Here is a 112,077-nt window from a genome sequence, read left to right on the forward strand (position 1 = left end):
AGCGGCCCGAGGCCTCACATGGTGATGACGACCTTGCCGAAGAGGTCGCCGGCGACCATCTTCTCGAAGCCCGCGCGGGCGTCGGGCAGGGCGTGCCGCGAGTCGACCACCGGGGTGATCCCCCGGTGGTCGACGAGCTGGGCGAGGCGCTCGAGCTCGACACGGCTGCCCATGGTCGAGCCGATGACCCGCAGCTGCTTGAAGTAGATCTTGGTGAGCTCGGCCTTGGGCGGAGCGTCGCCCGAGGTGGCGCCGGAGATGACGATCGTGCCACCGGGCTTGAGCGAGTTCACCGAGTGCGACCAGGTGGCCGCACCGACCGTCTCCATCACCGCATCGACGCGCTCGGGCAGGCGCGCGCCGGACTCGAACGCCGCATCGGCGCCGATCTCCAGCGCCTTGGCCCGCTTGGCCTCGTCACGGCTGGTGACCCAGACCCGGTAGCCGGTGGCTGCCCCCAGCTGGACCAGCGCTGTGGCCACGCCGCCGCCGGCGCCCTGGACGAGCACCGTGGCGCCAGGGGTGAGGCCGGCGTTGGTGAACAGCATCCGGTAGGCCGTGAGCCAGGCCGTGGACAGGCACGCCGCCAGTCCCCAGTCGAGCCCCGCCGGCTTGGGCACGAGGTTCTGCGTGGGCACGAGCACCTTCTCGGCCAGGGTGCCGTCGTGCAGCTCCGAGAGCAGGGACCGGCGCGGGTCCAGCGTCTCGTCGCCGTGCCAGCCCTCGCTGGCGACGACAGCGTGCACGATGACCTCGTTGCCGTCCTCGTCGACGCCGGCGCCGTCGCAGCCGAGGATCATCGGCAGCCTGTCCGCCGACAGCCCGACGCCCTTGAGCGACCACACGTCGTGGTGGTTCAGCCCGGCGGCCTTGAGGGTGACGACCGACCAGCCGGGGCGGGGGGTCGGGTCGGGTCGCTCCCCGATCTGCAGACCGGACAACGGGTCGGCGGCGGACTGGCTGGCGGCGTAGGCGGCAAGCATGCGGTCAGCGTAGGAGGAGCGGCCCGGACGCGCCCGGTCAGGCCCGCGCCGCGACCGCAGCCGCCACGGTCGGCGCACAGCGGTCGTCGAAGACGCTGGGCACGATCTCCTGCGCGGTCGGCGCCTCCACCAGGTCGGCGATCGCCCGCGCCGCCGCGAGCTTCATCGCCTCGGTGACCTGCGGGACGCCGGCGTCGAGCGCGCCGCGGAAGATCCCCGGGAAGGCCAGCACGTTGTTGATCTGGTTGGGAAAGTCCGAGCGCCCCGTCGCCACCACCGCGGCATACCGGCTGGCCACCGAGGGGTGCACCTCCGGGTCGGGGTTGGCCAGGGCGAAGATGATCGACCCCGGCGCCATCCGGGCGACGTCGGCCTCGGGCACCGAGCCGCCGGAGACGCCGATGAAGACGTCGGCCCCCACGAGCGCGTCGGACAGCGAGCCGGACAGGCCGCGGGGGTTCGTCGTCGCCGCCAGGCGGTGCTTGTGCTCGACCAGGTCCGAGCGGCGCGGGGAGATGATCCCGCGCGAGTCGCACACGACGATGTCGGCGACGCCGGCCCGTGCCAGCAGCCGCGCCACCGCCACGCCGGCCGCGCCGGCACCAGAGATGACCACGCGCAGCGAGGCGAGCTCGCGCCCGACCACCCGGGCGGCGTTGACCAGCCCGGCCAGCACCACGATCGCCGTGCCGTGCTGGTCGTCGTGGAAGACCGGGATGTCCAGGCGCTCCTGCAGCCGGCGCTCGATCTCGAAGCAGCGGGGCGCCGAGATGTCCTCGAGGTTGATCCCGCCATAGGTCGGCGCGATGCGCGCGATGGCGTCGACCAGCTCATCGACCGAGCCGGTCTCCATGCACACCGGCACGGCGTCGACACCGGCGAAGTGCTTGAACAGCACCGCCTTGCCCTCCATCACCGGCATCGCGGCCAGCGGGCCGATGTCGCCCAGACCGAGCACCGCGGTGCCGTCGGTGACCACGGCGACGGTGTTGCGCCGTGCGGTGTAGCGCGCCGCCAGGGACGGGTCGGCCGCGATCGCCCGGGACACGTCGGCGACGCCGGGGGTGTAGAGCAGGGACAGGTCGGTCCGGTCGCGCAGCGGCTGGGTCGCGACCATGGCCATCTTGCCGCCCTCGTGGGCACGGAAGACCGGGTCGGCTGGGTCGAAACGGGGAGCATCGGGGTATGACGGGTGGACGGTCATCGTCTCGGGTCACCTCTTTGACGGAGCGAGCACGCAGGATCATCAGTGGAACTGGAAGCCTGGGTGGTGGCTACTGACACGTCGCGGGGGGTGGCCCGCTGCCCCGATGGTGCCACAGGCACTCGCCGCTGCACACCCGGAAACCCGCACTGTGATGCGGGTCGCGGACCGACCCGCAGGGCAGGGCTGCATGAGTATTCATTCCGTGAATGAACATGCGGTAGGCTGTGTCGCCGGACGACATCCCCCGACGAAACGGGCCAGATCCGACGAACCCGACCCCCGGCATACCGGGCCGGAAACCGTCTGATCACGCGCGAATCACGGCGCATCCGCGTCTATCGCATGCGCACATTGTGGGTGGCAGGATGATTGCGTCCGGCGTACATCAGTTTGAACAGCCTCCACGAAGGAGCACCTCGATGACCCGTCTGTCCTCCCCCGCCCTGCGCGCCGCCATCGGCCTCGCGGTGACGAGCCTGGCCCTGAGCGCCTGCGGCTCCAACTCCCTCTCGACGGGCGGGTCGACCTCGAGCGCGCCGGCGCCGAGTGCGACCAAGAACGCCGACCTCGCGGCCAAGCTGCCCGCCAAGATCAAGAGCTCCGGCGAGATCGTCGTCGGCACCGACGCGACCTACGCGCCCAACGAGTTCCTCGCCACCGACGGCAAGACCGTCCAGGGCATGGACGTCGACCTGTTCAACGCCGTGGCCCAGGAGTTCGGCGTCAAGGTCAAGTGGGTGCCGGCCAACTTCGACTCGATCATCCTCGGCGTCGACAGCGGCAAGTACGACATGGGCATCTCCAGCTTCTCCATCACGGACGAGCGCAAGAAGCAGGTCAACATGGTCAGCTACTACACCGCGGGCACGCAGTGGGTGGTCGCCAAGGGCAACCCCAAGAAGGTCAACCCCGATGACGCGTGTGGCCTCAACGTCGCCGTCCAGAAGGCCACCACGCAGCTGGACGACATCACGGCCCGCAACAAGAAGTGCACCAGCGCCGGCAAGAAGCCGATCAACATCATCGTCGAGGTCGGCCAGGACAAGGTGACCGCCGACGTCACGAGCAACAAGGCCGACGCGATGCTCGCCGACTCCCCCGTCGCCCTCTACGCCGTCAAGCAGACCGGCGGACAGCTCGAGGCCGTGGGCCAGACCTACGACTCGGCGCCCTACGGTTACGTCGTGCCCAAGAGCGAGACCGACTTCGGCAACGCGCTGGTCGACGCCCTCAAGCAGCTGAACACCTCCGGGGGCTACAAGCAGGCGCTGGACAAGTGGGGCATCTCGAGCGGCGCCATCACCAACTTCGCCCTCAACCCGTGATGAGTGCAACCACCGAGACCAGCCGGCCGGGCGCGATCCACGCCCGGCCGGTGCGGCACCCCTGGCGCTGGGTCGCCCTCGCCGTCATCGCCGTGCTGGTGGCGATGCTGCTCAGCTCGTTCCTCACCAACAAGAAGTGGGACTTCTCCTTCGCCTTGCAGGTGATGGACCAGACGCCCGTGCTCGAGGGCCTCTGGAAGGGCACCATCCTGGGCACCGTCGGCGCCATGATCATCGGCGTCATCCTCGGCGTCATCATCGCGATCATGCGCCTGTCCACGAACCCGGTCCTGCGCGGCGTCTCCTTCGTCTACACGTGGTTCTTCCGCGCCATCCCCCGCTACGTGCTGCTGGTCATCATCGGCACCGGCCTGGGCTACCTCTACAACACCCTCGACGTGGGCGTGCCCTTCGGCAAGCAGATCGCCGGCGCGGTCGGCCTGCGCAGCGACCTGACGTTCTGGCACCTGACCACCAACGACATCGTGGGTGGTCTGGTCGGCGGCATCATCGGCCTGGGCCTGTCCGAGGCGGCCTACATGGCCGAGATCGCCCGCGCCGGCATCCTCGCGGTGGACGTCGGCCAGCGGGAGGCCGCCCAGGCCCTCGGCATGAGCAGCAGCAAGACCATGCGCCGCATCGTCCTCCCCCAGGCGATGCGGGTCATCGTGCCCCCGACCGGCAACGAGACCATCGCGATGGTCAAGGACACCTCCCTGCTGGTGGCCATCCCGGTCATCACCGAGCTGTTCTACCAGTCCAGCGCGATCGGCTCGCGCACGCTGAAGATCATGCCGTCCTACGTCGCCGCCACCGCGTGGTACCTCATCGTGTGCAGCGTGCTGATGGTCGGCCAGTCCTACCTCGAGCGCTACTTCGGCCGCGGCTTCGGCCAGAAGGCCCCGCGAACCAAGCGGTTCGCCCGCCCGGCCGGGGCTGGAGGCGCCTGATGACCACGGAGACGACGACGCCCATTCCGCTGGTCCACGCGGTCAACGTCACCAAGGCCTTCCACGGCAACGAGGTGCTCAAGGGCATCGACCTCGATGTGCGAAGGGGCCAGGTGGTCTGCCTGCTCGGGCCCTCCGGGTCCGGCAAGACGACCTTCCTGCGGTGCATCAACCAGCTCGAGTCCATCGACGGCGGCCGGATCTGGGTCGACGGCGACCTGATGGGCTACGAGGACCGCGCCGGCACGTTGCACCACCTCAGCGACCGGTCCATCGCGGCGCAGCGCCGCAACATCGGCATGGTCTTCCAGCGGTTCAACCTCTTCCCCCACATGACCGCCCTCCAGAACGTCATGGAGGCCCCGGTCCAGGTCAAGGGCGAGCACAAGGACAAGGTCCGTGCCATGGCCATGGAGCTGCTCGACCGCGTGGGCCTGTCGGACAAGCCGGCCGCCTACCCCTCCCAGCTCTCCGGTGGGCAGCAGCAGCGCGTGGCCATCGCCCGGGCGCTGGCGATGAGCCCCAAGCTGATGCTCTTCGACGAGCCCACGTCGGCGCTGGACCCCGAGCTGGTCGGCGAGGTGCTCGCCGTCATGCGCCAGCTGGCGCGCGACGGCATGACGATGATCGTGGTCACCCACGAGATGGCCTTCGCCCGCGAGGTCGCCGACCACGTCGTCTTCATGGACGGCGGCGTCGTCGTCGAGCAGGGCGACCCCCGTTCGGTCATCGACAACCCCCAGCACCAGCGCACCCGGACGTTCCTGGGCCGGATGCAGGAGGAGCACCGGCCCGCGGTCGAGCACGTCCCGGACGTCATTCCCGGCGTGGTCCCCGACCACGAGACCGACGCCTCGGCCAGCGTCGACAAGTAGTGCTGCGCCTCGGTTTCGCCCTCGTGCGGGGACGCTCGATGGAGCCCACCCTGCACGAGGGCGACCGCCTGCTCGTGCTGCACGGCGCCCGGCCGCGCGTCGGCCGGATGGCGCTGGTCCGCTTGCCCCCGGGACCCGACGGACCCCGCCCCCTGGCCGTCAAGCGGGTCACCGGCCGCGACCCCGACGGCGGCCCCGGCTGGTGGGTCGAGCGGGACAACCCCCGCGAGGGCGTGGACTCCTGGCAGGTCGGCGCGATCGCCCCCACGGATGTCCTGGCCCTGGTCCTCGGACGGGTCCCCGGCCGCCGCGCGCTGACCACGATGGCGCTCGGCACGCTGCTGCTGAGCCGCCGTCGCCGACGCCCATGACGCGGGGTAGGTTGGCCGGGTACGCCTGATCATCCGCAGAAAGGGTTCTCACTGATGTTCTCCCGCCTGTTCGCCGCTCCGGTCGAGGTCAGCGCCCACTGCGACCTGCCCTGCGGTGTCTACGACCCCGCCCAGGCCCGCATCGAGGCCGAGTCGGTCAAGGCCATCATCGCCAAGGTGGCCGACAACTCCGACCCCGACTTCCGGGTCCGCGCGACCATCATCAAGGAGCAGCGCTCCGAGCTGGTCAAGCACCACCTGTGGGTGCTGTGGACCGACTACTTCAAGCCCCCGCACTTCGAGAAGTACCCCCAGCTGCACACCCTCTTCAACGAGGCCACCAAGCTGGCCGGCGCCACCGGCACCAAGGGTGTCTTCGACGCTGCCAAGGCCGATGAGCTGCTGGCCAAGATCGACGAGATCGACGCGATCTTCAAGGAGACCAAGGCCGCCTGAGGCTCCCTCCTGCACGACACGGGCCGCCGCACCCTCGGGGTGCGGCGGCCCGTTGTCATTCCCGGTATGCCGGGTGGCCGGGCAGGTGCGCAGGCCGCCGAACGGGCGGGGTGGGCGCTCGTGGCGAGCACCGTCCCCCTCTCCCGGCGAGAGCCACTGCCAGACCTGCCAGCAGCCCTGCCCGGGCCTTGGAAACCGTTCTCCTCGCCGCTAATTCGCGCCCCACCGAAGCCCCCGCTCTCAGGTCCGGCGGCCCCTACGGCCGCGCCGCGGCGAGCGCAGGACACCTTCGCGACATTTCGGACACCGCATTTCGGACACACACGTCCCACACCTGACCGATCCGCGAGAGTACGGTGCGTCCGCGGCTGCAACCCCCGCAGTCGAACACTGCTGTGGAGGTGTCCATGGATCACGACGAGATCCACCGCTCCACACCCCCGGCCAGGACGGGGCTGCTGGTTGTCGCCGGCATCCTCGTGGCCGCGCCGATCGTGGCGCTCATGTGGGTGTCGAGCTATGCCAAGTCCGGGCCCGAGCTGGCCGGCTTCCCGTTCTTCATCTGGTACCAGCTGTTGTGGGTCTTCCTCACCTCGGCCTGCACCTACGCCGCGTACCGCATCGTGCTCGTGGCGCGGCCGCACCGGCCGATGACCGACCAGCGTGAGGAGGCCCGCCGATGACCCGTGTGACCCCGGCCCTGGCCACGGCGTCCGCGCCGAACACCGGCGTCAACGGCGTCGCCCTGACCGTGCTGATCATCGTGTTCCTCGCGGTGACCGTCATGGGCTTCATGGCGACCCGCTGGCACCGGCCGAAGAACATGTCCAGCCTCGACGAGTGGGGCCTGGGCGGCCGCGGCTTCGGCACGTGGGTCACCTGGTTCCTGCTGGGAGGCGACCTCTACACGGCATACACGTTCGTCGCGGTGCCGGCGGCGATGTTCGCGACCGGTGCGGTGACCGGCTTCTTCGCCGTTCCCTACACGATCGTGCTCTACCCGATCATCTTCGTGTTCCTCGCCCGGCTGTGGTCGGTCAGCCACCGCCACGGCTACGTGACCTCGGCCGACTTCGTGCGCGGCCGCTACGGCTCGCGCGGGCTCTCCCTCGCGGTGGCGCTCACCGGCATCCTCGCGACGATGCCCTACATCGCGCTGCAGCTCGTCGGCATCCAGGCGGTGCTCGAGGTGTGCGGCCTGGGCGGGTCGGGCAACACGCTGGCCAAGGACCTGCCGCTGCTCATCGCGTTCGCGGTGCTGGCGGCCTACACCTACTCCAGCGGCCTGCGCGCCCCGGCGATCATCGCGTTCGTCAAGGACACCCTGATCTACCTGGTCATCATCGTCGCCGTGATCTACCTGCCCTCGAAGTTCGGCGGCTGGAGCCACATCTTCGACGCGGCCCAGACCAAGATGGCCAAGCCCAACCCGGCCACGGGCAAGCCGGGGGTGTTCATCCCCAACGACAAGCAGTTCTGGGCCTACGCGACGCTCTCGCTCGGCTCGGCGCTGGCGCTGTTCATGTACCCGCACTCCATCACCGGCGTGCTCTCCTCCAAGTCCCGCAACACGATTCGCCGCAACGCCTCGATCCTGCCGGCCTACTCCTTCGTCCTTGCACTGCTCGCGCTGCTCGGCTGGGTGGCCATCGCGGCCGGCACCAAGCCCCTGGGCCTGGACGGCAAGCCCAACCCGCAGCTGGTCATCCCCCAGCTGTTCGAGGACTCCTTCCCGTCGTGGTTCGCCGGCATCGCCTTCGCGGCGATCGCCGTCGGCGCGCTGGTCCCCGCGGCGATCATGTCGATCGCGGCGGCAAACCTGTTCACGCGCAACGTGTATCGCGAGTGGTTGCGTCCCAACGCCAGCCACGAGCAGGAGACCAAGGTCAGCAAGCTCGTCTCGCTGGCGGTGAAGTTCGTGGCGCTGATCTTCGTCCTGACCATGGACAAGCAGAACGCCATCAACTTCCAGCTCCTGGGCGGAATCTGGATCCTGCAGACCTTCCCCGCCGTGGTCTTCGGCCTCTACACCCGGTGGTTCCACCGGTGGGCGCTGCTGGCCGGCTGGGCGGTGGCGATGGTCTACGGCACGTGGACGGCGTACAACATCCCGTCGCCGGCCACACCGCACTTCGGCGGCTCGGTGGCGCCGATGTCGATCTTCAACGTCGACATCATCGCCCAGATGGGCTACATCGCCTTCACGGCGTTCGTCCTCAACATCGTCGTCGCGGCCGTGGCCACCCTGGTGCTGCGGGCGCTGCGCGTGGCCGACGGCGCTGACGCCACGATCAAGGGCGACTACTTCGCCGACGCCGGTGACCCCAAGGTGAGCGAGCTGCCGCAGCTCACGCACTGACGGTCCCCGACCAGACGCACGAGACGGCCCGGATCAGCCCGAAGGACAGGCAGATCCGGGCCGTTTCGTGCGTCCGCTCCCGACCTCAGTGGAGGCCGCGGCCGAGGACGCGCGCGAGCGAGTCGACCACGCGGGGGTCGTACTCGTAGCCCAGGCCGAGGTGGATCCGCTCGATCGCCGCCGCGTGCCGACCGGCGTCCGCACTGTCCCCCACGAGGTCGTCGTAGGCGTTGACGACCTTGATGATCCGGCTCGAGAGCGGCAGGTCCTCCCCGAACTCGCGCACCTGGCGGAACGGCGTCGTCTGTGCCTCGAGGATCCGGGCGACGTTGTCGAGCACGCCGGTCTGGCGCACGATCTGCGCGCCGTCGTCGGCGATGCGCCGCTGGTCGGCCGGCGCCGCCATCACGGTCGCCCCGCCGGGGATCGGGTCCTTGAGGGCGACCTGGCCGATGTCGTGCAGCAGGGCTGCGTACTCCAGGTCGAGGTTGTCGCGCTCGCTCATGCCCATATCCCTGCCCATGGCCACCGACAGGGACGCCACGCGCAGGGCGTGGCCCGGCTCGGTGTACCCCGCGAGCTCGGTCAGCCGCGAGAGCGAGCGGATCGTCTGCCGGTAGGTCGTGCGGATGGCGGCGTAGCGCCGGACGGCGAACTGCGTCAGCACCAGCGGGAAGAGGAACAGCGGGATCGCGGTGACACCCAGCGGTCGCTCGGCCAGCGCGATGAGCGCACCGGTCGTGGCCAGCGCCGCGCTGAGGCCGAAGGCTGCCCGCAGCTCGTCGGCGAGGACACGAGGAAACCGAGCGTGGTCACGAGCGGCACGGGCGGCGGCCGCGAGCGTCGTCTCGACCCCGAGCGCGACGAGGGTGACGAGCAGCATGACGACGGCCACCAGCCACCGCTGGCCGACGATCGACGTGGCCTCCTCCGCCAGGGAGCGCCCGTGCCAGGGCCGGACCTCGCGGAACAGCACCGCTGCCACGGCCACGGTGAGCAGCCGGTTGGTCAGGTCCGACAGGCGGATCGTCCGCCCCCTCACGAGGTGGGGGACGATGCCCATGGTCATCGCCACGGCTGTGGCGGCCACGACCACCGGCGCCGAGAACAGCGCGGGGACCCCCCGGGGCGCCTCGGTGGTGATCGCGAAGGCCAGCGCGGCCGCCGAGGCCATCGGCACGGTCTCGCGGCTGCCCGGCAGGCCGATCCGCAACAGCTCACCCAGGGCGATGGCCGCGACGAACGACAGCACGACCGGCAGGTTGGGCAGGCCCTCGGCCCCCCAGCGCTGCACCGTCAGTCCCATCGAGACCACGACGAGCGCTGCGCCCACCATGCCCATGAGCCCCTCGATGTCGAGGAGCCGGGCCCGGGTCCTCATGCCCGCACCTCCCGGTCGGCCGACCCGGCCTGCCCGTGCACCAGGTCGGAGCGCATGGCCAGGCGGTCGCTCTCGGCCGGGTCGTCGTGGTCGTAGGAACCGCCGACCGGACCCCAGGACTCCGGTTCGGCGCTGGTGACCTGCCACTCGTGCCGGGACAGGGCCCGCTCCAGCGCCGCGACGATGGACGGGTCGAGGTGGCTGCCGGCCCGGGCCCGCAGCACCGCCATGGCATCCTCCGCCGAGGCAGCCGCGCGCCCGGGACGGGCCGTGGTCAGGGAGTCGAAGGCGTCCGCCACCGCGATGATCCGGGCGAACTCGGGGATCTCCGTGCCGCTCAGGCCCTGCGGGTAGCCCAGGCCGTCGAAGCGCTCGTGGTGGTGCAGGATGCCGTCGACCGACTCGTGGAGGAAGTCGATCTCGCGGACCATCTCCACTCCCCGGACGGGATGCATGGCGACGACGGCGAGCTCGTCGTCGGTCAGCTCGGCGCTCTTGTGCAGCAGCCGGGCCGGGATGCCCAGCTTGCCGATGTCGTGCAGCATCCCGGCGTAGCGCAGGGCCTCGGTGCGCCGCTGCCCCAGGGAGAGCGCTCCGGCGATGAGCTCGCAGAGCTGGGCGATCCGCTCGCTGTGGCCCCGGGTGAACGGGTCCTTGGTCTCCACCGCGGTGACCAGCGCGCTGAGGGTGCGCTCGTGGGCGCGCTGCTCGTCGCCGTACTGCCCGAAGGCCCACCGGGCGACGAACAGCGGGGCGAGCACGAGGACGGCGGAGAACGGGCCCACCTCGGCCGGGATCCAGAGGATGACGAACAGGTAGCCGATGACGCCGTAGCCGATGTAGGCCGGCCCGGACGAGCCGAGCATGCCCGGCACGAAGCGGCGCATCGGGATGCCCTGGGACAGGCCCACGACCCCGCCCAGGACCAAGGCGTTGATCAGGCACTGGCAGACGTCGGCCACCATCAGCGGCACGCCCACCCGAAGGACCAGGTCCCACGCGCTGCCCAGGGAGCCCACGTCGACGGGGCCACCGGCCAGCCGGTAGGCGACGCCGCCCAGCGAGCCGATGATCGACATCATCGCGGTGTTGAACAGCCGCACGTCCCAACGAGCCCGGCGCAGCTCCAGCGCGGGAGAGGCCAGCCCCACCAGGGAGGCGCCGGCCGGCCCGACGAGGGCGACGGACGCGAGCAGGATGATGCTGGTGAACGAGAAGCCGATCCTGGCTCCGATGTCCTCCTCGCGCCAGCGCGAGGACGCCACTCCCATGAGGAACAGCACGAGCAGTGAGACGCCCGCGCCCTTCCCGACCGGGAACCTCCACCAGCAGATGGCCGAGAGCACGATCGCGGTGACCACGACCGCGCAGATGTACAGCCACATGGAGACGGAGGCGCCCCCCGGCCTCGGGGAGCGCCTCCGTGTCTGTGCCATGGCACCCAAACGTAGTGCCTTTGACGTACTCAGAGGATGATGTCGGTCTCCTCGGCGATGCCGCCGCCCCACCACCAGGTCTGCTCCGGGGCCGGCATGGTCGGCTGGCCGCCCCAGGACTGGGTGGCGTCCTTGGTGAGCATGGACTCGAGAACCTTGGCGATGGTCTTCATGGCGAATCCCTTCCGGAGGTACTGCACGCAGGGGTGTGGGGGTGAAGCTTTCTCGGCTCGGGCCGAAACGATGTCCGCCGGTGAAGGCGTCCTTCGTTCTGAGACCGACTCTGTCAGCGAATCGAGCTCGAATCCCAGACCCTGACCATCCCCATACGCCCACGGAGTGGGCATGGTGAAAGAACCCCCGGCCTTACGTGCGTTTACCCCCATTAAGGTCGATTTACGTCATTTTGCCACGCAGGCGACTATCCGTCGAGCCCGGGCTGTCGAGGCCGGTACACCCCCATGTCCGGCATATGCGAGAATAGCCCCGGACGCGCCCCGACGGGCGCGTTAGCCGTACCCAGATTTGGAGCTGACATGAGCAAGCGCGCCCGCAAGCGCCGCTCCCGCAAGGGCAACGCCGCCAACCACGGCCGCAAGCCCAACGCCTGAGCCGCGTAGCACACACGTCGAAGCCCCCTCACCCGCAGGTGAGGGGGCTTCGTGCGTATGCCGGCCGGTCGCCGGAGCCGCCACCGCCGGGCCCGCGGTGGGCGGGCCGGGAGCTCAGTCCGTCAGCTCGACCCGGACGGTCGTGATACGGGCCATGATCTGGGTGCGCAGCTCGGTGGGGGCCTGCTCGCAGGCGCAGGAGCGACGGATCAGCGCCTTGAGCATCTGGTCCAGGTCGTACTCCTGCAGGCACGGCCCGCACTCCTCGAGGTGCTGCTTGATCTTGGCGCAGTCCTCCGGGCCCATCTCGCCGTCGAGGTAGTCGTAGACCTTGAGCAGGACCTCGGAGCAGTCCGTGTCGTGGTGGTTGCCACAGCTCATGACGTCGCCTCCTCGCGCACGAACCCACGCTCGAGGGCGTAGTCGGTGAGCAGCTCACGCAGCTGGCGACGGCCACGGTGCAGGCGCGACATGACCGTGCCGATCGGAGTGTCCATGATCTCTGCGATCTCCTTGTAGGCGAAGCCCTCGACGTCGGCAAGGTAGACGGCCAGACGGAAGTCCTCGGGGATCTCCTGCAGGGCGCGCTTGACGTCGCTGTCCGGCAGGTGGTCGAGGGCCTCGGTCTCGGCCGAGCGCAGGCCGCTGGAGGTGTGGGACTCCGCGCGCGCGAGCTGGTAGTCCTCGACCTCGGCGGCGTCGGACTGCAGCGGCTCGCGCTGCTTCTTGCGGTAGCTGTTGATGTAGGTGTTCGTGAGGATGCGGTACAGCCAGGCCTTGAGGTTGGTGCCCGGCTTGTACTGGTGGAAGGCCGCGAAGGCCTTCGCGAAGGTCTCCTGGACGAGGTCCTCGGCGTCGGTGGGGTTGCGGGTGGTGCGCAGCGCCGCGCTGTAGAGCTGGTCCAGGAACGGCATCGCCTCGGCCTCGAACCGGGCCGCACGCTCCGCCGGGGTCTCGGCGTCGACGTCGACCGGATCGGTCGTCGCGCGGGCCGCGGAGGGTTGCTGGTGATCAGTCATCGTCCCCCAGCCTAGTGCGGGGGTGGCTGAGGACCGGGCCGGGCGCTCGCTGCCCGACCCCAGACCCAGCTGCGGCCCGTCGGTGACGGGTGCCAGCTCGGTGAGCAACACGGGGCGGTCTCCTTGTCGTCGAGGTCGCCACTGTCAACGCCTGCCCGAGCGCCCCGCATTCCCCGGGGTGTGGCCGCCACCCACCTGCGGTGCGGCCTCCGCCGCCCCTGCTCAGGACGCGAGCGTGGCCAGCCACGCCCGGGCGGCGTCGAGCACCCCCGGTGCGCCCTTGGCGAAGGCATGGGGTCCGGCGACGGCGACGACCGCGGAGTCCTCCCCCAGCGCGGCACGCACCTCCTCCGGGGAGCCGAAGGCGTCGGTCCGCCCCTGGATGACGAGCAGCGGCTTCCCGGCGCGGGTCGCCTCCAGCGCCTCGTGGGCCCGCGACTTCTCCGGCCGGCCGGGCGGGTGCAGCGGGAAGGACAGCGCGAGCACGGCGTCGGCGCCGACCGCCTCCGCGGTGCGGCAGGCGACCCGGGCGCCGGCGCTGCGCCCACCGACGACGACCGGGTGCGGGACCTTCCCGCGGCCCCGGGTGAGCGCAGCGAGGACGGCGGTCCAGGCGAGGTCGAGCTGCGGGGGCGGGGTGGCGATCCGGCGCCCGGCGACGCGCCAGGGCTGCTCGACCCGGGCGACGAGCCAGCCGTCCTCGGCGAGCGCGGTCAGGGCGAGCAGGTCCGGCGCCTCGACGCCACCGCCTGCGCCGTGGCCGAGCACGAGCGTGCCGATGGCGCCCGGCGGGCGGGTGAGGTGGACCCGCGCCGGGCCGACGGGGGTCGCGACCTCCCGGACGCTGGACCTGGCACTCGGGCGGGCCGGGCTCATCCGCCGATGACCTCGCCCGTGACCGGGTCGACGACGCCCACCAGCTGCTCCCGGCCGACCGGGCGCAGCAGGTCCGGGCCGTTGTTGCGGGTGACGTTGACGGCGGTGCTGATCGGGTAGGCGTCCAGGCGACCGGGCTGGTGGAACTCCAGCAGCTCACGCACGGTGTCGACGTCGGTCAGGGTCGGGTCCAGCCAGCGGGACCAGTCCTGCGGCTCGAGGATGAGCGGCTGCCGGTCGTGGATGCGGTCCAGCCCGGGGTCGGCGTCGGTGGTGATGATGGTGAACGTCGTCAGCCAGGCGTCGGGGTTCTCGCTGTCCTCGATGCCCTTGTCCCGCCAGAACTCGTAGAGCCCCGCGATCGCCAGCGGGTGCCCGTCGGCGCGGTGGATGAAGAACGGCTGCTTGCGCGGCTTCCCCTTGGCGTCCGTGGCCGTGGGGCTGATCTGCCACTCGTAGTAGCCGTCCGCCGGGATGAGGCAGCGCCGGGCCTTCGCGGCTCGGGCGAAGGACGGCTTCTCCAGCACGCTCTCGGCACGGGCGTTGGCCATCCGCTGCCCCACCTTGACGTCCTTGGCCCAGCTGGGCACCAGGCCCCACGTGAGCAACCGCAGCTGGCGCACGGGAGCCGGCGGCTCGGCATACTCCTCGTCCGCCTTCTCCCGCGGCACCCGGGTGAGCACGACGGAGGCCTGCTTGGTGGGCGCCATGTTGTAGTCCGGGGTGCGCGGCGGCGGGTCCTGCGGGCGGGCCATGACGCTGCGCGCGGGCTCGCCCGTGCGGTCCTCCTCGACCTCGAACTCCTCGACGAGGTCCTCCGGTCGTGAGCTCGCCGCGTATCGCCCGCACATGGCGGCCAGCCTAGGTGTCGCCGGTCAGGAGGGCACGGCGCTTCGCGAGCAACTACGGTGGACCCCGGCAGGACCCACGACCGAGGTGCCCGAGGAGAGACGATGACCGCAGTTCGCCGGATCGCCCGCCCGATGCTCGCTGCCATGTTCATCCAGGGCGGCCTCGACGCGCTGCGGCACCCGGGCGCCCGGGCGGAGAAGGCCGCGCCGGTCGTCAACGCGATCGCCCAGCCGCTCGGCCTGCCCAACGACCCCGAACTGCTGGTGCGCGCCAACGGCGCCGCGCAGGTCGCCGCCGGTGGCCTGCTCGCCCTGGGCCGTGTGCCCCGGCTGGCGGCGCTGGTCCTGGCCGGCAGCCTCGTGCCGACCACCTATGCCGGGCACCCGTTCTGGTCCGAGCAGGACCCGGCAGTGCGGGCGCAGCAGCGCACGCACTTCCTCAAGAACGTCAGCATGCTCGGCGGCCTGCTGCTGGCCAGCGTCGACACGGCCGGCAAGCCGGGCCTGTCCTGGCGGGCACGGCGCGCGGCCAAGGACACCGCCCGCGCGGCCTCGCTGACCACGCGGTCGGCCCGCCGCGCGGCCCGCCACACCGCCCGCTCCGCGCGCCGCGAGGCCAAGCTCGCGGCAAGCCAGGCACACGACGCGCTCACCTGACCCCACCCCCTCGCGAACGGAAGACAGTGAACGACCCCGCTCATCGGCCGGCCCCCGGGCCCGCCAACTGGCCCGCCCTGCACGTCACCGGACCGGTCAACGCGACCGTCGCCCTCCCGGGCAGCAAGTCGCTCACCAACCGGTTCCTCGTCCTCGCGGCGCTGGCCAACGGCACGTCACGACTACGGCGCCCCCTGCGCTCCCGGGACACCCTGCTGATGGCCGAGGCGCTGCGCTCGCTGGGCGCCGTCGTGGAGGACTTCCCCGGCGACGACGAGGAGTCGGCGGACTGGATCATCACGCCGGCGACGCTGACCGGGCCGGCCGCGGTCGACTGCGGGCTCGCGGGCACGGTGATGCGGTTCCTGCCGCCGGTGGCGGCGCTGGCCTCCGGGGCGGTCTCCTTCGACGGGGACGAGCGCGCGCGGGAGCGGCCGATGGCCCCGGTGATCGACGCCCTGCGCACGCTGGGGGCCTCCATCTCCGACGACGGCCGCGGCCGGCTTCCGTTCTCCGTCAACGGATCCGGCCGTATGCCGGGTGGCTCGGTGACGCTGGATGCCTCCGAGAGCTCGCAGTTCGTCTCGGCGCTGCTGCTGGCCGGCGCACGCTTCGAGCAGGGCGTGACGGTGCACCACGACGGCACGCCGGTGCCGAGCGAGCCGCACATCCGGATGACGGTCGAGGTCCTGCGCGACGCCGGGGTCGTGGTCGACGACGACGAGGTCGACACCTGGCGCGTGGAGCCCTCGGAGATCAACTCCCTCGAGGTCCAGGTCGAGCCCGACCTGTCCAATGCCGGGCCGTTCCTCGCCGCCGCCGTCGTCACCGGCGGCACCGTGCACGTGCCGGGCTGGCCCCAGCACACGACCCAGGCCGGCGACGCGCTGCGCGACATCTTCGACGCGATGGGCGCCGACGTGACCCTGGACCGCTCCGGGCTGACCGTGACCGGCTCGGACTCGGTCAACGGCCTCGACGTGGACCTGCACGACGCCGGCGAGCTGGCCCCGGTGGTCGCGGCCGTGGCGGCCCTCGCCGACTCCCCCTCGTGGCTGCGCGGCATCGCGCACCTTCGCGGGCACGAGACCGACCGGCTGGCGGCGCTGGCCGCCGAGATCAACGCCCTGGGCGGGTCGGTGACCGAGACCGAGGACGGGCTGCGGATCGTGCCCCGCCCCCTGCACGGCGGGCTGTTCCGCACCTACGACGACCACCGGATGGCCATGGCCGCCGCGGTGCTGGGGCTGCGCGTGCCCGACCTGGTGATCGAGAACGTCGCCACGACCGACAAGACGCTGCCCGGCTTCACCGACCGCTGGTCCCGGATGATCGGCCTCGAGGTCACCCCCGGGGTCGTCGCCGGCGCTGCCGGGTCGGGCCGCGCGTGAGCCCACGGTCGCGGCGGATCTCGGCCGGGGACTACGACGAGAGCCACGTCCGGATCAGGCCCAACCGCCGCGGTTCCCGCCCGCGCTCCAAGGACCGCCCGGCGCACGCCGACGCGGTGCTGGGCTTCGTCGTGGCGGTCGACCGTGGGCGCTACACGGTGCTCGTCGAGGACCACATGGTCACGGCGATGAAGGCCCGCGAGCTCGGCCGCAAGGGCATCGTCGTCGGCGACCGGGTCGGCCTCGTCGGTGACACGTCCGGTTCGCCGGACGCGCTCGCCCGAATCGTGCGCCAGGAGGACCGCCGCTCGGTGCTGCGTCGCACCGCCGACGACAGCGACCCGGTGGAGCGGGTGATCGTCGCCAACGCCGACCAGCTCGTCGTCGTCTCGGCGCTGGTCAACCCCGAGCCCCGGCCCCGCCTCATCGACCGCTGCCTGGTGGCCGCCTATGCCGCCGGCCTCCAGCCCCTGCTGGTCCTGACCAAGGCCGACCTCGCCGACCCCTCGGACTTCCTCGCCAACTACGCCCCCCTGGAGGTGCCCTACGTCGTGACGTCGCAGGAGGCCACCACCGGGGAGCTGACCGGGCTGGACCCGTTGCGGGAGAGGCTTGCCGGGCGGGTCAGCGTCTTCGTCGGGCACTCCGGCGTCGGCAAGTCCACTCTCGTCAACGCACTGGTGCCGGGCACCGACCGCGCCACCGGTGATGTCAACGTCGTGACCGGTCGCGGGCGGCACACCTCGACCTCGGCGGTCGCCCTGGCCCTGCCCGCCGGCGACGGCTGGGTGGTCGACACGCCCGGCGTGCGCTCGTTCGGCCTGGCCCACGTCGACCTGACCAAGGTCATCGACCACTTCCACGACCTGGCACCAGGCACCGAGGGCTGCCCCCGTGGCTGCACGCACGACGAGGAGGAGTGCGCGCTCGACGCCTGGGTGGCCGAGGGCCACGCCGGGCCCGCCGGACGCTCCCGGCTGGAGTCGCTGCGCCGGCTGCTGCGCGCCCGCAGCGGCTCCGAGTCCGGGGAGCCGGACACCACCGCACGGGCGTAGCCCCACCCGCGAGCTGGACGTTCGTGCCCTTGCCGGGCGCCCGGATGGGGCACGAACGTCCAGCTCGGTGGTGCCCCGGGCGCCTCGCTGACGGTGCCGGGCCACGTCGGCCGCGCCGGTTGACCCGCCGGACGCTAGCGTGACCCGCGTGCCGACCTATGACGACGACCTGCGCCTCGCGCACGTGCTTGGCGATGCTGTCGAGCGGGTGACGATGGAGCGCTTCCGGGCCGAGGACCTCGTCGTCGAGTCCAAGCCCGACCTCACGCCCGTGACCGACGCCGACCGGGCCGCCGAGGAGATGGTGCGCCACCAGCTCAAGCGCACCCGGCCGCGCGACGCCGTGGAGGGCGAGGAGTTCGAGACGACCGGGCACGGGCCCCGCCGCTGGGTCATCGACCCGATCGACGGCACCAAGAACTTCGTCCGCGGGGTGCCCGTCTGGGCCACCCTCATCTCCCTGGTCGACGAGGGCCAGCCGGTGCTGGGCCTTGTCTCCGCGCCGGCGCTGAACCGCCGCTGGTGGGCCGCGACCGGCTCCGGCGCCTGGACCGGGCGCAGCCTGTCCTCGGCCCGGCGGATCCACGTCTCCGGGGTCGGCGACCTGTCCCACGCGTCCTTGTCCTACTCCAGCCTCACCGGCTGGCGCGAGATCGGCCGACGCGAGCAGTTCCTCGACCTCACCGACGAGTGCTGGCGCACCCGCGCGTACGGCGACTTCTGGTCCTACATGCTCGTGGCCGAGGGCGCGGTCGACATCGCCGCCGAGCCCGAGCTCGCCGTGCACGACATGGCGGCCCTGGTCCCCATCGTCACCGAGGCCGGCGGACGGTTCACCTCCCTCGACGGGCAGGACGGCCCCTGGGGCGGCAACGCCGTCGCCACCAACGGGCTGCTGCACGACGAGGTGCTCCGCCGCCTCGCCTGATCCCCCGCCGCCCCGGACCGGCGGCCTGGGCCTGCGACAGGCAGGCCGCGCCGCGGACACCGCGGCCCGGCATACCGCGTGCGGGGGCTGATGGGCGAGGATGGGGGCAGCAGCATCCCCCGCACCTCAGGAGTCCCCGTGTCCGAGACCACCAGCACCCTGCCCCAGCGTCGCGAGCTGCGCACCGCCCTGCCCGGGCCGAAGTCGCAGGAGCTGGCGGCGCGCCGCTCCGCGGTCGTGTCCGCGGGCGTGAGCTCGACGTTGCCGGTCTACGTCCAGCGCGCCGGCGGCGGCGTCATCGAGGACGTCGACGGCAACCTCCTCATCGACCTCGGCTCCGGCATCGCCGTGACCAGCGTCGGCAACGCCGCCCCGCGGGTCGTCGAGGGCGTCACGCAGCAGGTCGCCGACTTCACGCACACCTGCTTCATGATCAGCCCCTACGAGGAGTACGTCGCCGTGTGCGAGGCCCTCGCCGAGCTGACCCCGGGCGACCACGCCAAGAAGTCGGCGCTGTTCAACTCCGGCGCCGAGGCCGTCGAGAACGCCATCAAGGTGGCCCGCTACGCCACCGGCCGCAACGCCGTCGTCGCGGTGGACCACGCCTACCACGGCCGCACCAACCTGACGATGGCGCTGACCGCCAAGGCGATGCCCTACAAGAAGGGCTTCGGGCCGTTCGCCTCCGACATCTACCGCGTGCCGACCTCCTACCCGTTCCGTGACCCCGAGGGCATGACCGGCGAGCAGGCCGCCGCCCGGGCGATCCTCGCCGCCGAGAAGCAGGTCGGCGCCGACCAGGTCGCGGCGCTGATCATCGAGCCGATCCAGGGCGAGGGCGGCTTCATCGTGCCGGCCCCGGGCTTCCTGCCCGCGCTGCAGAAGTGGTGCAACGACAACGGGATCGTCTTCATCTGCGACGAGGTGCAGACCGGCTTCGCCCGCACCGGCGCGTGGTTCGCCAGCGACCACGAGGGCGTCGTGCCCGACCTGGTCACGACCGCCAAGGGCATCGCCGGCGGCCTGCCGCTGGCCGCCGTGACCGGCCGCGCCGAGATGATGGACACCGTCCACGCGGGTGGCCTGGGCGGCACCTACGGCGGCAACCCGGTCGCCTGCGCCGGTGCCCTCGGCGCCATCGAGACGATGCGCTCGGAGGACCTGATCGGCGCCGCCAAGCGGATCGAGACCATCGCCACCGAGCGGCTGCGCACCATCGCGGACAAGGTGCCGGCGATCGGCGACATCCGCGGCCGCGGCGGCATGCTGGCCGTCGAGTTCGTCCGCCCCGGCACCACCGAGCCCGACGCCGAGCTGACCGCCAAGGTCGCCAAGGCCTGCCACGAGCAGGGCGTGGTCATCCTGACCTGCGGCACCTTCGGCAACATCATCCGGCTGCTCCCGCCGCTGGTGATCAGCGACGAGCTGCTGCTCGAGGGCCTTCAGGTGCTCGAGGACGCGCTCCTGGCCGCCACCGCCTGACCCGGGACAACCCGAAGGCCCGGTCACCCTCGCGGGTGGCCGGGCCTTCGCCGTGTATGCCGGGTGGTCGCCGCGCGCTCAGGCCTGGACGACCGTGACGTCCCCGCGGCCGAGCCCCCGCACCCCCTCGGCGTGGGCGGAGGCATCCCCCACGACGACGACCGTCCAGTCACCGGTCACGTGGCGCCGGTAGGCCTCGCCGATCCGGGCCGCGTCGACGGTGGCCAGGTCGAGCAGGTTGGCGGTGGTGAACTCGGTGGTCAGCCCCTCCAGCGCCATGGTGGCCGCCTCGTCGGCGACGGCGTCGGCGGTGGCGTAGCGCCCGGGAGCGGTCTTGCCGATGAAGTCGACCCCGGCCCGGGTCTCGTCCTCGGTGAAGCCGTCACGGCCGCCGTCGAGGATGTCCAGCAACAGCCCGAGCGCCTCCACGGTGGAGTCGGCGCGCACCGAGCCGCCGGTGAGGAAGAGCCCGCCCTTGCGGCGCGGGCGGAAGCCGGAGCGGATGCCGTAGGTGAAGCCCTTCTCCTCGCGCAGCACCGCGTCGATGCGGGCGTTCGGCGAGCCGCCGATGACGAAGCTGAGCACCGGGAACGGCGCCCAGCCACCCTCCTCGCGACGGTCCGGCCCGGCGCAGGCGACCGAGAGCTCGGTCTGCACCGCACCCGGCCGGTCGACGAAGACGATGCGCGCGGCGTCCCCGGCGCGGGCCGAGGCCACCGGCTCGGTCACGGCCGCCTGCCCCATCCAACCCCCCAGGGCCGCCTCGACCTGCGCGCGCACGTCGAGGTCGGACAGGTCCCCGGCCACGACCAGGGTGCTGCCGCCGGGGGCCACGTGGGCGGCGTGGAAGGCCGCCAGGTCCTCCCGGGTGATGTCCTTGACGGTCTCGCGCGTCCCGGCGGTGGGCAGCGAGGCCCGCTCCCCCGCCACGAAGTAGGTGCTGATCAGCTCCAGCGCGGCGCGCTGGGTGGGGTTGGCGTGCTCCTGGTCGATCTCGGCCAGCCGGGTGCGCACGTGGCGGGTCACCTCGGACTCGGGGAAGACCGGCTCGCGCACCGCCTGGCTGAACAGGTCGAGTGCCTCGCCGAGGTGCCGCTTGGAGACCTCCATCTCGACGGTCAGGCCGGCCTCGCCCATGCCGGCGCCGAGGGCGATGCCCTTGCGCTCCATCAGCTCGGCGAACTCCTCGGCCGAGTGCTGCCGGGTGCCCTCGTCCAGGGTGCGGGCCATGATCGTGGCCAGGCCCTCGCGGCCGCGCGGCTCCAGCGCCAGCGGCAGCGGCACGGCCAGCCGCAGCGAGATGACGTACTGCCCCGGGACGTCGTAGGTCACCAGGTCCAGGCCGTTGTCCAGCGTGGTCCGCCCGGCGTCGGGGAAGGCCCACGGCTGGGGCGGGATGACGGACGGGCGGTCGGTCACGGAGGTCATGCAGAGGCTCCTTCGCGGTCCTGCTTGAGGTAGGCGACGACGACGCGGGCATCGGGGTTGAGCCACGTCGCGGCGACCTGCTGCACCTGCTCGGCGGTCACCTCGCCGAGCCGGTCCAGGAACGTGTTGATGTAGGCCGGGTCGCCCTGCAGCATCGCCCGGTGGCTGATGTGGTCAGCCCGCTCCTCCTGGCTGGCCAGCGCCGAGAGCCAGGACCGCTCTGCCTGGGCGAGGGCGGACTCCATCTCGACGGCGGTCGGGCCGTCGGCCCCGAGGCGGGCGAGCTCCTCGCACACCGCCTGCTCCACGTCGTCGGGCTCGTGCCCGTCGACGACGTCGAGGCCGAGGAAGCCGAGCGAGACACCGTCGACGAAGCCCATCGCGTGGGCCCAGACACCGTGGGCCGACTGCTCGCGGCGGACCAGGCGCTGGTGCAGCCGTGACGTGGCCAGGCCGCCGACGACGTCCATCGCGAGGGAGGCGGCGAAGAACTCAGGGGTGTCGTCGACCGGGAGGCGGAAGGCGATGTGCAGCCGGTCGCTGGGGACGGCCTCGACGTGCTCGTCGCGCACCGGCTCGCTCAGCGGCTCCAGCGCGTCGACCGGTCCGCGGGGCGCCTCGGCGCTGGCCGGCAGGTCCCCGAAGTAGCGCTCGGCCGCGGCGAACCCCTCCTCGGCGGTGAGGTCGCCGACCAGGGTCAGCACGGTGTTGTTCGGGCCGTAGTAGCGCCGGAAGAACGCGTGGACGTCCTCCAGGCTGGCCGCGTCGAGGTCGTCCATCGAGCCGATGGTCGCGTGGTGGTAGGGGTGGCCCTTGGGGAAGACGGCGGCGTAGATGTCGATCAGGGCGTTGCCGTAGGGCACGTTGTCGTAGCGCTGGCGCTTCTCCTCCTTGACCACGTCACGTTGGTTGTCGAGGTTGGCCTGGTTGACCGCGTCGAGCAGGTGCCCGTGCCGGTCGGCCTCCATCCACAGCGCGAGCTCGTAGGCGCCCTTGGGCACCGTCTCGAAGTAGTTGGTCCGGTCGAACCACGTGGTGGCGTTGAGCCGGCCCCCCTCGGCCATCAGCCGGCTGAAGTGCTCACCGCTGGCGACGTGGCGCGAGCCCTGGAACATCAGGTGCTCGAAGAGGTGCGCGAAGCCGGTGCGGCCCTCGACCTCGTGGCGGGAGCCCACGTTGACCCACAGGTTCACCGTGACGTTGGGGACGGTGTGGTCCTCGCTGACGATGACGCGCAGGCCGTTGTCCAGCGTGCATTCGGCGATCGGGTAGTCGAGCGGCATGCGCCCCACCCTAGGTGATCGGATGGCGTCCCGACCGGCCCCGAGCGACGACGTAGTCCAGCCGCAGGAGGCGGCGAGCACGGGCCCACCGGACAGTGGCTGCGGGTGGGCACCGCACCTCGACCGAAGGGACGACCATGGCTGTCTCCGTGAACCTGTCCAAGGCGCTCGACAAGGCGTGGGAGGACAAGTCCCTCGCCGAGATCCTCGACGCCCCCGTCTCAGCCCTGGCCGGCGTCACCGACGCCGACGCCGAGAAGCTCGAGGCCGCGTTCGGCATCAAGACCGTGCGCGACCTCGGCTCGAACCGCTACTTCGCGACGGCCGGCGTCCTCGTGGCGCTCGCCAACCACACCGGCTGACCCCACGCCGGTATGCCGGGTGGCCGCCGCGGGAGGCGGGCACCCGGCATACGCGTGCCCGGGACGCGCGGCGCGCGCGCACCCTTGCCGGTGTGCAAGGTCAGGGCAGGACGCGGTCGCGGCCGCGGGCCTTGGCCTCGCGCAGCGCGTTGTCGGCGCTGCGGTAGACCGAGGCCAGGTCCTCGCCGTCCGGCCCGAACTCGGCCACGCCGGCACTGAAGGTGACCGCGATCTTCTGGCCGTCGCTGCCGACGAACGCCGCCTGCCGGCACTCCTCGAGAGCCCGGCCCACCCGGGCGATCGCGTCCTCCCGGGACATGCCGTAGAGCGCCAGCGCGATCTCCTCGCCGCCCCAGCGGGAGATCAGGTCGTCGGCGCGGAAGCTGCGCCGCAGCAGGGCGCCGAGGCGTTCGAGGACCACGTCGCCGACCGTGTGCCCGTGCTGCTGGTTGATCTGCTCGAACTCGTCGAGGTCGAGCAGGGCGAAGGAGAGCGGCCGCCCGCTCCTGGCCGCACTGGCCCGCAGCCGCGCGAGGTCGCGGATGAACTTGCGCCGGTTCGCCAGCCCGGTCAGCGGGTCGGTCTCGGCCAGCCGGCGCTGCAGCCGCAGCCGCTCCAGCCGGCCGGTCACGCGGGCCAGTAGCTCGGCCGCCACGACCGGCTTGGTGACGTAGTCGTCGGCCCCTGCTGCGAAGACCTCCTCGACGGCGGCCTGCTGGAGGCTGCTGGTGAGCACGATGATCGGCAGCGACTCGAAGCGCGGGTCCGCGCGCAGCAGCCGGCACAGCTCGAAGCCGGTCACCGCCGGCATGTCCAGGTCGAGCAGCACCAGGTCGGGCACCGCCGCGTCCATGGCGTCCCAGAAGGTCAGCGGGTCCTGCACCGTCGTCACCGGCAGGCCCGCACGGTCGAACAGGTGGGTGAGGACGTCGAGGATCAGCGGGTCGTCGTCGACAGCGAGGATCCGGTGCTGGCCCAGCTCCCGCCGCCGCAGGGCCTCGACGACGACGTCGATGACCTCCGGCACCGGCTTGACCCGGTCGACCAGCCCGCCCGCACCGGTGCCGCGGAGCTCCTCGGCCTCCCCCATCGGCTTCTCGGCCAGCACGAGGGCGTCGGCCTCGGGCAGGTGCATGGCGACGTCGCGCAGGAGGCCGAGCGCGTCCTCCCCGGTGATCTCGGAGTCGATCAGGACCACGTCGAGCCGCCCCTCGTGGACCGCCCGGCGAGCCGATGCGACGTCGGTGACGACCCGGCAGCGCAGCCCCCGGGACTCCGCCTCCCCGACCAGGGCGCGCGCTCGGGCCTCGTCGGCGTGGGCGACCAGGAGCCGGCCTGTGGCCCGCGAGGGAGAGACCTCCCCTGTCGCGGCCGCAGGCGCCTCGAGCTCCTGGCGCAGGGAGTCCAGGTGTCGGGCCGCCGTGAGGGCCCGCGAGGGGAGCTCCTCCACCGGCCCGGCGAACATCCGCTCGAACTCGCGGGCGATCTCGGTGGCCCGCGGGTAGCCGAAGGTCCCGGCGGCTCCGGCGATCTGGTGGGCGGTGCGCTCGGCGTCGCGCTGGGCGCCGGGGTCCAGGCGCCGCTCGACCACCGCGTGCAGCGCCTCCTCGAGGCGGTCGACCTGCGCAAGGAGGCGGACCCGGCTGCGCTCCCACAGCTGCTGGATCATCTCCCGCTCGAGCTCGGCCTCGGCGGCGCCCTGTCCGAAGGAGCTCATCGGATGCCTGCGCGGGCCTGTGGCGCCATCACGGTCGACCCCCTCCTCGCGCCGAAGGCGCGTCCGGTGGCGTGCTCAGGGGACCCCATGCTAGGTCGCCGGGGCCGGGCGCGCAGCAGGGCGCAGACCATTCCTTGACCGAGGCCTTAACCGCCGCCGACCTGTCACCGAACCGCACCCTCCTACGTTGGGAGCAAGCCGGGGGAGATGTCCGAACTCACGATTGGGAAGGACTCATGACTACGACACGCAAGGCCTCCACCCGCACCCTGCTCACGGCAGGCGCCCTCGCGGTCGCCTTCGCCGCCGGCAGCATCGGCACCGCGAGCGCCTCCCCCGTCCCGGCCCAGGGCAGCCTCGGCCAGACCGTCGCCTCACACGAGCTCGGCGAGCACGACGCACCGCTGACCGCGGACCAGGTGGCCGCCCGGCAGCAGCTGCGCACGGCCATCGCCGCGCTCTTCGAGGCGGTCCGCGCCGGCGACGAGGCCACGGCACAGGCCGCCCTCACCCAGGTCATGGCCGCCACGACGGCGGTCAAGGCGGCGGATGCGGCCGCCGAGGCCGCCCGCGCCGGCTCCGGGGACTCCTCCGGCGCCACCGACGAGCAGTCGACCGAGGCCAAGGACGATGACGCCACGGAGGCCACGGACGGCGACTCCGCCGAGACCAAGGACGGCGACTCCGCCGAGAGCAAGGCCGGCGACTCCGCTGAGACCAAGGACGGCGACACCACCGAGCACAGCCAGCCCGCGGTCACGATCGTCCGGAAGGGGGGCACCGACCACCATGACGGCCAGGCTCACTCGGCCGCCTGGCACAACGGCAAGAACTGGGCGCCCGCCCACGACAGCCGGGACAGGCACGACGCCGCCCGCACCCAGCACCAGGGCAGTCGCGACGGTCGTGACAGCCGCAGCCACCACGGGTCCCACCGTGAGGGCCACCACCACTCCGGACGCTGAGCGGCAGCGCCCGTCGGGCCGGCCGCCGGGCATCAGCGGCACGTCGGCCACCCCGGCTGAGGGGCGGGTCCGCGAGGACCCGCCCCTCAGCCGCGTCCCCGACCGGACCACGGCGCATGGGTGACGCGCACGAGCGGTCCCGACCACACGGCATACCGCGCAAACCACCCTCAGTGAGGGCTCCCGACCGCGATACTCACAAGGTGCGCCGCCCGCCTCCTGCCGCAGTCGTCCCGTTCGCCATCGTGGCGGGCGCGGCGATCGTCGCGCTGGCGGCACCGCCGCGGGGCGTCGACGGCAGGCACGTGCTCATCGCCTTCGGCCTGCTGGCGCTCGTGATCGCCTGGGCGGTGCACGCCGCACGGCGGCCGGCGCCGGGCTGGCACGACGGGGTCGCGCCACTGGCGTTCTTCGCCGTCATCGCGGTGCTGCGCGACGCCGGCAACACGTCGGCTCCGGTCGTCCCCCTACTGGCCCTGCCCACCCTGTGGATCGCGCTCTACGGCACCCGGCGGCAGCTCCTCGCCGCCGGCGGCGCCACGATCCTCGTGCTCCTGCTGCCCGTCCTCGTGATCGGCGGCAGCCGCTACCCGACCAGCGACTGGCGCCGGGCGCTGCTGTGGGTCATGGTCGTGTTCCTCATCTGCCCGGTCATCCAGCAGGTGGTCGGCCGCCTCGAGCACGAGCGCAGCCGGCAGGAGCGGGTGTCCAGCAACCTCGACGGCATCCTGCGGGCCGCCACGGAGCACGCCATCGTGGCCAGCGACCTCGAGGGCCGCATCACCTTCTTCAACGAGGGCTCCGAGCGCATGCTCGGCTGGAAGGCCGAGGAGGTCGTCGGCCTGAAGACCCCCGAGATCTGGCACGACCCCGACGAGCTGGACCGGGTGGCCGCCGAGGACGGCGTCGACCGGGGCGAGGTCGTCGTCCACCGCGCCAAGCGGGACGGCTCCGACACCCGGCTGTGGACCTACGTCCACCGCAACGGGCACCGCTACACCGTCCGCCTCACCCTCACGGGCATGTATGACGGGTCCGGCACCCAGGTGGGCTGGATGGGGGTGGCCGTCGACGTCACCGTGGAGCAGCAGGCGCTGCGCGCCTTGCGCGAGTCCGAGCAGCGGTGGCGGATCCTGCTCAACCACATCCCCGACGCCTCGGTGCTCGTGGTCGGGCCGGACCTGCGCTACCGGCTGGCGGCCGGGATCGGCCTGGCCCGGCAGGGCATGCAGGATGCCGTGGGCAGGTCCCTGCAGGAGACGTCCAACGCCGAGAACGTCGCGCTCCTCGAGCCCGTGCTGCGGGGCGCCCTCGCCGGGCGGGAGGGGGAGGCGGAGATCCGTTCCACCCATGCCGGCAGCATCCTGCAGATCGTGGCCACGCCGCTGCCACCGCGGGACGGCGAGCCGGAGGCCCTGGTCGTGGCGTGGGACGTCACCGCGGACCGCGCCCGCGAGGACTCCGAGCGCCAGGCCCGGGAGCGGTTCGAGCGGATCTTCGCCGAGGCCCCGCACGGCGCCGCGCTCGTGGGCCTCGACGGCACGGTCCTGCAGGTCAACCCGGCCCTGAGCCAGATGCTCGGCACCCCGATGCAGGACATGGTGGGCCGGGCCCTGGAGACCTTCCGTCCCGCCGACAGCGAGGTCCCCGAAGGCGTCCTGGACGCCCTGCTGGAGTCGGAGTCGGGGCGGATGGAGCTGGAGATGTACCTCCCCCGCCCGGGCGGCGGCCCGCTCATCCGCGTCTCCATCGCCGGGGCCGTGCTGCGCGCGCCCGACGGCTCCCCGGAGTCGGTGCTGTTCAACATCGTCGACATCTCCGAGCGGCACCGCTACGAGGAGCAGCTGGCCTACCTCGCCGACCACGACCCGCTCACCGACCTGGCCAACCGGCGGCAGTTCGACGCCGCGCTCACCGCCCACATGGAGCGGTGCCGGCAGACCGGGCCGACCGGGGCGCTCATGGTGCTCGACCTGGACCACTTCAAGCAGATCAACGACACCCTCGGACACCTCGCCGGGGACCAGCTCATCGTCGCGATGGGCGCGGCGCTGCGGGCGCGGGCGCGCAGCGGCGACCTGGTCGCCCGCCTCGGCGGTGACGAGTTCGCACTGCTGCTGCCCGACGCCGACCGCCAGGCGGCGCAGGCGGTGGCCGGGGACCTCGTGCAGCTCGTCCGGGAGAAGGTCAGCGTGCGGGCCGGCGACCGGGTGCGCCGGGTCACCACGAGCATCGGGGTCGTGCTGGTGGACGACGCCACGGTGAGCGCCAGCGAGCTGCTCAGCGGCGCCGACATGGCGATGTACGACGCCAAGGAGGCCGGGCGCGACCGCTACACCGTGTTCAACCCCCACGACGCCGAGCACCCCGGCACCGCGGGGCGCCTGGCGTGGGTGGAGCGCCTGTCGGTGGCCCTGGAGAACGACGGGTTCGTGCTGTACGCCCAGCCGATCCTCGACCTGCGCACCGGCACCGTCAGCGGCGCCGAGCTGCTGGTCCGGATGCTCGACGAGCACGGGCGGCCGCTGGCCCCGGGGCAGTTCATCCCCGCCGCCGAGCGCGCCGGCCTGATCCAGAAGGTGGACCGGTGGGTCCTCGAGCACGCGACCCGCGTCCTGGAGCAGGCGCAACGGATCGACCCCGGTTTCCGCGTCCAGGTCAACCTGTCCGGTCACTCGGTCGGCGACCAGATGATCATCGCCGACCTGCTGCGCCACCTGAGCCAGCGCCCGTTCGACCCGGCGGGGCTGGTCCTGGAGATCACCGAGACCGTGGCGGTGGCCGACCTGGAGTCAGCCGTGCAGTTCGCCCGGGAGGTGCAGGCGATGGGGTTCCGGTTCGCCCTCGACGACTTCGGTGCGGGCTTCGGGTCCTTCCAGTACCTCAAGCACCTCGTCTTCGACTTCATCAAGATCGACGGGGAGTTCGTCGCGGACTCCCCCACCAACCCCGTCGACCGCGTGATCCTCCAGTCGATCGTCAGCCTTGCCCACGGGCTGGGCAAGGAGACCGTCGCGGAGTACGTCGAGGACGAGCGGATCCTCGACATGGTCCGCGACCTGGGCATCGACCACGCCCAGGGTCACCACGTCGGTGAGCCGGAGCCGGTGGAGGACCTGCTCACCCGGCTCGGCGAGGCGTCGCTCCCGTGGGGCGTCAGGGCAGCCCGAGGCTGACCGACACGGAGGGCAGGGGCAGCGAACCCGAGGTGGCGGGGCTCGACGTCGACGTCGTGGGGCTCGGCTTCGGCCGGTGCGTCTTCGTCGAGGTCGACGTCGAGGTCGACGAGCTGCCGCCGGGCTGGGTCGAGGTGGTGCTCGACGACGGTGTCGTCGGGGCGGGCGTGGCCGAGGCGCTGGTCGGCGCGGTGGCCGGGGTCGGCGAGCCGCTCGCGGTCGGTGTGGCGCCCGGCGCCACGGTCGAGGGGCCTGCCGCGACGGTGGAGGGCAGGGCGCTCGGGGAGGTCGAGGGGACCGCCGTGCGCGTGCTCTCGCGGGAGACCCCCCGGGTGTCCCGCGACAGCGCCGTGGTCACGGAGTGCGAGGGCACGGCGGACTGGTCCTGAAGCGGCAGGTGGGGCGCGACATACGTGCCGACCCTGACCGCGGCGTAGCCCACCACGGCCACGCCGAAGAGGGCACTGGAGACGTGGGTGAAGTTGGAGGGGTTGAAGCGCACAAGGCTCCTTCCGTTCGAGTCGGGCAGGCGGGTCAGGCGAAGTCGAAGCTCTCGTCGTGCACGCAGGCGGGGTCGAGTCCGAGGTCGGACACACTGGCACGGATGTCCCGCGCCATCGCAGGCGGGCCACAGACGTAGATGTCGACGCCGCCCATGTCCTCGGGCAGGTGCCGGTCCAGCAGGTCGGTGTCGATGCGCCCGATCGGGCCGGACCAGCCCGGTGCGGGCCGGGTGATGACCTCCACGACGGTGAGCGGGATGCGCTGGGTCATCGCCGCGATCTCCTCGCGGAACAGCAGCTCCTCCGGGGACGGGGCGGCCACGATCAACAGGTGCTCGCGCTCGTCCCCGGCACTGGCCAGGGCCCGCAGCGTGCTCACCATCGGGGTGATCCCCACGCCACCGGCGATGAGGACCAGGCCGCGCTCGGCCGCCGCCTGCGGGGTGAAGGCACCGTGCGGTCCGTCCACCCAGACGCGGTCGCCGACCTCGGCGTCCCCCAGGGAGCCGGTGAAGTCACCGAGGTCCTTGACCGTGAACTCCAGCTCACCGGTGCGCCGGGGCGGGTTGGCGATGGTGAACGGGTGCTCCTCGAAGCCGAACGGCGTGGACCCCACCCGCACCCAGGCGAACTGGCCCGGCTGGAACTTCAGCAGGCCGCGGTGGCCCCACGGCTCGAGGACGACGGTGGTGACCGTCGGGCTCTCCTGCCGGACCTCGCGCACCAGGTAGGGGTGGATGAGCGCCCGCAGGGGCCGCCAGATCCAGCGGCGCAGCGAGACGAAGCCGACCACCGCGAGCAGGAACGCGAACCACTTGGCGAACAGCGGGTCGCGCACGAGGTGCTCCTGCCACACCACGTGCAGCGCGCTCGCCACGATCACGGCCACAGCCAGGATGACGTGCAGGCCACGCCGCGCCTCGAACCGGCCGCGCAGCCGGCGGCCGAGCAGCGCGAGCAGCACCATCAGCAGCATGGCCACGGTGGCGCCGAGGCCGGCACGGGCGCGGTTCGGGGCGGTGCGGGGGTCGAGCAGGCCCAGGTTCTCCGACCGGATCATCACCGTGGAGGCCACGTGGACCAGCACGAACGTCAGGGCCGAGACCCCCACGAGGCGATGCACCCCCATCACGACGTCGATGCCCAGCCCGCGCGAGAGGGCGCGGACCCGGGTGGGCAGCACGTAGGTGACAGCGAGCAGCGAAAGGGCCACCAACCCGGTGGCCAGGGAGACCTCGTACGCCGCGTTGGCGCCGGCCGGTCGGTCGCTCCCCAGGGCGAGCCCGAGCGGGATCAGGACGACCGCGAAGTAGGCGAGTGCCCACAATCGGCGGATCAGGCTTCGCATCGAGTCGGTCTTCCAGGGTCGAGGACAGGTCATCCCCCCGCACCCCTGCGGTCGTGCTCCGTGACGGCCCGGAGGCCACTGAACCGACGATGCTAGCCATCAGGGCGCGTCGACTCAAACCGCGAGTGAGATGGCAAGCAGATTGTCAACCCTCGATCGGACGACCCTTTGGTGGCATGGTGGTGCCGTGGCAGGACGTCTGGCCGTCACCGAGGGGTCGAGTCAGGCACGCCCGGAAGCGGTTCCGGAGGCGGCGGTCCCGGACCCGGAGGCCGAGCGCCCTGGCCGGGGGCTGCGCGCGGTGTCGATCACCGTGGTCACCGGCCTGCTGCTCATGGCCCTGGTCAAGACATTTCTGGTCCAGGGGTTCTTCATCCCCTCGGGGTCGATGGAGCCGACCCTGCACGGTTGCTCCGGCTGCGCCGACGACCGGGTCCTCGTGGACCGGCTGTCCGCCCGGACCGGCTCGATCGAGCGCGGCGACGTCGTGGTGTTCCGCGACTCCCAGGGCTGGACCCGCTCCCCCGGCGCCCCGCCCGGCGCCCTGCACCGGTGGCTGTCGTTCGTGGGCCTGGCTCCCGACGATCCCGGACCACACCTGGTCAAGCGCGTCATCGGCGTCGGGGGCGACCACGTGCAGGTCCGCGACGGCGTGCTCTACGTCAACGGCGTCCGGCTGGTCGAGCCCTACGTGGTGGGCGAGAGCTCCAGCACCTCCGACTTCGACGTGACCGTGCCCCACGCCTCGCTGTGGGTCATGGGCGACGACCGGGACTCCTCGGCCGACAGCCGGGCCCACCTGCACGACCCCGGTGGCGGCTTCGTCCCCACCAGCGACGTCGTCGGCCGCGTGTTCGCCATCGTGTGGCCGCTGGAGCGCGGCGGTGCACTGAGTCGCCCGGCCACCTTCGACCAGCCCTCCCTCGACCAGCAGGACTGAGCGTCGGTCGGCCTGCCGGCCCAGGGCCGGCAGGCCGACCGCGCCTCAGCGCCAGGTGAAGGTCGCCAGCGCGCCCCCGGGCAGCGTGTAGGCGAACGAGCGCCCACCCACCGACACCGAGAACGGGCGCGGGTCGTCGTTCTCGTTGTGCACGACCAGGGCGGTCGTGCCGTCCGGGTTGCGGAAGGCCACGTCCATGACCTGCCCGTTCCAGCCGGTCGAGCCGTAGGAGGTGCTGTCGACCCGCACGGCCCCCGGTTTCACGAACCGGCTGAGGTGGCCGATCGTGTAGTACTCGGCGTTGGTCGTCACCGTCCCGTCCGGGGCCACCGTGAGCAGGCCGGAGCAGGTGCCGCAGCCGCCCAGGTGCGGCCCGCCGCTGGGGTCGAGGGCGATGTTCCACGTCACCACCGACTTCGCCCAGTTGCGGGTCGTCCCGATCGTGATGGTCCGGGCGTGCCAGGTCAGGGTGTCGCGGAACACCTGCGCCGGCGGGTCGGACGGCCCGTGCGAGCCGGAGCACTCGGTGAACCAGATCCCCTTGTCCGGGTGGGCCTCGTGCATGGTCGTCATCGCGCCCGGGTCACCGGCATAGCAGTGGTATGCCGTGCCGGCCACCCAGCGGGCGGCCGGGCTGGAGAGCACCTCGTAGGGGTAGTCGGTCTCGGGGCTCTCGTCCGGCGGGGTGTGGGCGATGTCGTCGGGGTGGGTGGCCCAGTTGTGGTCGTAGGCCAGGATCTTCGTCCGCGGGCTGGCCCGGCGCAGGGCCGGCCCGAGCGCCTCGATGACCTTGACCTCCTGGCGCACCGCCATGTCCGTGCCCGGGTAGCCGCTGGGGGTCCGGTTCTGCGGCTCGTTCTGCACCGTGAGGTAGTCCACCGGCACGCCAGCGGCGGCGTAGGCGCGCACGAACCGCACGAGGTAGTCCGCGTAGGCCCGGTAGTAGCGCGGGTCGTCCTTGAGCCGGCCACCGACGAGGCTGCCGGTGGTCTTCATCCAGGCGGGCGGGCTCCACGGCGTCGCCATCACCGTCAGGCGCGGGTTGAGCGCCTTGGCCCGGCGCAGCAGCGGCAGGACCTGACGCTGGTCGTGGGCGATCGAGAAGTGCGTCATCGCGAAGTCGGTCTGGCCGGTCGGCACGTCGTCGTAGGTCCAGTGCCCGGCGGCCGCGGTGAAGTCGGAGGAGCCGACCGGTTGCCGCAGGAAGCTCACCCCGATGCCGCCGCGGGGGTCGAACAGGCGGCGCAGCGCCGACTCCCGCCGGGCCGGGTCCAGCCCGGACAGGACCGCGGCCGAGGAGTCGGTGATGGAGGCCCCGAACCCGTCCATCCGCTGCAGGCGGCGGCTCGGGTCGACGGTGAGGGTGACCCCGGTGGCCGGCGCGTCCGTGAACGCCACGGGCGCCCGGTGGTGCATCAGCTCGGCGCGATCCGGCGTCGTCACCCACACCTGCGCCTGCGTGGGGCCGCCCTCGGGCCGCGCGGCGTCGTGCCGCCCGAGGTCGGCCCGGGCGGCCGAGACCCCGAGCAGGCCCGTGGTCGCGACGGCCGTGGCGGCCACGGCGACGCGGAAGGCGGTCATGACCTCCTCCGGTCCGTGCTGAGGCCGAAGCCGAACGGGAAGAGGGGGTCGTAGCCGGGGTCGCCGACGTTGATCGGCTCCTGGGCCAGGGTGCGTGGCCAGCTGACGGGGAGCTTGCCGGTGAAGGGCCGGCGGCCGAGGAGGGTGTCGGCGACGCCCTCCCCCTCGCTGCCGGGCAGCCACGCCGCCACGACACCGTCGGCCTCGCCGAGCTGCTTCGGGTCGAGCACGAGGGGCCGACCGGAGACGATGACCACGACACAGCGCGCCGCCGCCGAGCAGACCCGGTCGACCGCGGCCTTGTCGGCGTCGGAGAGCTGCATGTCCTTCACCGGTCGCTGCACCCCGTGGTCGCCGGGGTCGTAGCCCCAGCGGGGCCCGCCGACGTCGCCGAAGCCCTCGGCGTACGGCGTATCCCCCACGACGACCACGCCGACGTCGTCGGGACCGACCGGCGCCGAGGCGTCCTGGCTCCAGGTGACGTTGCCGCTGCCGGCGGCCTGGCGCAGGCCGGCCAGGATCGTGGTTCCGGGGATGGTGGCACCGGAGCCGCCCTGCCAGGTCATCGTCCAGCCACCGGCCTGGTTGCCGATGTCGTCGGCGTTGCTGCCGGCCACGTAGAGGTGGCGGCCCGGGCGGACCGGGAGCGCGCCGCGGTCGTTCTTGAGCAGCACCTGGGACTCGGCGACGGCCCGGCGGGCCACGGCCCGGTGGGCGGGGCCGCCGATGGCGGGCAGGTCGGTGCGGTCGGTGAACGGGTGCTCGAACAGGCCGAGCTCGAACTTGGCCGTCAGGATCCGCGAGACGGCGTCGTCGATCCGGGACGTGGACACCCGGCCGGCGTGCACCTCGTCGAGCAGGGTGGTCTCGAAGCTCTGGTAGGCGTTGGGCTCCATCATCATGTCGATGCCCGCGTTGACGCCGGTGCGCACCTGGGTGGGCCAGTCGCCCGGCAGCTGGTGGATGCCCTCCCAGTCACTGATGACGAAGCCGTGGAAGTCCATCGAGCCCTTGAGCACCGTGGTGAGCAGCTCGTGGTTGACGTGCATCTTGACCGGGTTGCCCACGCCGTCCTCGGTCCAGTCGACGCTGGAGTAGGACGGCATCACGCTGCCGACGTGGTGCTGGCGCACCGCGGGGACGTACTGCTGGAGGGCGTTGCGCCAGAACGACTTCCGGTCGGTCACGGCGACGCCCTGGTCGATCGTGTAGTCGCCGTTGCCGGTGCCGTACTTCGTGTCGCCGTCCCCGGCATAGTGCTTGGCCGTGGCCAGGACCCGGTCCCGGTCGGCGAGGTGCCCGGGCGGCCCCTGCAGGCCGTCGATGGCGGTCTCCATCTGCTCGACGAGGCGCGGGTCCTCGCCGAAGGACTCGTAGGTGCGCCCCCACCGGTCGTCGCGCGCGGCGCACAGGCACGGCGCGAAGGCCCACTGCGGGCCGCTGGAGCGGGTCTCCGAGGCGGCGACGTGCTCGACGTCGCGCACCAGCGCCGGGTCGCGGGTGGCCCCCAGCCCGATATTGTGCGGGAAGACCGTCGCCCCGAGCATGTTGCCGTCGCCGTGCACCGAGTCGATGCCGTAGAGCAGCGGGATGTGCAGCCGGGTCCCGAGCGCCGCCCGCTGGAACCGGTCGACCATGTCCGCCCACGCGGTCGGGGTGTTCGGGGTCGGGGTGGACCCGCCGCCGGAGAGGATGCTACCCAGGTGCCACGTCGCGATCGGGGACGTGTCGTCGGCGACCTGGTAGCGCTCGGTCTGGGTCATCTGCCCGACCTTCTCCTCCAGCGTCATCCGCGAGAGCAGGTCGGCGACGCGGCGCGGCACGGGCAGCCGTGGGTCCTCGTAGGGCGCGCGGGCGTGTGCCGCCGCGGTATCGCGCGGGGCCGCCTGGGCCGTGCCGGCCAGGCCCACACCGGTGAGGGAGGCGGCGGCGGCCACGAGGGCGAGCGCGGTCGTGGCCGGGCGGCGCCGGGCCGCCGCAGGTCGTCGAGCTGTCATGGGTCCCCTGTCCGGACCCTGCGACGGGCCCTGCGTCGGAAGCGCTTTCACGCCATTCCGGACGCTATGGACCCCTTTGTCCCGATTTCAACGCGGCGGGTGTCAGCAGTTGGTAAAGGCCCCGTCACGCGGCGGCAGCCACGCGGGCTCGCCGCCGGGCCGCCCGGAGCGGTCGCCGGTCAGTCCCCGACCGGCACCGCCAGCGCGCCGAGCGCCTCCTGTGTGTCCGTGACCCGCCCGAGGCGGGGGAAGATCCGCGTCACCGCGAAAGCGTGGTCCTCGGCCGACAGACCGCTCATCGCGTCCTCGACGAGCACCACGTGGTAGCCGTGCTCGTGGGCCGCCCGGGCCGTGGACTCCACCCCCATGTTCGTCGCGATGCCGCCCAGGACGACCGTGTCGATGCCGCGCCGGCGCAGCTGGAGGTCCAGGTCGGTGCCGTAGAAGGCACCCCACTGCTTCTTGGTCACCACGAGGTCGGAGTCCCGGCGGATCTCCGGGACGATGTCCGCCCAGCCCGGCGCGGGCCGGCGGGCCGGGCGCGCCTCGTCGACGAGGGTCGCGAGCGTGTCTCCCCCATCCGGGCTCGGCGCCACCCGGACTGTGATCACCGGGGCGGCCGCCACCCGGAACGCCTCCGCAAGCCGGGCCGAGTTGGCCACCACGTGCCCGGCCGGGTGCGGCGCGACCGGCAGCCCGACGATGCCCTGCTGCAGGTCCACCAGGACGAGGGCGGTGGTCGAGGGGTCCAGTGAGGTGACGGGCACGGCATACCTCCGGCGTCTGGCCGGCACCCCTGGGTGCCGGCCCGGGTGGTCGGTCAGTGGTGCCGACGGCACCCTGACGAGCCAATCACGGCCGCGGCGGCCGGCCTCAGCCGGGCCTCAGCGCAGCAGGCGGGGCGCGCCGAGCACGGTGTTGTCGACCACGCGCGTCGCCTGCTCCTGCGGCGCCGCCTCGGCAAGGTAGAGCAGCTGGCCCTCGACGTAGCGGCGGTTGGCCTCCGCCGCCGGGTCGGGCGACCCGGTGCCGTCCCGGGCGACGCAGCGCGCGAGGGACTCAGCGCGGTCCACCTCGAGCCACACCGACCAGCTCCAGTGCCCGGCGAGCCCCGGCCGGTGCAGGAAGATGCCGTCCAGCACGAGGACGCTGCCCGGTGCGGCAGTCGCCTCGGGGGCCAGGTCCGGCCGGTCCGTCGCCACGTCGAAGACGCGGGTCCGGTGACGGCCGTGGCCGCCGGGCCCGAAGGGTTCCAGCAGCTCGGTCTCCAGCCGCTCCAGGTCGTAGGAGTCGCGGTAGAACCCCTCCGGGCTGGTCCTCCCCCGGTGGTAGCGCACGGTCCGCGGGTGGTGGAAGCCGTCGACCGAGGCCCGGACCACCTCCCGGCCCCGTCGCCGCAGCAGCGCGGCGAGCTCGTCGGCGAGGACGGTCTTGCCGGCCCCGTCCATGCCGTCGACCGCGACCCGCACGAACGGGTCGCCGGCCAGGGCCGCCACCTCGTCGGCCAGGCGGCCCAGCAGCTGCCCCCGCAGGTCGTGCCCGGCGGTGTCGACCTGTCCCATGTCACTCCTCGCAGCGCGGCCGGGCGGGGGCCCCGCCTCGACGTCCCCCGCGCGCGGCAGCCGCGGTGCGGCCCACGCTACTGCGACCGGCACCGGTGCCGAGGACGACGGCCCACCGGGAGGCTTCCCTCCCCCGCTGCGGCGCCGGACGATGGTGCACGACGCCCGCGCCGGCACCGGACGCGCCGGGCGAGCCGGCCGGCGGGACAGGGAGGCCGACATGCCCATCTTCCAGACCGCCCACTACCAGGTGCGGCCCCAGGCCGTGGAGAAGGTCACGGCAGCCATCGTGGAGTTCGTCGGGCACGTGCAGCAGCACGAGCCGGGCAGCAGGCTGTATGCCGCGTGGCAGCAGCAGGACGACCCGACCCGGTTCGTGCACCTCTTCGAGTTCGCCGACGAGGCGGCCCAGGCCGCGCACGGCAGCTCCGAGGCGGTGCGCCGGTTCGAGGCCGTCTACGGCCCCGAGCTCGTCGGCGGGCCGGTGGTGTTCACCGACTACGTCCTCGTCGCGTCCAACGACGGTCGCTCGCCGGGGGCGGCCGGACGCTGACCCGCGCACCGGGCGTCCGCGAGGGGTCGTCGTGGCGGGCTCCCGGCACGACGAAGGCCCCGGTCACGTCCGACGTGACCGGGGCCTCCTGGCGCCTCAGGCGAGGTCGAACCGGTCCAGGGTCATGACCTTGTCCCACGCCCGCACGAAGTCGCGGACGAACTTCTCCCGGGCGTCGTCGGCCGCGTAGACCTCCGCGAGTGCCCGGAGCTCGGAGTTGGAGCCGAAGACGAGGTCGACCGCCGTGCCGGTCCACCTGAGCTCACCGCTGGCGCGGTCCCGGCCCTCGTAGACGTGCTCGGACTGGGCGGACGCCTTCCACTCCGTGCGCATGTCGAGCAGGTTGACGAAGAAGTCGTTCGTCAACGCGCCGGGGCGCTCGGTCAGGACCCCGGCGGTCGAGCCCCCGGTGTTGGCACCCAGCGCCCGCAGGCCACCGACGAGCACCGTCATCTCGGGCGCCGTCAGCGTCAGCAGGTTGGCCTTGTCGAGCAGCAGCACCTCCGGCGAGAGCTTCTCGCCCTCGCGCAGGTAGTTGCGGAACCCGTCGGCCCGCGGCTCGAGCACGGTGAACGCCTCGACGTCGGTCTGCTCCTGCGAGGCGTCGGTGCGGCCCGGGGTGAACGGGACCTGCACGTCGACCCCGGCATCCCGGGCCGCCTTCTCGATCGCGGCGACACCACCGAGGACGATCAGGTCGGCCAGCGAGACCTTGCGACCGGAGTCGCCCGCGTTGAAGTCCTGCTGGACCCGCGCGAGCTGCTCCAGGACCGGGGCCACGTCGGCGTTGGAGGCCCAGCTGCGCTGCGGCTCCAGGCGGATCCGCGCGCCGTTGGCGCCACCGCGCATGTCGGTGCCGCGGAAGCTCGCCGCGGACGCCCAGGCCGTGGCGACCAGCTGGCTGACCGGCAGGCCGGTGCCGAGGATGGCCTCCTTCAGCGACGCGACGTCCTCGTCGTTGACCAGCTCGTGGTCGACGGCGGGGATCGGGTCCTGCCACAGCTGCGCCTCGGGCACCCACGGGCCGAGGTAGCGCTGGACCGGGCCCATGTCGCGGTGCAGCAGCTTGTACCAGGCCTTGGCGAACGCCAGCGCGAACGCCTCGGGGTCCTCCAGGAAGCGGCGCGAGACCTTCTCGTAGGCCGGGTCGAAGCGCAGCGCCAGGTCGGTGGTCAGCATCGTCGGCTTGCGCTTGCGCGACGGGTCGTGGGCGTCGGGCACGTCGGCCTCGGCGTCCTTGGCGACCCACTGCTTGGCGCCGGCCGGGCTCTCCTCGAGCTCCCACTCGTGGCCGAAGAGGTTCTGGAAGAAGCCGTGGCCCCACCTGGTCGGGGTGCTGGTCCAGGTCACCTCGAGGCCGGAGGTGATGGAGTCACCGCCCTTGCCGCTGCCGTAGGTGTTCTTCCAGCCCAGCCCCTGCTCCTCCAGCGGGGCACCCTCAGGCTCCCGGCCGACATACTCGGCGCTGGCCGCGCCGTGGGTCTTGCCGAAGCTGTGGCCACCGGCGATGAGGGCCACGGTCTCCTCGTCGTTCATCGCCATCCGGCGGAACGTCTCGCGGATGTCCCGGGCGGCGGCCAGCGGGTCCGGCTTGCCGTTGGGGCCCTCGGGGTTGACGTAGATCAGGCCCATCTGGACCGCGCCGAGCGGGTTGGCCAGCTCGCGGTCGCCGCTGTAGCGCTCGTCGCCCAGCCAGGTGTCCTCCCCGCCCCAGAAGATCTCCTCGGGCTGCCAGATGTCCTCGCGGCCGAAGCCGAAGCCGAAGGTCTTGAAGCCCATGTCCTCGAGCGCGACGTTGCCGGCCAGGACGAGCAGGTCGGCCCAGGAGATCTTGCGGCCGTACTTCTGCTTGACCGGCCACAGCAGGCGGCGTGCCTTGTCCAGGTTCGCGTTGTCGGGCCAGCTGTTCAGCGGGGCGAAGCGCTGGGAGCCGTCACCGGCGCCGCCCCGGCCGTCCTCGATGCGGTAGGTGCCGGCGGCGTGCCAGCTCAGCCGGATGAAGAGCGGGCCGTAGTGGCCGAAGTCGGCCGGCCACCAGTCCTGCGACGTCCTCATCACCTCGACGACGTCCTGCTTCACCGCGTCGACGTCGAGGGTGGCGAACTCGGCCGCATAGTCGAAGTCCTCGCCCATCGGGTTGGCCTGGGACGAGTGCTGGTGGAGGACCTGCAGGTTCAGCTGGTTCGGCCACCAGTCCCGGTTGCTCCGGGGCCGACCCGACTGCGGGGTGGGGGAAGGGATGACCGGGTTTTCACTCTCACTGCCGTGATCAGACACGTCGGTACTTCTCCTGTCTTGATGTCTCGTTCGGTCCACTGGTTGCCGGTCCCGCGACACACTCGGGACACACGCCCCAGTAGGTGATCTCGGCCTCGTCGATCGAGAACTGCTGGTCGTCGGACGCCGTCAGGCACGGAGCCTCACCGACGGCGCAGTCGACGTCGGCAATCGCACCACACACCCGGCAGACCACGTGGTGGTGGTTGTCCCCGACCCGCGCCTCGTAGCGAGCCACCGAGCCGGCCGGCTGGATGCGCCGCACCAGCCGTGCTGCGGTCAGCGCCCGCAGCACGTCGTAGACGGCCTGGTGGGACACCGTGGGGAGCTCCCGACGGACGACGCCGATGATCGAGTCGGTGTCGGCGTGCGGGTGGGCGTGCACGGCGGTGAGCACCGCGACCCGGGGACGGGTCACGCGCAGCGCGGCCTCGCGCAGCACACGCTCCAGCTCCGGGCTCGGGGACACCCTGAGCAGTATCCTCCCCGTTCTTGAATGCATCAAGAATTGCAGGTGGCGGGACTCTGAGCACCGGTATGCGCGGACCCTCACCGAGGGCCGCCCCTCACCGCTGGCGCGTCGTGGGGGGCACCATGAGACATGGCGGGAAGACACCGGGAAGACATCGTGCTGATCGGCCCGATCAACGCGGGGAAGTCCACGGTCGCCGCACTGCTCGGCGAGGCGCTCGGGTGGCCGACCGTGGATGTGGACCAGGTCGCCCGCAGGTACTACCTGGAGATCGGCTACGACCCTGCCGAGGACGCACGGAGGGCAGAACAGGGCGGGTTCCTCGCCCGGTACCAGTACTGGAAGCCATTCGAGATCCACGCCCTGGAACGGGTCGTGGCTGAGCACTCCGACCGTCCTTACGTCTTCGACCTTGGCGCGGGCCACGTCGTCTATGAGGAGGTGGCCCACTTCGAACGGGCCAGGTCCGTCCTCGCGCCCTTCCGGCACGTGGTGCTCCTCCTGCCGGCGGCCGATCCGGAGGAATGCATCGACACGCTGGTCTCGCGGCTCGACGACAGCGATCCCCGCCGGGCTCAGGTGGTCGACAGCGATGTGAACCGCCATCTCATCGAGCACCACTCCTTCCGTGACCTGGCCACGTTGACGATCTACAACGGCGCCCTGACGCCACCTCAGACCTGTTCGGTGATTCTGTCGGCGACTCGTGGGGCTTGAGCCGCGCAGGAACCCGCGACGCCTCGCGTGTGGCCGCAGACCGGAGGGCGCTCAGCACGGAGCAGCGTGGACCGCTCACGAGCCCCGGAGGCTGGGCAGCGACATCTCGCGCTCGAAGAAGATCCAGTGCTGCCGGAGCCGTTCAGGGATCTCGGTCCCCTCGTACGGCGGTCGCTCGATGAAGCCGCGTGACCGGTACAGGCGTTGCGCGTCTGTCATGAACCGACAGGTGTCGAGACGAACCACACGAGAGTTGCGCGTCCGCGCCTCCTCCAGCAGCCGATCCAGGATCGCCGAGCCCAGGTGTCGCTCGCGCCGGTCTGGCGAGATATACATCCGTTTGATCTCGGCGACGTCCTCGCCGAGCATCCGGAGGGCACCCACGCCGGCCGGCTCGCCCTCGCACTCGGCCAGCAGCAACCGCCCGGCTGGTGGCCGGAAGTCGTCGAGGTGATCCCGGATCGCGGTCGGGTCCGCCGGCGGTTCGTCGACCCCGAGCTCGGTGGCGAGCCGCCGGTGCGCCCACGTCAGGTAGTCGGTCATCAGCCCGACGACCGCGTCGTCATCCGTGCCGGGTCTGGCGTCACGAATGACAGTGTCCGACGACTGCGTCATGGCTCGTCCTGCTCCTCCCCCCTTCCTTACATGGTCCGCCCCGTTCAGGCAGACCGGAAGCGGACGGCCCGCCCGGACAACGACGAAGGCCCGGACCTTATGGTCCGGGCCTTCGTCGTTGACGCGTTGGTAGCGGGGGCAGGATTTGAACCTGCGACCTCCGGGTTATGAGCCCGGCGAGCTACCGAGCTGCTCCACCCCGCGTCGGTGATGTGAACACTACGCGAGTGGACGGCGAAGGGGCAAATCGCCTCCGGTCCGGCCTACGGGGCTGCCGTCGCTGAGGCCGACGGGCTGGCCGAGGGTGACGCCGACGGCGAGGCACTCGGCGAGGCCGACGGGGTCGGGCTGATCGTCGCCGACCCGCCCTTGGGCTGCGCCGCGACGGCGCGGGCGATCGCGTCCTGGAGCTGCTTCTGCGCCTGCCCGTAGGCCGCGAAGTCGCCCTTCTTGAGCGCGTCCTGGCCCGCGGCATACGCCCTCTGCGCGTCCGCGAGGGCCTTGGACAGCTCGGTGCTCGACCCGTTGCCCCCGGTCGTGCCGGTGCCGCCGGTGCCGCCGGTGCTGCCGGTGGTGTTGCCACCGGAGCCGGCGTCGCCCGCGACCGCTCCCGCGTTGCCACCGAAGAGGCCGTCGAGGGCGCCCGTCAGGGTGTCCGACCAGGCCAGCTTGTCACCGAAGGCGACCACCACCACCCGCGACAGCGGGTAGGACGAGCCCGTCGTCGCGCTCACGTAGACCGGCTCGACGTAGAGGAGCCCGCCGCCGACCGGCAGGGTCAGCAGGTTGCCCAGGTCGACGTGCGAGCCTCCCTGACGGTTCAGCGACAGGAACTGCGACAGGGTCTGGGTGAAGCGGGGCGAGCCGATGTTGGAGGACTCGATGTCGTTCTGGATCTGGCCCGGACCGCGCACCGTGGTGTCGCGGGGCAGCTCCAGAAGGCGCATCGCCCCGTAGTCCGGGCGCCGCTGGCCGGTGCTGCTGCCGGCGTCGGAGTCCACCGCCATGAACCCGGCGAGCACCTGCCGGTCACCCTGCGGCATGAAGGTCGTCGTCAGGGAGAAGGCCGGCGCGGGCTGCCCGGGCATCGTCACGCTGAGGTAGTACGGCGGCTGGTCGACCGTGCGCTGCTCCTGGGTGGGGTCGCTGGGCACCCGCCAGAAGTCCTGGCCGCCGTAGAACGCGCCCGCGTCGGTGACGTGGTAGCGGGCCAGCATCAGGCGCTGGACCTTGAACAGGTCCTCGGGGTAGCGCAGGTGCGCCATCAGCGCGCCGCTGATGTGCGACAACGGCTCGACCGTGCCGGGGAAGGCCTTCGACCAGGCCTTGAGCAGCGGGTCCTGGTCGTCCCACGCGTAGAGATGGACGCTGCCGTCGAACGCGTCGACGGTCGCCTTGACCGAGTTGCGGATGTAGTTGACCTGGCCCTGGTCCAGCGCGGCGACGCTGGTCGAGCGCTGGGTCAGCGAGTCGGACGTGGCGTTGTCGATCGACTGGAGCCGGGAGTACGGGTAGGCGTTGGTCGTCGTGTAGCCGTCGACGATCCACTGGATCCGGCCGTTGATCACCGCCGGGTAGGGGTTGCCGTCCAGGGTCAGCCACGGCGCGACCTTCTGCACCCGCTCGCGCGGCGTGCGGTCGTCGAGCAGGCGGGACTGGCCGTTGACCGTGTCCGAGAGCATGATCTTCAGCTCGCGGTACTTGATGGCGTAGGCCGCCTGCCGCAGGAACGAGCCGATCGAGACGCCACCGGTGCCGTTGTAGGTGTTGTTCTGCTGGCCGGTGGCGCTGGAGTCGGGGTAGTCCAGCTCGCGCTTGGGGCCACCCGCCGGGCCGCCGACGATCGAGTAGTCGGGGCTGGACTCCCCGAAGTAGACCCGCGGCTCGAACGAACCGAGGGCGCCGACCGGCGGGATGTTCTGCTGGTAGAACACCGGCTGCCCGTCGTCGCCGCGCTTGTTGCCGTAGGCGGCGACGAGGCCGAACCCGTGCGTGTAGACCGTGTGGTCGTTGACCCAGTTGCGCTGGGAGTCCGGGACGCCGGCGATGTCGAGCTCGCGCACCGCGATGACGGTGTCGCTGAGCTTGCCGTTGACGGTGTAGCGGTCCACGTCCAGGGCGTCCGGGAACTGGTAGTAGGACTTGACCGCCTGGAGCTGCTTGAACGTCGGCGACACCAGCGCCGGGTCGACCAGGCGGATGCCGGGGATGGTGTCGGCGTCGTTGCGCAGCTGCCCCTGGGACACGGTGGTCTCGGCCTTGTAGGGCTGCACCTGGGCCCGCGTCAGCCCGTAGGCGTCGCGCGTCGCCGTGATGTTGCGGCCGATGTAGGGCGCCTCGAGCGACTTCTCCGAGGGCTTGACCTTCAGGCTCTGCACCAGCGCCGGGTAGATGCCGCCGACGACGACGGCGCACACGACCAGCAGGCCGACGCCGACCACCGGCAGCCGCCACGACTTGGTCCAGATCGTCGCGACGAACAGCGCCGCGCACATCACCGCCGCCACGGCCAGGATCGCCTTGGTCGGCATGACGGCGTGGGCGTCGGTGTAGGTGATGCCGGTGATCAGCCGGGAGTCCTCGGTCGTGAGGGAGTAGCGGTCCAGCCAGTAGCTGCCGGCGCGCAGCAGCACCAGCGCGGCCAGCAGCAGGGACAGGTGGACCCGCGCCGCCGTGGTGGTGCGCTCCCCGCGGCCCTGGAGGCGCAGCCCGCCGTAGACGTAGTGGGTCAGCGCAGCCGCCAGGGTGGCCAGCAGCAGCGCCATGGTGAGGAAGCCGATGAGGAACCGCAGCCAGGGCAGGGTGAAGACGAAGAAGCCGATGTCGAGGCCGAACTGGGCGTCCTTCTTGCCGAACGGCACCCGGTTGGCCCACAGCAGCCAGGTCTGCCACTGCGAGGCCGCCGCGGACCCGGCGAACAGGCCCAGCACGATCGGGATCCCGATGGTGCCCAGGCGGCGCACGGGGTCGAGCATCTCGCGGTAGTGGTCGAGGTTCTGCTGCTCCGGGGACACCGGGGCGTAGACCGGCCGCGTGCGGTAGGCGATGACCAGGCTCGAGGCCACCAGCCCGGCGGTGACCAGGCCGCCGCCGGCGAAGAGCAGGATCTTGGTGGTCAGCTCGGTGGTGAACACCCGCTCGAAGCCGACGCTGTCGAACCACAGCACCTCGGTCCACAGCTGGGCGGCCAGCACCACCAGGATGACGAGGGCGACCAAGATCGCCAGGGTCGGGCCCAACGGCCCGGGCCGGCGCACCCGGAACTGCGGCGCCGAGCGACCGGCGCCCCCCTGGCCGCCCTGGTCCCCACGGTCGAACCACTCTCGATGACTCACCAGCACGCCCATCTCGCCCGCGGCCGCGCCCGAACACGCATGCCCGTCATGGGTCCAACTTACTCACGGCCCCCGCGGTTCCCGGGCCGTTCGTCCATGCGCGACGATGGTGGCGTGACCAGCCCCTTCCAACCGGTGTTCAGCCCGCTCGTGACCTCGGCCGTGGAGACGGAGCGCCACGTCGCCTCCGCCGGCTGGGACCAGCCGCCGCGCCTGTTCGCGCTCGTGCGCACCCAGGACCTGCTCGCACGCGAGCCGCAGCTGCGGGGCCAGGTGCCCGAGGGCGACGACGCCGAGGCGTTCACCGCCATCGAGCAGGAGAACCTGCCGCCGACCTCCTCGCTGGAGTCGCTGCTGGGCCGGCTGGCCTGGCCGCAGGAGGTCGACGGGGTGGCCCTGGCCGTGGAGCGCATCGTCGTGCCGCCGGAGGCCGAGCGCGAGCTGCCGGACAACCCCGAGCAGGCCACCGAGTCGCTGGCCGCCCACCCCGACCGCAAGGACGTGCGCCTGCTCGTCGCGGTGCTGCGCGACGGGGAGTCCACCTGCCTGCTGCGCCAGCGCGAGCACGACACCGACGACAAGGTCGCCATGGGCTCGGACATCGCGCCGGGCCTGGTCCAGGCCCTCGCGGCCTCGCTGGAGGACTGAGCCCCACCAGCAGGTATGCCGTGCCACGGCACCCGTGGCACGGCATACCTGCTGCGGCCCTCGGGCCGCGTCAGCCTCAGTGGCCGGCCGCGGCGGTGCAGCGGGGCAGGGCCGAGGTCTGCCGGGCGGCGATCGCCTCGACGGCGGCCTTGGCCTGGTCGAAGGTGGCGACCTTGACCACCGACAGCCCGTCGGGGATGTGCCCCACGACCTCGTTGCAGTTGTCGGCCGGGGCGAGGAAGTAGCGGGCGCCGTCGCGGCGCGCGCCCACCATCTTCTGCGCGATGCCGCCGATGGGGCCGACCTGGCCGTCGGGGGCGAGCGTGCCGGTACCGGCGATCTGCTGCCCACCCGTCAGGGCACCGGGGCTGAGCTTGTCGAACACCCCGAGGGAGAACATCATCCCGGCCGAGGGGCCGCCCACGTCACCAGCGTCGATGACCACGTTGACCGGCAGGTCGAAGGTGGTCTGCAGGACGATGCCGAGCACCGTCCGGCCCCCGGCGGCCTTGGTGGGCACGTCGAGGTTGAGCACGCTGCTGCCCCGGCGCACCGTCAGGGCCACGCTCTCCCCCGGCTTGTGCTTCTGGATGGCGGTCCGGATCGCGTCGCCGTCGCCGACGGTGACGCCGTCGACCGTGAGCAGCTTGTCCCCGGGCTTGAGCAGCCTGGCTGCCGGGGCACCGGGCTGCACCTGGGCCACGCCGACGACCTGCGGCACGGTCAGGCCGAGGTGGCGCAGCGCCACGGCAACGGCCACCTGCTGGGAGTCGGTCATGTCGGCGAGGTTCTGGGACTCGATCTGCTTGCTGGTCTGCCCCTTGGGGAAGAGCAGGTCCTCCGGGAGGACGGTGCTGCTGCCGTCGAGCCAGCCGACGAGCACGTCCCACACGTTGACCGGGTTGCCCGGACCGCCGTAGACGGAGACCGTCGTGAAGTCCAGTGACCCGGTCGTCGGGTAGGTGCCGTGGTCGCGGACGGAGATGAGGTCCTTGCCGTCGGTGGCCCGGCCGAGGGTGTTGAAGGCCGGTCCCGGCTTGAGGATGGCGTAGGGCAGGTGGACCAGGCTGGCCACGGCGCCCAGGACCACCACGAAGAACACCGCGACCAGCCAGGCGGCGGTGCGCCGGCTGATGCCGGTGTGGGCGGGGGGCGGTCCCTGCGGGGGGCTGGTGGTCATGGCTTCGGAGGTCGGGCCCGCGCTCACGGCAGGCCGACCCACTCGTCCGCGCCGTCGGAGAACAGCTGGTGCTTCCAGATCGGCACGGTGGCCTTCAGCGTGTCGATGAGGTCGCGGCAGGCCTCCAGGGCTGCACCCCGGTGGGCGGCGCTGACGGCCACCACGACCGCCAGGTCCCCGACGACCAGGTGCCCGGTGCGGTGCACGGCGGCCACCCGGATGACCTGGTGGCGGCCGGCGACGTCCTCGGCCACCCGGTGCAGCACCTCGGCCGCGGTGGGATGGGCGGAGTAGTCGAGCGCCTGCACGTCGTGGCCGTGGTCGTGCTTGCGCACCACGCCGACGAAGGTGGCGATGCCCCCGGCCTGCGGGTGCCGCACCGCTGCGAGCGCCTCGTCGACCGAGAGCGCCTGCTCCCGGACGTCCGCCAGCGTGACCGTCGCACCGAGCGACCCGCCACTGACCGTGCTCATGCTCCACCTCCCTTGCGACGTCGACGTCGCATGATCGCCGCGGTCCCCACGAGGGCGACCGCGGCACTTGCTGCCCCGAGGGCGGCGTCCTTGCGGTCGATCCGCCGCGCCGCCACCGCATGATGCCCCCTGATGCTGTGCACCAGCTCGGCGAGGCAGCTCTCGTTGTCGTGCTGGGGTCGCCAGCCCGCCGCGACCAGCGTTGCCGAGGAGACCGCCCAAGGGTAGATGGCGAACGCCAGGTCGGTCGCAGGTGTGGGCAGCACCCCCACCCGGTGCAGCCGCTCGGCGGTGCCGAGCGCGACGGCGTCGCTGAGCTCGACCCGCCGCATGCCCGAAACGCGCTCGACCTCCTCCTGCGTCAGGGTGCCCTCCGAGGCCACCGTCACCACCGGCCCCAGGCCCTGCTCCACGACGACGGCCAGCGCCCGGGCGAGGTCCTCCACGTGGCAGAACTGCCAGGCCGGACGGCCGCTCTTGACGGTCAGCAGCCGGGGCGCCTCGAAGTGCCGGGTCAGCACGGTGTCGACCCCCGAGCCCACCAGGGCAGCCGGGCGCACGACCGTGACCGTCAGGCCGGGGTGGACGGCCCGCGCCTTCTCCAGCAGGTGCTCGACGGCCAGCAGGTCGCCCACGAGTCCCTCGTCCGGCTGCGCCGTCAGCGGGGCGTCCTCCGGCAGCGGCACGGGGTTGTCCGGCGAGGCGCCGTAGCTCATCGCGCTGGTCACGACCACCAGGTGGGAGACGCCGGCCGCCGCGGCCGCGGTGACCAGGGTCTGCACCTGCAGCACGACCCGCTCGCGCCGGGTCCGGGCGCTGACGGCCAGGTCGGCGGCCAGGTCGGTGCTCGCCGCCACGTGCACGACCGCGTCGACACCGCGCAGGGCCTTGGCCAGGGCGGGTGAGACCAGGTCGACGAGGCGCCAGTGGGCGTCGGCGGCCCCGCGCTCGGCATCCAGCGCGACCACCTTGCCGAAGGGTGAGGACTGCCCCTCCGGCCCTGCCGTGAAGGCGTGCACGATGCGCTCGCCGACCGGGGAGGCCGCACCGGCCACCGCCACGGTCAACGCCTTGCGCCGAGAGCGAACCCTGCCCCGGGGGGAACTCACTGTGGCCTCCGCATGGTTATCTGAGGGAAGCACATCCTCTCAGGAGGCCAAGGAGCCCCGCGTGTCCAATCCCCCTGTCCCGCACCACGAGCCCGATCCCGAGGAGCCCCAGGGCCCCGAGCCGGACCTGGAGCAGATGCTCCAGTCGTTCCTCTCCGACCCGGACAACCCGCAGCTGCAGCAGGCCCTGTCCGCGATGGGAATCGACAAGCTCGACCCCGCCGCCATGGGCATGCTCACCGCTCAGGTGAAGGCCATGTTCTCCGGGGACCCCTCCGCCCCGTTCGACGCCGCGCTGGCCACCCAGGTGGCGCGCCAGACCGTTGCCGCCGCCGGCGACTCCAGCGTCGGTGACGTCGCCCGCCGCCACGTCGAGGAGGCCACGTCGGTGGCCGAGCTGTGGCTGGACCCGGTGACCGACTTCGCCGCCACGAGCATGACGCCGCGGGCGTGGAGCCGCGCCGAGTGGGTCGAGCAGACCATGCCGGTGTGGCAGCGCCTGGTCGAGCCCGTCGCCTCCGGCGTCAACACCGCGATCGTCACCGCCATGCGCAGCCAGCTCGGCGAGGCCGGTGAGCCCGGTGGCGCGATCCCGGGCCTGCCGCCGGGCGTCGACCCCTCCGCGATGCTCGGCCAGATGGAGCCGATGCTCACCCGCATGAGCAGCTCGATGTTCAGCGCCCAGGCCGGCCAGGCCATCGGCGCGCTCGCCGGTGACCTGCTCACCGGCACCGAGGTCGGCCTGCCCCTGGTGGGCGGCACCGCCATCGCCCTGCTGCCCGCCAACGTCACCGCGTTCGCCGAGGGGCTCGAGGTCGACGAGGGCGAGGTGCGCCTCTACCTCGCGGTCCGCGAGGCCGCCCGGATGCGCCTGTTCGCCGAGGTCCCCTGGCTGGCCTCCCAGCTGGTCGAGGCCGTCCAGGCCTACGCCCGGGACATCAGCTTCGACATGGCCGGCATCGAGGAGGCCATGCAGCAGCTCGACCCCTCCGACCCCGAGGCGATGCAGCAGGCCCTCGGGTCGAAGCTGTTCTCCCCGGAGCCCAGCGCCGCCCAGCAGGCCGCGCTGACCCGCCTGGAGACCTACCTCGCCCTCGTCGAGGGCTGGGTCGACGTGGTCACCGAGCAGGCGACCAAGGCCCACCTGCCGCACGCCGACGCGCTCGTGGAGTCGGTGCGCCGGCGCCGGGCCTCCGGCGGCCCGGCCGAGCGCCTGTTCAGCCAGCTGGTCGGCCTCGAGCTGCGCCCGCGCCGGTTGCGTGACGCCGCCAACCTCTGGGCCGCCCTGGAGGCCAGAGGGGGCGTCAGCGCCCGCGACGGCGCCTGGGCCCACCCCGACGTCGCCCCCACCGCCGCCGACCTGGACGACCCGCTCGGTTACGTCGAGCGCTCCACCGCCCAAGGCGAGGGTGACGACCTCGACGCCGCCCTCGAGGCGATGCTGCGCGAGGGACAGGCCGACGGCAAGGGCGAGCCCGGCGGCCCCGCAGGTGGGGCCACCGGAGGGGACGCGTGAGCGGCGGCCCGGACCCGGCATACCGGCGGCTCCACGAGGACGCGACCGCCCTGCTGACGGCCTGGACCGCCCCGTCGGCCGAGCAGGACCGGCAGCGCGAGGACTTCCTCGCGCACCTGCGCGCCCACCCGGACGCCATGGCCAAGCAGGGCCCGCCGGCCCACCTGACCGCGAGCTGCCTCGTCCTGGACCCGTCCGGCACCCACGTCCTGCTCACGCTGCACCGCAAGGCGCGCCAGTGGTTCCAGTTCGGCGGCCACTACGAGCCGGGCGACGCCGACGTGCTGGCCGCGGCCACCCGGGAGGCCCGTGAGGAGTCGGGGCTGCCCGACCTCCGGGTGCACCCCGGCCTGGTCGACCTCGACCGGCACGCGCTGGTCGGCAGCTTCGGGCGCTGCCGGGAGCACCTGGACCTGCGCTTCGCCGCCGTCGCCGAGCGCGACGACACCCACGAGGTGAGCGAGGAGAGCCTCGACGTGCGCTGGTGGCCGGTGGACGCGCTGCCGGCCGACGCGGGCGTGGAGATCCCCCGCTTGATCGCCGCGGCTCGCGCGACGCTGGCGGTCAGCTGACGCTGGGCTCGACGTCGTCGTCGACGGCCAGGGTCAGCCCGGCCGCGGCGGCGACGCCCTCGAGGTAGCCGCGGGCGCGGTCGGTGCGCGGGTAGGCCTTGAGCATCGCCCAGAACTCCCGGCCGTGGCCGGGCTGCAGCAGGTGGGCCAGCTCGTGCAGGATCACGTAGTCCAGCACCCACGAGGGCATGCCCTTGAGCCGCGTGGAGATGCGGATCGTCCCGTCGGCCGGGGTGCACGAGCCCCAACGGCTGTTCTGGTTGGCCACCCAGGTGATGCTGGACGGCTTAGGCAGCCCGCCGAGGTAGCGCTGGGCGAGGTCGGTCGCGCGGCGCGCCAGCTCCTCGTCGTTGGGGCTGCGGCGACGGTCGCCGGCGTCGAGCCGGCCGAGCATCGTGGCGACCCACTTGCGCTCCTCGGCGGCGCTGAAGCGGGCAGGGATCAGCACGACGGTGCGCCCGTCCTCACGGTAGGCACTGACGGTGCGCCGACGTCGTCGGCTCCGCCGCACCTCCACCTCACTGCTCCCCATGATCCGAACATAAGTCACGCCGGCCGGAAAACGGCAGCACTCGCGGCAAACGTCACTGCATGTCCACCCGCCGGGAGCCGGCGGGAGGCGCCCCCACCGTACCCCGCCGGGGCGCCAGCGGCCGCGGAACGCGCGCCAGGCCGCGGAACGCGCGCCAGGCCGCGGAACGCGCGCCAGGCCGCGGAACGCGCGCCAGGCCGCGGAACGCGCGCCAGGCCGCGGAACGCGCGTCAGCGGCCGTGGAACGTCGGCGGGCGCTTGGCCGCGGCGGCCGCGATCCCCTCGTGCAGGTCCTCGGTGGCCAGGGTGACCGCCTGGGCCAGCCCCTCCCACTGCAGGGCGTCCTCGTAGGAGGCGTGCCCGCCGTCACGCAGGGCCGTCACCGTCAGCCGGGTGGCCACCGGAGCCGCCGCGGCGACCCGCTCGGCGGCCTCGAGGGCACGCCCGAGCACCTCCTCGGCCGGCACGGCCAGGGAGGCCAGGCCCAGGCCGACCGCCTCGGCACCGGTGACGATCCGCCCGGTGAGCAGCAGGTCGCGGGCCACGGCGGCGCCGGCGACGTTGGGCAGGGACCAGGTGGTCGCCATACCGGGGTGCAGGCCCAGGGAGGTGAAGGGCACCCCCAGGCGCGCGGTCTCGGCGACGTAGCGGACGTCGCAGGCGAGCGCGAGCGCGAAGCCGGCCCCGATCGCGTGCCCGTTCACCGCGGCGATCACCGGCACCTCGAGGGTCTTGATCGACAGCCAGGAGCGGTAGAAGGTCAGCATCCGCCGGCGCAGGTCGGCCACCTGGGCGTCGGGCTCGGAGACGATCCACGACAGGTCACCGCCGGCGTTGAACGCCGACCCCTCCCCCGTGACGACGACGGCCGCGAGGTCCGGGTCCTCCCGCAGGGCCGCGATCAGGCGCACCCACGAGGCCGTCATGGCCTCGCTCATGGAGTTGCGCCGCTGCGGCAGGTCGAAGGTGATCACGGCGATGCGGCGTCCCGAGGCCTCCCGGCACTCGACCCGCAGGTCCTCGTAGGGGCTGTCCCACCAGCTCGGCTCGCTCATGGCCGAAGGGTAGTGAGGGGCCCTCCCGTGCGTGGAAACACCCCTCAATGCCGGACTCCGTGCTCAGGCTGGTCTAGTGTGGCCGCAGTCCGGCGCCGTACAGAGCGGCCAGGAACTTACAAGGAGACATCAGTAATGGCTGAGACCGGCGAGACCTACAAGGGCGAGTTCTACTGCGTCAAGTGCAAGGAGAAGCGCGAGGCGGAGGGCAACGTCGTCGAGACGAACGGCCGCCGCATGGCCAAGGGCAAGTGCCCCGTCTGTGGCACCAACCTCAACCGCATCCTCGGCAAGGCCTGAGCGCCCCAACCGGTAGCTTCGCCCGCGGGCGGGACCACGAGCACACGCTCGGTCCCGCCCGCCGGCACGTCCGGGCCCGGGTGCACGCCTGGGTAGGCGTACTCATTTCGGCCGTTTGCTTGTGGAAACATCCACTGCCTTCCGTTTGGAATCGGCACAGTCGGGGGACAGTCGACCGACCCGAGCCCGCGGAGGACCCGTGCCGCACCCGCGCCTGAAGCCCCACGCCCGCCCGCTGCGCCGCGGCGCGGGCACCGTCCAGCTCGGCCTCGCGAGCGGCGCCGTCCTCGACGGCCTCACCGAGCCCGAGGTGCGGCTGCTGGACCGCCTCGACGGCAGTCAGGACCGCGACGGCCTGTATGCCGTGGCCTCCGCCGAGGGCGTCGCTCCTCCGCGGGTGACCGCCCTGCTCGACGCCCTGCGGGCGTCGGACCTGCTCGTGGAGCACCCCAGCGACCGCGCCTGCCTCACGGCGTGGAGCCGGTCCCGCTGGGAGGAGCTCACCGCCGACGCCGAAGCCCTGGCCACGACGCGCCCGGCCAGCGGCGACGGCTGCGCCCTCCTGGCCGCCCGCCAGCGCCAGCACGTGCTCGTCGGCGGCGACGGCAGCCTGGCCGCCGAGCTGGCCCGGCTGCTGCGTCACGCCGGGGTGGGCCGGGTGGACACGGGCGCCGCGGCGCTGGACGCCGCAGAGCTCGACCTGCGCCAGGGCGCCCCGACCGGGGAGACGCCGGGACTCGTGGTGCTGCTGGCCTCGGGGGCCCTCGACCCCGGCACCGGCGCACCCTGGCTGCGCCACGGCATCCCGCATCTGCCCGTGGTCGCCCAGGGGACGCGCGTGCTCGTCGGCCCGCTGGTGCGCGCCGGGCACGGCGCCTGCCTGCACTGCCTCGACCTGCACCGCACCGACCGGGACCCGGCCTGGCCCCGGCTGCTCGCCCAGCTCTCGCCGGCCCGGCCCGTGGGCTGGTCGCGGCCGGTGGAGGCCGCCACCGCGCTGACCGCCACGGCGGCCGGACTCGTCGCGATGGTCGCCCACCACCACCTGGACGGCGCCCCGGCGCCGGAAGGGCTCTCCTTCGAGGTGTCCCTGCCGTGGCCGCAGCTGGTGCACCGGCACTGGCCGGTCCACCCCCGCTGCCCCTGCCGGGCGGCCCGGGAAGCCGCTTCGAGCGGGGCGGAGGCGGGCACCGATGTCGCCGGGTGACAATGGCCGGGTGAGCGAACTCCCCCGCAAGGCCGTGACGCGGACGGCGAAGCTGGCCACCCTGCCGCTCGGCTTCGCCGGACGCACGGCGATCGGCCTGGGCAAGCGGGTCGGTGGCCGGCCCGCGGAGCTGGTCGCCGCCGAGGTGCAGGCCCGCACCGCCGAGCAGCTGTTCAAGGTCCTGGGCGAGCTCAAGGGCGGGGCGATGAAGTTCGGCCAGGCGCTGTCGATCTTCGAGGCGGCCATGCCCGAGGAGCTGGCCGAGCCCTACCGCGCCACCCTGACCCGGCTGCAGGACGCCGCCCCGCCGATGCCGACCTCGGTCGTGCACGGCGTGCTCGCCAGGGAGATCGGTCCACGCTGGCGCAGCCGGTTCGAGTCCTTCGAGGACACCCCGGCCGCCGCCGCCTCGATCGGGCAGGTCCACCGCGGCGTGTGGAAGGACGGTCGCCCCGTCGCCGTCAAGGTGCAGTACCCCGGCGCCGGTCCCGCGCTGATCAGCGACCTCAACCAGGTCGCCCGCGTGGCCCGGGTGGCCGGCGGCTGGATCCCCGGCCTGGAGATCAAGCCGATCATGGACGAGCTCAAGCGCCGGGTCTCCGAGGAGCTCGACTACAGCCTCGAGGCGGCCTCGCAGGCGCAGTTCGCCGCGGCGTTCAAGGACGACCCCGACTACGCCATCCCCGCCGTGCTGTTCCACTCCGAGCACGTCATCGTCTCCGAGTGGATCGAGGGGGTCCCGCTCTCGCGGATCATCGCCGAGGGCACGCAGGAGCAGCGCGACGCCGCCGCCCAGCTCTACATGGAGTTCCTGCTCGCCGGGCCGCAGCGCTCCGGTCTGCTGCACGCCGACCCGCACCCCGGCAACTTCCGCCTGCTGCCCGACGGCCGGCTCGGCATCATCGACTTCGGGGCGGTCAACCGCCTGCCGGACGGCCTGCCACCGGAGATGGGCGAGCTGCTCTGCCACGCCCTCGACGGCGACGCCGAGGGCGTCCTGCGCGGCCTGCGCGAGGCCGGCTTCGTCAAGTCCGACATCGACATCGACGCCCAGGCGCTGCTGGACTACCTCGAGCCGTTCATCGCCCCGCTGGAGACCGACACGTTCACCTTCAGCCGGCCGTGGCTGCGCGGGCTGTTCCAGCACATCAACGACCCGCGCCGGCCGCAGTTCACCGTGGGGATGAAGCTCAACCTGCCCCCGTCCTACCTGCTCATCCACCGCGTGTGGATCGGCGGGATCGGGGTGCTCTGCCAGATCAACGGCGAGGTGGCCGGGCGGGCCACGGTCGACCGCTGGATGCCCGAGGCGCACCTGCCGCCCGTCGGCGACGCCCCCGACGACAGCGACGCCTGACACCCCCACCGCTGCGCCGGGCCGGGTGGCGCCGCGCGCCAGGGGGCGCGGACCGGGTCGCGGTGCCCGCCCCTCACCACCAGGCGGAGTCGAGCTTGCCCTCGATGCTGCGCAGGTGCTCGCGGCTGCACCGCTCGCACGTCCACACCACGCGCCCGTTCTCGGTGCCCCTCGCCCAGGTGAGCCGCGCTGCGGACTCCTCCTCCGGCATACGGCCGCAGGTGGCGCAGACCATCGACGTGTCGTCCTCGCTCATCCCCCCAGTCTCACCCCGGCCGCCCCCGGATGTCCGGCGCCACCCCGGGCGGGTGAACGCGCGGCGGCGGAGCCGGACCGGCGGATGACATCTGGAGGAAGTACCGGAAATTGACCGTCGCCGGGGTCCCGGCATACCGCTTCGTCCATCACGATGCGTGCGGCCACCGGGCCACCCTCCCTCCGCACCAAGGAGCCGCGCGACCATGAGTCGTCTCCGTCTGGGCCTGTCGCTGCTCGCGACCGCCCTCATCAGCACCTCGGTGGCGGCGCTCGCCCCCAGCGCCGAGGCCGCCGCCCCGTCCTGCTCGACCTCTGGCACGTGGCGCCAGGGCGAGCTCAACGTCTACTGGTTCGACGTCGAGCAGGGCGACAGCCAGCTCATCGTCGGCCCGACCGGCAAGACGATGCTGATCGACCTCGGCGAGACCGCGTGGAACTCCACCGGCACCAGCACCAACGCCACCAAGGTCGCGGCCCAGATCCGCAGCATCTGCGGGATCGCCTCCGGCCCGGTGCACCTGGACTACGTGATGGCCTCGCACCAGCACCTGGACCACATCGGCTACTCGGGCAACCCCAACGACACCCAGTCCTACGGCAACGGCATCTACCAGCTGCTGACGCCGACGACCTCCGGCGGCCTCGGCTTCGAGGTCGGCCAGGTGATCGACCACGACGGAGGGGTGTGGAGCGACGCCAACGGCGACGGCTCCTGCGAGGTCGGGACCTCGACCGCCCCGGCGAACGAGACGGCGTGGCACAACGTCGGCACCACCTCGACGACCGCCACGCGCTGGATCTGCTGGCTCTACGGCCCGGCAGGGCAGGCCGACCGCGCCAACATCGACGGCAAGGTGCTGCGGCTGACCAACCCCGGTCCGTGGCCGACGATCGACATGGGCGGCGGCGCGACCGGGACGATCCTCAACGCCAACGCCTACGGCACCAAGCAGGCCGACGGCACCACGCTGGTCAGCGGCGACCACCACGCGGACGCCACCCCGCCGAGCGAGAACGACTACTCCATCGCGGTGCGCTTCGCCTACGGGCCGTACAAGTACGCGACGGCCGGTGACAGCGACGGAGAGTACTCCACCAGCGCCAACGGCTACACCTACAACAACATCGAGGCCGGCCTCGCTCCCAAGATCGGCGACGTCGACACGGTCCGGGCCAACCACCACGGCTCGGCCCACTCCTCCTCGCTGCCCTACCTGCAGGCGCTCACCCCGCGGACGACCTTCATCTCCTGCGGCGCGAACTCCTACGGCCACCCCGGCAACGCGACGCTGAACAACTACCGCTCCGTCGGCGCCGACATCTACCTGGCCAACGACCCGTGCGACACCACGGACACCACGGGCGCGGCGATCGACTACAGCGGCACGCTCAACCACAACGGCACCGTGCACCTGGCGACCAGCAACACCGGGGCCGGCTACACCGTCGACTACGACGGGGGCACCCGGACCTACGTGACGGGCGACTCCGCCGGCGGCGGCACCACCGGCGACCCGACGAAGGTCAAGGTCAACGAGGTCCTGATGGCCCCCTCGACGGGCAACGAGTGGATCGAGCTTTACAACCCGACCACCGCCAGCGTGGACGTCAGCGGCTACTACGTCGACGACGCCGCCGGCGGGGGCGGCTCGCCCAAGGCCATCCCGACCGGCACGGTGATCGCAGCCGGCGGCCGCTACGTCATGGACGTGGGCAGCAGCTACCTCAACAACACCGGCGCCGAGTCGGCCCGCTTCCTGTCGATCTCGGCCGGGACCGAGACCGTCTACGACACCTACAGCTGGAGCCTGGGCTCGACGCAGTACGACAAGGTGTTCCACCGCAGCGGTGACGGCGGCGCCTGGTGCAACACCATCTCCGCCAACGTCACCAAGGGCACGCCGAACCCGACCACGTGCCCGTGAGGACATCGCACCACCTGAGGTATGCCGTGCCGGTCACCTCACGCGACCCCCGCCGCGCCACCGGCGCGGCGGGGGTCGCGGGCGCGGTCCTGGCCGTCGCGACCCCGGTCGCCCTGGCCCTGCTGCTGGGCGGCTGCGGGACGGCCGCCCAGGCCTCCGCGCCGGGGCCCAAGGCGCCGGCCGGGGACGGCCGGCTGGTCCTCGTCAGCGGGCGGGACGACCACGGCGAGGTCGCGCAGACGTCGGTGGCCCTGAGACGGGAGGTCGAGGGCGTGGAGACCGTGGCCTCCGTGCCCGACGGCACCCTGGCCCGGGTCGTGGCCACCGACGGGCAGTGGCAGGAGGTGGAGTCCCTCGACGGCCCCACCGTCCGCGGCTGGGTGGACGACTTCCACCTGCGCGGCGTCGTGCACCTGCTGGGGCCGGCGCCGTCCTGCGCGCCGGTGCTGGGCGGCCGGCGGCTGGCGCCGGGCACCCAGGCCACGGTGCTCGCGGTGCGCCCCGACGGTCACGTGCGGGTGCGCACCCTGGGGAGCGCACCCCTGATCGGGTGGCTGCCGCGGGCCGGCGTCCGCGAGCTGCCGCCGGTCGGCCCCCACTGCGGCGACGGGACCGACCCACGCACCGACGGCCACGCGGCGGGCCACCACCACTGACCCATCCATCACCTCGCCCAGGGGGACGTTCCCCGGGGTGCGCGACCCGCGCATACCCCCGGGGACGTCCCTCCCGGCACACGGGGCCCCGGCTCGGTACCGTGCCGGGATGGCCACGGTGACCGCCCAGCGCACCCCGCGCCTGCTGCTGCGCGGCTGGCGCGAGGATGACCGCGAGCCGTTCGCCGCGCTCAACGCCGACCCGCAGGTCATGGAGTACCTCCCGGCGACCCTGACGCGCACCGAGTCCGACGCCTTCGTCGACCGGATGCAGGCCGGGCTCGAGGCCGAGGACCACGGCCTGTGGGCGATGGAGGTCAGGGCCACGGGCGAGTTCATCGGCTACACGGGGCTGGCCAACCCCTCGTTCCAGGCCTCCTTCACCCCGTGCACCGAGGTCGGCTGGCGGCTCGCCCGCAGCGCGTGGGGCCACGGCTACGCCACCGAGGCGGCCCGCACCGCCCTGCGGGTCGGGTTCGGCACCCTCGCGCTGACCGAGGTGGTCTCCTTCACCGCCGTCGGCAACGCCCGCTCCCGCGCCGTGATGGCCCGGCTGGGCATGAGCCACGACCCGGCCGAGGACTTCGACCACCCGTCGCTGCCGGCCGGGCACCCGCTGCGCCGGCACGTGCTCTACCGGCTCACGCGTCAGGAGTGGTCCGGGCCCTCCTCGCCCATCAGGTAGACGAAGCCGGGACCCTCGTCGCGGTAGGGGAAGCCGAGGTCGTCCAGCGCCTGCCGCCACGACCCCGTCACCGCGGGGTCGGCCCCCTCGAAGCCGTGGTCGGCGGTCAGCACGAAGGTCACCTCCTCGGTGAGGCCCAGGTCGTCGAGGTGTGCCAGGAACGCGCGCAGCCGGGCGTCGGCGTCGCGCAGGGAGGCCCGGGCGATGTCCGAGCGCGGCCCGCCGGCGTGGTGCCCGGCGTCGGTGACCACGTTGGACCACCACGTCAGCGTCGGGGCCACCTCACGGCTGGCGAACAGCTGCACCATCTGCTGCAGGCCCACGTCGTCGACCTGCGTGGCCCAGGAGTAGTAGCCGTCGTCGAGGTGCGCCCGGTCGTGCACGTGGCCGGAGCCGTGCGGGTCGGGCAGCAGCTCGCCCAGCCCGGCCGCGCCGTTGCCGCTGCCGCTGGCCCGGATCACCGCCATGGTCGAGTAGTCGGCGCCCCGCTCGATCGGCTCGTCGACGCACGCGGTGCGCGGGGTCTCCCGCGGGGGCAGCACGTCGGCGACCATCTCGAAGACCGTGCGCACCGCCGGGCGCAGCCACTCGGCGCTGCGGTGCCAGGTGGAGGCGTCGTTGGGCACGACGCGCTCCCCCGTCTCCCGGTCGTAGAACACGTTGCCCAGCACGCCGTGCCGCCCCGGGCCGAGGCCGGTGAGGATCGAGGTGTGGTTGGTGAGGGTGATGCTCGGGAACTGCGCCACGGCCCCGCCGCGCAGCGCCAGGCCACGCTCGATGAGCCGTGCGACGCCGGGCAGCTCGCCGGCCTCGGCCATCGCCAGCAGCTCGCCGCAGTGGCCCCCGTCCCAGAGCATGCCGACCACCAGCGGCTGCTCCGTCCGCGCTGCGCGCGGCTGGAGGTATGCCGTGAGCACGCCCCCGTCGAGCGGCTCGCCGTGTGCGTCGTGCAGCCGGTCCTGCGGGACGCCCGCGAGGGCGGCGAGCGTGGGCCCGACGTCGACCAGCCGCGCGTGCTCGTGGACGTAGCCGAGGCGGTGCACGCCGGCACCGGACAGCACCAGCGGCGCCCGGGACTGGATGACGTCCAGCGAGCCGTGCTCGCCGGCGTGGCCGCCCTCGTCGAGGAACCAGTGCCGCGGCGTGTGCACGATCGCGAGGTCGGGGCTGCGGGTGGGGTCGGCGAAGAGCGACAGGATGCGCGCCGCGGCATACGGGTAGGCGTTGTCCGTGGACACCGTCGGCGAGGGGTTCGCGCACTCCCGCTCGTAGGGCAGGAAGGCCATCGGGTCCTCGTCCGGCACCGGGTCGACCCCCTCGAGCACCTCGTGGCGGCCGTCGGGGTGCAGGCGGACCCGGCCGAGGTGGTTGGCCGCCACGGCGACGCGCCCGTCCGGGCCCTCCTCGACCCACACCACGAGGTCCACGGCCGGCGCGAGGTCCGCCTGGGTCAGGGCCTTGACGGCCGCCTCACGGCGGGACTGCAGCTCGGAGTGGGTCAGCGCGCTCACAGCCCCCGACTCTAGGCGGGGCACGGCGCGGTCCGCCCCCGGACACGACGAAGGCGGGGACCTCCGGACCTCATGGGCCTGGGGGTCCCCGCCTCCGGTCGAGCCGTCACCCGTGGGCGGTCACGTGGACCGCGTCTCAGCGGGCGAGGCTCTGACGGCGCGAAGCACGAGCCTGCTGGGCGATCCGGAGGGCGCCCCTCCGGATGCCGCGGCTGCGCTCCGCGTGCAGGCGCTGCTCGATATGAGCTCGCGCGAGGTCTTCCTGCATGACCTGGAACATGGTGAATCTCCTTGCGAACAAAAGCATCTCAGGACTGTTGATCCAGCCGATCGGCTCGGTCGTGGACCGGGCCTCGGCGGACGAAGACGACCAGATGGCGTCGGACATCAGGCGGCGACAGGGTGCTTGCGCGGGCGGCCGCGGGGCCGCTTGCGGGCGACGACAACCCCCTGGACGAAGAGCTCGCCACCCCAGACACCCCACGGCTCCTGGCGCTCGAGGGCGCCGGCAAGGCACTGGGTGCGTGCGGGGCACGTCCCGCACAGGGACTTCGCGAACTCGACGTCAGCCGGGCTCTCGGCGAACCACAGCTCGGCGTCGTTCTCCCGACACGGGATGCCGGCACCGGCGTCGCTTGCCTGCTCGTTGTGGTCAATCAGCGCGGTGAGCTGCATCGGGTGTCACCTCCTTTGTCGTCTCCACCGGTCAGGTGGCGTGTTCTCGTGTGTGTCATCTGGTGATCCGGGACCCACCTGGTGGGCGGGGCCTGGATCGCTGTTCTGTTCTTCACTGCGGGCGGTCTTCCTGCTGGTGGCGGCCGCCGGATAACACAAAGGCCGCGGATCCCGATGTCGGGTTCCGCGGCCTGGAGGTGACCTGGTCTAGAAGCTAGACCGGTGGTCTCCCGGAGCGGAGGTAAACGACATCCTTGGAAACGAGCTTGTGCATCGGCGCGTAGAAAGCCGGACGGGTCTGCGGGGCGACGGCGGTGAAGCCACCGGCGATGCCCGTGCCGATACCGGACGCGGACACAGCGGTCCCCTGGCGCACATCGACGGCACCCGCGGTGACGATGAGGGTGCGGGCAACCTGCGGGCATGCGACACGGACGCGGTTGATGCGCGTCGCGTTCGTCATCGTGGTGATCTCCATCAGGCCAACCCTCCTCATCTGCTGCTCTGTGGACCCCAGCCGGAAACCGATTCCGCTGGGCTGGATGTAGTGATCAGGCTAGGGCAGCCTTTGCAGGCCCTGCAATCGAATTTGCGGAAATATTTCACCCGGATCGGCGGGCCGCCGGAACCTATTCGGATTCGCTTGCGGCAGAGTCGTTTTCGGCGGTCTCGACTGGGTCGGCGCCACCCAGGACGGCCAGGACGGCAGCGCCGTAGCGGTCGAGCTTGCGCGCCCCGACGCCCCCGATCGTGGCCAGCTCGGCCGGGGTGGACGGCCGGCGCTCGGCGATCGCGGTCAGCGTGGCGTCCGTGAACACGACGTAGGCGGGCACCTTGGACGCCGTGGCCACCGCGATCCGCCAGGCTCGCAACGCCTCGAACGTCTGCTCGTCGTAGGTGGGCGGGCAGTCGGCGCAGCGGCCCACCTTGCGCTCGGCCGCCGTCGTGAGGTCGGCGCCGCAGCCACGGCACTTGGCCGGCACCTTCATCGCCATCTGCTTGCCCTTGCCGGCCGGCCGGGAGCTCTTCGCCGCCGAGCGGGCGCCCTCCCCCAGCACGCTCGCGGCGCCGTCGAGGAAACGCGAGGGACGCCGGGTGGCGCGGCCCCCGGCGTTGCGGGCCCCGGCCCAGGACAGCCGCAGCTCACGGCGGGCGCGCGTCAGACCGACATACATCAGGCGACGCTCCTCCTCCACGGCGTCCGGGCCGTCGGCCATGGTGATGGGGATGTAGCCGTCGCTGCAGCCGGCGAGGAAGACGACGTCCCACTCCAGGCCCTTGGCGGCGTGCAGCGAGGCGAGCGTGACCCCCTGCACGGTCGGGGCGTGCTGGGCGGCCGAGCGCTCGTCGAGCTCACGGACCAGGTCGGGCAGGCGCGCCTCCGGCGCGGTGGCCACCAGGTCGTCGGCGAGCGCCGCCAGGGCCTGCAGCGACTCCCATCGCTCGCGCGTCGCGCCGCCGCTGCTGGGCGGGCGCTCGCTCCACCCGGCCCCCGTCAGCACGTCGCGGACCACTTCCGGCAGCGGCTTGCTGGCATCGTCGGAGCGGGCGGCGCCGCGCAGCAGCAGCACCGCGTCACGTACCTCGCGGCGGGAGAAGAAGCGGTCACCGCCGCGCACGAGGTAGGGGATGTCGGCATCGGCGAGCGCCGACTCGAAGGCCTCGGACTGGGCGTTGGTGCGGAACAGCACCGCGACCTCGCTGGGCGGGGTGCCCTTGGCGATGCAGGCCTTGATCGCCGCGGCGACGCCGGCGGCCTCGGCGGGCTCGTCGGGGTAGGGCGTGAGCACCGGGGTGGGGCCCGGCTCACCCTGGGCCTGGAGCTGGACCATGCCGGTGCCGTTGCGCCCCCCGGCCCCGCGCACGACAAGGTTGGCCAGGCCGATGACCTGCGGGGTCGAGCGGTAGTTGCGCACGAGGCGCACGACCTGCGCGCTCGGGTGGCGGCGCGGGAACTCCAGCAGGTGCTGGGGCGTGGCGCCGGTGAAGGAGTAGATCGTCTGGGCCGGGTCACCGACCACGCAGACGTCGTCGCGCTCACCCACCCACAGGTCGAGCAGGCGCTGCTGGACGGCGTTGACGTCCTGGTACTCGTCGACGACGAAGTGGCGGTACTGGCTGCGCACCGCCCGGGCGATGTCCTCGCGCTCGGCGAGCATGCCCACGGTGATCAGCAGGACGTCCTCGAAGTCGATGACCCCACGCTCGGCCTTGACCTCCTCGTAGGTCTGCAGCACGCGGGCCATGGCCGTGGCGTCGAGCCCGGCCGGGTCGCGGCCCTCGCGGCGGGCGGCCGCCGCGTAGGTCTCCGGGGTGAGCATGCTGACCTTGGCCCACTCCACCTCCGCCGCGAGGTCGCGCACGCCCACCCGGTCGAGCTGCAGCCGCAGCCGGGCCCCGGCCTCGGCGACCACCGACGCCTTGTGCGGCAGCACCTCCGGGGCGGCCCCGCCGATGGCCTGCGGCCAGAAGTAGTGCAGCTGGCGCAGGGCGGCCGCGTGGAACGTGCGGGCCTGCACCCCGCCGACGCCGAGCTCGCGCAGCCGGGTGCGCATCTCGCCTGCCGCGCGCGCGGTGAACGTCACGGCCAGCACCCGTTGCGGCTGGTAGGCGCCGCTGTGCACGCCGTAGGCGATGCGGTGCGTGATGGCCCGCGTCTTGCCCGTGCCGGCACCGGCGAGCACGCACATCGGCCCGCTCGGGGACGCGGCGACCTCCCGCTGCTCGGGGTCGAGTGCGTCGAGGATGCTGTCGGCGGTCGGGGTGCCAAGGGCCTGGGTGCTCATCGCTGCCGATCCTCCCAGACCCCGCCGACGGCCCGGGTGGCCACGGGCGTTTCCGCGGCAGCCGACGCCGCCCCCGCCGTGCGTGTGACGCATCCGACGGGCAGGATGCGGAAGGAATCCCGTCCGCTCGCCGTTGAGGCGAGCGGACGGCATTCCGCCCCTGACCGAACGCGAAGGAGATCTCGCATGGCTGCGGCCACTCCCGCCCCGCCCGCGGAGGGCACCATCACGATGTTCAGCACGACGTGGTGCGGCTACTGCACCCGCCTGAAGACCCAGCTGGACCGTGAGGGCATCGGCTACACCGAGGTCAACATCGAGCACGACCCGGCCAGCGCGGACTACGTCATGGCCGTCAACGGTGGCAACCAGACCGTGCCGACGGTGGTCTTCCCCGACGGCAGCGCCGCCACCAACCCCTCGCTCGCGGAGGTCAAGGCCCGCCTCTCCTGAGGCGCCCGACCGCTCTGCCGACGGCCCGTCCTCCCCTTGAGGGAGGGCGGGCCGTCGCGTGTCCGGGCCCGCTCAGCGCGGGGGTATGCCGTAGGCCCGGTCCACGTGCAGCCTCGCCACGAGCCGGTGGTCGGCGATCATCGCCCGGCGGTAGTCATCCCAGTCCGGGTGCTCCCCGGCGATGAGGCGGTAGACCTCGATGAGCTCGGCCATGGCCTCGTCGTCCGGTGCGGTGGTGACCGCCGAGAAGGTCACCGTCCCCTCCAGCACGGTGTAGGACCACCCATCGGGGCTGGACACCATCAGCGAGGCGCGCGGGTCCCGGCGCAGGTTGGCGACCTTGGCCCGGCCGTCGACCACGGAGACGCGGACCAGCTCGCGGTCCGGGTCGAAGTGGTAGTTGATGTTGGACAGCTGCGGCCGTCCGTCGCGCTTGATCGTCGCGAGGACGCCGAGCTTGCGCTCGCGCACGACGGCCGTCAGGCGGGGGTCAAGGCTCATGCGGTGCCTCCTCGGCGGAAGGTGGGTGTCGGCCCGGGCTGGTCAGCCGCGGGCGGGGCGCCAGTCGCGGCCGGCGGGCAGCGGGCGGCCGAACCAGCGCTCCATCAGCCGGTAGGAGATGGACATGCGCGAGGAGATGACGACCCGGCCGTCGGCGACCCGCTCGGCCAGGTCCTCCCGGGTCGCCCAGAACGCCTCGGCGATCTCGTCGTGGTCCAGGACGATCTTCGCCCCGGTGGCCCGAGCGGTGAAGCCGACCATCAGCGACGTCGGGAACGGCCACGGCTGGTTGCCGAGGTAGGTCACGTCCTCGACCTCGAGCCCGACCTCCTCACGCACCTCCCGCGCCACCGCGGCCTCGAGCGGCTCCCCCGGCTCGAGGAACCCGGCCAGCACGGAGTAGCGCCCCTCCGGCCAGTCCCGTCCGCGGGCCAGCAGCAGACGGTCGTCGGCGTCGGTGACGGACATGATCACGGCGACGTCCGTGCGCGGGTAGTGCTCGCTGCCGTCGTGCCCGCAGCGCCGGATCCAGCCCGCCTGCTCCGGGGTCGTCGGGTGGCCGCAGCGGGGGCAGTGGGTGTGGGTGGCGTGCCAGTTGGCCAGCGCCAGCGCGGTGGTGACCAGCCCGGCGGCGCGGTCGTCGAGCAGGGTCGCCAGCTCGCGCAGCCCCCGCCAGTCGCGCGGCTCGCCCTCGTCGGCGGCGTCGCCGACCACGGCCAGGTGGGCCGGACCGCCCTCGTCCTGGCCGAGGAACACGACCAGCCGGTGGATGTCGTCATCCCGGGGTGCGCGCAGGCACAGCTGGGCGGCGCCGTCGGCCAGGGCGGCCTGCACCTGGCCGGCCACGACCTCCAGCACGCGCGTCGCCGGGTCGGCCAGCAGCGCCTCGACCAGCCCCGGCTCCCGGCGGCGGTCGGCGGCCCGGTCCAGCGAGCCCTGGGCGAGCGCGAGGTCGCGAAGAGTTTCCGGCGCACGGGTCACGCCTGCCACCCTATGGCGACCACCCGTCATACGGTGGGCGGGTGACCCGAAGCGCCCTGGCCCTCGCTGCCCTCGCCAGCGCTGCCGTGCCCGGACTCGACCCCGCCACGGTCGAGACCGCGGCGCACGGCACCGGCCAGTTCGACCTCGCCTTCGTCACCGACACCCAGGCGCGCCGGTGGGTCGTGCGCTCGCCGCGCAGCCGCGCGGCCGGAGCCCAGATGGAGGTCACCCTCACCCTGCTGGAGCTGCTCTCGCGGCGCCTGCCGTATGCCGTGCCCGCGCCGGCCGGGTTCACCGCCCTCAAGGAGGGCGGCCGGGCGGCCGTCTACCCGTACCTGCCGGGACGCCCGATCGTCCTCGCCCACCTGCCCGCCGGACCGGGGCTGGCCTCCGAGCTCGGCCGCGGCATCGCCGCCCTGCACAACGTCGACCTGCGGCTGGCCGAGGAGGCGGGCCTGCCCTCATACGACGCCGACACCTACCGCACGCGCCGGCTCGCCGAGCTGGACCGGGCCGCCGCCACCGGCTACGTGCCTACGACGCTGCTGACGCGCTGGGAGCGAGCGCTGGAGGAGGTGTCGCTGTGGCGCTTCGCGCCGGCAGTGACACATGGCGACCTGTCCGGGGAGCAGGTGCTCGTCGAGTTCGCCGACGCGGGCGACGCCTCCTCGGGCCGGCTGGCGGGCCTCACCGGGTGGGACGACGCCAAGGTGGCCGACCCGGCCGACGACTTCGCGACGCTGGCCGGGCACGCCGGCCCGCAGGCGTTCGACACGGTGCTGGAGGCCTACTCCCAGGCACGCGACGAGCGCCCGGACACCAACCTCGAGCGCCGGGCCCGGCTGGCCCACGAGCTGCGTCAGGTCACGGGGCTGCTGACGGCCATCTCGACCGGCGACGTGCGTGACGTCGACGCCTACGTCGAGCGGCTGCGCCGGCTGGAGGACCGGGTCCTCGACGGGGTCACTGCGGAATAGTCCGCAGCAGCTCCACCGAGGACCAGGTCCTCGATGGGTCACTGCGGAATAGTCCGCAGCAGCTCCACCAGCTCCTCCTCCCCCGGCAGGTCCGGCCACACGGTCTCCCCGGTCGCCGCGTAGTAGAACGCCGCGTCGACCTCCTCGAGGGGGACACCCCGGAGGCGGGCGTAGGCCAGCCGGTAGGCCGCGAGCTGGACCGCCCGCACCCGCAGCGCCTCCGCCCGGGGCCGGGCCCCGGTCTTCCAGTCGACGACGGTCCAGCCGCCGTCGGGGCGGCGGAACACCGCGTCGATGCGTCCGCGGATCGCGATGCCGTCGGTGGTCGACTCGATCGCCACCTCGATGCCCTCGGGGGTGCGGTGGGCCCACTCGCTGGCGAGGAAGCGCTCCTTCATCGCCGGCAGGTCCGCGTCGTCGCCCGGGTCCTCGTCGGCGCTGCCGGGCAGGTCGAACACGTCGAGCATGGTCGCCTGGCTGTAGTGCTGCTCCACCCAGGCGTGGAACGCGGTGCCGCGCCGCGCGGCCGTCGCCGGCGGGTGCGGCATCGGGCGGCGCAGGGTCACGGCGAAGGCGAGGGGGTCCTCGGCCAGCAGCACGACCTTCGAGGTGGACAGGTGCCGCGGCACGCGGACCTCCTGGTCACCCCGGTGGCGTCGCGCGTCCCGCTCGGAGAGCAGCAGGTCGATCTCCCGGTCGAGCTCCGGGGAGGAGGTGGCCGCCCCGGCCGACGCCGCCTCGATCGCCTCGCGGACCACCACGGCGGCGTCGGCGAGCTGGTCCCGGCGGTGCGCGAGCGGGTCGGTGGGCCAGATCGCCGACACCGGCTCCGAGGTGCGCGGGTTGACCGCCTTGCCGTGCTCGTCGGGCTCGGGCATCGGCTCCCACGGCTCGCCCATGACGGCCACGGCGGGGTCCTCGACGAGCTCGGTGAGAAAGCGCGAGGTGACCCGTGGTGTGGTCGCGTCGGCCCACACCGGGGCGGTCAGCAGCAGCTGGTCACGGGCGCGGGTGAAGGCGACGTAGGCAAGCCGGCGCTCCTCGGCGATGCCGTGCTCGCCCCCGTCGGCGATGTAGGCCTCGACCTCCTCCTTGAGGTGCTGCAGGTCCTCGGCCTGGCGCCAGCGGAGCACGGGCAGCCCGTCGCGGTCGCCGCGCAGGTCGTAGGGCACTCCGGCGAGTCCCCCGCACCAGCCCTTGTCGGTCGGCGGGCTCAGCCGCCACTCGCCGTCCTTCCACGAGGTGCTGGCGCTGGACCGCGCCGGGAAGGACCCCTCGACGAGACCCGGCACGGCGACCACGTCCCACTCCAGGCCCTTGGAGGCGTGGACGGTGAGGACCTGCACCGCCTGCGTGGACACCTCGACGTAGCCCTTGTCCAGGCCGCGCTCCTCCTTCTGGGCGGCATCGAGCCACGAGAGGAACCCGCCGAGGGTGGGCCGGTCGGCCGAGGTGGAGAAGGTCGCGGCGACGTCGGCGAACGCGTCGAGGTGGGCGCGTGCCGTGGTGGGGGTGTGCTCGGGGCGGGACAGGACCTCGATGTCGAGGCCGAGGGCCCGCTCGGCCTCGCCCACGAGGTCGGCCAGCGCCAGCCCGGTGAGCGAGCGCAGTCGGCGGACCACCTCGGCCAGCCCGCGCAGCCGCTCGAGCGCCGGGCCGGAGATCGTCTGGCCGTCGCTGCCCTGCCAGCCCGGGCGGGGCAGCTCGTCGAGGGCCTCGATGATGCTGGCCCTGTCTGCGCTGTCGGGGCTCTGGTCCACCGGTCGTGCCTGCTGCTCGGCGTCAGGGCCCACGGCGTCGGCGGCGTCCTGGCCGCCGGCACCCCGGCCGTCCGAGGGGTCCTGACCGCCGGTGGAGCCCTGACCTTCGGTGGGCGCGGCGGGTTCCGACCGGTGGGCGAGCTCGCCCGCCCGGGCACGCCCGGCCTCGGCCACCTGCTGGCGCAGCAGGTGGCGCGACCAGGCTGCGAGGCCGTCGAGGTCGGCGGCCCCGAGCCGGCACAGCGGGCCGGTGAGCAACCGCATCAGGTGGTCGCCCCGGGTGGGGTCCTGCACCACCCACAGCAGGGCCAGGATGTCGGCGACCTCCGGGGTGGTCAGCAGGCCGCCGAGGCCGACCACCTCGACCGGCAGGCCGGCGGCCTCGAGCGCCTCCACCGTGGCCGCGAACTGTGAGCGCTTGCGGCACAGCACGGCGGCGGAGCGGCCGCTCCAGGCACCTCCCTCGTCGAACCATCGCTCGGCGACCCAGTCCGCGACGTGGGCGGCCTCGTCCTCGGCGGTGGCCAGCCGGGCGGCGCTGACCCGGCCGGCCCCGGCACCGGGACGGGCCCGGAGCACCTCCACGGGCACGGTGGAGCCCTCGCGCAGCGCGGTGGAGGTGACGTTGGCGGCGGTGAGGATGGCAGCGTCGTTGCGCCAGGACGTGGACAGCGGCAACACCGCGGCCGGGCCGTCGCCGTCGGCGAACTCGCGCGGGAACCGGGTGAGGGTGGTCGCGCTGGCCCCGCGCCAGCCGTAGATCGACTGGTTGGGGTCGCCGACCGCCGTCACAGGCACCGGCTCGCCCTGCCGGACGAACAGCCCGCGCAGCAGCACCAGCTGGGCCTCGCTGGTGTCCTGGAACTCGTCCAGCAGCACCGCGCGGAAACGCTGCCGCTCCCCCGCCCCGACGTCGGGGAAGCGCCCGGCCAGCTCGGCCGCGATGGCCATCTGGTCGGCGAAGTCGAGGGCGTCGCGCCGCCGCTTGAGGTCGAGGTAGGCGCGCACCATCGGCAGCACCGCACGCCGGGCCTTGAGCGCCTTCAGGGCGTCGCCGACCGGCGCCGGCAGGTTGCGCGCCCGGCTCGAGCCCTTGGGCAGCCCGCTCACCCGCGCCTCGAAGGCGTCGATGAACTCCTCGAGCTGCTCGGGCACGAGCAGGTGCTCGGCCATCTCGCCGGCGAGGTCGACCACGGCACTGACCACCGTGGAGGTGGCGAAGCCGACGTCGTCCATCGGCCCGTCGTAGCGCTCGACGACCTCGCTGGCGTACTGCCACGCGGCCGCCTCGGAGAGCAGGCGTGACTCCGGCTCGATGCCCAGGCGCAGGGCGTGCTCGCGCACGATCCGCCCGGCGTAGGAGTGGTAGGTCGAGACCGTCGGGGTGCCGCCGAGCACCTCGGCGCCGTCGGGCTCCTCCGGCGGGGTCCACAGCCCGACGTGGCGCAGCCGCCGCAGCCGGCGCCCGATCCGCTCGGCCAGCTCGGTGGCGGCCTTGCGGGTGAAGGTGAGCCCGAGGACCTGGTCGGGCTCGACGAGGCCGTTGGCCACGAGCCACACGACGCGCGAGGCCATCGTCTCGGTCTTGCCCGACCCGGCGCCGGCGACGACGAGCAGCGGCCGCAGAGGGGACTCGATGACCGCGCGCTGCTCGTCGGTCGGCGGGGGGTTGCCCAGCGCCGTGGCGATGTCGCGCGCAGAGTGCCGCATCGCGGCCGGCCGCCCGCCACCGGTCAACCCGCCGTCCCCCTGTCCACCGTCCACTCCCCCGGCACCCGTGTGCACGTCTTCCCCCTGCTCGTGGCCGCTCACTGGATGACCCGCCCCTCCGGCTGGACCGGGCAGCTGCTGCGCACCGGGCAGAACTGGCACCCGTCACCGACCGTGGCCGTGAACGTCGCCGCGGCCATGCCGTCGGCGGTCTCGGTGACCAGGCGGTCGGCCCACTGCGGGTCCTCGTCGTCGCGCAGCGGCTCCTGGGCCTGCAGCGTCGTATTCGTCGTGGCGGCCTTGCCGACCTGCAGCAGCGCCGCCCCGGCGGAGGTCGTGCCGAGGTCGGGGAACGCCTCGTGCTCGACCGCGGCCTGGTAGGAGCCGAGCTGGGGGTTGCGGGCCAGCTTGTCCTTGGAGGGCTTGCTCGACCCGGTCTTGAGGTCGATCACCCGCAGGTCGCCGGTCTCGGCCGACTTCTCGATGCGGTCCACCCGGCCAGTCAGCTGCGCGCGCCCGATCTGCACGCTCATCGCCACCTCGACCCCGACGGGCTCCCATCCCTCGGCGCGGGCCTCGGGGAAGTAGCGCGCGAGCCGCCGCACCATCGACCGGGCCTCCTCGAGCTGGCGCCGCGAGAGCCAGCCCTCGGGCAGGCCGAGCCGGCCCCAGCGGGCCTCCAGCTCCTGCACGAGGGTGGCCTCGTCGACGTCGCCGAGCTCGGCGGCGATGTCGTGCACCAGGGTCCCGATGCTGGCGGCCCCGACGCTGGGGCCCTCACCACCGCAGGTGGTGAGCAGCCAGCGCAGCCCGCAGTCGCCGAACGTCTCGATCCGCGAGGGCGAGACGCTGACCAGGTCCTCCGGCGCGCGCCGCGGCCGGTCGTCGCTGAGCGGCACGAGCGCCCACCACGCCGCCGGATCAGCTCCCGGGACGCCGGCCTGCGCCAGCCGGGCCAGGCCCAGGGCAGCGGTATGCCGTGCGTCCGGGTCCTCCGCGACCGCCACCTCCCGCCGCAGCTCGGCGACAAGGGCGGCCAGGGTCATCGGGCGGTCGACCTCGGCGAAGGGGCGCACCTCGGCCTGGGCGTCGGACTCCTCGGGCGGGTCGACGACGTCGAGGTAGGGCGAGGGCTGCTCCTCGTCGCTGCGGACCGCCGTGACCAGCAGCCGCTCGCAGGCCCGGCTGACCGCGACGAGGAAGCCGCGCGTCTCGTCGTAGCGGACTGCCGCCTGGGCGGCACGGAAGGACAGTCCCCGCCCGGTGAGCACGTCGACCAGCCGCTCGGAGCCGAGCAGCGAGCCGCGCAGCCGCAGGTCGGGCCACACGCCCTCCTGCACCCCCGCGACGACGACGAAGCGCCACTGGCGGCCGGCGGCTCCCTGCGGCGTCGTCAGCGTCACCGAGTCGTCGGTCGGCGCCCCCGCCGCCAGGGTGTCGCCGGGCACGTCCTGGCCGCGGATGTGCTCCAGGAACTCCCACGGCCCCATCTGCGGCAGCCGGTCGACGTAGCGCCCGGCGGCGTCGAAGAGGGCCACGACCGCGTCGAGGTCGCGGTCGGCGCGCTGCCCGCCGGCACCGCCGGAGAGGGCGGCCCGCTGCCAGGTCGGCCCGAGGCCGGTGGCGTCCCACATGGCCCACAGCACGGTCTCGGCCGTCACCCCGGGCGCCCAGCGCAGGGTCCCGGAGCCGTCGTCGACGGTGCGGGCGGCCTCGACCGCCGCATGGAAGGCCTTGGCCACCCGGCGCGCCGGGGCGCCCTCGAGCCCGAGGGGCAGCAGCAGGCCGGGATCCTGGACGGCGAGCGCGAGCAGCTCGTCGCTGTTGCGGCCGCCGCCGTCGGCGAGCTCCTCGCGGCGCAGCGCCCGGCGGAGCCGGCGCAGGCCCACCGCGTCGGCCCCGCCGATCGGGGACTGCAGCACGTCGACGGCGGTCTGGGCGTCGACCGGGTGCTCCTCGCCGCGAGCGGCGCGCAGGGCGGCGTCGAGGAGCAGCAGCAGCGGGCGCACCGCCACCTCGTCGCGGACCGGGACCTCGACGCTGGAGACGTTGACCGGGACCTGGGCCGCCAGCAGCATCCGCCGGAGGGTGGCGGTGCGACCCTGGCCGCGCACGATCACGGCCATCTCCGACCACGGCACGCCCTCGAGCAGCCTGGCCCGGCGCAGCTCGGCCGCGATGAGGGAGGCCTCCTGGGAGGCCGCCCGCAGCAGCCGCACGTCGACCCGGCCGCCCTCACGGACCTCCTCCAGCTCACGGTGGGCCGCCGACCCGACCGCGCCAATCCGGCGGGTGACCCTCCGCGTGACCGCCCGCAGGGCGGCGGGCTGGCGGTGCGACGTCGCCAGGGTGATCGTCGGGCCGTCGCCGAGCTCGTGCCAGTTGACGCCCAGGACCCGCGGGTCGGCGCCGCGGAAGGTCTGGACCGCGGCGTCGGGGTCGCCGATGAGCACCAGGTCGAGGCTCGGAGCCATCAGCACCGACAGCAGCCGGGCGGCGGCCGAGGTCAGCTCCTGGGCGTCGTCGACGACGATGACGCGCACCTGGGCCCGCAGCCGCTCGAGCGCCTCGGGGTCGTCCTCGAGCTCGTCGGCCGCGGCACCGAGGATCCAGGCCGGGTCGTAGGAGCCGGGCCGGGAGAACGAGGTGACCTCGTCGTACTCGGAGAGGACCTGCGCAGCGGCGACCCACTCGGGGCGGTCGTGCTCCTGGCCGAGCGCCGCGAGGTCCTGCGGCTCCAGCCCCCGCTCGACGGCGCGCATGAGCAGGTCGCGCAGCTCGGCGCGGAAGCCCCGGGTCGCCAGCGCCGCCTGGACGTGCTCGGGCCAGTCGGGTGCCTTGCCCTCGCCGGAGGCGTGCCCGGCCAGCAGCTCGCGCAGGATGACGTCCTGCTCCGGACCGCTGAGCAGCCGGGGCGTGGGGTCCCCGCGCAGGGCAGCGGCCTCGCGCAGGATGCCGAAGCCGAGCGCCTGCGGGGTGCGGGCCAGGGACTCGGTCGAGGTGCCGCCGAGGCGGCCGGAGATGCGCTGGCGCAGGTCGCCGGCGGCCACGCGCGTGGGCGCCAGCACGAGGCACTGGTCGGGGGAGAGCCCGTCCCGCTCGACCCGGTCGACGACCACCTCGATGGCCGTCGTGGTCTTGCCGGTGCCGGGCGCGCCGAGCACCCGCAGCACGCCGCCACGGTGGGCCACCGCTGCCGCCTGACGCTCGTCGAGGGCAGGGGTGTCCACCACGAGGTCGGGGGCACGGCGCAGCGTCAGCACCGGGCGATTCCATCACGGGCGTCCGACACCGCGACCTCAGGGACGAGCGGCCGCTCCGCCCTCCCCGTCCCCCGCCGCCGGGCCCTCCCACCGGGCCCGGCGCATGTCGACGCGCCGCCCGGCGAGCAGGCCGCCGACCAGCGGGGTGCCCTCGGCCCGGTAGTGCGCCAGCGCCTCGTCCTCCAGCCCCGGCGGCGGCTCGCCGGAGGCCCGGATCACCCGCCACCACGTCGTGGCCGAGCCGTAGCGGGACATCACCGAGCCCACCTGGCGCGGGCCGCCGTGACCGATGATCTCGGCGATGTCGCCGTAGGCCAGGACCTTCCCCTCGGGGATGGAGTCGGCGACGTCGAGCACCGCCTCGGCGTAGTCCGGCAGCTCGGCTGCCAGACCCTCCGCCTCGGCCCGCTCCTCCTCGTATGCCGGGTGGCCGGCCCGCGTCGTCGGCACCGGTCAGTACTCGGGCTGGGTGGGGTCGACGTCGTGCACCCAGGCGATGACCCCGCCCTCGAGGTTGCGCACGTCGGGGTGGCCGGCCTCGCGCAGGATCCGGGCGGCCTCGGCGGACCGCACCCCGGTCTTGCAGTGGATGACCACGGTCCGGTCGAACGGCAGCCTGGACACCGCTTCGCCGGAACGGAACTCGCCGAGGTGGATCGGCTCGGCGCCGGGGATCGATGCGATCGCCCGCTCCTCCGGCCCGCGCACGTCGACGAGGACGAGCTCGTCGCCGCCCTCGCCACCGGAACGCTTCTCGAGCATCGCCGCAAGGTCGGTGGCCGAGATCCCCTGCGCCGCAGCGGAACCCGCGCCCTCCTCGGCAACGGAACCACTCGACATACCGCAGAACCACTCGTAGTCGACGAGCTCGGTGACGGTCGGGGACTCCCCGCACACGGCGCACCCGGGGTCCTTGCGCACCTGCAGGGCGTCCCACGTCTGGCGCAGCGCGTCGTGGACCATGACCCGGCCCACGAGCGGCTCGCCGATGCCGACGAGGAGTTTGACCGCCTCGGTCGCCTGCACCGAACCGATCGCCGCACACAGCACGCCGAGCACCCCGCCCTCGGCGCACGAGGGCACCAGCCCGGGCGGCGGCGGCTCGGGGAAGACGCAGCGGTAGCAGGGGCCGTGCTCGGCCCACCAGACGCTGACCTGCCCGTCGAACCGGTAGATGGAGCCCCACACGTGCGGCTTGCCCAGCAGCACGCACGCGTCGTTGACGAGGTAGCGGGTCGGGAAGTTGTCGGTGCCGTCGACGACCAGGTCGTAGCCACCGATGACCTCCAGGGCGTTGGAGGAGTCCAGCCGCAGCTCGTGGCGCTCGACGGTGACGAACGGGTTGACCTCGGCCAGGGTCTCCTGGGCTGACAGCGCCTTGGACCGGCCGACGTCGGAGACCCCGTGGACGACCTGCCGCTGCAGGTTGGAGGTCTCCACGACGTCGTCGTCGACGATACCGATCGTGCCGACCCCTGCGGCGGCGAGGTACATCAGCGCGGGCGAGCCCAGCCCCCCGGCCCCGACCACGAGGACGCGGGCGCCCCGCAGCCGGCGCTGGCCCTCCAGCCCCACCTCCGGGATGAGCGCATGGCGCGCATAACGGGCGATCTCGGCGGTCGAGAGCGCCGCGGCGGGCTCGACCAGGGGTGGCAGTGCCATGCCGTCGAGGTTACCCGCGCGTAGGATGCTCACGCCTGCATGACGACCGGAAGGGGCACGTGGTGACGTTGAGCTCGGACACGCGAGGCCGTGGGGTACGGCTGCCGCGGTCTGCCCGTCGCGCCCAGCTGCTCGAGGCCGCCCAGGAGGTGTTCGTCGAGGCCGGCTACCACTCCGCCGCCATGGACGAGATCGCCGAGCGGGCCGGGGTGTCCAAACCCGTGCTCTACCAGCACTTCCCGGGCAAGCTCGACCTCTACATCGCGCTGCTGGACCAGACCAGCCAGGAGCTGGTCGACCTCGTGCGCGAGGCCCTGTCCAGCACCACGGACAACAAGCTGCGGGTCGCCGCCAGCATCCAGGCCTACTTCGACTTCGTCGACAGCCACGGCGCCGGCTACCGGCTCATCTTCGAGTCCGACCTGACCAACGAGGCCGCCGTCCGCGAGCGCGTCGACAAGGTCTCCCAGGACTGCGCCGAGGCGATCGCCGAGGTCATCAGCGAGGACACCGGCCTGCCCGACCCCGAGGCGCACCTGCTCGGCATGGCCCTCTCCGGCATGGCCCAGGTCAGCGCCCGCTTCTGGCTGGCGCAGCGCTCGGCGATCCCGCGCGACGAGGCGGCCCGGCTGGTGGCCGCCCTGTCCTGGCGCGGCCTCGGCGGCTTCCCCAACATCAAGGACGGCGAGGTCTCCGGGGAAGGCTCCGACCCCGTCGCGGGTTAGCCTTCGACAGGGGTCCGCCCTCACTCCCCCACAGCCGGCGTGCCGGCTCCCAGCACCACTGACGAAAGGCAAAGCCGTGGAGGTCAAGATCGGCGTGCAGAACGTCGCGCGCGAGATCACGCTCGAGTCCGACGAGAGCCCCGAGCAGGTGTCGGAGACCGTGCGCCAGGCGCTGGCCGATGGCGGTCTGCTCAGCCTCACCGACGAGAAGGGCCGCCTGGTCCTCGTCCCCGTCGCCAGCATCGGCTACATCGACATCGGCGCCGCGGAGAAGGGCAAGGTCGGCTTCGGCCGGCTCTGAGCCACCGCTGACACGGGCGGCCTCCTTCGCGGAGGCCGCCCGTTCGCGTACCCACCTGCTCCGCGCGTACGAGGCCACAGCCCGCCACCCGTGGCTACCGTTGTCCCAGGGACGTCACCCGTCCTCCCCTCACGCGCCTCCCGGCGCTGGAAAGGAGCAGTCCGTGACCATTGTCGGCACCATCATCTTCGGGGCGGTCATCGGCGTCCTGGCCCGGCTCTTCCTGCCGGGGCGGCAGCGCATCGGCATGATCATGACCGTGATCATCGGCATCCTCGGTGCCCTGATCGGCTACTGGCTGGCCGGCCTGTTCGGCGTCGCCGCCACCGGCGGGATCGACTGGATCCGCTGGATCTTCAGCATCGTCGTCGCCGCGATCCTCGTGGTCGGCTACGAGCGCATCATGGGGCGCCGCTCGGCCTGACCCGCCCGGCACCGCGCGAGGGGTCCCGTCCGCCACGGACGGGACCCCTCGTCATACCCGCCTGTATGCCGCGGGCGCGGCTCGCGCGTCAGGCGGCCAGCCCCAGCCGCCCCATGCGCCGGGTGTGCTCGTCGGTCAGCCGCGCGAACATTCGCCCGATCTCGGCCAGGTCGGCGCCGGGGCGGTTGCTGCCGCCGACCAGCAGCGAGGCGAGGGCGTCGCGCTCGACGGCGACCCGCTGCGCCTGGCTGAGCGCCTCGCCGACGAGGCGGCGGCCCCACAGGGCGAGCCGGCCGGCGATGCGCGGGTCCTCGTCGATGGCCTCACGGACGGTGCGCACCGCGAAGTCGGCCTGGCCCATGTCCTCGAGCACCGAGCGCACGAGCACCTGGGTCGAGGGGTCCACGTAGGCGGAGATCTCGCGGTAGAAGTCGGTGGCGATGCCGTCGCCGACGTAGGCCTTGACCAGGCCCTCGAGCCAGCCGCTGGGCTTGGTGCGGTCGTGGAAGGCGTCGATGGCCGGGATGAACGGCGCCATCGCCTCCTCGGGGTCCACGCCCATCTCGGCGATCCGGGCGACCAGGGCCTCGTAGTGGTGGAACTCTGCAACGGCCAGGCGGGCCAGCGCCGCCTTGGCCGGCTGGCCGGGGGCGAGCTCGGCGTCGGCGGCGAGCCGGGAGAAGGCGGTCAGCTCTCCGTAGGCGAGGGCACCGAGGAGGTCCACGACGGCCGCCTGGTAGCCCGGGTCGTCGGTGAACGGGTCGGTGTCCGGCGGGACGTTCTCGTGCTCGACATCGGCCATGGACGCACACAGTAGTTGCTCGCAGCTAGACTGCCTGCTGACAGATGGTGCCCGGTCGGCACGAATCAGCCGCAGGACGTCTCCCTGCGGCGCCCCTGAAGAACTCCGATCGGCCCGCTCAAGAGCAGGTGCGGCCCGCGAGCCCGGACGGCATGACGCCGGTCCCGCGTGTGGCCCCCGCCCGATCCGAGAGAACTCCATGACCACTGCCGAGCAGACCTTTGCCGACTTCGACGTCCACCCCGAGATCGTCGCCGCCCTCGCGGACGCCGGCATCATCCACCCCTTCCCGATCCAGGCGATGACCCTGCCGGTCGCCCTCGGCGGCCACGACATCATCGGCCAGGCCAAGACCGGCACCGGCAAGACGCTGGGCTTCGGCGTGCCGATGATCCAGCGCGTCGTCAGCCCGCAGGACGAGGCGTTCGCGTCGCTGCCGCACGCCGGCAAGCCGCAGGCGCTGGCCGTCGCCCCGACCCGTGAGCTGGCCGTCCAGGTCTCCAGCGACCTCGAGCGCGCCGGCAAGAAGCGCGGCGTGCGGGTCCTGACCGTCTACGGCGGCCGGGCCTACGAGCCGCAGGTCGAGGCGCTCAAGCGTGGCGTCGAGGTCGTCGTCGGCACGCCCGGCCGGCTCATCGACCTGGCCCAGCAGGGCTACCTCGACCTGTCCCACGTCAAGAGCGTGGTCCTCGACGAGGCCGACGAGATGCTCGACCTGGGCTTCCTGCCCGACGTCGAGAAGCTCCTCGCCATGACCCCGGGCTCGCGCCAGACGATGCTGTTCTCCGCGACCATGCCGGGCGCCGTCGTGGCCCTGGCCCGTCGCTACATGAGCCAGCCGACGCACATCCGTGCGATGGGCGACGACCAGGAGAACGCCCACACGGTCAAGGCCGTCGAGCAGTTCGTCTACCGCGCGCACGCGATGGACAAGGTCGAGATGCTGGCCCGGATGCTCCAGGCCAGGGAGCGCGGCCTGACCATCATCTTCAGCCGCACCAAGCGCACCGCGGCCAAGGTGGCCGACGAGCTCGCCGCGCGGGGCTTCGCTGCCGCCGCCATCCACGGCGACCTCGGGCAGGGCGCCCGCGAGCAGGCACTGCGCGCGTTCCGCAACGGCAAGGTCGACATCCTCGTCGCCACCGACGTCGCGGCCCGCGGCATCGACGTCGAGAACGTCACGCACGTCATCAACTACCAGTGCCCCGAGGACGAGAAGACCTACCTGCACCGCATCGGGCGCACCGCCCGCGCCGGCAACACCGGCATCGCGGTCACGTTCGTGGACTGGGACGACCTGCACCGCTGGGCGCTGATCAACAAGGTCCTCGACCTCGGCATCCCCGAGCCGCAGGAGACCTACTCCTCCTCCGAGCACCTCTACACCGACCTCGACATCCCCACCGGCGCCACGGGCACCCTGCCCAAGTCCGCGCGCACCCGCGAGGGCCTCGAGGCCGAGGCGGTCGAGGACCTGGGCGAGACCGGCAAGCGCGCCGGCAAGGGCGGCTCCGGTGGTGGCCGCGGCGACCGCGAGCAGGGCGGCCGTCACGGCAGCGAGGAGGGCTCGCGCGGCCGCACGCGCAGCCGTCGTCCCGCCGCCCGCACCGAGGGCGCGGCGGAGGCCGGCAGCGAGGGCGCCGGCAGCCGCGGCGACGCCGACAAGCCGCGCCGCCAGCGCAACCGCCGCCGCACCCGCGGCGGCCAGACCTCGGGCGATGCCCAGGCCTGACCCCCGCCCGCGAGCACCACGACCTCACCAAGGTCGACGAAAGCGACACATCCCCCGCGGAGGTGTCGCTTTCGTCGTCCTCACCGGGGACCGGGCCGTTGCAGATCGGTCACGACAGCCTCCTGACCTGGCACGCGATGTCATCGTGCCCCTATGGGAGGGCTTCCGCCCCGGGCCATCTGGGCCGTCACCGCCGCGCTGGCGACCGTCATCGTGGCGGCCACCGTGGTGTTCGCGCGCGTCCACGGGCTCACGGCGGACGACCAGTTCCGGCTCTGGCTCGAGCGCCAGCCCGGCGTCATCTCCATCGACCGGTTCGCCCCCAGGCACCTGGACCACGGGGACGGGGTCGAGGCGGGGACGGTTCCGTCCCCCAGCGCCGAGGTGACCTTCACCGGCCCGCTGAGCGCCGCGCGGCTGCGGCCGTTCCAGCGCGCCTTCCAGGACTACGCCGCCGGGCACGGGCAGGACTTTCTCTCCTTCAGCGTGCAGCTGACCGCCGGTGCAACCACGGTGGTCGTGACCCCGAAGGCAGCCGACAACGACCGGCGCAGGACCGTGCTCGAGGCGTTCCAGTCAGTGCCCGGGCTCGTGGGCGCCAGGCTGGCGTGGACGCCCTGGCCGCCGGAGTCGACCGCCCTCCTCCGGGGTGAGGACGCCCTCCTCCCCGCCGCCAGGAGGGTCCTCGCCCGCCTGGCCGCCGTCCGGCCTCAGCCCCGGAGCTGGGGCGCACCCTGGGCTTCTGCAGAGGGGGCCCTCACCTTTCGTGCCAACGGCACGCGACACCAGCTGACCCTGGCGACCGGGCCGGAACCCTCCCCCAGGGCGATGCGCGCGTTCGCCTCGGCGGTGCGCATCGAGGGCGCCCGGCCCGTCGAGCTCGCCGTGAGTGCTGCGGACCGGCCCGGCTCGACGCAGACCCGTCTGACGGTGGGCCGCGACTCCCCCACCGTCGCGGAGACGAATGCCGCGGTCAGCGCACTCGGCTTCGGCATCCCGGCCCACCACGAGTACCTCATCGGCGGGCAGGACGTCGGCTACCGGCCGGCCTTCGACCTCGGCGCGTGGTCGGCGCGGACGCTCCCGGCGGTGCGGAACGTGCCCGGCGTGGCGATGGCTGCGCTGCGGCTGGTCGGCCGCCCCGGGCAACCGGCGTCCGCAACGCTGGACGTGCGGCTGGCCCGGGGCAGTGCCCTGCCTGCGCTGGCCGGGGCGCTCCCGGACGGGGTGGACACGGTGCGGGCCTGGACCGGCTCCGGCCCGCTGGACCCGACCCGCCCGGATGAGCTCCCCCCGGACCCGGCGCAGGACTGCCCTTCCGGGGGCGCTGTCGACACCGCCTACACCGGTCCCGCCGCCGCACTGGCCACGGCGGCGGCACTGATGACCCACTTGGCGGCCACCGGGCAGCCGACCTGCCTGCACTGGGTGCTCCCCTACGCCGACCCGGCGCGGACCCCGTTCCTGCAGGTGCGGCTGCCCGGGCTCGCAGCCGGCCACTGGCAGCCCGTGATGGACACAATCCTGGCGAGCCGTCGCGACCCGGGCCAGGCCCATCCCCAGGTCAACCTCGAGGTACCCGGCCCGGGGCGGCACTGGACCGGCCAGGTGGTGCTCAGCCCCAGCTTGCGCGAGGCCGCAGCCTCGAGCCTGTCCGGCACCCCGGTGGAGATGCGCGCCGCCACCGCAGCGATGGATCCCCTGGTGGCCTACTGGGCGGCGCACGTCGGAAGGTGACGGCACGGCATACAAGGCAGGGCCCGCACAACCCGTGGGGTGTGCGGGCCCTGCCGGATGACGACCCTCGGGTCAGGCGCCGATCGTGGCGGTGTCGATGACGTAGCGGTAGCGCACGCCGGAGGACACGACCTTCTCGTAGGCGTCGTTGACCTGGTCGGCGCTGATCGTCTCGATCGTGGCGCCGATGCCGTGCTCCGCGGCGAAGTCGAGCATCTCCTGGGTCTGGGCGATGCCGCCGATGTTGGAGCCGGCGAGGACCTTGCTGCCGCCGATGAGCGAGAACGCGTTGAACGTGTCGGGGTCGCTCGGGGCGCCCACGTTGACCATGGCGCCGAGCGGCTTGAGCAGCGACAGGTAGGCGTCGACCGGCAGGTTCGCGCTGACCGTGTTGAGGATCAGGTCGAAGGAGCCCTTGAGGTCCTCGAACGTCTGCTCCTCGGCGGTGGAGCGGTGGTCGGTGGCGCCGAAGGCCCTGGCGTCCTCCTGCTTGGCCAGCGACCGGCTCAGGACGGTCACCTCGGCGCCCAGCGCCGCGGCGAACTTCACGCCCATGTGGCCCAGGCCGCCCATGCCGACGACGGCGACCTTCTTGCCGGGGCCGGCACCCCAGCGCTTGAGCGGGTTGTAGGTCGTGATGCCGGCGCACAGCAGCGGCGCGGCGACGTCGAGCTCGAGGCCGTCGGGGATGCGCACGGCGAAGCGCTCGGAGACGACCACGGCCTGGCTGTAGCCGCCCTTGGTCTTCTCGCCGTCGTAGCCCTCGCCGTTGTACGTCATGACGGCACCCTTGGTGCAGAACTGCTCCTGGCCGTCCTTGCAGTGCTCACACTCGCCGCAGGAGTCGACCATGCAGCCGACGCCCACGCGGTCGCCCACCTTGTACTTCGTCACGCCGGAGCCGACCTCGGACACGACGCCCGCGATCTCGTGGCCGGGGACCATCGGGAAGATGGCCGGGCCCCACTCCTCGCGGACCTGGTGGATGTCGCTGTGGCAGATGCCGGCGAACTTCACGTCGATCAGCACGTCGTCGTCGCGCAGCTCGCGGGTCTCGATGGTGGTGGCCTGCAGGGGCGCGCCGGCAGAGGCAGCGGACAGGGCAGCAGTGCGGGACATGTGGTGTCTCCTTCACGGTTCGCGGTTGGTCACCGACAGTGGACAAGTCACCACAAAAGATCAGTATTCCGGGCAGTCGCCTGGTTCAGAGATTCGTCACACCGGCGTCAGAGGCCGGCCACCAACGACGCGGCGACGTCACGGTAGGCCTGCGCGCCGCGGGACGTGCGTGCCGTGGCCAGGATCGAGCGACCGACCGCCGGGGCCTCGGCGAAGCGGACCGTCTTGGGGATCGGCGGGCTGAGCACCGGCAGGTCGTAGCGCTCCCCCACGTCGGCGAGCACCGCCTGGGCGTGGTTGCTGCGCCCGTCGTACATCGTCGGCAGGATGCCCAGGACCTCGAGGTCGCGGTTGAGGATCTTCTGCACGTCGGCGACGGTGTCGAGCAGCTGGCCCACCCCGCGGTGGCTGAGCATCTCGCACGGCATGGGGATGATCAGGCCCTGGGCGGCGGTCAGCGCGTTGAGGGTGAGCACCCCCAGCGAGGGCGAGCAGTCCAGCAGCACGACGTCGTAGTCACCCAGCAGCGGCTCCAGGGCGGTCCGCAGGACGTACTCCCGTCCCGGCCGGGGCAGCAGCTGGGCCTCGGCACCCGCGAGCTCGATCATGCTCGGGATGAGGTGCACGCCGTCGGCGCACTCCACCAACGCCTCGCCGGCATCGACCTTGCCGAGCAGCACCTCGTTGATGCTGGTCTCCACCTCGTCGGGGTCCACCCCGAGGCTGAAGGTCAGGCACGCCTGGGCGTCGAGGTCGACCAGCAGCACGCGGCGGCCGAGCTCGGCGAAGGCCGCTCCCAGCGAGGCGACCGAGGTGGTCTTGGCCACGCCGCCCTTCTGGTTGGCCACGGCGATGACGGTCGCGCTCCCGCGCTCCGCTGCTGCGGCCGTCCGGCCCCCGCGTGCCTGTCCCCGTGCCACTGTGCCCCTCCTCCGTGCCGTGGTCGTCCTGCCGACGTCGGGCCAAGCATGGCAGGGGTGGCCCGGTCTGTCCGTGACCGCGACCTCACCGGCGCGGGGCGCTCGAGACCGCAGGGACCTTTGCCTCTCCGGAGGCTCGGGGCGCCCGCACCATGCTGGCAGTGACTGCAGGAGGTGTGCCATGACGACGATGCCCGCCGGTCAGGAGCCGGTCCCGTCCGACCGCGGCGACCAGGCTGGAAGCCCATCCGCGGCAAACGCCCGGGAGCAGGCCCGCAAGCGCGTCGAGGCGCGCCGGGGGCTGACCGGGCACGTCGTGGCCTACGTAGTCATCAACGCGTTCCTCATCGGCGTGTGGGCCATGACCGGCCGCGGCTACTTCTGGCCGATCTGGGTCATCGCCGGCTGGGGCATCGGCCTCGTCCTCAACGCGTGGGACGTGCTGTGGCGCCGGCCGATCACCGAGGCTGACATCGACGCCGAGCTCCACCGCGGCCGCGGCCCGCAGGACTGACCCGTCACCCGACCCCGGCAGGCCGTCAGCCCTGGGCGGGGGCGCCGTCGGGCTCCAGCGCCGCCCAGGAGGACTTCTCCGGCCCCATGGCCTGCCCCTCGGGGCAGTGCGCGCGGAAGTCGCACCAGCTGCACAGCGGCGAGGTGCGGGGCGCGAAGTGGCGCGACTCGACCCCGACCTCCTTGTAGTCGGCGTCAGCCCGGCGCAGGTCGCTCGCGATCGACTCGGCCTCGGCGACCTTGCGCTGCAACGACTCCGGGGTGTGCTCGTGCACCGCGACCTCGCCGGAGGGCACGTGGTGCAGCTCCACCGTCGTGCAGGGGCGACGGAACATGCGAGCCGCGGCCACGGCATACAGGGCCAGCGGCAGGGACGTGCGGGCATCGTCCGCACCGGGGGCGACCCGGCTGGTCTTGTAGTCGACGACGGCCAGCTCGCCCCCGCGCTCGTCGAGGCGGTCGATGCGCCCGCTCAGGGCGAGCGAGCCGGTCTTGAGCGCGACGGTGCGCTCGATCCCCAGCGGCGCCGCATGGGGGTCGACGCCCTCGAGGTAGGAGGCCACCTGCTGCTGGGCCTTCTCCCGCCACCGGGTGGACTGCTCGGGGTCACGGAAGCCGAGGTCGATCCACGCGCTGCGCACCAGGCGCGCGCCGGCAGCCGGGGTCCGGTCCACCGGTGCAAGGTCCCAGAAGTCGCGCAGGGCGTTGTGCACGGCCACCCCGAAGGAGGTGTGTGCCCGCTGCGGCCGGGCAACCGGCCTCGGCCGGTCCAGGTAGGACATGCGGTAGCGCCGCGGGCAGTCCAGCCAGGCCAGCAGCCGGCTCGGGCTCGCGGAGTAGAGCGGCGTCGGCATGCCGCCGAACGCCTGCTGCACCGGCGCGCCGGTCGGGGTCGGGCTCATGCGCGGCAGGTTAGCCGCGACCACTGACGAACGCGCGCACGGAGTCGGCGATCATCTGCACCGCGATGGCCGAGAGCAGCAGTCCGGCCACCCGGGTCAGCAGCGTCGTGCCGCTGTCCTTGAGGACCCGGTGGACCTCCCCGGCGTAGCGCAGGAACAGCCACACGACGGCCAGGCAGGCCAGCAGGCCGAGCCCGACGGCGACGTACTGCGAGACCTCGTGCGAGCGCTGGACGAACAGCATCGTGGCCACGATCGCACCCGGCCCGGCCAGCAGCGGGGTGCCCAGCGGCACGAGCGCGACGTTGACGCCCGCGTCGGCGTGCTGCTCCGACTCCTGCCCGGTCAGCAGCTCCAGCGCGACGATGAGCAGCAGCAGGCCGCCCGCGCCCTGGAGCGAGGGCAGCGTGATGCCCAGGTAGGTGAGGATCTGCTGGCCGAACACCGCGAACGCCGCGATGACGCCGAGCGCGACGAGGGAGGCCCTGCGTGCGGCGGCCACGCGCTGCTTGTGGGTCAGCGAGGCGGTCAGGCCGATGAAGATGGGCAGCGCCCCCGGCGGGTCCATGATCACCACGAGGGTGACGAAGACCGACCCGAACAGCTGGAGGTCGATCAGGTTGCTCACTGCCGCACCACGGGAACTCCTGTAGCCCTTTCCTCGATCTGCTTCAGCACGGCGGGATCCGTCGTGTGCTCACCGAGCCGGTTGACCTTGCCGGCTCCGTGGTAGTCGCTGGACCCGGTGACGAACAGCCCCAGCTGCCGCGCCAGGGCCAGGCCGTGCCGCACCGTGTCGACCCCGGCGTCGTCCGGGTCGTCGGGGTCGAGGTGGTCGCGGTGGTAGACCTCCAGGCCCGCCAGCCCCGCGTGGGCCATCTCCTCGATCACCTCGTCGTGGACGACCAGCCCGCGCTTGTACGCGAACGGGTGCGCCATGACCGGCACTCCCCCGGCCTCGACGACGGCCTGCACCGCCCGGATCGGGTCCGGGGCGTAGTAGCGCATGTAGTACGGGCTGTCGTGGTGCAGGTACTTGGAGAACGCGTGCCCCCGCGAGCGCACCAGGCCCTTGGCGACCAGGGCGTCGGCGATGTGCGGCCGGCCCAGGCTGGTGCCCGGCTGGGTGTGCTCGAGCACCTCCTCGTAGGTGATCGGCAGGTCCTCGGCGAGCGCCTCGACCATCCGCTGGGCCCGCGTCTCGCGGCTCTCGCGCGAGCGGTTGATCTCCTCGAGCAGCGCCGGCGCCGCCGGGTCCGGCAGGTAGGCCAGCAGGTGGATGCTGATGCCCTCGTGCTGGCAGGAGACCTCGATGCCGCGCACCAGGTCGATGCCGAGCTCCACCGCGGCGGCCGCCGCCTCGTCCCAGCCGGCCGTCGTGTCGTGGTCGGTCAGGCCGACCACGTCGAGCCCGGCCGCCAGCGCCGACGCCACGACCTCGCCGGGCGGCTGGGTGCCGTCACTGGCCGTGGAGTGGGTGTGGAGGTCGATCGGCACGGGCTCAAGGTTAAGGCAGCGCGGCCCCTGTCCCGGACCAGCGCGCGGCGAGGCAACCTTCCGGCCGGTGTCTCCGTAGAGGACAGTGACGCCGCAGGAGGGGACCGATGGGGACAGCTGACAAGGCCGGGCGGGACGCGGAGTTCACCGCGTTCATGGCCCAGGCCGGCGCGTCGCTGCTGCGCACCGCGTGGCTGCTGACGGGCGATGGCGACCGGGCGCAGGAGCTCGTGCAGGCGGCGCTGGTCAAGACCTACGTGGCCTGGCCCCGGGTCCGGCGCGAGGACGCGCTGGCCTACGCGCGCCGGATCCTGGTCAACCACAAGACCGATGTATGGCGCCGCTCGCGTCGCGAGGTCGCCTCGCCTGAGCTGCCCGAAAGCGTTGCACCACAGGGGTCCAGCGTCGTCGACCACCGGGACGAGGTGGTCCGGCTGCTCCAGCGGCTTCCGGCCCAGCAGCGACGGGTCATCGTCCTGCGCTACTACACCGACCTGTCCGAGCAGGCCGTCGCCGAGTCCCTCGGCATCTCGGTCGGCGCCGTCAAGAGCGCCGCCTCGCGGGGGCTGGCCGCCCTGCGGACCCACCTGGCCACCAAGACCGCCGGCGAAGGGAGCCAGCGATGAGCACGCGACTCGAGGACGACCTGCGCACTGCCCTGGCCGACGCGACTCCCCCGCCTGCCCTCTCCTTCGACCCCGAGGCCGTGCTGCGGCAGGGCCGGCGGACCGTCCGCATCCACCGCACGGCCCGGGTGTCCGCCCTCACCCTCGCCGCCGCCTTGGTCGCCGCCGTCGGCGCCGGGGTGCTCGGCGGCGGAGTGATCGGCGGCGGAGTGATCGGCGGCGGAGTGATCGGCGGCGCGAGGCACCCAGCCGGGCCGGCTGACGGCTCCGGGCCCGGTGTGCAGCCGCCCGTCACCGCCACGCTGGGAATCGGCGGCCAGCGCTACGTCGTGTCTCTCGGCTTCGACCCCAAGGACGACACCAACCTCGACTTCTACCGCCTCGACGGTTCAGGGCACCGGCAGCAGCTGGGTGGCAGCAGCACCAAGGGCCTGGGCGCCGACCAGGCGACGTGGGGTTACGGGCCCGGCTCCGCGGTGGTGCTCGGGGTCGTGCCCGCCGGTGCCCGTGCGGTGCGGGCCGTCTCCGGCGTGGACGAGGCGGCGCGCGTTCCGGTCAGCACCCGGGCCCTGCCCGGCACCCCTTTCGAGGCGTTCGCCGCCCAGGTCCCGGCGGCCAGGTCCGACGAGGCCCCACTGTCCCGCGTGACCTGGACCAGCTCGGCGGGGGTGCTGCGCGCGTACCCCCCGACTGAGGGCGTCGCGTTCACCCTCTCCGGCGGGGACAAGCTCACGGTCACCCTCGACCGCTCGGCGGCCACGCCGGTGATGCGGGCAGAGGTCAGCGAGGGTGGCCGGCTGGAGCAGCTCGGCGCCACGACGCTGCCTGAGGGCGAGGACCGGATCTGGGCCCGCCTCGTCACGACCCGGGATGGCAAGGTGCTCGCCTACGGCATCGACCGGATCGGGGCCCCCGAGCTGCATCCCGAGTTCGGGCCGGGCGTGCACTCGGCGGAGACGAACAGCGACCAGCGCCCCCTTCCCGGCGAGGACTACCGCGCCTTCGTCATCGAGCTCACGCGGGCCGACGGACGCGACCCGAAGTCCGGTCAGCTGACGGATGTCGGGTACGTCAACCCTGGCCCGACGTGGACGGGCAACCACTACCGCTGAGAGCACGGGACCGGTTGCAGGGCGGCGTCTTTCGGGAACGCCGTGTGCCGTTCACACTGGAGGCACGAGGACGTGATGACGGCACTGGACACGACCAAGGGCGACGCGGAGTTCACCGCGTTCATGGGTCAGGTTGCGCCCTCGCTGCTGCGGACCGCCTGGCTGCTCACCGGGGATGCCGACCGTGCGCAGGACCTCGCGCAGACAGCCCTGGCCAGGACCTGCGGCGCCTGGCCCCGGGCCCGGCAGGAGGACGGCCTCGGCTGGGCGCGCCGGGTCCTGGTCAACCTCCGGGTGCACGCACGGCGCACCTGCCGTCCCCAGGTCGCCGCATCAGGGCACTCGGTCAGCCACGCCGCGGTGACCTCCCCCGGTGGGGGCCGGAGTGACGACGTCGTCCGGCGGCTTCAACAGCTCCCCGTCCAGCAGCGTCGCGTCATCGTGCTGCGCTACGACACCCGGCTGCCCGAGCCGGCCGTCGCCGACCTCCTCGACATCCCTGCGAGCGCGGTCAGGAGCGCCGCATCCCGGGCGATGGCCCGGCTGTGCACCGGCGTCCGGCCGCCGCCACGCCACGTGTGGGGAGGCCGAGGTGCTCGATCCGACCTCGAGGCCGACATCCGCTCCGTGCTGGCCGACGCGACCGAACCGCTGCTGACCATCGATCCCGAGACCATCCTGCACCGGGGTCACCGGGAGGCGCGCACCCGCCGGGCCGTCCGCGTCGTCTCCAGCGCACTGCTCGTCCTGGTCGTGGCAGCCACCGCGCTTGCAGTGGGCATGCTCATGTCGTCCCACCGCACGATCGGTGGGCCGGACCTCGTACGGCGGCCACCGGTCTCGGCGAACCTGCTGCTCGGTGGCCGCGAGTACTCCGTGGTCGTCGGCTTCGACGCACCAGGGAGCACCCTGGACTTCTACCGGCTTGCCCCGTCGGGGCAGCGGCAGCGGCTGTGGGGGCGCAGCACCGAAGGCCTGGGCAATGGGGCCGCGTTCGGCAACGCCGAACCTGGCGGGGTGATCCTGGGGGTTGTGCCCTCGGATGCGCTCGAGGTCTCGGCGTTCTTCCTGGGCCGGCCGCTGTCGGCGAGCTACGTCGCCGTGACGCCGCTTCCGGACACCGGCTACCAGGCGGTGGGGGTCCAGCCGGAGGACGCGGTGACGGCCTCCCGGTTCCTGGGCGTCGGCTGGGTCGACCACCAGGGAGTCCGCTTCACCTCGGTCCCCAGCGGCGACCTCGTCGCGACCTTCACGCTTCAGACCAGCGGTAACCAGGTGAGCGTGTGGGCTGACCCCTTCGGCCGGGACTGGGGGGCCGACGTCGGCACCGTCGTCGACTCCGCGCGCACCCCGCCGGAGGTCGGCCGCCGTGAGGTCGCGTGGCCTGCGCTGCCGGCGTGGGTGCGCACGGACCCCGTGCGCCGCGACGCAGGCTTCGCCTACGGACTGCTGCCCGAGGGCGCGACCGACGTGTGGTTCACGCTGGCGCCCGGCGCGCACGCCAGCGGCACCGTGCAGACGCAGCAGCTGCCGAGCGCACACCTGACCGCCTTCGCCCTCGAGCTCGACCCTCCCCGTGGGGCGGCCGTGGGACACCAGCTGCGCGCCCTGTCGTGGACCAACCCGGACGGCACCCGCAGCGAGCACACCTTCCCCTGACCCGCTCCCCTGATCCACCAGCCACGGCTGGGCGGAGGCCAGCAGCGGCAGCCGGGCACCCGGCATACCGGGGTGAGGCGTCAGGCCTTGGGGGCGGGCTCCACGAGCTCGGGGCGGCCGGGCTGCTCGCCGCCGCGCGCCTCGAGGTAGTTCTCCTTGGGGACCATGACCTTGCGGCGGAAGATGCAGACCAGCGTGCCGTCCTGCTTGTAGCCCTTGGTCTCGACGTGGACGACGCCGCGGTCGTCCTTGGAGGTCGACTCCCACTTGTCGAGCACCGTCGTCTCGCCGTAGATCGTGTCGCCGTGGAAGGTCGGCGCGACGTGGCGCAGCGACTCGATCTCGAGGTTGGCGATCGCCTTGCCGCTGACGTCCGGCACGGACATGCCCAGCAGCAGCGAGTAGATGTAGTTGCCGACCACGACGTTCTGGCCGAACTGCGTGGTCTTCTCGGCGTAGTTGCTGTCGAGGTGCAGCGGGTGGTGGTTCATCGTCAGCAGGCAGAAGAGGTGGTCGTCGTACTCGGTGACCGTCTTCCCGGGCCAGTGCTTGTAGACCGCGCCGACCTCGAACTCCTCGTAGCTGCGCCCGAACTGCATGCCCTGCTCCTCCTGCCGACGGTCCACGGATCGCCCGCCATGCTGCCGGAACCCTCCCGCGCGCGGACAGGGCCGGCCGGCGTGCGCTTGCTCACGTGTTGCGACCCGCCGCCCCCGGCGGTGTCATGACCGGGTGAGCCCGCACCCCCGATACGAGCCAGGCGACCCCGCCCTGCTCGCCCGGGTTCGCGAGCTGCTCTCGGACCTGCCCGAGGTCGAGGAGCACTTCGGGGTCGGGCACCCGCAGTTCCAGGTGCGGGCGAAGTCGCTGGCGATGTTCATGCCCGGGCACCACGGGGTGGCCTGGGACGCGGTGTGGGTCAAGGCCACCACCGAGGTCCAGCAGGACCTCATCGCCCGGGACGGGCAGCGGTGGTTCAAGCCGCCGTATGTCGGTCCGCGCGGCTGGGTGGGCGCGCGCCTCACCGCGTTCGACGGGGACGGGGACCCGGCGTGGGACGACCTCGGCGAGCTGCTCGAGCAGGCGTGGCGCTCGGTGGCCCCCAAGCGCGTCGTCGCCACCCACGACGACTGAGCGGTCGGCACCATGACCACCACCGTCGTGTTCGAGACGCACGCGACCACCGAGGACAACGAGTCGGGGCACTCCACCGGCTGGCTGCCCGGCCGGCTCTCGGCGGCGGGGCAGCAGCAGGCCGTCCTGCTCGGCGAGCGCCGTCGCGACGACGGGCTGGCGGCGGTGTTCACCTCCGACCTGGCCCGGGCGGTGCACACGGTGGCGGTCGCCTTCGCCGGGGCCGACGTGCCTGTCCTGCACGACTGGCGGCTGCGGGAGTGCGACTACGGCGCGTGGAGCGGAGCCCCCTCGACGCTGGTCCAGGGCTCCCGGGACGCGCACCTCGACGTCCCCTACCCAGGCGGGGAGAACTGGCGGCAGGCGGTGGACCGGGTCACCGGGGCCTTGCGGGACATCGCGACCCGCTGGTCCGGGCAGCGCGTCCTCGTGGTCGGCCACGTGGCCACCCGCTGGGCCCTCGACCACGCCGTCGCGGGGACCGCGCTGGAGACGCTGGCCGGCGAGGAGTTCGCCTGGCGGCCAGGGTGGGACTTCGACGTCACCCACCTGGCCCGGCCGGCCTCTGACGGCTCTGGGTGAAGGGTTGACCACACCGGGGTGTGGTCAACCCTTCACCCAGGGCGCGCCGCTGCACCGCCCGGCTACTCGCGGGCGGTCTCACCCGTGGAGCGGCGCAGGGCGCGGCGCTGGCCGCGGTCGAGCTCGGTCCGCAGGGGCCGCCCGACGAAGGTGCCGAAGGAGACGCCCGCCGCGAGCGCCATGCCGATGCCGGCAGCCGTGAACAGCGAGGAGGCCCCGTCGAGCGGGCCGACGCCGGAGCTGCGGCCCAGGATCTCGAACAGCCCGCGGTAGACCGACAGACCCGGCAGCAGCGGCGCGATACCGGCGGTGGTCACTGCCAGGGACGGCACCCGCAGCCGCGAGGACACGACCTGGGCGAGGACGCCGACGACGGCCGCGGCGAGGCCCGAGGCCACCGGCGTGCCGAAGCTGAGGTGGCTGGCGCCGAGGAAGGCCAGCCAGCCCAGCCCGGCGGTGCCCATGGCCACGAACGCGGCCCGCCCGCCGGCGTAGGCCGAGATGGCGAACGCCCCGGCCACGGTCATGGCGGCCACCACCTGCACGCCCTGGTTCGGTGCGAGGTGGGCCTGGGCGCTGATGTCGAGGGGGACGCCGAGCCGGCGCCCGATGGCGAGCACCGCGCCGACGCCGACGACGACGCCGAAGGTCAGCATGAGCACCTCGAAGCCGCGAGCGCCCGCCGTCACGTAGTAGCCGTCGATGGCGTCCTGGGCGGCGCCGACCACCGACAGCCCGGCCAGGAGGACGACGATGCCGGTGGCGACGACGAGCGAGGGCGGCAGCGCCCGGGCCAGCTCGGAGTGGTGCGAGCCGAGGGCGATGAGCAGGACCGCCACCCCGGTGGGGATCGCCGCCCCGACGGCCTGGGTGAAGAACGCCGCGAGGCCGCGGTGGGCGAGCCGGCGCTGGACCCGGTCCACCAGCGCGGTGGTCACGGCGCTGAGCAGCACCGCCAGCGGACCGCCACCGAGGAACAGGCCGACCGCGCCGCCCATGACCGCGAGGGAGAACGTCACCAGCCAGCGCCGGTAGGGGTGCGGGGCGCCGGAGATGTCGTCGAGCTGGGCGCGGGCGGTGTCGACGTCCAGGTCGCCGTTGACCACCTGGCGGACCAGGGTCTGCAGGTTCTCCAGCCGGCTGAAGTCGGCCGAGCGGACCTTGACGATCCGCAGCACCGTCATCGGGTCGGCGCCCTCGCCGCGGTGGTAGCTGATCGAGATCGAGGTGTAGGTGACGTCGACGTGGCAGGACGCGCCCAGGCCGTAGCGGTCGGTCAGCCGCAGCGCGGTGGCCACGACGTCCGAGGCGGAGGCCCCGGTCGACAGCAGCGCCTCGCCGACGCGCAGCGCCAGGTCGATGACCGAGCGCGCGTGCGCCTGGTCGATGCCGGCGACAATCCCCCGCCCGGGGACGAACCACGTCGGCGGGGCGTCCGAGCGCACCACCCGCGCCGCGCGCTCGCGCAGCGCCCGTCCGCGCACGGGCGAGACCGGCGTCGTGCGGGACGGTGGAGGGGAGGAGGCGGTGCTGCTGGACACCGGTCAAGGGTCGCCAATCGCTGCGGACCCATGCAAACCGGGCTCAGCACCCGGAGGGGTCCCGAGGGGCGGGCAGCGCCACGGCAGGACGGCCCGGACTGTGGTAACCCTTCAGGCATGGCGGAATTCGTCGGCGCGGTCGACCAGGGCACCACCAGCACACGGTTCATGCTGTTCGACCACGCCGGGCGCGAGGTGGGCAAGCACCAGCTCGAGCACGAGCAGGTGCTGCCGCAGGCCGGCTGGGTCGAGCACAACCCGCTGGAGATCTGGGAGCGCACCAAGACGGTCATCGGGACCACGATGGCGCGCCACGGCCTCCAGGCCGGGGACCTGGCGGCGCTGGGCATCACCAACCAGCGCGAGACGACCGTGGTCTGGGACCGGCGCACCGGCCGTCCCTACTACAACGCCATCGTCTGGCAGGACACGCGCACCGACCGCATCGCCACCGCCCTGGAGCGGGAGGGCAAGGGCGAGGTGATCCGCCGCAAGGCCGGCCTGCCCCCGGCGACCTACTTCTCCGGCGGCAAGCTCAAGTGGCTCCTGGACCACGTCGACGGCCTGCGCGCGGACGCCGAGCGCGGCGACGCCCTCTTCGGCACCACCGACACCTGGCTGCTGTGGAACCTCACCGGCGGGACCGACGGCGGCGTCCACGTCACCGACGTCACCAACGCCAGCCGGACCATGCTCATGGACCTCGAGACGCTGGACTGGGACGAGGAGCTGCTGTCCTTCTTCGACGTCCCCCGGCAGATGCTGCCGCGGATCCGCCCGTCCTCGGACCCGGAGACCTACGGCGTGACGCACGCCCGCGGCCCGCTGCGCGGCGAGGTGCCGCTCTCCGGCGACCTCGGCGACCAGCAGGCGGCCACCGTCGGCCAGGTCTGCTTCGCCAAGGGCGAGGCCAAGAACACCTACGGCACCGGCAACTTCATGCTGCTCAACACCGGCGAGCAGCCGGTGCGCTCGGGGTCGGGCCTGCTCACGACCGTGGCCTACCAGGCGGGGGGTGCGCCGCCGGCATACGCGCTGGAGGGGTCCATCGCGGTGACCGGCTCGGCGGTGCAGTGGCTGCGCGACCAGCTCGGCATCATCAGCGGCGCCTCCGAGATCGAGGGCCTGGCCGCCTCGGTGGAGGACAGCGGCGGCGTGTACTTCGTGCCGGCCTTCTCCGGCCTGTTCGCCCCCTACTGGCGCTCGGACGCCCGCGGCGCGATCGTCGGCCTGTCCCGCTTCAACACCAACGCGCACCTGGCGCGGGCCACGCTGGAGGCGATCTGCTACCAGACCCGCGACGTCGCCGACGCGATGGAGCAGGACTCGGGCGTGGCCCTGGACGTGCTCAAGGTCGACGGCGGGGTCACCGCCAACAACCTGTGCATGCAGCTGCAGGCCGACATCCTCGGCGTCCCGGTCTCCAAGCCGGTCGTGGCGGAGACGACGGCGCTCGGCGCGGCCTACGCTGCCGGCCTGGCCACCGGCTTCTGGAAGGACACCGACGAGCTGCGCAGCAACTGGGACGAGGACCGGCGCTGGGAGCCGCGCTGGTCCGAGGACCAGCGCGAGAGCGGGTATGCCGGGTGGCGCAAGGCCGTCGAGCGCACCCTCGACTGGGTGGACGTCGACTGACCGGCCCGCGTGCCGACGGCGGCGCGGACCGGCGTGGCACGATGGCCCCGTGAGCGAAGAACAGCACAAGGCCGAGCACCGCAGCCGCCCTGACACCGCCGCGTTCCGCGAGTTCGTCGCGGCCGACTGGGCCCCTCGCCGTCCCGGCACCACCGAGCCCTCCCCCGCCGCCCCGTATGCCGCGCAGCGCCGTGCCGCGGTCTCCGCCGCCTTCCCCGGTGAACGGCTGGTCATCCCCGCCGGCGGCCTGAAGGTGCGCAGCAACGACTGCGACTACGTCTTCCGCCCGCACAGCGCGTTCGCCCACCTGACCGGTCTGGGCGCCGACCGCGAGCCCGACGCGGTGCTCGTGCTCGAGCCCCGCGAGGGTGGCGGCCACGAGGCGGTCCTGTACTTCCGGCCGCTGGCCGGGCGCGACACCGAGGAGTTCTTCGGCGACTCCCGCTACGGCGAGTTCTGGGTCGGCGCCCGCCCGACCCTGGCCGATGTCGAGGCCGAGCTGGGCCTGACCGCACGGCACATCGACGAGTTCAAGGACGCGGTCGCCAAGGACGCCGGGGCCATCGGCATCCGCATCGTCCGTGACGCCGACCGAGACCTCACCGAGGACCTCGACACCATCCGCGCCGACGTGCGCGAGACCGACGAGGCCAGCGAGTCCGCCGCCCAGACCGAGGCCGACGAGGAGCTCGCCCGCTTCCTGTCCGTCATGCGCATGGTCAAGGACGAGTGGGAGGTCGAGGAGATGCGCAAGGCGGTCAACGCGACCGCTGTGGGCTTCGAGGCCGTCATCGCCGACCTGCCCGAGGCCATCGCCCGAGGCCGCGGCGAGCGCTGGGTCGAGGGCGTCTTCGGCCTGCACGCCCGCCACCAGGGCAACGGCGTCGGCTACGACTCCATCTGCGCCTCCGGCGACCACGCCAACACGCTGCACTGGATCAAGAACACCGGCGACGTCAACGAGGGCGACCTGATCCTGCTCGACGCCGGCGTCGAGGTGGACTCGCTGTTCACCGCCGACATCACCCGCACCCTGCCGGTCAGCGGCACCTTCACCGACGCCCAGCGCAAGGTCTACGACGCCGTGCACGCCGCAGCCGACGCCGGCATGGCCGCGGTCAAGCCGGGCAACAAGTTCTCCGACGTGCACGCCGCCGCGATCCGGGTCATCGCCGAGCACCTGCACGAGTGGGGCCTGCTGCCCGAGGGCATCGACGTCGAGGCCACCCTCGACAAGGAGACCGGCCAGCACCACCGTCGCTGGATGGTCCACGGCACCAGCCACCACCTCGGCATCGACGTCCACGACTGCGCGCTGGCCCTGCGCGAGGACTACATGGACGCCGAGCTCAAGCCGGGCATGATCCTCACGGTCGAGCCGGGCCTGTACTTCAAGGCCGACGACCTCAAGGTCCCCGAGGAGCTGCGCGGGATCGGCGTGCGCATCGAGGACGACGTGCTCGTCACCGAGGACGGCCATGACAACCTCTCGGCCGGCATGCCCCGCAGCTCGGCCGAGGTCGAGGCCTGGATCGCGCGGGTCCAGCAGCGCTGAGCCGCCCCTGATCCGCCCGACGACGGCCGCCTCTCACGTTGAGGGGCGGCCGTCGTCGTATGCCGGGCCCCGGACGGCGGGCCGGCGTCAGAGGCGGTCGAGGACGGGGGCCAGCCCGCGCAGCTCGGCCAGGTGCACCGCGGTGAGGGCCTGGATGACCTCCTGGCCGGCCTCGGTCAGGCGCAGCCGCACGACGCGCTGGTCGTCGGCGTCGCGGACCCGCTCGACCAGGCCCAGGGCCGTGGTGCGGTCCACCAGCTCGCTGGCGGTGTGGTGCTTGACCAGCAGGTAGTCGGCAGCCTCCCCGATCGTCGGCCCGGCCGTCCCGCGGTGGCCGCGGATCGCCAGCAGCAGCTGGTGCTGGGAGTGCGTCAGGCCGTGCTCGGCGGCTGCCGCCCGGCTCCACTGGTCGAAGCGGCGCAGCTGCACCCGGAAGTCCAGCAGGCGGGCGTAGTCGGCGTCGGTGGGCACATCGGCTAGCCAAATATGTCGTAACCCGATACTTCTTCCTGAGGTGAGACGCGCCCGTGCCCCCGACGCCCACCCCGACTTCCACCCCCGCCGACCGGTCCGACGTGCGCGACGTCGGGCACCTCGGCGACTTCACCGTCACGCGGCGGGTGCTGCTGCTCTGCGCGATCGCCCTGCCCCTCGGCGCGGTCAGCGCCGGCATCTCGTGGTGCCTGCTGCGGCTGATCGGCCTGATCACCAACGCCGTCTTCTACCAGCGCGTCGGCACCCGGATCGTCGCACCCGGTGGTCACCACCACAGCCCGCTGCTCATCCTGCTCGCGCCGGTCGTCGGAGGTCTCGTCATCGGGCTCATGGCCCGCTACGGCTCGGAGAAGATCCGCGGCCATGGCATGCCCGAGACCATCAAGGCGATCCTCATGGCCGGCAGCCGGGTCCGCCCGCGGGTGGCCGTCCTCAAGCCGGTCTCGGCGGCGGTGGCGATCGGCACGGGCGGCCCCTTCGGCGCCGAGGGCCCGATCATCATGACCGGTGGCGCCGTCGGCTCGCTGTTCGCCCAGCTGCTGCGGTTCACGGCGGACGAGCGCAAGACGCTGCTGGTCGCCGGCGCGACCGCCGGCATGGCCGCCACCTTCAACGCGCCGCTGGCCTCCATCGTCCTGGCCGTGGAGCTGCTGCTCTTCGAGTGGCGGCCGCGCAGCCTGCTGCCCGTGGCCGCGGCCGTGTCCGTGGCCGCCCTGGTGCGCCAGCCACTGCTCGGGTCGGCACCGCTGTTCCCGGTGAGCGGCGCCCTTCACCTGACGCCCACGGCATACCTGCTCTGCGCCGTCTCCGGCGTGCTGTCCGGGCTGCTCGCCGTGGTCGCGACCAGCCTGGTCTACGCCTCCGAGGACCTGTTCGCCCGGCTGCCGATCCACTGGATGTGGTGGCCGGCGATCGGCGGACTGGTCATCGGCCTCGGCGGCCTGTTCGTGCCGCAGGCGCTGGGCGTCGGCTACGACGTCATCGGCGCCGAGCTGGATGGCTCGATCGGCCTGGGCCTGGTCGTCGGCATCCTCGTGGTCAAGACGCTGATCTGGTCCCTCTCGCTGGGCTCGGGCACCTCGGGGGGCGTCCTGGCGCCGATGTTCATGATCGGCGGGGCGCTCGGCGCCCTGGAGGCGCAGGTCTTCCCGCCCGTCGGCCCGGGCTTCTGGGCCCTGGTCGCCCTGGCCGGTGTGCTCGGCGGGGTGATGCGCTCCCCGCTGACCGGCATCGTCTTCGCGATCGAGCTGACCCACCGGCTGGAGGCGGTCACCCCGCTCGTCATCGGGGCGGGCACGGCATTCCTGGTCTCGGTGCTGCTGCTCAAGCGCTCCGTGCTCACCGAGAAGATCGCGCGCCGCGGCTACCACCTGTCGCGGGAGTACGACGTGGACCCGCTCGAGGTGCTGTTCGTCAGCGAGGTCATGTCCACCGACGTGCTCGAGCTCGGCTCGGAGCTCACCGTGGCGGACGCGGTGGCGGCGGTGGCGGACGCCGGGTCCGGCTGGGCGCAGCGGCTCTACCCCGTCGTCGACGGCGACGGGGCCATCGTCGGGGTGGTCACGCGCCGCGAGCTGGGCCGGCTGGCGGAGGGGCGCGGCGACGTCCCGCTCGGGCAGGTCCTCGCGGCGCGCACGCTCGTCACCACCCACCCGGACCAGCCGCTGCGGCACGTGGCCGAGCTCATGGCCCGGCACGAGGTCAACCGCGTGCCGGTCGTCGACCGGCACGCCCCCGACCGGGTCGTCGGGCTGGTCTCACTCACCCAGCTGCTCGCCGGCCGGGCGCGCGACCAGCAGGAGGCACGCGAGCGCGAGCGGGTGCTGCGGATCCGCCTGGTGCGACCGGGCTCCGGCCGCCGAGAGGACGCTCAGGCCGTGTAGGGCTGCTGGTGCCCGGGCATCCGGGCGAGCATCTCGCGCGCCTGCTGGGCGAACTTGTGCTCGCACAGCACCTCGTACTTCGTCGCCACGACCTGCGTGACCGAGGTGAAGTCGCGGTGGCCGCCGGTGGCGGCGTAGCCGATCAGCGCCCAGATGAGGCCGAACACGACGCCGAAGGCGACGGTCGAGACGACCGTCAGCATCGTGGTGCCTGCGGCGAACAGGGAGAACACGAGCCCGACGAACAGGCCCATCCAGGCCCCTGACAGCGCCCCGCCCACCATCACCTTCTGCCGGGTGAGCCGGCCGGTGACCCGCTCGACCTGCTTGAGCTCGGTGCCGACGATCATGCAGTTCTGCACCGGGAACTGCTCATCGGAGAGGTAGTCCACGGCGCGCTGGGCGTCCTCGTACCTGTCGAAGGTCCCCAGCGACATGGGGTACTCCAACGCCAGCCCCGGCATCGGCATCGGCGAGCGGCCCGGGTAGTTCGGCTGTCCCGTCATGGCCCCATTGTCACGCAGAACGCGCCGGAGAGGACCGCACAAGGTCCCGTCCGGCGCGTCCCGTGGAAAGGGGGTCAGCCCTTGAGCGCGTAGTCCTCGAGCAGGCGCCGGCCGATGATCATCCGCTGGATGTCGGCGGTGCCCTCGCCGATGAGGAGCATCGGCGCCTCGCGGTAGAGCCGCTCGATCTCGTACTCCTTGGAGTAGCCGTAGCCGCCGTGGATCCGGAAGGAGTCCTCCACGACCTCGGCGCAGTACTCGCTGGCGAGGTACTTGGCCATGCCGGCCTCGAGGTCGTTGCGCTCGCCCTTGTCCTTGATCCGGGCGGCCTTGACCATCATCTGGTGCGCGGCCTCGCACTTGGTCGCCATCTCGGCCAGTCGGAACATCACGGCCTGGTGCTGGGCGATCTTCTTGCCGAACGTCTCCCGCTGCTGGGCGTAGGAGATGCCGAGCTCGAAGGCGCGCACCGCGACACCGCAGGCGCGGGCGGCCACGTTGACGCGGCCCACCTCGACGCCGTCCATCATCTGGTAGAAGCCCTTGCCCGGCTCCCCGCCCAGGATCTGGTCGCTGGTCGTGCGGTAGCCGTCGAAGACGAGCTCGGTGGTGTCGACCCCCTTGTAGCCCATCTTGTCGATCTTGCCCGGCACCGTCAGGCCCGGCTCGACCTCGCCGAAGCCGGGCTCCTTCTCGACCAGGAACGTCGTCATCTTCTTGTAGACCGAGGCGCCCTCGTCGGCCTCGGCGTCGGTCTTGGTGAGCACCGCGACGAGCGTGGAGGAGCCGCCGTTGGTCAGCCACATCTTCTGGCCGTTGATCTCCCACTCGTCCGAGCCCTCGCCGGTGCGCACGGCCTTGGTGCGGATGCCGGAGACGTCGGAGCCGCAGCCGGGCTCGCTCATCGAGAACGCGCCGCGCACCTCACCGGTGGCCATCCGCGGCAGGTACTTCTGCTTCTGCTCCTCGGTGCCGTGCTGCAGCAGCATGTACGCCACGATGAAGTGGGTGTTGATGATGCCGCTGACGCTCATCCAGCCGCGGGCGATCTCCTCGACCGTCAGCGCATAGGTCAGCAGCGACTCGCCCAGGCCGCCGTACTCCTCGGGGATCATCAGGCCGAAGATCCCCATCTCCTTCATGCCCTCGACGATCTCCGTCGGGTACTCGTCCTTGTGCTCCAGGTCGGTCGCGACGGGGATGATCTGCTCGTCGACGAACTCGCGCACCAGCTTGAGCAGCTCACGCTGCTCCTCGGTGAGTCCCTCGGTGGTCTGCAGTCGTGCCATCGCGTCAAGCCGCCTTCGCGTCGGGTGCAGGGAGTCGCGCGCGGGGCGCGCGGAAACTACTCGCGAGTATGCCGAGTGCCTCCTTCGCGCCGACACCCACCGGGCGCGTGAGTTCCGACACCAGCGCCGGGAGTCGCCGGCGAAAAACCCGTTGCCGGCCCTCGCCCCGGTGGGTCACGATCGGCAGGCAACGACACGGCATACCTGGGCCGTGTCCCGATCCAAGGAGGGCCGTGAGATGTCGACGACTGTCGTGAGCCGCACGCGCGCTCATCCCTTCCCTTCCTTGGAGAATTCCGTTGTCCTTCAACACCTTTGGGGAGCTTCCCGCTCTCTCGCCTGACCTGACCGACGCCACCGGGTTCGGCGTCGACACCAACCCCGACGGCCCTCCCGAGGGTGACCGCTGGTCGACCTGGGACGTGGCGCTGCACGGGCCGAACCCCCGACCCGACTGGGTCATCACCGCCCTCGCCGCGGTCGACCAGGACCTCGGGGTCCTCAAGACCGGCAAGGAGGCCGACGTCCACGTCGTGCGCCGCTGGGTGCCCGGCACGGAGGACTCGACCACCCTCGCCGCCAAGCGCTACCGCAGCCACGACCACCGGATGTTCCACCGGGACGCCGGCTACCTCGAGGGGCGCCGCGTGCGCCGCAGCCGCGAGACGCGGGCCATGGCCCGGCGGACCTCCTTCGGCAAGGAGGTGATCAGCCAGCAGTGGGCGTTCGCCGAGTTCGGAGCGCTCGGCCGGCTGTGGTCCCTCGGCCTGCCGGTCCCCTACCCCGTCCAGCTCACCGACGAGGAGCTGCTGATGGAGTTCGTCGGCGAGGGGGCCCAGGCCGCCCCGCGGCTGGCGCAGGCCCGGCCCGCACCGGACCTGCTCGCCGCCCTGTTCGAGCAGTGCCGCGACGCGATGGCCACGCTCGCCACGGAGGGCTGGGCCCACGGCGACCTCTCGCCCTACAACGTGCTGCTGCACGGGGAGCGGCTCGTCATCATCGACTGGCCGCAGATCGTCGACGTCGTCGGCAACCCGCACGGCGCCGACTTCCTCCAGCGCGACGTGCACAACATGTGCCGGTGGTTCACCAGCCGCGGCCTCGAGGTCGACGAGGAGGCGATGTTCGGTGACCTGATGGCCTGCGTGTACTCGCGTTGGTGAGCCCCGGACAGCGCGCGGCGGCTTAGGCTCCCGACATGGACCGGGGGATCACCCGCCGCGCGCTGCTCGGCGCATCGATGGCGGCGCCGCTGCTGGCGAGCGCCTGCGCGACGCCGGAGTCGCTGGTGGCCGAGGACAGTGGGGTCACGCTCGAGCAGGGCGACCTCACCAGCCGGCACTGGCCGGGCCAGCAGGTCCACTGGGTGCTCGCCCGCCCGGCCGGCGGCGCCAGCCCCCGGGTCGTCGTCGCCCTGCACGGCCGGGGCGGCAGCGCCGACGGGGCGTTCACCGGCCTGCACCTGGACCGGCACGTCGGCTCCACCGGGCTGGCGGTTGCCGCGATCGACGGTGGGGACACCTACTGGCACGCCCGGCGCTCCGGGGTGGACGCCGGCGCCATGGTGGTCGAGGACTTCCTGCCGCTGCTGGCCCGCCATAGGCTGCGCACCGACCGGATCGGGCTGCTCGGCTGGTCGATGGGCGGGTACGGCGCCCTGTGGCTGGCCACCCAGCTCGGCCCGCACCGCGTGGGCGGCGTGGCCGCCGAGAGCGCCGCCCTGTGGCTGTCACCGGGCGACAGTGCGCCGGGCGCGTTCGACGACCGCGCGGACTTCGTGGCCCACGACGTCTTCCGCCTGCGGAAGCGGCTGCACGGCATACCGGTGCGGCTGGACTGCGGCCTGCAGGACCCGTTCATCACGGCGAACCGGACCTTTGCCCAGGGCCTGGACGACGTCACGACCAGGTTCACCGCCGGGGGGCACACCGACGGCTACTGGAGCAGCAACGGCGCGGCGCAGATGTCCTGGCTGTCGACCCACCTCGCCGGCTGACCCCGGCGCTCCCACGACAGGACCGCCGACGCGAGCGCGCGCCCGACCCTGCACGACGAGCCGGCGCGGGGGCACTCCTAGACTCCCGGCCATGTCCGGGGCCATCGACCGTCGCTCGCTGATCGCCGCGGCCGCCGGCGTACCCCTGCTCGCGGGTTGCGCTGCCGCCTCGGCGCACCCGGCTTCCCCGCGGGCACGCACCCACCGGCCCACCGGTGTCCAGCGGGTCCAGGGCACGCTGACCACGCCCCGCTGGCCGGGACGACAGGTCCACTGGCAGGTGGCCCGGCCCGTGGGCGTGGAGCGTCCCCGCCTCGTGGTCACCCTGCACGGCCACGGCGGCAACGCCTCGTCAGCCTTCCACGACGTCCACCTCGACCGGCAGGTCGCCCGTACGGGCCTGGCGGTCGCCTCGGTGGACGGCGGCAACCACTACTGGCACGCCCGGCGCTCGGGCATCGACACCGCGGCGATGGTCGTCGAGGACCTGCTCCCGCTGCTGGCCCGGCAGGGTCTGCGCACCGACCGGTTCGGGCTGCTCGGCTGGTCGATGGGCGGCTACGGCTCGCTGCTGCTCGCGACCCGCCTCGGACCGGCGCGCGTGGCCGCGGTGGTCACCGAGAGCACCGCCCTGTGGCTGTCCCCCGGCCGGAGCGACCCCGGAGCCTTCGACGACCGCGCAGACTTCGTGGCGCACGACGTCTTCCGGCTGCGCAGCCGACTGCACGGCATACCGGTGCACCTGAGCTGCGGCCTGCAGGACCGGTTCCTCAGGGCCAACCGGGCCTTCGCCCGCGGCCTGCCCGGCGTGGTGGCCCGGTTCACCCCGGGGGGCCACTCGGTCGCCTACTGGAGCGCGCAGGCGCCCACCCAGATGGCGTGGCTGCGCGGACACCTCCCGGACTGACTGGTCGACCCCTCGTCGTGCCCGCGCGCTGAGGCTGCGGACACGACGACGGGGTCGCGCTCAGGGGCCTCGTCAGGAGACGAGGACGGTCGTGCCGATGGCGACCCCTCCCGGCCGCCAGAGGAGGTCCATCGCCGGGATGCTCACCCGGACACAGCCGTGCGAGGCGGGCCACGCCGGCACCGACGGGTAGCCGTGCAGCGCGATGCCGCCGTTGAAGTACTTCGGCCGGTAGAGCTGCCCCAGCGGCGAGGCGTCCCAGGCGTTGACCTGGCGGAACACGTGGAACGTGCCCGAGGGTGTCACCGCGGTGTGCCAGGCCCCTGCGCTCCAGTAGCGCAGGCCCGACCCGGTGCTGCTGTTGAAGATCCGCGTGACGTGCCCGCTGTCCACGATGAGCAGCACCTGCCGCGGCTTGTCCACCTCGACGACGTGACCCACGCGGGAGCGGGCGACCGGCCGCACGCCCCGGTCCAGGGCCGACCAGGTGATCGGGCCGCAGATCCCGTCGCGGACGAGCCCGCCGACCTTCTGGACCGCGACCACGGCCTGCCGGGTGAGGTCGCCGAAGATCCCGTCGACCGAGCCGCACCAGTAGCCGAGGGCCGTGAGGCGCTGCTGCAGCACGACGACCGCCGAACCGCGCGCTCCCACGGCCAGGGTCGGGTGGGTGGCCGCCTGGGCCGGTCCTGCCCCGGGGAGCAGCCCCAGGGCAGCCGAGGCCGTGAGACCCACCGTCCCCCGGACCAACGATCTGCGACCGATGTCCACGTGCCCCTCTTTCGAGCCCGGCGGCGCGTCGTTGCCCTGCGCCGGGAGCATCTGCTGGACGGCCCGGCGGTGCGCCGGCGTCCGTGAGGAGATTGTTGGCCCGGCCGCACGGCAGGGCCTCCGCCAGATGGCGGATGGTGCGGACCGGGTGGGTGCGCATAGTGCGGGCCGGTGCCCCCCGACACCGGCCCGCACCACCCCAGACGCGGTGGCGCCGGGAAAGGTTGCGCGGTTCCTGAACTTTTTTCGCGGGCCCCTCAGAGCCCGGCGATGGCCTCGTGGGTGCTGATCACGCGCTGCGCGGTCTCGACGTGGAGGTTCTCGATCATCCGGCCGTTGAAGGTGACGACACCGGCTCCGGCACCGGCCTCCCACGCCTCGAGGATGCCCCGGGCCTCCTGCACCTGCTCCTCGCTCGGGGCGAACGTCGTGTTGCAGACCTCGACCTGGCCGGGGTGGATGAGGGTCTTGCCGTCGAAACCCATCTCGCGCCCCTGCCGGCACTCGGCCGCGAAGCCCTCGGCGTCCTTGACGTCGTTGAAGACCCCGTCGAGGATCACGGTCCCCGTGGCCCGGGCCGCCAGCAGGCACAGCCCCAGGCCGGTCAGCAGCGGCTGACGGCCCGGCACGTGCTCGGCGTGCAGCTCCTTGGCCAGGTCGTTGGTGCCCATGACGAGCACCGTCAGGCGCTCGGACGCGCCGGCGATCTCCTCGCAGTGCAGCATCGCCGCCGGCGTCTCGACCATGGCCCAGAGCTTCGTGCGCTCCGGCGCCCCGGCGGCCTCCAGCGCGGCGACCAGGGCGCGGACCTCCTCGGCCGAGCCGACCTTGGGCACGACGACGGCATCCGGGCCGGCCGCGGCCGCGGCGCGCAGGTCGTCCTCGTGCCACCGGGTGCCGGCGCCGTTGACCCGGATCGTCAGCTCTCGCCGGCCGTAGTCGCCGGATCGCACTGCGGCGCAAGCCTTCTCGCGCGCCTGCTCCTTGGCGTCCGGTGCGACGGCGTCCTCCAGGTCGAGGATCAGCGCGTCCACCGGCAGCGACTTGGCCTTCTCCAGCGCCCGCTCGTTGGAGCTCGGCATGTAGAGGACCGAGCGACGCGGACGGTATGCCGTGGTGCCGGTCATCGGGGACCCTCCCCCTCAGCCGCGGGCACGGCATACAGCTCGGCCAGCTCGGGGTCGGTGGCCGCGAGCCGCTCGGCGAGCTCGACGATGACCAGGCACTGCTTGAGGCTGGCGTCGTCCTCCATCTTGCCGTCGAGCATGACCGCGCCGGTGCCGTCACCCATGGCCTCGACGACCCGCCGGGCGTGCGCGACGTCCTCGGCGGACGGGCTGAACACCCGCTTGGCGATGGCGACCTGCACCGGATGCAGCGACCACGTGCCGACGCAGCCGAGCAGGAAGGCGTTGCGGAACTGGTCCTCGCAGGCGACGACGTCCTTGATGTCCCCGAACGGGCCGTAGTACGGCAGGATCCCGTGCATCGCGCAGGCGTCGACCATGCGGGCGATCGTGTAGTGCCACAGGTCCTGCTGGTAGGTCGTGCGGTCCGCGTGGATGGCGTCCTCGACACCAGCGGGCGGGTCCTGGCGCACGAGGTAGCCGGGGTGGCCGCCGCCGACGCGGGTGGTCTTCATCCGGCGGTCCGCGGCCAGGTCGGCCGGGCCGAGCGACATGCCCTGCATGCGCGGGCTGGCGCCGGCGATGGCCTCGACGTTGGCGACGCCGCGGGCCGTCTCGAGGATGGCGTGCACGAGGATCGGGCGGGTCAGCCCGGCCCGGGCCTCGAGCTGGGCGAGCAGCCGGTCGACGTAGTGGATGTCCTCCGGCCCCTGCACCTTCGGGACCATGATCACGTCGAGCTTGTCGCCGATCTCGGTGACGAGGGTGATGAGGTCGTCGAGCACCCACGGGCTGTCCAGGGCGTTGACCCGGGTCCAGAGCTGGGTGTGCTCGCCGAAGTCGGTGGCCTTGGCGATGGCGACGAGGCCCTCGCGGGCCGCGACCTTGCGGTCGGCCTTGACCGCGTCCTCGAGGTTGCCGAGGAGGACGTCGACGGTCCCGACCATGTCGGGGACCTTGGCGGCCATCTTCTCGTTGCTCGGGTCGAAGAAGTGGATGACGCGGGACGGGCGGGCCGGCACCTCGTGGATCGGGGTGGGGGCGCCCACCGCCAGCGGGCTGAAGAAGTCCTTGGGGCTGCGCACGCCGCGAAACTAGCAGCGCGCCTGCGTGAGCGGTTATGACACAGTTCACGGTGTGACCGACACCCCCGGCACCCCGCCCGACCCCACCCCGGCGCGCCCGGCCGACACCGCGGCCATGGCGCCGGTCGAGGCGGCCGCTCCCGCCCTCGGGTCCGTGATGGCCCTCGTCGCCGAGGCCGCGGCCAAGTCGGGCCTGCTGTGGGTCGACGTGCCCGGCGACCGCGCCTGGCCGGCCTGGCACGAGTGGCTCGACGGCACCGCCTACGTCGTCAGCGGCCCCGGGGAGCAGATGCTGCCGTGGCTGCCCGAGGAGGTCGCGATCATCCTGCGCAGCAAGGACACCGGCGGCCGGCTGGTGCGCGTGCCGGCCCGGGTGGAGCGCCTGACGCCGGAGGACGCGCGTTGGGAACCCGCCACTGCAGCCCTCAAGGCCTCACGGCTCAACAGCGTCGGCGACGACGTCGTCGGGCGGTGGGCGCGGGAGTGCACGGTCACCGCCCTCACCCCCTCCGGCGAGGCCCTCGAGTCCCCCGGCTCGTATGACGAGGGCTCCGGCGCGGCGCCGCCCGCGCCCACCCCGGCCACGACGCGGACCTGGCACCCGTGGCACCTCGGCGGGCGCCCGAAGCGGCGACGCGGCACCCGCTGACGGCCTCCCGCCCGGCCCGCCACACGGCATACCGGCGCGGTTGGCCTGCGCCTCGGTCGCGGCGCTGAGCGCGCGGGCTAGCCTTGCCCCGTGAACCCCATGACTCGCGTGTTCGTCGCACGCCTGGCCGGCCTGAGTGTGTTCGACCCACTCGGCGACCAGGTGGGCCGGGTGCGCGATGTCGTCGTCACCTTCAGCGCCACGCGCCGCGCGCCCCGCGTGATCGGTCTGGTCGTCGAGGTGCCGGGCCGGCGGCGCGTGTTCGTGCCGATGACGCGGGTCACGAGCGTCGACGCGGGGCAGGTCATCACCACCGGCCTGGTCAACATGCGCCGGTTCGAGCAGCGGGCCAACGAGACGCTCGTCCTGGCCGAGCTGCTCGAGCGGCACGTACGCGTCTCCACCCCCGACGGGCCGTTTGACGCGATCGTCGAGGACATCGCCATCGAGCAGGAGCGCAACCGCGACTGGGTGATCGTGAAGGTGTTCTGCCGCAGGCCGGTTGGCGGCTCGCGCAGCCTGAGCCGCCTCGGCCGCCGCCGCGGTGAGACGGTGCTCGTCGACGTCTCCGACGTCACCGGCCTGCGCCGCTCCGGCAGCGCGCAGAGCGCCGCCAAGCTGCTGGAGACCTACGACGACCTCAAGGCCGCCGACCTGGCCGAGGTCATCCACGACCTGACCCCCAAGCGCCGGGCCGAGGTCGCCGCCGCCCTCGACGACGAGAAGCTCGCCGACGTCATGGAGGAGCTGCCCGAGGACGACCAGGTCGAGATCCTCACGACGCTGGGCTCCGGGCGCGCTGCCGACGTCCTCGAGGCCATGCAGCCCGACGACGCCGCCGACCTGCTCTCGGAGCTGCCGCCGGACACCGCCGAGCAGCTGCTGCAGATGATGGAGCCGGACGAGGCGGCTCCGCTGCGCCGGCTGCTGGCCTACGACGAGAACACCGCCGGTGGCCTGATGACCACCGAGCCGGTGATCCTCGGCCCGGAGGCCACGATCGCCGAGGCGCTGGCGGTCGTGCGCCGGGCCGAGCTGTCGCCCGCGCTGGCCGCGACGGTGTTCGTCTGCCGCTCCCCCCTGGAGACCCCCACCGGCAAGTACCTCGGTGTCGTGCACATCCAGCGGTTGCTGCGCGAGCCGCCGCACGCCGCGATCGGCTCGATCCTCGACCGCGACCTGGAGCCGCTGACCCCCAACGCCCCGCTGGGCCAGGTGACGCGGATCCTCGCGACCTACAACCTCGTCGGCGTCCCGGTGGTTGACGAGGACGGGCGGCTGCTGGGCGCCGTCACGGTCGACGACGTGCTCGACCACATCCTCCCCGACGACTGGCGAGAGGACCGGCACGAGGTGACGCATGGCCACTGAGCGCTACGACCGCAACGCACCCCGCCTGGACCAGCCTCGCGAGGTGCGGCGGACGCTGCTGCCGCGACCGAGCTTCAACCCCGAGACCTTCGGCCGGGCCAGCGAGTCGTTCGCCCGGTTCATGGGCACCGCGCGGTTCCTCGTCTACATGACCGCCTTCGTGGCGATCTGGATCATCTGGAACGTCGCCGCCGGCACGGGGCAGCGTTTCGACGCCTACCCGTTCATCTTCCTGACCCTCATGCTGAGCCTCCAGGCGTCCTACGCCGCGCCGCTGATCCTGCTCGCGCAGAACCGGCAGGCCGACCGCGACCGGGTCGCCCTGGAGCAGGACCGGGCCCGTGACGAGCGCAACCTGGCCGACACGGAGTACCTCACCCGCGAGGTGGCGGCGCTGCGGATCGCGTTGCGCGACATGGCGACCCGTGACTTCCTGCGCTCCGAGCTGCGCAGCCTGCTCGAGGAGATGGACGAGCGCAGCCTCACCGTCGTGAGCCCCTCCCCGGCCGAGGGCGGCGCCCCCGAGCAGCCCGCGGAACCGGACGGGTCCCGCCAGACCTAGCATGGAGGCATGCCCGCCCCCTCGCAGGACGCACTGCTTGCCGCGCTGTCGACCGTCAACGACCCCGAGATCCGCAAGCCGATCACCGAGCTCGGCATGGTCGAGTCGGTCTCGGTCGACGACGCCGGTCGGGTCGCCGTCACCATCCTCCTGACGGTCTCGGGCTGCCCGATGAAGGACACGCTGACCAAGGACTCCACGGCGGCCCTGTCCGCGGTCGAGGGCGTCACCGGCGTCGACGTCACCCTCGGCGTGATGAGCCCCGAGCAGCGAGCCGGCCTGCGCGAGCAGCTGCGCGGCGGGGCCCCCGAGAAGGAGATCCCCTTCGCCCGGCCCAACAGCCTGACGCGGGTCTACGCCGTCGCCTCCGGCAAGGGCGGTGTCGGCAAGTCGTCGGTGACGGTCAACCTCGCCGCGTCCCTGGCCGAGCAGGGCCTGCGGGTCGGTGTCGTCGACGCCGACGTCTACGGCTTCTCCGTGCCGCGGATGCTGGGCGTCGAGCACCGACCCACCCAGGTCGACGACATGATCCTGCCGCCGGTCAGCCACGACGTGAAGGTCATCTCGATCGGCATGTTCGTCCCCGGCAACCAGCCGGTGGTCTGGCGTGGCCCGATGCTGCACCGCGCGCTCCAGCAGTTCCTGGGCGACGTGTTCTGGGGCGACCTCGACGTGCTCCTGCTCGACCTGCCCCCGGGTACCGGTGACATCGCGATCTCGGTGGCCCAGCTGATCCCCAACGCCGAGATCCTCGTCGTCACCACGCCGCAGCAGGCCGCGGCCGAGGTCGCGGAGCGGGCCGGGTCGATCGCCCTGCAGACCCACCAGCGGATCGTCGGCGTCATCGAGAACATGTCCTGGCTCGAGCTGCCCGACGGCAGCCGGCAGGAGATCTTCGGCTCCGGCGGCGGCCAGACGGTGGCCGACTCGCTGACCCGCTCGGTCGGCGCACAGGTGCCGCTGCTGGGCCAGATCCCCCTCGACACGCGCCTGCGTGAGGGCGCGGACCAGGGCACCCCGGTGGTCCTCGGCGAGCCCTCCAGCCCTGCCGCCGTCGCCCTGCGCGGTATCGCGCGCGGCCTCGCCACCCGCTCGCGCGGGCTCGCCGGCCGCTCGCTCGGCCTCACCCCCGCCGGTCGCTGACGCGACCGACGCCGGCGTCCTCCACGGCTGGACGGTGGGGCCCCATCAGCACCGCTGAAGGGGCCCCACCGTCCAGTTCGTCCAGCCCGGCGAACCTGACGTGCCGCTCGGCGCGGGTGACGCTCAGGTGGCGTCGACGTCCCAGGGGGTCGGCAGGGCGGGGTCACGCCGCGGCCGGGAGTCCGGCTTGAACGGGTTGAAGGCCGAGAAGTCCTCCCCGTCCTCCAGCAGCGCGTCGCGCACGATCCGGCGCGGGTCGTAGCGCCGGGGGTCGAACGCCTGCCAGTCGACGTCGTCGAACTCGGGGCCCATCTGCTCGCGCAGCTGGCTTCGCGCGGTGTCGGCCATGGCACGGACCTGGCGGATCAGACCGCGGAGCTTGGCGGCGTACTCCGGCAGCCGCTCGGGGCCGAGCACGACGACGGCGAGCACCCCGAGGATGAGGAACTCCCAGCCGTTGATGTCGAACACGTTCACCCGCTCCTGTCCCGCTGCCGAAGGACGGTCAGTCGGTCGCCCCTTGCAGGGTCATCCTGACAGTCCGCTCGCCGGAACCGCGACGCACGGTCAGCTCGACGGTCTCGCCGACCGACTTGGCCCGGATCGCCACGACGAGCTGGTCGGGGTCGGAGATGACCCGGCCGTTGAACTTCAGGATGACGTCCCCGGCCTTCAGGCCCGCCTTGTCGGCCGGGCCGCCCCGGGTCACGGGCTGGCGCCCGTCCTTGGGCGCGGAGGCGATCTTGACGCCCACGCCCTCGTAGGTCGTGTCGAGGATGACGCCGATCACCGGGTGGGTCGCCTTGCCGGTGGTCATCAGCTGGTCGGCGGTCTTGCGCGCCTGGTCGCTGGGGATCGCGAAGCCCACGCCGATGCTGCCGGACTGGCCGCTGTCGAGGGGGCTGGACCCGGGGATGCGGGCGATCGCCGAGTTGACGCCGATCACGCGACCGGACATGTCCAGCAACGGCCCACCGGAGTTGCCCGGGTTGATCGCGGCATCGGTCTGGATCGCGTTGATGAAGGCCGGGGCGTCCTGCCCGCCGCCGGGCGTCACCGGGCGGTTGAGGGCGCTGATGATGCCGCTGGTGACCGTGCTCTCCAGGCCCAGCGGCGCACCGACCGCGATGACCGGGTCGCCGACGACGACGGAGGCCGAGCTGCCCAGGGTCAGGGCCGGCAGGCCGGAGCGCTTCACCCGCACCACGGCCAGGTCATAGGACGCGTCGCGGCCCACGATGGTCGCCGGCATCTGCGAGCCGTCGGAGAACTCCACCTGGATGCTACCCGAGGACGCCGCCGAGGCGACGACGTGGTTGTTGGTGAGGATGAAGCCGTCGCTCTTGATGACGAAGCCCGAGCCGGTGCCCTGACCGTCCGCGCCCTTGACCTTCAAGGTCACCACGGACGGCAGCGCCTTGGCCGCGATCCCGGCGATGGAGCCCTCCGGCCGGGCCGTGGACCCCACCTGCGGCACCGGCAGCACGGAGGCACCGAACGAGCTGCTCCGGGTGGCGAAGAAGGCCCCGGCGGTGCCGCCGAGCAGCGCGGCCACGAGGACCGCCACCGCCAGCACCACGATGGTGCCGGTGCTCCAGCGCGCCGGACGGGCCGGGGGCGCGCCACTCGCGGCCACCGTCGGGTCCCCGCCACCGGGGGTGGGTTGCATCGGGTCGGGCTGCGGTGCACCGGGCTGCGCCGGCGGCACTGCGCCGGCGGCCGACGTCGCACCGACGCCGGGCTGCCGCCAGGGCGCCGGGTCGGGCTGCGCGGGGCCGGTCCCGGCCGCGCCTGACCACGGCACCGGAGCGGGCGGCGGCCCGGCCGGGGTCGTCCACCCCTGCCCCTGCCCCGGAGGGGTCATCGCGCCGGGGTCCGCAGGCTGCGGCGACTGGGGCGCGGTGGGCAGGTGCGTGTAGGGCGTGCCGGTGGGCGGCGGAAGGTCTGCGGGGGCGGAGGGCAGCGGAGTGGTGTGCTCGAGGTCAACCGGCTCGGTGTGCTCGCCCTCGGGCTCCCGCTGCTGCTCAGTCATGTCGCGATTCTGCCGAACGGACGGCGGGGCTGGTCATCGAGGTCGGTGTCGAGCGCAGGGACGGCATCGGCGAGGGGCTCAGCCGCACGGCCGAGACGGTCCGGGCGAACGCCGACCCGCTGCCCGCGCCGTCGGAGGTGCTGCGGCCACTGGGCAAGGCCGGCCTTGCGGTGGTCCCCGGCGCCGCGACCGGGGCGGCGACCCCGATGCTCCAGGCGGCAGCGGCCGACGCCCCGGCTGCCAGGCCCGCCAGCAGGGCGGCGCGCACGGGCGAGCGGTGGAGGGCGGGCGCGTGCAACGGCACCACGACGAGGGGCGTGGGCGCCTCCTGCGGGCGCTCCGGCTCCTCGGCCCGGGCCCGGGCGGCCAGCTGGAGCAGCGACGTCTGGAGGTCCCCGGGCGGTCCCGGCATCGCCGCCCCCCGGAGCGACCCGAGCAGGCGACGTTCGGCATCCGCTGCCTCACGGCATACGGCACAGGCCACGAGGTGGCGGTCGCAGGCCTGCTGGAGGGGCGGCGGCAGCCGCCGGTCGACGTAGGCACTGACCATCGCCCCGAGGTGCTGGGCGCCGACGAGGTCGGCGGGGCGGGGGGTCATCGCGTCCCCGGCACGACCCGTCCGAGCGCGAAGCCCCGACGGGCAGGGCGTGCGGTGGACGCCGCGCGCGGCTCGGGCGCCCGGTGCGCGAGGGCCTCCCGCAGCTGCGCCCGCCCGCGGTGGATCCGGGACCGCACGGTGCCCAGCTTGATCCCCAGCGTGGCGGCGATCTCCTCGTAGGACAGGCCCTCGATGTCGCAGAGCACCACGGCGGCCCGGAAGTCCGGGGACAGGGCGTCGAGGGCGCGCTGCACGTCGTCGTCGAAGTGGGTGTCGGCGTAGTGCTGCTCCGGACCGACCTCGCGGCTGGGGAGGCGCCCGGCCGCGTCATCGGGCAGCGCGTCGAAG

108 protein-coding genes and 1 tRNA gene (1 of these 109 running past the window's edge) are annotated in these 112,077 nt (G+C 73.0%); 52 read left to right on the forward strand and 57 right to left on the reverse strand.

What is annotated here, in order from left to right:
• Positions 1-14: 14 nt before the first annotated feature.
• Positions 15-983, reverse strand: coding sequence for a zinc-binding dehydrogenase (locus AC3ANM_RS06680; protein ID WP_488287359.1), 969 nt, complete (start codon positions 981-983; stop codon positions 15-17).
• Positions 984-1,020: 37 nt separating this feature from the next.
• Entirely contained in the window at positions 1,021-2,187 is a 1,167-nt protein-coding gene (locus tag AC3ANM_RS06685) for an NAD(P)-dependent malic enzyme (protein WP_488287360.1), read from the reverse strand.
• A gap of 422 nt (positions 2,188-2,609) precedes the next feature.
• Here AC3ANM_RS06685 and AC3ANM_RS06690 point away from each other — a divergent pair, with 422 nt between their 5' ends.
• The 7 genes from AC3ANM_RS06690 (at position 2,610) to mctP (ending at position 8,526) form a co-directional block, all read left to right on the forward strand.
• Entirely contained in the window at positions 2,610-3,515 is a 906-nt protein-coding gene (locus tag AC3ANM_RS06690; RefSeq protein ID WP_488287361.1) for an ABC transporter substrate-binding protein, read from the forward strand.
• Positions 3,515-4,465 carry an amino acid ABC transporter permease gene (locus AC3ANM_RS06695; RefSeq protein WP_488287362.1) on the forward strand — a complete coding sequence of 317 codons (951 nt, stop codon included), beginning with the start codon at positions 3,515-3,517 and terminating at the stop codon, positions 4,463-4,465. Before AC3ANM_RS06690 ends, AC3ANM_RS06695 begins: the two co-directional genes overlap by 1 nt.
• Positions 4,465-5,340 carry an amino acid ABC transporter ATP-binding protein gene (locus AC3ANM_RS06700; RefSeq protein ID WP_488287363.1) on the forward strand — a complete coding sequence of 292 codons (876 nt, stop codon included), beginning with the start codon at positions 4,465-4,467 and terminating at the stop codon, positions 5,338-5,340. Before AC3ANM_RS06695 ends, AC3ANM_RS06700 begins: the two co-directional genes overlap by 1 nt.
• Positions 5,341-5,378: 38 nt before the next feature.
• Positions 5,379-5,711: a S24/S26 family peptidase gene (locus AC3ANM_RS06705; RefSeq protein ID WP_488287364.1), complete on the forward strand. Its 333-nt coding sequence runs from the start codon at positions 5,379-5,381 to the stop codon at positions 5,709-5,711.
• 54 nt (positions 5,712-5,765) lie between these two features.
• Entirely contained in the window at positions 5,766-6,167 is a 402-nt protein-coding gene (sodN, locus tag AC3ANM_RS06710; RefSeq protein WP_488287365.1) for a superoxide dismutase, Ni, read from the forward strand.
• A 407-nt stretch (positions 6,168-6,574) separates the two neighbouring features.
• Complete coding sequence (locus AC3ANM_RS06715; RefSeq protein WP_488287366.1) at positions 6,575-6,850, forward strand: DUF3311 domain-containing protein; 276 nt, start codon at positions 6,575-6,577, stop codon at positions 6,848-6,850.
• Entirely contained in the window at positions 6,847-8,526 is a 1,680-nt protein-coding gene (gene mctP, locus AC3ANM_RS06720) for a monocarboxylate uptake permease MctP (RefSeq protein ID WP_488287367.1), read from the forward strand. The genes AC3ANM_RS06715 and mctP overlap by 4 nt, the downstream gene beginning before the upstream one ends.
• An 85-nt stretch (positions 8,527-8,611) precedes the next feature.
• Here the strand turns inward: mctP and AC3ANM_RS06725 are convergent, their stop codons facing one another.
• The 3 genes from AC3ANM_RS06725 to AC3ANM_RS06735 all read right to left on the reverse strand — a co-directional run bounded on the left by AC3ANM_RS06725 (position 8,612) and on the right by AC3ANM_RS06735 (position 11,516).
• Complete coding sequence (locus AC3ANM_RS06725) at positions 8,612-9,907, reverse strand: HD-GYP domain-containing protein (RefSeq protein WP_488287368.1); 1,296 nt, start codon at positions 9,905-9,907, stop codon at positions 8,612-8,614.
• Entirely contained in the window at positions 9,904-11,292 is a 1,389-nt protein-coding gene (locus tag AC3ANM_RS06730; protein WP_488287369.1) for an HD-GYP domain-containing protein, read from the reverse strand. Before AC3ANM_RS06730 ends, AC3ANM_RS06725 begins: the two co-directional genes overlap by 4 nt.
• Before the next feature lie 80 nt (positions 11,293-11,372).
• Positions 11,373-11,516, reverse strand: a complete 144-nt coding sequence (locus tag AC3ANM_RS06735; RefSeq protein WP_488287370.1) for a hypothetical protein — start codon at positions 11,514-11,516, stop codon at positions 11,373-11,375.
• A 363-nt stretch (positions 11,517-11,879) separates the two neighbouring features.
• Between AC3ANM_RS06735 and AC3ANM_RS06740 the strand changes: the two genes are divergently transcribed.
• Positions 11,880-11,954, forward strand: a complete 75-nt coding sequence (locus AC3ANM_RS06740) for a 50S ribosomal protein bL37 (RefSeq protein WP_369791897.1) — start codon at positions 11,880-11,882, stop codon at positions 11,952-11,954.
• A gap of 114 nt (positions 11,955-12,068) precedes the next feature.
• Here the strand turns inward: AC3ANM_RS06740 and rsrA are convergent, their stop codons facing one another.
• The 4 genes from rsrA to AC3ANM_RS06760 all read right to left on the reverse strand — a co-directional run bounded on the left by rsrA (position 12,069) and on the right by AC3ANM_RS06760 (position 14,700).
• Complete coding sequence (gene rsrA / locus AC3ANM_RS06745; protein ID WP_488287371.1) at positions 12,069-12,335, reverse strand: mycothiol system anti-sigma-R factor; 267 nt, start codon at positions 12,333-12,335, stop codon at positions 12,069-12,071.
• Positions 12,332-12,973, reverse strand: coding sequence for a sigma-70 family RNA polymerase sigma factor (locus tag AC3ANM_RS06750; RefSeq protein WP_488287372.1), 642 nt, complete (start codon positions 12,971-12,973; stop codon positions 12,332-12,334). The genes rsrA and AC3ANM_RS06750 overlap by 4 nt, the downstream gene beginning before the upstream one ends.
• A gap of 222 nt (positions 12,974-13,195) precedes the next feature.
• Complete coding sequence (locus AC3ANM_RS06755; protein WP_488287373.1) at positions 13,196-13,849, reverse strand: alpha/beta hydrolase family protein; 654 nt, start codon at positions 13,847-13,849, stop codon at positions 13,196-13,198.
• The gene (locus tag AC3ANM_RS06760) at positions 13,846-14,700 is read right to left on the reverse strand and encodes an SOS response-associated peptidase (RefSeq protein ID WP_488287374.1); all 855 of its coding nucleotides are present in this window, start codon (positions 14,698-14,700) and stop codon (positions 13,846-13,848) included. The genes AC3ANM_RS06755 and AC3ANM_RS06760 overlap by 4 nt, the downstream gene beginning before the upstream one ends.
• Before the next feature lie 102 nt (positions 14,701-14,802).
• Here AC3ANM_RS06760 and AC3ANM_RS06765 point away from each other — a divergent pair, with 102 nt between their 5' ends.
• The 5 genes from AC3ANM_RS06765 (at position 14,803) to gabT (ending at position 20,213) form a co-directional block, all read left to right on the forward strand.
• Positions 14,803-15,357: a DoxX family protein gene (locus AC3ANM_RS06765; RefSeq protein ID WP_488287375.1), complete on the forward strand. Its 555-nt coding sequence runs from the start codon at positions 14,803-14,805 to the stop codon at positions 15,355-15,357.
• 26 nt (positions 15,358-15,383) lie between these two features.
• Complete coding sequence (aroA, locus tag AC3ANM_RS06770; RefSeq protein WP_488287376.1) at positions 15,384-16,748, forward strand: 3-phosphoshikimate 1-carboxyvinyltransferase; 1,365 nt, start codon at positions 15,384-15,386, stop codon at positions 16,746-16,748.
• The gene (gene rsgA / locus AC3ANM_RS06775) at positions 16,745-17,803 is read left to right on the forward strand and encodes a ribosome small subunit-dependent GTPase A (protein ID WP_488287377.1); all 1,059 of its coding nucleotides are present in this window, start codon (positions 16,745-16,747) and stop codon (positions 17,801-17,803) included. Before aroA ends, rsgA begins: the two co-directional genes overlap by 4 nt.
• Before the next feature lie 148 nt (positions 17,804-17,951).
• Entirely contained in the window at positions 17,952-18,731 is a 780-nt protein-coding gene (gene hisN, locus AC3ANM_RS06780; protein ID WP_488287378.1) for a histidinol-phosphatase, read from the forward strand.
• Positions 18,732-18,869: 138 nt separating this feature from the next.
• Positions 18,870-20,213, forward strand: a complete 1,344-nt coding sequence (gene gabT / locus AC3ANM_RS06785) for a 4-aminobutyrate--2-oxoglutarate transaminase (RefSeq protein WP_488287379.1) — start codon at positions 18,870-18,872, stop codon at positions 20,211-20,213.
• A gap of 78 nt (positions 20,214-20,291) precedes the next feature.
• On the opposite strand, the gene AC3ANM_RS06790 is transcribed toward gabT, so the two are convergent.
• Both AC3ANM_RS06790 and AC3ANM_RS06795 read right to left on the reverse strand, forming a co-directional pair.
• Positions 20,292-21,641: a M16 family metallopeptidase gene (locus AC3ANM_RS06790; RefSeq protein WP_488287380.1), complete on the reverse strand. Its 1,350-nt coding sequence runs from the start codon at positions 21,639-21,641 to the stop codon at positions 20,292-20,294.
• Positions 21,638-22,924, reverse strand: a complete 1,287-nt coding sequence (locus AC3ANM_RS06795; RefSeq protein ID WP_488287381.1) for a M16 family metallopeptidase — start codon at positions 22,922-22,924, stop codon at positions 21,638-21,640. Before AC3ANM_RS06795 ends, AC3ANM_RS06790 begins: the two co-directional genes overlap by 4 nt.
• A 137-nt stretch (positions 22,925-23,061) precedes the next feature.
• Between AC3ANM_RS06795 and AC3ANM_RS06800 the strand changes: the two genes are divergently transcribed.
• Positions 23,062-23,286: a hypothetical protein gene (locus tag AC3ANM_RS06800; RefSeq protein WP_488287382.1), complete on the forward strand. Its 225-nt coding sequence runs from the start codon at positions 23,062-23,064 to the stop codon at positions 23,284-23,286.
• Between the two features lie 100 nt (positions 23,287-23,386).
• Here the strand turns inward: AC3ANM_RS06800 and AC3ANM_RS06805 are convergent, their stop codons facing one another.
• Positions 23,387-25,003: a diguanylate cyclase gene (locus tag AC3ANM_RS06805; RefSeq protein ID WP_488287383.1), complete on the reverse strand. Its 1,617-nt coding sequence runs from the start codon at positions 25,001-25,003 to the stop codon at positions 23,387-23,389.
• Between the two features lie 236 nt (positions 25,004-25,239).
• On the opposite strand from AC3ANM_RS06805, the gene AC3ANM_RS06810 reads away from it, so the two are divergent.
• The 3 genes from AC3ANM_RS06810 to AC3ANM_RS06820 all read left to right on the forward strand — a co-directional run bounded on the left by AC3ANM_RS06810 (position 25,240) and on the right by AC3ANM_RS06820 (position 29,533).
• Complete coding sequence (locus tag AC3ANM_RS06810) at positions 25,240-25,968, forward strand: hypothetical protein (protein WP_488287384.1); 729 nt, start codon at positions 25,240-25,242, stop codon at positions 25,966-25,968.
• A gap of 203 nt (positions 25,969-26,171) precedes the next feature.
• Positions 26,172-29,144 carry a sensor domain-containing protein gene (locus AC3ANM_RS06815; RefSeq protein WP_488287385.1) on the forward strand — a complete coding sequence of 991 codons (2,973 nt, stop codon included), beginning with the start codon at positions 26,172-26,174 and terminating at the stop codon, positions 29,142-29,144.
• A gap of 32 nt (positions 29,145-29,176) precedes the next feature.
• On the forward strand, positions 29,177-29,533 hold the full coding sequence (locus AC3ANM_RS06820) for a hypothetical protein (RefSeq protein WP_488287386.1): 357 nt from the start codon (positions 29,177-29,179) through the stop codon (positions 29,531-29,533).
• A 145-nt stretch (positions 29,534-29,678) separates the two neighbouring features.
• Here AC3ANM_RS06820 and AC3ANM_RS06825 read toward each other — a convergent pair whose 3' ends face one another.
• A complete protein-coding gene (locus AC3ANM_RS06825; RefSeq protein WP_488287387.1) occupies positions 29,679-30,995 on the reverse strand; it encodes a ferredoxin reductase family protein in 1,317 nt (438 codons plus the stop codon).
• Between the two features lie 187 nt (positions 30,996-31,182).
• Here AC3ANM_RS06825 and lepB point away from each other — a divergent pair, with 187 nt between their 5' ends.
• Entirely contained in the window at positions 31,183-31,935 is a 753-nt protein-coding gene (lepB, locus tag AC3ANM_RS06830) for a signal peptidase I (protein WP_488287388.1), read from the forward strand.
• A gap of 45 nt (positions 31,936-31,980) precedes the next feature.
• Here the strand turns inward: lepB and AC3ANM_RS06835 are convergent, their stop codons facing one another.
• The 4 genes from AC3ANM_RS06835 to AC3ANM_RS06850 all read right to left on the reverse strand — a co-directional run bounded on the left by AC3ANM_RS06835 (position 31,981) and on the right by AC3ANM_RS06850 (position 37,075).
• On the reverse strand, positions 31,981-33,516 hold the full coding sequence (locus AC3ANM_RS06835) for a glycoside hydrolase family 30 protein (RefSeq protein ID WP_488287389.1): 1,536 nt from the start codon (positions 33,514-33,516) through the stop codon (positions 31,981-31,983).
• Positions 33,513-35,513, reverse strand: coding sequence for a glycoside hydrolase family 3 protein (locus AC3ANM_RS06840; protein WP_488287390.1), 2,001 nt, complete (start codon positions 35,511-35,513; stop codon positions 33,513-33,515). The genes AC3ANM_RS06835 and AC3ANM_RS06840 overlap by 4 nt, the downstream gene beginning before the upstream one ends.
• Positions 35,514-35,692: 179 nt before the next feature.
• Positions 35,693-36,280, reverse strand: coding sequence for a hydrolase (locus AC3ANM_RS06845; protein ID WP_488287391.1), 588 nt, complete (start codon positions 36,278-36,280; stop codon positions 35,693-35,695).
• Between the two features lie 117 nt (positions 36,281-36,397).
• A complete protein-coding gene (locus tag AC3ANM_RS06850) occupies positions 36,398-37,075 on the reverse strand; it encodes a nucleoside/nucleotide kinase family protein (protein ID WP_488287392.1) in 678 nt (225 codons plus the stop codon).
• 220 nt (positions 37,076-37,295) lie between these two features.
• Here AC3ANM_RS06850 and AC3ANM_RS06855 point away from each other — a divergent pair, with 220 nt between their 5' ends.
• Complete coding sequence (locus AC3ANM_RS06855) at positions 37,296-37,628, forward strand: putative quinol monooxygenase (protein WP_488287393.1); 333 nt, start codon at positions 37,296-37,298, stop codon at positions 37,626-37,628.
• 96 nt (positions 37,629-37,724) lie between these two features.
• Here AC3ANM_RS06855 and katG read toward each other — a convergent pair whose 3' ends face one another.
• Together katG and AC3ANM_RS06865 are read right to left on the reverse strand one after the other, a co-directional pair.
• Positions 37,725-39,944 (reverse strand): catalase/peroxidase HPI, encoded by a 2,220-nt coding sequence (katG, locus tag AC3ANM_RS06860; protein ID WP_488287394.1) that lies wholly within the window; start codon positions 39,942-39,944, stop codon positions 37,725-37,727.
• The gene (locus AC3ANM_RS06865; protein WP_488287395.1) at positions 39,898-40,374 is read right to left on the reverse strand and encodes a Fur family transcriptional regulator; all 477 of its coding nucleotides are present in this window, start codon (positions 40,372-40,374) and stop codon (positions 39,898-39,900) included. The genes katG and AC3ANM_RS06865 overlap by 47 nt, the downstream gene beginning before the upstream one ends.
• Before the next feature lie 159 nt (positions 40,375-40,533).
• On the opposite strand from AC3ANM_RS06865, the gene AC3ANM_RS06870 reads away from it, so the two are divergent.
• Positions 40,534-41,094 (forward strand): shikimate kinase, encoded by a 561-nt coding sequence (locus AC3ANM_RS06870; protein WP_488287396.1) that lies wholly within the window; start codon positions 40,534-40,536, stop codon positions 41,092-41,094.
• Positions 41,095-41,169: 75 nt separating this feature from the next.
• On the opposite strand, the gene AC3ANM_RS06875 is transcribed toward AC3ANM_RS06870, so the two are convergent.
• The 3 genes from AC3ANM_RS06875 to AC3ANM_RS06885 form a co-directional block, all read right to left on the reverse strand.
• Positions 41,170-41,709: a GNAT family N-acetyltransferase gene (locus AC3ANM_RS06875; protein WP_488287397.1), complete on the reverse strand. Its 540-nt coding sequence runs from the start codon at positions 41,707-41,709 to the stop codon at positions 41,170-41,172.
• Between the two features lie 127 nt (positions 41,710-41,836).
• Positions 41,837-41,913 (reverse strand) — tRNA-Met (locus AC3ANM_RS06880).
• A 59-nt stretch (positions 41,914-41,972) separates the two neighbouring features.
• Positions 41,973-45,044, reverse strand: a complete 3,072-nt coding sequence (locus tag AC3ANM_RS06885; protein ID WP_488287398.1) for a UPF0182 family membrane protein — start codon at positions 45,042-45,044, stop codon at positions 41,973-41,975.
• A 96-nt stretch (positions 45,045-45,140) separates the two neighbouring features.
• Between AC3ANM_RS06885 and AC3ANM_RS06890 the strand changes: the two genes are divergently transcribed.
• Positions 45,141-45,692: a PPA1309 family protein gene (locus tag AC3ANM_RS06890; protein WP_488287399.1), complete on the forward strand. Its 552-nt coding sequence runs from the start codon at positions 45,141-45,143 to the stop codon at positions 45,690-45,692.
• Positions 45,693-45,768: 76 nt separating this feature from the next.
• On the opposite strand, the gene AC3ANM_RS06895 is transcribed toward AC3ANM_RS06890, so the two are convergent.
• From AC3ANM_RS06895 to AC3ANM_RS06905, 3 genes are read right to left on the reverse strand one after another with little or no spacing between them, the layout of a single operon-like run.
• Positions 45,769-46,872 (reverse strand): YlbL family protein, encoded by a 1,104-nt coding sequence (locus AC3ANM_RS06895; protein WP_488287400.1) that lies wholly within the window; start codon positions 46,870-46,872, stop codon positions 45,769-45,771.
• Positions 46,873-46,895: 23 nt separating this feature from the next.
• Positions 46,896-47,345: a molybdenum cofactor biosynthesis protein MoaE gene (locus tag AC3ANM_RS06900; protein ID WP_488287401.1), complete on the reverse strand. Its 450-nt coding sequence runs from the start codon at positions 47,343-47,345 to the stop codon at positions 46,896-46,898.
• Positions 47,342-48,406, reverse strand: coding sequence for an NAD-dependent epimerase/dehydratase family protein (locus tag AC3ANM_RS06905; protein ID WP_488287402.1), 1,065 nt, complete (start codon positions 48,404-48,406; stop codon positions 47,342-47,344). The genes AC3ANM_RS06900 and AC3ANM_RS06905 overlap by 4 nt, the downstream gene beginning before the upstream one ends.
• 109 nt (positions 48,407-48,515) lie before the next feature.
• Here AC3ANM_RS06905 and AC3ANM_RS06910 point away from each other — a divergent pair, with 109 nt between their 5' ends.
• Positions 48,516-49,970, forward strand: coding sequence for a zinc-dependent metalloprotease (locus tag AC3ANM_RS06910; RefSeq protein ID WP_488287403.1), 1,455 nt, complete (start codon positions 48,516-48,518; stop codon positions 49,968-49,970).
• The gene (locus AC3ANM_RS06915; protein ID WP_488287404.1) at positions 49,967-50,542 is read left to right on the forward strand and encodes an NUDIX hydrolase; all 576 of its coding nucleotides are present in this window, start codon (positions 49,967-49,969) and stop codon (positions 50,540-50,542) included. The genes AC3ANM_RS06910 and AC3ANM_RS06915 overlap by 4 nt, the downstream gene beginning before the upstream one ends.
• Here the strand turns inward: AC3ANM_RS06915 and AC3ANM_RS06920 are convergent.
• The gene (locus AC3ANM_RS06920; RefSeq protein ID WP_488287405.1) at positions 50,535-51,074 is read right to left on the reverse strand and encodes a M48 metallopeptidase family protein; all 540 of its coding nucleotides are present in this window, start codon (positions 51,072-51,074) and stop codon (positions 50,535-50,537) included. The genes AC3ANM_RS06915 and AC3ANM_RS06920 overlap by 8 nt on opposite strands.
• A 230-nt stretch (positions 51,075-51,304) precedes the next feature.
• Positions 51,305-52,129 (reverse strand): enoyl-CoA hydratase/isomerase family protein, encoded by an 825-nt coding sequence (locus AC3ANM_RS06925; protein ID WP_488287406.1) that lies wholly within the window; start codon positions 52,127-52,129, stop codon positions 51,305-51,307.
• Positions 52,130-52,264: 135 nt separating this feature from the next.
• Between AC3ANM_RS06925 and AC3ANM_RS06930 the strand changes: the two genes are divergently transcribed.
• From AC3ANM_RS06930 to AC3ANM_RS06940, 3 genes are all read left to right on the forward strand, one after another.
• The gene (locus tag AC3ANM_RS06930; protein WP_141789218.1) at positions 52,265-52,429 is read left to right on the forward strand and encodes a DUF5679 domain-containing protein; all 165 of its coding nucleotides are present in this window, start codon (positions 52,265-52,267) and stop codon (positions 52,427-52,429) included.
• A gap of 199 nt (positions 52,430-52,628) precedes the next feature.
• The gene (locus AC3ANM_RS06935; protein ID WP_488287407.1) at positions 52,629-53,636 is read left to right on the forward strand and encodes a hypothetical protein; all 1,008 of its coding nucleotides are present in this window, start codon (positions 52,629-52,631) and stop codon (positions 53,634-53,636) included.
• Between the two features lie 10 nt (positions 53,637-53,646).
• Positions 53,647-54,993 (forward strand): ABC1 kinase family protein, encoded by a 1,347-nt coding sequence (locus AC3ANM_RS06940; protein ID WP_488287408.1) that lies wholly within the window; start codon positions 53,647-53,649, stop codon positions 54,991-54,993.
• Positions 54,994-55,066: 73 nt separating this feature from the next.
• Here AC3ANM_RS06940 and AC3ANM_RS06945 read toward each other — a convergent pair whose 3' ends face one another.
• Positions 55,067-55,249 carry a hypothetical protein gene (locus AC3ANM_RS06945; protein ID WP_488287409.1) on the reverse strand — a complete coding sequence of 61 codons (183 nt, stop codon included), beginning with the start codon at positions 55,247-55,249 and terminating at the stop codon, positions 55,067-55,069.
• Between the two features lie 205 nt (positions 55,250-55,454).
• Here AC3ANM_RS06945 and AC3ANM_RS06950 point away from each other — a divergent pair, with 205 nt between their 5' ends.
• The 3 genes from AC3ANM_RS06950 (at position 55,455) to AC3ANM_RS06960 (ending at position 58,517) form a co-directional block, all read left to right on the forward strand.
• Positions 55,455-57,176, forward strand: coding sequence for a lamin tail domain-containing protein (locus AC3ANM_RS06950; RefSeq protein WP_488287410.1), 1,722 nt, complete (start codon positions 55,455-55,457; stop codon positions 57,174-57,176).
• A complete protein-coding gene (locus AC3ANM_RS06955) occupies positions 57,173-57,832 on the forward strand; it encodes a hypothetical protein (RefSeq protein ID WP_488287411.1) in 660 nt (219 codons plus the stop codon). The genes AC3ANM_RS06950 and AC3ANM_RS06955 overlap by 4 nt, the downstream gene beginning before the upstream one ends.
• 109 nt (positions 57,833-57,941) lie before the next feature.
• Positions 57,942-58,517, forward strand: coding sequence for a GNAT family N-acetyltransferase (locus AC3ANM_RS06960; RefSeq protein WP_488287412.1), 576 nt, complete (start codon positions 57,942-57,944; stop codon positions 58,515-58,517).
• Here the strand turns inward: AC3ANM_RS06960 and AC3ANM_RS06965 are convergent.
• The 5 genes from AC3ANM_RS06965 to AC3ANM_RS06985 all read right to left on the reverse strand — a co-directional run bounded on the left by AC3ANM_RS06965 (position 58,481) and on the right by AC3ANM_RS06985 (position 63,489).
• Complete coding sequence (locus tag AC3ANM_RS06965; protein WP_488287413.1) at positions 58,481-60,028, reverse strand: alkaline phosphatase family protein; 1,548 nt, start codon at positions 60,026-60,028, stop codon at positions 58,481-58,483. The genes AC3ANM_RS06960 and AC3ANM_RS06965 overlap by 37 nt on opposite strands.
• A 136-nt stretch (positions 60,029-60,164) precedes the next feature.
• A complete protein-coding gene (locus tag AC3ANM_RS06970) occupies positions 60,165-60,416 on the reverse strand; it encodes a hypothetical protein (RefSeq protein WP_488287414.1) in 252 nt (83 codons plus the stop codon).
• A complete protein-coding gene (locus AC3ANM_RS06975) occupies positions 60,416-60,703 on the reverse strand; it encodes a WhiB family transcriptional regulator (protein WP_488287415.1) in 288 nt (95 codons plus the stop codon). The genes AC3ANM_RS06970 and AC3ANM_RS06975 overlap by 1 nt, the downstream gene beginning before the upstream one ends.
• Positions 60,704-60,917: 214 nt before the next feature.
• Entirely contained in the window at positions 60,918-61,181 is a 264-nt protein-coding gene (locus AC3ANM_RS06980) for a hypothetical protein (protein WP_488287416.1), read from the reverse strand.
• A gap of 151 nt (positions 61,182-61,332) precedes the next feature.
• Positions 61,333-63,489, reverse strand: coding sequence for an ATP-dependent DNA helicase UvrD2 (locus AC3ANM_RS06985; RefSeq protein ID WP_488287417.1), 2,157 nt, complete (start codon positions 63,487-63,489; stop codon positions 61,333-61,335).
• Positions 63,490-63,675: 186 nt separating this feature from the next.
• Here AC3ANM_RS06985 and AC3ANM_RS06990 point away from each other — a divergent pair, with 186 nt between their 5' ends.
• On the forward strand, positions 63,676-63,942 hold the full coding sequence (locus tag AC3ANM_RS06990) for a mycoredoxin (RefSeq protein WP_488287418.1): 267 nt from the start codon (positions 63,676-63,678) through the stop codon (positions 63,940-63,942).
• 72 nt (positions 63,943-64,014) lie between these two features.
• Here AC3ANM_RS06990 and AC3ANM_RS06995 read toward each other — a convergent pair whose 3' ends face one another.
• Both AC3ANM_RS06995 and nudC read right to left on the reverse strand, forming a co-directional pair.
• Complete coding sequence (locus tag AC3ANM_RS06995) at positions 64,015-64,443, reverse strand: PPOX class F420-dependent oxidoreductase (RefSeq protein ID WP_488287419.1); 429 nt, start codon at positions 64,441-64,443, stop codon at positions 64,015-64,017.
• Positions 64,444-64,485: 42 nt separating this feature from the next.
• Complete coding sequence (gene nudC, locus AC3ANM_RS07000) at positions 64,486-65,424, reverse strand: NAD(+) diphosphatase (protein WP_488287420.1); 939 nt, start codon at positions 65,422-65,424, stop codon at positions 64,486-64,488.
• 41 nt (positions 65,425-65,465) lie between these two features.
• On the opposite strand from nudC, the gene AC3ANM_RS07005 reads away from it, so the two are divergent.
• Complete coding sequence (locus tag AC3ANM_RS07005) at positions 65,466-66,404, forward strand: phosphotransferase (RefSeq protein WP_488287421.1); 939 nt, start codon at positions 65,466-65,468, stop codon at positions 66,402-66,404.
• Positions 66,405-66,442: 38 nt separating this feature from the next.
• Here AC3ANM_RS07005 and AC3ANM_RS07010 read toward each other — a convergent pair whose 3' ends face one another.
• The 4 genes from AC3ANM_RS07010 to moeB are packed head-to-tail and all read right to left on the reverse strand — an operon-like array spanning position 66,443 to position 74,799.
• Positions 66,443-69,976 (reverse strand): ATP-dependent helicase, encoded by a 3,534-nt coding sequence (locus AC3ANM_RS07010; protein ID WP_488287422.1) that lies wholly within the window; start codon positions 69,974-69,976, stop codon positions 66,443-66,445.
• Positions 69,973-73,137 carry an ATP-dependent helicase gene (locus AC3ANM_RS07015; RefSeq protein ID WP_488287423.1) on the reverse strand — a complete coding sequence of 1,055 codons (3,165 nt, stop codon included), beginning with the start codon at positions 73,135-73,137 and terminating at the stop codon, positions 69,973-69,975. The genes AC3ANM_RS07010 and AC3ANM_RS07015 overlap by 4 nt, the downstream gene beginning before the upstream one ends.
• A gap of 36 nt (positions 73,138-73,173) precedes the next feature.
• Positions 73,174-73,587, reverse strand: a complete 414-nt coding sequence (locus tag AC3ANM_RS07020; RefSeq protein ID WP_488287424.1) for an MGMT family protein — start codon at positions 73,585-73,587, stop codon at positions 73,174-73,176.
• Between the two features lie 3 nt (positions 73,588-73,590).
• Entirely contained in the window at positions 73,591-74,799 is a 1,209-nt protein-coding gene (gene moeB, locus AC3ANM_RS07025) for a molybdopterin-synthase adenylyltransferase MoeB (protein WP_488287425.1), read from the reverse strand.
• 59 nt (positions 74,800-74,858) lie between these two features.
• Between moeB and AC3ANM_RS07030 the strand changes: the two genes are divergently transcribed.
• The 3 genes from AC3ANM_RS07030 to AC3ANM_RS07040 all read left to right on the forward strand — a co-directional run bounded on the left by AC3ANM_RS07030 (position 74,859) and on the right by AC3ANM_RS07040 (position 76,249).
• Positions 74,859-75,524 (forward strand): TetR/AcrR family transcriptional regulator, encoded by a 666-nt coding sequence (locus AC3ANM_RS07030; RefSeq protein ID WP_488287426.1) that lies wholly within the window; start codon positions 74,859-74,861, stop codon positions 75,522-75,524.
• Positions 75,525-75,600: 76 nt separating this feature from the next.
• A complete protein-coding gene (locus AC3ANM_RS07035; RefSeq protein WP_488287427.1) occupies positions 75,601-75,825 on the forward strand; it encodes a DUF3107 domain-containing protein in 225 nt (74 codons plus the stop codon).
• A gap of 163 nt (positions 75,826-75,988) precedes the next feature.
• Positions 75,989-76,249, forward strand: coding sequence for a GlsB/YeaQ/YmgE family stress response membrane protein (locus AC3ANM_RS07040; protein ID WP_488287428.1), 261 nt, complete (start codon positions 75,989-75,991; stop codon positions 76,247-76,249).
• An 88-nt stretch (positions 76,250-76,337) separates the two neighbouring features.
• Here the strand turns inward: AC3ANM_RS07040 and AC3ANM_RS07045 are convergent, their stop codons facing one another.
• Positions 76,338-77,051, reverse strand: coding sequence for a ferritin-like fold-containing protein (locus AC3ANM_RS07045; RefSeq protein WP_488287429.1), 714 nt, complete (start codon positions 77,049-77,051; stop codon positions 76,338-76,340).
• 199 nt (positions 77,052-77,250) lie between these two features.
• Between AC3ANM_RS07045 and AC3ANM_RS07050 the strand changes: the two genes are divergently transcribed.
• Together AC3ANM_RS07050 and AC3ANM_RS07055 are read left to right on the forward strand one after the other, a co-directional pair.
• Complete coding sequence (locus AC3ANM_RS07050) at positions 77,251-78,783, forward strand: DEAD/DEAH box helicase (RefSeq protein ID WP_488287430.1); 1,533 nt, start codon at positions 77,251-77,253, stop codon at positions 78,781-78,783.
• A gap of 153 nt (positions 78,784-78,936) precedes the next feature.
• Positions 78,937-80,520 carry a hypothetical protein gene (locus AC3ANM_RS07055; protein ID WP_488287431.1) on the forward strand — a complete coding sequence of 528 codons (1,584 nt, stop codon included), beginning with the start codon at positions 78,937-78,939 and terminating at the stop codon, positions 80,518-80,520.
• A gap of 72 nt (positions 80,521-80,592) precedes the next feature.
• Here the strand turns inward: AC3ANM_RS07055 and AC3ANM_RS07060 are convergent, their stop codons facing one another.
• Both AC3ANM_RS07060 and AC3ANM_RS07065 read right to left on the reverse strand, forming a co-directional pair.
• Positions 80,593-81,639, reverse strand: a complete 1,047-nt coding sequence (locus AC3ANM_RS07060; protein WP_488287432.1) for an NAD(P)-dependent alcohol dehydrogenase — start codon at positions 81,637-81,639, stop codon at positions 80,593-80,595.
• Between the two features lie 107 nt (positions 81,640-81,746).
• Positions 81,747-82,487 (reverse strand): ParA family protein, encoded by a 741-nt coding sequence (locus tag AC3ANM_RS07065; RefSeq protein ID WP_488287433.1) that lies wholly within the window; start codon positions 82,485-82,487, stop codon positions 81,747-81,749.
• Positions 82,488-82,740: 253 nt separating this feature from the next.
• Between AC3ANM_RS07065 and AC3ANM_RS07070 the strand changes: the two genes are divergently transcribed.
• On the forward strand, positions 82,741-83,073 hold the full coding sequence (locus AC3ANM_RS07070; protein ID WP_488287434.1) for a 2TM domain-containing protein: 333 nt from the start codon (positions 82,741-82,743) through the stop codon (positions 83,071-83,073).
• A gap of 25 nt (positions 83,074-83,098) precedes the next feature.
• Here the strand turns inward: AC3ANM_RS07070 and AC3ANM_RS07075 are convergent, their stop codons facing one another.
• From AC3ANM_RS07075 to AC3ANM_RS07085, 3 genes are read right to left on the reverse strand one after another with little or no spacing between them, the layout of a single operon-like run.
• On the reverse strand, positions 83,099-83,974 hold the full coding sequence (locus AC3ANM_RS07075) for a RecB family exonuclease (protein WP_488287435.1): 876 nt from the start codon (positions 83,972-83,974) through the stop codon (positions 83,099-83,101).
• A gap of 10 nt (positions 83,975-83,984) precedes the next feature.
• A complete protein-coding gene (locus tag AC3ANM_RS07080; RefSeq protein ID WP_488287436.1) occupies positions 83,985-84,602 on the reverse strand; it encodes a MarC family protein in 618 nt (205 codons plus the stop codon).
• Positions 84,599-85,471: a PHP domain-containing protein gene (locus AC3ANM_RS07085; RefSeq protein ID WP_488287437.1), complete on the reverse strand. Its 873-nt coding sequence runs from the start codon at positions 85,469-85,471 to the stop codon at positions 84,599-84,601. Before AC3ANM_RS07085 ends, AC3ANM_RS07080 begins: the two co-directional genes overlap by 4 nt.
• A 107-nt stretch (positions 85,472-85,578) precedes the next feature.
• On the opposite strand from AC3ANM_RS07085, the gene AC3ANM_RS07090 reads away from it, so the two are divergent.
• From AC3ANM_RS07090 to AC3ANM_RS07100, 3 genes are all read left to right on the forward strand, one after another.
• Positions 85,579-86,097, forward strand: a complete 519-nt coding sequence (locus AC3ANM_RS07090) for a SigE family RNA polymerase sigma factor (protein WP_488287438.1) — start codon at positions 85,579-85,581, stop codon at positions 86,095-86,097.
• Entirely contained in the window at positions 86,094-87,209 is a 1,116-nt protein-coding gene (locus tag AC3ANM_RS07095; RefSeq protein ID WP_488287439.1) for a hypothetical protein, read from the forward strand. The genes AC3ANM_RS07090 and AC3ANM_RS07095 overlap by 4 nt, the downstream gene beginning before the upstream one ends.
• A gap of 75 nt (positions 87,210-87,284) precedes the next feature.
• Entirely contained in the window at positions 87,285-88,868 is a 1,584-nt protein-coding gene (locus AC3ANM_RS07100) for a sigma factor-like helix-turn-helix DNA-binding protein (RefSeq protein ID WP_488287440.1), read from the forward strand.
• Between the two features lie 80 nt (positions 88,869-88,948).
• Here the strand turns inward: AC3ANM_RS07100 and AC3ANM_RS07105 are convergent, their stop codons facing one another.
• The gene (locus AC3ANM_RS07105; protein ID WP_488287441.1) at positions 88,949-89,494 is read right to left on the reverse strand and encodes a MaoC family dehydratase; all 546 of its coding nucleotides are present in this window, start codon (positions 89,492-89,494) and stop codon (positions 88,949-88,951) included.
• A gap of 106 nt (positions 89,495-89,600) precedes the next feature.
• Between AC3ANM_RS07105 and AC3ANM_RS07110 the strand changes: the two genes are divergently transcribed.
• Positions 89,601-90,002: an MmcQ/YjbR family DNA-binding protein gene (locus AC3ANM_RS07110; protein WP_488287442.1), complete on the forward strand. Its 402-nt coding sequence runs from the start codon at positions 89,601-89,603 to the stop codon at positions 90,000-90,002.
• Positions 90,003-90,014: 12 nt separating this feature from the next.
• Positions 90,015-90,584: a histidine phosphatase family protein gene (locus AC3ANM_RS07115; protein WP_488287443.1), complete on the forward strand. Its 570-nt coding sequence runs from the start codon at positions 90,015-90,017 to the stop codon at positions 90,582-90,584.
• A 62-nt stretch (positions 90,585-90,646) separates the two neighbouring features.
• On the opposite strand, the gene AC3ANM_RS07120 is transcribed toward AC3ANM_RS07115, so the two are convergent.
• Entirely contained in the window at positions 90,647-92,125 is a 1,479-nt protein-coding gene (locus AC3ANM_RS07120; protein WP_488287444.1) for a threonine/serine exporter family protein, read from the reverse strand.
• A gap of 117 nt (positions 92,126-92,242) precedes the next feature.
• On the opposite strand from AC3ANM_RS07120, the gene glpK reads away from it, so the two are divergent.
• Entirely contained in the window at positions 92,243-93,760 is a 1,518-nt protein-coding gene (gene glpK / locus AC3ANM_RS07125; protein ID WP_488287445.1) for a glycerol kinase GlpK, read from the forward strand.
• 49 nt (positions 93,761-93,809) lie between these two features.
• Positions 93,810-95,315 (forward strand): aminopeptidase P family protein, encoded by a 1,506-nt coding sequence (locus tag AC3ANM_RS07130; protein WP_488287446.1) that lies wholly within the window; start codon positions 93,810-93,812, stop codon positions 95,313-95,315.
• A gap of 87 nt (positions 95,316-95,402) precedes the next feature.
• Here the strand turns inward: AC3ANM_RS07130 and AC3ANM_RS07135 are convergent, their stop codons facing one another.
• Positions 95,403-95,786 (reverse strand): MarR family winged helix-turn-helix transcriptional regulator, encoded by a 384-nt coding sequence (locus AC3ANM_RS07135; RefSeq protein ID WP_488287447.1) that lies wholly within the window; start codon positions 95,784-95,786, stop codon positions 95,403-95,405.
• A gap of 56 nt (positions 95,787-95,842) precedes the next feature.
• Here AC3ANM_RS07135 and AC3ANM_RS07140 point away from each other — a divergent pair, with 56 nt between their 5' ends.
• Entirely contained in the window at positions 95,843-97,693 is a 1,851-nt protein-coding gene (locus tag AC3ANM_RS07140; RefSeq protein ID WP_488287448.1) for a chloride channel protein, read from the forward strand.
• Here the strand turns inward: AC3ANM_RS07140 and AC3ANM_RS07145 are convergent.
• Both AC3ANM_RS07145 and AC3ANM_RS07150 read right to left on the reverse strand, forming a co-directional pair.
• Positions 97,681-98,199: a general stress protein gene (locus AC3ANM_RS07145; protein ID WP_488287449.1), complete on the reverse strand. Its 519-nt coding sequence runs from the start codon at positions 98,197-98,199 to the stop codon at positions 97,681-97,683. The genes AC3ANM_RS07140 and AC3ANM_RS07145 overlap by 13 nt on opposite strands.
• 74 nt (positions 98,200-98,273) lie before the next feature.
• The gene (locus tag AC3ANM_RS07150) at positions 98,274-99,488 is read right to left on the reverse strand and encodes an acyl-CoA dehydrogenase family protein (RefSeq protein ID WP_488287450.1); all 1,215 of its coding nucleotides are present in this window, start codon (positions 99,486-99,488) and stop codon (positions 98,274-98,276) included.
• Positions 99,489-99,787: 299 nt separating this feature from the next.
• Between AC3ANM_RS07150 and AC3ANM_RS07155 the strand changes: the two genes are divergently transcribed.
• The 3 genes from AC3ANM_RS07155 (at position 99,788) to AC3ANM_RS07165 (ending at position 102,391) form a co-directional block, all read left to right on the forward strand.
• Positions 99,788-100,651 carry a serine protein kinase RIO gene (locus AC3ANM_RS07155; RefSeq protein WP_488287451.1) on the forward strand — a complete coding sequence of 288 codons (864 nt, stop codon included), beginning with the start codon at positions 99,788-99,790 and terminating at the stop codon, positions 100,649-100,651.
• Positions 100,652-100,686: 35 nt separating this feature from the next.
• Positions 100,687-101,484 (forward strand): alpha/beta hydrolase, encoded by a 798-nt coding sequence (locus AC3ANM_RS07160; RefSeq protein ID WP_488287452.1) that lies wholly within the window; start codon positions 100,687-100,689, stop codon positions 101,482-101,484.
• Positions 101,485-101,575: 91 nt separating this feature from the next.
• Entirely contained in the window at positions 101,576-102,391 is an 816-nt protein-coding gene (locus tag AC3ANM_RS07165; RefSeq protein WP_488287453.1) for an alpha/beta hydrolase, read from the forward strand.
• A 72-nt stretch (positions 102,392-102,463) separates the two neighbouring features.
• Here the strand turns inward: AC3ANM_RS07165 and AC3ANM_RS07170 are convergent, their stop codons facing one another.
• From AC3ANM_RS07170 to AC3ANM_RS07180, 3 genes are all read right to left on the reverse strand, one after another.
• Positions 102,464-103,162, reverse strand: a complete 699-nt coding sequence (locus tag AC3ANM_RS07170) for a L,D-transpeptidase family protein (protein WP_488287454.1) — start codon at positions 103,160-103,162, stop codon at positions 102,464-102,466.
• A gap of 257 nt (positions 103,163-103,419) precedes the next feature.
• A complete protein-coding gene (locus tag AC3ANM_RS07175; protein WP_488287455.1) occupies positions 103,420-104,289 on the reverse strand; it encodes an HpcH/HpaI aldolase/citrate lyase family protein in 870 nt (289 codons plus the stop codon).
• On the reverse strand, positions 104,286-105,374 hold the full coding sequence (locus AC3ANM_RS07180; RefSeq protein WP_488287456.1) for an HpcH/HpaI aldolase/citrate lyase family protein: 1,089 nt from the start codon (positions 105,372-105,374) through the stop codon (positions 104,286-104,288). Before AC3ANM_RS07180 ends, AC3ANM_RS07175 begins: the two co-directional genes overlap by 4 nt.
• 52 nt (positions 105,375-105,426) lie before the next feature.
• Here AC3ANM_RS07180 and AC3ANM_RS07185 point away from each other — a divergent pair, with 52 nt between their 5' ends.
• From AC3ANM_RS07185 to AC3ANM_RS07200, 4 genes are all read left to right on the forward strand, one after another.
• Entirely contained in the window at positions 105,427-106,023 is a 597-nt protein-coding gene (locus AC3ANM_RS07185) for a hypothetical protein (RefSeq protein WP_488287457.1), read from the forward strand.
• A 99-nt stretch (positions 106,024-106,122) separates the two neighbouring features.
• The gene (locus AC3ANM_RS07190; protein ID WP_488287922.1) at positions 106,123-107,394 is read left to right on the forward strand and encodes a magnesium transporter MgtE N-terminal domain-containing protein; all 1,272 of its coding nucleotides are present in this window, start codon (positions 106,123-106,125) and stop codon (positions 107,392-107,394) included.
• A complete protein-coding gene (locus AC3ANM_RS07195) occupies positions 107,384-107,956 on the forward strand; it encodes a DUF1003 domain-containing protein (protein ID WP_488287458.1) in 573 nt (190 codons plus the stop codon). The genes AC3ANM_RS07190 and AC3ANM_RS07195 overlap by 11 nt, the downstream gene beginning before the upstream one ends.
• A 9-nt stretch (positions 107,957-107,965) precedes the next feature.
• The gene (locus AC3ANM_RS07200) at positions 107,966-109,099 is read left to right on the forward strand and encodes an Mrp/NBP35 family ATP-binding protein (RefSeq protein WP_488287459.1); all 1,134 of its coding nucleotides are present in this window, start codon (positions 107,966-107,968) and stop codon (positions 109,097-109,099) included.
• Positions 109,100-109,222: 123 nt separating this feature from the next.
• On the opposite strand, the gene AC3ANM_RS07205 is transcribed toward AC3ANM_RS07200, so the two are convergent.
• The 4 genes in view from AC3ANM_RS07205 to sigE are tightly spaced (at most 28 nt apart) and all read right to left on the reverse strand, a layout consistent with a single transcriptional unit that may run on beyond the window.
• Positions 109,223-109,576: a twin-arginine translocase TatA/TatE family subunit gene (locus AC3ANM_RS07205; protein WP_488287460.1), complete on the reverse strand. Its 354-nt coding sequence runs from the start codon at positions 109,574-109,576 to the stop codon at positions 109,223-109,225.
• 28 nt (positions 109,577-109,604) lie between these two features.
• Entirely contained in the window at positions 109,605-111,131 is a 1,527-nt protein-coding gene (locus AC3ANM_RS07210; protein WP_488287461.1) for a S1C family serine protease, read from the reverse strand.
• Positions 111,124-111,729 (reverse strand): anti-sigma factor family protein, encoded by a 606-nt coding sequence (locus AC3ANM_RS07215; RefSeq protein ID WP_488287462.1) that lies wholly within the window; start codon positions 111,727-111,729, stop codon positions 111,124-111,126. The genes AC3ANM_RS07210 and AC3ANM_RS07215 overlap by 8 nt, the downstream gene beginning before the upstream one ends.
• Positions 111,726-112,077, reverse strand: the 3' portion of a protein-coding gene (gene sigE, locus AC3ANM_RS07220) for an RNA polymerase sigma factor SigE (RefSeq protein WP_488287463.1). 290 nt of this gene lie beyond the right edge of the window; only the last 352 of its 642 coding nucleotides appear in the window; the start codon falls outside the window, past its right edge — the gene reads right to left on this strand; its stop codon occupies positions 111,726-111,728. Before sigE ends, AC3ANM_RS07215 begins: the two co-directional genes overlap by 4 nt.

The organism is Oryzihumus sp. JJN4-3R (assembly GCF_057747915.1).

Coding starts and splice junctions, on each gene's coding strand:
- AC3ANM_RS06795 (WP_488287381.1), bottom strand. CDS start 22,924: ATGCCGCTCGACTACCCGATCGCCGAATGCACGCTGGACAACGGCCTG.
- mctP (WP_488287367.1), top strand. CDS start 6,847: ATGACCCGTGTGACCCCGGCCCTGGCCACGGCGTCCGCGCCGAACACC.
- AC3ANM_RS07195 (WP_488287458.1), top strand. CDS start 107,384: ATGGCCACTGAGCGCTACGACCGCAACGCACCCCGCCTGGACCAGCCT.
- AC3ANM_RS06695 (WP_488287362.1), top strand. CDS start 3,515: ATGAGTGCAACCACCGAGACCAGCCGGCCGGGCGCGATCCACGCCCGG.
- AC3ANM_RS06825 (WP_488287387.1), bottom strand. CDS start 30,995: ATGCGAAGCCTGATCCGCCGATTGTGGGCACTCGCCTACTTCGCGGTC.
- glpK (WP_488287445.1), top strand. CDS start 92,243: ATGGCGGAATTCGTCGGCGCGGTCGACCAGGGCACCACCAGCACACGG.
- AC3ANM_RS06925 (WP_488287406.1), bottom strand. CDS start 52,129: ATGAGCGAGCCGAGCTGGTGGGACAGCCCCTACGAGGACCTGCGGGTC.
- AC3ANM_RS06700 (WP_488287363.1), top strand. CDS start 4,465: ATGACCACGGAGACGACGACGCCCATTCCGCTGGTCCACGCGGTCAAC.
- AC3ANM_RS07050 (WP_488287430.1), top strand. CDS start 77,251: ATGACCACTGCCGAGCAGACCTTTGCCGACTTCGACGTCCACCCCGAG.
- AC3ANM_RS06895 (WP_488287400.1), bottom strand. CDS start 46,872: ATGACCACCAGCCCCCCGCAGGGACCGCCCCCCGCCCACACCGGCATC.
- AC3ANM_RS07060 (WP_488287432.1), bottom strand. CDS start 81,639: ATGTCCCGCACTGCTGCCCTGTCCGCTGCCTCTGCCGGCGCGCCCCTG.
- AC3ANM_RS07200 (WP_488287459.1), top strand. CDS start 107,966: ATGCCCGCCCCCTCGCAGGACGCACTGCTTGCCGCGCTGTCGACCGTC.
- AC3ANM_RS06930 (WP_141789218.1), top strand. CDS start 52,265: ATGGCTGAGACCGGCGAGACCTACAAGGGCGAGTTCTACTGCGTCAAG.
- AC3ANM_RS07160 (WP_488287452.1), top strand. CDS start 100,687: ATGGACCGGGGGATCACCCGCCGCGCGCTGCTCGGCGCATCGATGGCG.
- moeB (WP_488287425.1), bottom strand. CDS start 74,799: ATGGCACTGCCACCCCTGGTCGAGCCCGCCGCGGCGCTCTCGACCGCC.
- AC3ANM_RS06680 (WP_488287359.1), bottom strand. CDS start 983: ATGCTTGCCGCCTACGCCGCCAGCCAGTCCGCCGCCGACCCGTTGTCC.
- AC3ANM_RS07055 (WP_488287431.1), top strand. CDS start 78,937: ATGGGAGGGCTTCCGCCCCGGGCCATCTGGGCCGTCACCGCCGCGCTG.
- AC3ANM_RS06995 (WP_488287419.1), bottom strand. CDS start 64,443: ATGAGCCTTGACCCCCGCCTGACGGCCGTCGTGCGCGAGCGCAAGCTC.
- AC3ANM_RS06980 (WP_488287416.1), bottom strand. CDS start 61,181: ATGGAGATCACCACGATGACGAACGCGACGCGCATCAACCGCGTCCGT.
- sodN (WP_488287365.1), top strand. CDS start 5,766: ATGTTCTCCCGCCTGTTCGCCGCTCCGGTCGAGGTCAGCGCCCACTGC.
- AC3ANM_RS06970 (WP_488287414.1), bottom strand. CDS start 60,416: ATGTCCGACGCCATCTGGTCGTCTTCGTCCGCCGAGGCCCGGTCCACG.
- AC3ANM_RS06990 (WP_488287418.1), top strand. CDS start 63,676: ATGGCTGCGGCCACTCCCGCCCCGCCCGCGGAGGGCACCATCACGATG.
- AC3ANM_RS06810 (WP_488287384.1), top strand. CDS start 25,240: ATGACTACGACACGCAAGGCCTCCACCCGCACCCTGCTCACGGCAGGC.
- AC3ANM_RS07095 (WP_488287439.1), top strand. CDS start 86,094: ATGAGCACGCGACTCGAGGACGACCTGCGCACTGCCCTGGCCGACGCG.
- AC3ANM_RS06690 (WP_488287361.1), top strand. CDS start 2,610: ATGACCCGTCTGTCCTCCCCCGCCCTGCGCGCCGCCATCGGCCTCGCG.
- AC3ANM_RS06755 (WP_488287373.1), bottom strand. CDS start 13,849: ATGAGCCCGGCCCGCCCGAGTGCCAGGTCCAGCGTCCGGGAGGTCGCG.
- AC3ANM_RS07075 (WP_488287435.1), bottom strand. CDS start 83,974: ATGAGCCCGACCCCGACCGGCGCGCCGGTGCAGCAGGCGTTCGGCGGC.
- AC3ANM_RS06850 (WP_488287392.1), bottom strand. CDS start 37,075: ATGGGACAGGTCGACACCGCCGGGCACGACCTGCGGGGGCAGCTGCTG.
- AC3ANM_RS07100 (WP_488287440.1), top strand. CDS start 87,285: ATGACGGCACTGGACACGACCAAGGGCGACGCGGAGTTCACCGCGTTC.
- AC3ANM_RS07045 (WP_488287429.1), bottom strand. CDS start 77,051: ATGGCCGATGTCGAGCACGAGAACGTCCCGCCGGACACCGACCCGTTC.
- AC3ANM_RS06890 (WP_488287399.1), top strand. CDS start 45,141: ATGCGCGACGATGGTGGCGTGACCAGCCCCTTCCAACCGGTGTTCAGC.
- AC3ANM_RS06920 (WP_488287405.1), bottom strand. CDS start 51,074: ATGGGGAGCAGTGAGGTGGAGGTGCGGCGGAGCCGACGACGTCGGCGC.
- rsrA (WP_488287371.1), bottom strand. CDS start 12,335: ATGAGCTGTGGCAACCACCACGACACGGACTGCTCCGAGGTCCTGCTC.
- AC3ANM_RS07175 (WP_488287455.1), bottom strand. CDS start 104,289: ATGACCGGCACCACGGCATACCGTCCGCGTCGCTCGGTCCTCTACATG.
- AC3ANM_RS07070 (WP_488287434.1), top strand. CDS start 82,741: ATGACGACGATGCCCGCCGGTCAGGAGCCGGTCCCGTCCGACCGCGGC.
- AC3ANM_RS06790 (WP_488287380.1), bottom strand. CDS start 21,641: ATGACCTCCGTGACCGACCGCCCGTCCGTCATCCCGCCCCAGCCGTGG.
- AC3ANM_RS06855 (WP_488287393.1), top strand. CDS start 37,296: ATGCCCATCTTCCAGACCGCCCACTACCAGGTGCGGCCCCAGGCCGTG.
- AC3ANM_RS06685 (WP_488287360.1), bottom strand. CDS start 2,187: ATGACCGTCCACCCGTCATACCCCGATGCTCCCCGTTTCGACCCAGCC.
- AC3ANM_RS07190 (WP_488287922.1), top strand. CDS start 106,123: ATGACTCGCGTGTTCGTCGCACGCCTGGCCGGCCTGAGTGTGTTCGAC.
- AC3ANM_RS06900 (WP_488287401.1), bottom strand. CDS start 47,345: ATGAGCACGGTCAGTGGCGGGTCGCTCGGTGCGACGGTCACGCTGGCG.
- AC3ANM_RS07090 (WP_488287438.1), top strand. CDS start 85,579: ATGGGGACAGCTGACAAGGCCGGGCGGGACGCGGAGTTCACCGCGTTC.
- AC3ANM_RS06840 (WP_488287390.1), bottom strand. CDS start 35,513: ATGACAGCTCGACGACCTGCGGCGGCCCGGCGCCGCCCGGCCACGACC.
- AC3ANM_RS06985 (WP_488287417.1), bottom strand. CDS start 63,489: ATGAGCACCCAGGCCCTTGGCACCCCGACCGCCGACAGCATCCTCGAC.
- AC3ANM_RS06950 (WP_488287410.1), top strand. CDS start 55,455: ATGAGTCGTCTCCGTCTGGGCCTGTCGCTGCTCGCGACCGCCCTCATC.
- AC3ANM_RS06705 (WP_488287364.1), top strand. CDS start 5,379: ATGGAGCCCACCCTGCACGAGGGCGACCGCCTGCTCGTGCTGCACGGC.
- AC3ANM_RS07215 (WP_488287462.1), bottom strand. CDS start 111,729: ATGACCCCCCGCCCCGCCGACCTCGTCGGCGCCCAGCACCTCGGGGCG.
- AC3ANM_RS07150 (WP_488287450.1), bottom strand. CDS start 99,488: ATGGCACGACTGCAGACCACCGAGGGACTCACCGAGGAGCAGCGTGAG.
- AC3ANM_RS06805 (WP_488287383.1), bottom strand. CDS start 25,003: ATGAGCTCCTTCGGACAGGGCGCCGCCGAGGCCGAGCTCGAGCGGGAG.
- AC3ANM_RS06715 (WP_488287366.1), top strand. CDS start 6,575: ATGGATCACGACGAGATCCACCGCTCCACACCCCCGGCCAGGACGGGG.
- AC3ANM_RS06730 (WP_488287369.1), bottom strand. CDS start 11,292: ATGTGGCTGTACATCTGCGCGGTCGTGGTCACCGCGATCGTGCTCTCG.
- AC3ANM_RS06835 (WP_488287389.1), bottom strand. CDS start 33,516: ATGACCGCCTTCCGCGTCGCCGTGGCCGCCACGGCCGTCGCGACCACG.
- AC3ANM_RS06945 (WP_488287409.1), bottom strand. CDS start 55,249: ATGAGCGAGGACGACACGTCGATGGTCTGCGCCACCTGCGGCCGTATG.
- AC3ANM_RS06875 (WP_488287397.1), bottom strand. CDS start 41,709: ATGACGCAGTCGTCGGACACTGTCATTCGTGACGCCAGACCCGGCACG.
- AC3ANM_RS06725 (WP_488287368.1), bottom strand. CDS start 9,907: ATGAGGACCCGGGCCCGGCTCCTCGACATCGAGGGGCTCATGGGCATG.
- AC3ANM_RS07210 (WP_488287461.1), bottom strand. CDS start 111,131: ATGACTGAGCAGCAGCGGGAGCCCGAGGGCGAGCACACCGAGCCGGTT.
- AC3ANM_RS07145 (WP_488287449.1), bottom strand. CDS start 98,199: ATGACGGGACAGCCGAACTACCCGGGCCGCTCGCCGATGCCGATGCCG.
- AC3ANM_RS07115 (WP_488287443.1), top strand. CDS start 90,015: ATGACCACCACCGTCGTGTTCGAGACGCACGCGACCACCGAGGACAAC.
- AC3ANM_RS06750 (WP_488287372.1), bottom strand. CDS start 12,973: ATGACTGATCACCAGCAACCCTCCGCGGCCCGCGCGACGACCGATCCG.
- AC3ANM_RS06960 (WP_488287412.1), top strand. CDS start 57,942: ATGGCCACGGTGACCGCCCAGCGCACCCCGCGCCTGCTGCTGCGCGGC.
- AC3ANM_RS06760 (WP_488287374.1), bottom strand. CDS start 14,700: ATGTGCGGGCGATACGCGGCGAGCTCACGACCGGAGGACCTCGTCGAG.
- AC3ANM_RS06735 (WP_488287370.1), bottom strand. CDS start 11,516: ATGAAGACCATCGCCAAGGTTCTCGAGTCCATGCTCACCAAGGACGCC.
- AC3ANM_RS07165 (WP_488287453.1), top strand. CDS start 101,576: ATGTCCGGGGCCATCGACCGTCGCTCGCTGATCGCCGCGGCCGCCGGC.
- AC3ANM_RS06800 (WP_488287382.1), top strand. CDS start 23,062: ATGGCTGTCTCCGTGAACCTGTCCAAGGCGCTCGACAAGGCGTGGGAG.
- AC3ANM_RS06765 (WP_488287375.1), top strand. CDS start 14,803: ATGACCGCAGTTCGCCGGATCGCCCGCCCGATGCTCGCTGCCATGTTC.
- AC3ANM_RS06975 (WP_488287415.1), bottom strand. CDS start 60,703: ATGCAGCTCACCGCGCTGATTGACCACAACGAGCAGGCAAGCGACGCC.